94 protein-coding genes and 2 pseudogenes (1 of these 96 only partly in view) are annotated in these 114,645 nt (G+C 68.5%); 52 read left to right on the top strand and 44 right to left on the bottom strand.

The features are described from left to right. Positions 1-104 precede the first annotated feature (104 nt). Positions 105-482: a hypothetical protein gene (locus C8D93_RS00005; protein WP_110263130.1), complete on the bottom strand. Its 378-nt coding sequence runs from the start codon at positions 480-482 to the stop codon at positions 105-107. A 434-nt stretch (positions 483-916) separates the two neighbouring features. Continuing rightward, on the bottom strand, positions 917-3,496 hold the full coding sequence (locus C8D93_RS00010) for a S8 family serine peptidase (protein ID WP_110263131.1): 2,580 nt from the start codon (positions 3,494-3,496) through the stop codon (positions 917-919). Positions 3,497-3,721: 225 nt separating this feature from the next. Here C8D93_RS00010 and C8D93_RS00015 point away from each other — a divergent pair, with 225 nt between their 5' ends. Further along, the gene (locus C8D93_RS00015) at positions 3,722-4,636 is read left to right on the top strand and encodes a helix-turn-helix transcriptional regulator (RefSeq protein WP_110263132.1); all 915 of its coding nucleotides are present in this window, start codon (positions 3,722-3,724) and stop codon (positions 4,634-4,636) included. A 78-nt stretch (positions 4,637-4,714) separates the two neighbouring features. Next, on the top strand, positions 4,715-5,674 hold the full coding sequence (locus C8D93_RS00020; RefSeq protein WP_110263133.1) for an MBL fold metallo-hydrolase: 960 nt from the start codon (positions 4,715-4,717) through the stop codon (positions 5,672-5,674). A gap of 379 nt (positions 5,675-6,053) precedes the next feature. On the opposite strand, the gene C8D93_RS00025 is transcribed toward C8D93_RS00020, so the two are convergent. Beyond that, entirely contained in the window at positions 6,054-7,865 is a 1,812-nt protein-coding gene (locus C8D93_RS00025; protein WP_110263134.1) for a CocE/NonD family hydrolase, read from the bottom strand. 81 nt (positions 7,866-7,946) lie between these two features. Between C8D93_RS00025 and C8D93_RS00030 the strand changes: the two genes are divergently transcribed. Then, positions 7,947-9,011, top strand: a complete 1,065-nt coding sequence (locus C8D93_RS00030) for an aminopeptidase (protein WP_110263135.1) — start codon at positions 7,947-7,949, stop codon at positions 9,009-9,011. Between the two features lie 114 nt (positions 9,012-9,125). Here the strand turns inward: C8D93_RS00030 and C8D93_RS00035 are convergent, their stop codons facing one another. Beyond that, on the bottom strand, positions 9,126-10,100 hold the full coding sequence (locus C8D93_RS00035; RefSeq protein ID WP_110263787.1) for an MBL fold metallo-hydrolase: 975 nt from the start codon (positions 10,098-10,100) through the stop codon (positions 9,126-9,128). Between the two features lie 108 nt (positions 10,101-10,208). Here C8D93_RS00035 and cysS point away from each other — a divergent pair, with 108 nt between their 5' ends. Continuing rightward, the gene (gene cysS / locus C8D93_RS00040; RefSeq protein WP_110263136.1) at positions 10,209-11,585 is read left to right on the top strand and encodes a cysteine--tRNA ligase; all 1,377 of its coding nucleotides are present in this window, start codon (positions 10,209-10,211) and stop codon (positions 11,583-11,585) included. On the opposite strand, the gene C8D93_RS00045 is transcribed toward cysS, so the two are convergent. The 8 genes from C8D93_RS00045 to C8D93_RS00080 form a co-directional block, all read right to left on the bottom strand. Beyond that, positions 11,576-12,013, bottom strand: coding sequence for a hypothetical protein (locus tag C8D93_RS00045; protein WP_110263137.1), 438 nt, complete (start codon positions 12,011-12,013; stop codon positions 11,576-11,578). The two genes, cysS and C8D93_RS00045, sit on opposite strands and share 10 nt — an antisense overlap. Further along, a complete protein-coding gene (locus C8D93_RS00050; RefSeq protein ID WP_110263138.1) occupies positions 12,003-12,194 on the bottom strand; it encodes a DUF4169 family protein in 192 nt (63 codons plus the stop codon). Before C8D93_RS00050 ends, C8D93_RS00045 begins: the two co-directional genes overlap by 11 nt. 45 nt (positions 12,195-12,239) lie before the next feature. Next, a complete protein-coding gene (locus C8D93_RS00055; RefSeq protein ID WP_110263139.1) occupies positions 12,240-13,877 on the bottom strand; it encodes an alkaline phosphatase D family protein in 1,638 nt (545 codons plus the stop codon). 95 nt (positions 13,878-13,972) lie between these two features. Then, a complete protein-coding gene (locus C8D93_RS00060) occupies positions 13,973-16,252 on the bottom strand; it encodes a copper-transporting P-type ATPase (RefSeq protein WP_110263140.1) in 2,280 nt (759 codons plus the stop codon). Then, positions 16,252-16,656, bottom strand: coding sequence for a MerR family transcriptional regulator (locus tag C8D93_RS00065; protein WP_110263141.1), 405 nt, complete (start codon positions 16,654-16,656; stop codon positions 16,252-16,254). Before C8D93_RS00065 ends, C8D93_RS00060 begins: the two co-directional genes overlap by 1 nt. Positions 16,657-16,804: 148 nt before the next feature. Then, on the bottom strand, positions 16,805-17,071 hold the full coding sequence (locus C8D93_RS00070) for a hypothetical protein (protein WP_110263142.1): 267 nt from the start codon (positions 17,069-17,071) through the stop codon (positions 16,805-16,807). Between the two features lie 109 nt (positions 17,072-17,180). Next, positions 17,181-17,750 (bottom strand): DNA-3-methyladenine glycosylase I, encoded by a 570-nt coding sequence (locus C8D93_RS00075; protein ID WP_110263143.1) that lies wholly within the window; start codon positions 17,748-17,750, stop codon positions 17,181-17,183. Between the two features lie 8 nt (positions 17,751-17,758). Next, the gene (locus tag C8D93_RS00080) at positions 17,759-19,090 is read right to left on the bottom strand and encodes a dihydroorotase (RefSeq protein ID WP_110263144.1); all 1,332 of its coding nucleotides are present in this window, start codon (positions 19,088-19,090) and stop codon (positions 17,759-17,761) included. Positions 19,091-19,182: 92 nt separating this feature from the next. Between C8D93_RS00080 and C8D93_RS00085 the strand changes: the two genes are divergently transcribed. Next, positions 19,183-21,375 (top strand): molybdopterin-dependent oxidoreductase, encoded by a 2,193-nt coding sequence (locus C8D93_RS00085; RefSeq protein WP_110263145.1) that lies wholly within the window; start codon positions 19,183-19,185, stop codon positions 21,373-21,375. A 90-nt stretch (positions 21,376-21,465) separates the two neighbouring features. Here the strand turns inward: C8D93_RS00085 and C8D93_RS00090 are convergent, their stop codons facing one another. Genes C8D93_RS00090 through C8D93_RS00105 form a run of 4 tightly spaced genes read right to left on the bottom strand, consistent with a single transcriptional unit; the run spans position 21,466 to position 29,093 of the window. After that, positions 21,466-24,876, bottom strand: a complete 3,411-nt coding sequence (locus C8D93_RS00090; protein ID WP_110263146.1) for a UvrD-helicase domain-containing protein — start codon at positions 24,874-24,876, stop codon at positions 21,466-21,468. Beyond that, positions 24,873-27,587, bottom strand: coding sequence for a PD-(D/E)XK nuclease family protein (locus C8D93_RS00095; protein ID WP_146216467.1), 2,715 nt, complete (start codon positions 27,585-27,587; stop codon positions 24,873-24,875). Before C8D93_RS00095 ends, C8D93_RS00090 begins: the two co-directional genes overlap by 4 nt. 28 nt (positions 27,588-27,615) lie before the next feature. Then, positions 27,616-28,629 (bottom strand): glycosyltransferase family 2 protein, encoded by a 1,014-nt coding sequence (locus tag C8D93_RS00100; protein ID WP_110263148.1) that lies wholly within the window; start codon positions 28,627-28,629, stop codon positions 27,616-27,618. Next, positions 28,626-29,093, bottom strand: coding sequence for a GtrA family protein (locus C8D93_RS00105; RefSeq protein ID WP_146216468.1), 468 nt, complete (start codon positions 29,091-29,093; stop codon positions 28,626-28,628). The genes C8D93_RS00100 and C8D93_RS00105 overlap by 4 nt, the downstream gene beginning before the upstream one ends. 62 nt (positions 29,094-29,155) lie before the next feature. Between C8D93_RS00105 and C8D93_RS00110 the strand changes: the two genes are divergently transcribed. After that, positions 29,156-32,248 (top strand): phospholipid carrier-dependent glycosyltransferase, encoded by a 3,093-nt coding sequence (locus C8D93_RS00110; RefSeq protein WP_110263150.1) that lies wholly within the window; start codon positions 29,156-29,158, stop codon positions 32,246-32,248. A gap of 17 nt (positions 32,249-32,265) precedes the next feature. Here the strand turns inward: C8D93_RS00110 and C8D93_RS00115 are convergent, their stop codons facing one another. The 8 genes from C8D93_RS00115 to cutA all read right to left on the bottom strand — a co-directional run bounded on the left by C8D93_RS00115 (position 32,266) and on the right by cutA (position 40,164). Beyond that, positions 32,266-33,384 (bottom strand): hypothetical protein, encoded by a 1,119-nt coding sequence (locus C8D93_RS00115; RefSeq protein ID WP_110263151.1) that lies wholly within the window; start codon positions 33,382-33,384, stop codon positions 32,266-32,268. An 87-nt stretch (positions 33,385-33,471) separates the two neighbouring features. Further along, on the bottom strand, positions 33,472-34,761 hold the full coding sequence (locus tag C8D93_RS00120; RefSeq protein WP_110263152.1) for an acetyl-CoA C-acetyltransferase: 1,290 nt from the start codon (positions 34,759-34,761) through the stop codon (positions 33,472-33,474). Between the two features lie 196 nt (positions 34,762-34,957). Continuing rightward, a complete protein-coding gene (recQ, locus tag C8D93_RS00125) occupies positions 34,958-36,802 on the bottom strand; it encodes a DNA helicase RecQ (RefSeq protein ID WP_110263153.1) in 1,845 nt (614 codons plus the stop codon). A gap of 60 nt (positions 36,803-36,862) precedes the next feature. After that, positions 36,863-38,221: an acetyl-CoA carboxylase biotin carboxylase subunit gene (gene accC, locus C8D93_RS00130; RefSeq protein WP_110263154.1), complete on the bottom strand. Its 1,359-nt coding sequence runs from the start codon at positions 38,219-38,221 to the stop codon at positions 36,863-36,865. Positions 38,222-38,243: 22 nt separating this feature from the next. After that, positions 38,244-38,705 (bottom strand): acetyl-CoA carboxylase biotin carboxyl carrier protein, encoded by a 462-nt coding sequence (gene accB, locus C8D93_RS00135; protein WP_110263155.1) that lies wholly within the window; start codon positions 38,703-38,705, stop codon positions 38,244-38,246. A 28-nt stretch (positions 38,706-38,733) separates the two neighbouring features. Further along, a complete protein-coding gene (aroQ, locus tag C8D93_RS00140) occupies positions 38,734-39,183 on the bottom strand; it encodes a type II 3-dehydroquinate dehydratase (protein WP_110263156.1) in 450 nt (149 codons plus the stop codon). 129 nt (positions 39,184-39,312) lie between these two features. After that, on the bottom strand, positions 39,313-39,834 hold the full coding sequence (locus tag C8D93_RS00145; RefSeq protein ID WP_110263157.1) for a TlpA family protein disulfide reductase: 522 nt from the start codon (positions 39,832-39,834) through the stop codon (positions 39,313-39,315). A gap of 18 nt (positions 39,835-39,852) precedes the next feature. Next, positions 39,853-40,164, bottom strand: coding sequence for a divalent-cation tolerance protein CutA (gene cutA, locus C8D93_RS00150; protein ID WP_110263788.1), 312 nt, complete (start codon positions 40,162-40,164; stop codon positions 39,853-39,855). 82 nt (positions 40,165-40,246) lie between these two features. Between cutA and C8D93_RS00155 the strand changes: the two genes are divergently transcribed. From C8D93_RS00155 to putA, 3 genes are all read left to right on the top strand, one after another. Further along, positions 40,247-40,954, top strand: coding sequence for a sensor histidine kinase (locus C8D93_RS00155; RefSeq protein WP_110263158.1), 708 nt, complete (start codon positions 40,247-40,249; stop codon positions 40,952-40,954). Further along, positions 40,951-41,598 carry a response regulator gene (locus tag C8D93_RS00160; RefSeq protein WP_110263159.1) on the top strand — a complete coding sequence of 216 codons (648 nt, stop codon included), beginning with the start codon at positions 40,951-40,953 and terminating at the stop codon, positions 41,596-41,598. The genes C8D93_RS00155 and C8D93_RS00160 overlap by 4 nt, the downstream gene beginning before the upstream one ends. An 84-nt stretch (positions 41,599-41,682) precedes the next feature. Beyond that, the gene (gene putA / locus C8D93_RS00165; RefSeq protein WP_211307126.1) at positions 41,683-44,865 is read left to right on the top strand and encodes a bifunctional proline dehydrogenase/L-glutamate gamma-semialdehyde dehydrogenase PutA; all 3,183 of its coding nucleotides are present in this window, start codon (positions 41,683-41,685) and stop codon (positions 44,863-44,865) included. A gap of 1 nt (position 44,866) precedes the next feature. Here the strand turns inward: putA and C8D93_RS00170 are convergent, their stop codons facing one another. Further along, positions 44,867-45,127 carry a hypothetical protein gene (locus C8D93_RS00170; RefSeq protein WP_110263160.1) on the bottom strand — a complete coding sequence of 87 codons (261 nt, stop codon included), beginning with the start codon at positions 45,125-45,127 and terminating at the stop codon, positions 44,867-44,869. A 211-nt stretch (positions 45,128-45,338) separates the two neighbouring features. Here C8D93_RS00170 and C8D93_RS00175 point away from each other — a divergent pair, with 211 nt between their 5' ends. Then, a complete protein-coding gene (locus tag C8D93_RS00175) occupies positions 45,339-46,718 on the top strand; it encodes an MATE family efflux transporter (protein WP_245903765.1) in 1,380 nt (459 codons plus the stop codon). A gap of 54 nt (positions 46,719-46,772) precedes the next feature. After that, positions 46,773-47,408, top strand: a complete 636-nt coding sequence (locus C8D93_RS00180; RefSeq protein WP_110263161.1) for a peroxiredoxin — start codon at positions 46,773-46,775, stop codon at positions 47,406-47,408. A gap of 173 nt (positions 47,409-47,581) precedes the next feature. Here the strand turns inward: C8D93_RS00180 and C8D93_RS00185 are convergent, their stop codons facing one another. Continuing rightward, a complete protein-coding gene (locus C8D93_RS00185) occupies positions 47,582-48,637 on the bottom strand; it encodes a serine hydrolase domain-containing protein (protein WP_170123824.1) in 1,056 nt (351 codons plus the stop codon). A 174-nt stretch (positions 48,638-48,811) separates the two neighbouring features. Here C8D93_RS00185 and C8D93_RS00190 point away from each other — a divergent pair, with 174 nt between their 5' ends. The 4 genes from C8D93_RS00190 to C8D93_RS20540 are packed head-to-tail and all read left to right on the top strand — an operon-like array spanning position 48,812 to position 53,763. Beyond that, entirely contained in the window at positions 48,812-49,225 is a 414-nt protein-coding gene (locus C8D93_RS00190) for a hypothetical protein (RefSeq protein ID WP_146216469.1), read from the top strand. Positions 49,226-49,280: 55 nt separating this feature from the next. Next, the gene (locus C8D93_RS00195; RefSeq protein ID WP_110263164.1) at positions 49,281-51,179 is read left to right on the top strand and encodes a CocE/NonD family hydrolase; all 1,899 of its coding nucleotides are present in this window, start codon (positions 49,281-49,283) and stop codon (positions 51,177-51,179) included. Between the two features lie 34 nt (positions 51,180-51,213). Beyond that, entirely contained in the window at positions 51,214-52,893 is a 1,680-nt protein-coding gene (gene ilvD, locus C8D93_RS00200) for a dihydroxy-acid dehydratase (protein ID WP_110263165.1), read from the top strand. 9 nt (positions 52,894-52,902) lie between these two features. After that, positions 52,903-53,763, top strand: a complete 861-nt coding sequence (locus tag C8D93_RS20540; protein ID WP_170123825.1) for a hypothetical protein — start codon at positions 52,903-52,905, stop codon at positions 53,761-53,763. On the opposite strand, the gene C8D93_RS00210 is transcribed toward C8D93_RS20540, so the two are convergent. The 3 genes from C8D93_RS00210 to C8D93_RS00220 all read right to left on the bottom strand — a co-directional run bounded on the left by C8D93_RS00210 (position 53,743) and on the right by C8D93_RS00220 (position 57,174). Next, a complete protein-coding gene (locus tag C8D93_RS00210; protein ID WP_110263167.1) occupies positions 53,743-54,570 on the bottom strand; it encodes a TatD family hydrolase in 828 nt (275 codons plus the stop codon). The two genes, C8D93_RS20540 and C8D93_RS00210, sit on opposite strands and share 21 nt — an antisense overlap. Next, positions 54,567-56,405, bottom strand: coding sequence for a DCC1-like thiol-disulfide oxidoreductase family protein (locus C8D93_RS00215; protein ID WP_110263168.1), 1,839 nt, complete (start codon positions 56,403-56,405; stop codon positions 54,567-54,569). The genes C8D93_RS00210 and C8D93_RS00215 overlap by 4 nt, the downstream gene beginning before the upstream one ends. A 76-nt stretch (positions 56,406-56,481) precedes the next feature. Then, positions 56,482-57,174, bottom strand: a complete 693-nt coding sequence (locus tag C8D93_RS00220; protein WP_110263169.1) for a hypothetical protein — start codon at positions 57,172-57,174, stop codon at positions 56,482-56,484. A gap of 131 nt (positions 57,175-57,305) precedes the next feature. On the opposite strand from C8D93_RS00220, the gene C8D93_RS00225 reads away from it, so the two are divergent. The 4 genes from C8D93_RS00225 (at position 57,306) to C8D93_RS00240 (ending at position 59,954) form a co-directional block, all read left to right on the top strand. Continuing rightward, a complete protein-coding gene (locus C8D93_RS00225; protein WP_245903766.1) occupies positions 57,306-57,968 on the top strand; it encodes an alpha/beta hydrolase in 663 nt (220 codons plus the stop codon). A 54-nt stretch (positions 57,969-58,022) separates the two neighbouring features. Next, positions 58,023-58,754, top strand: coding sequence for a hypothetical protein (locus C8D93_RS00230; RefSeq protein ID WP_110263170.1), 732 nt, complete (start codon positions 58,023-58,025; stop codon positions 58,752-58,754). 8 nt (positions 58,755-58,762) lie between these two features. Further along, positions 58,763-59,227, top strand: a complete 465-nt coding sequence (locus C8D93_RS00235) for a tellurite resistance TerB family protein (protein WP_110263171.1) — start codon at positions 58,763-58,765, stop codon at positions 59,225-59,227. 91 nt (positions 59,228-59,318) lie between these two features. Then, a complete protein-coding gene (locus tag C8D93_RS00240) occupies positions 59,319-59,954 on the top strand; it encodes a DUF1134 domain-containing protein (RefSeq protein WP_110263172.1) in 636 nt (211 codons plus the stop codon). 22 nt (positions 59,955-59,976) lie between these two features. On the opposite strand, the gene C8D93_RS00245 is transcribed toward C8D93_RS00240, so the two are convergent. Further along, complete coding sequence (locus C8D93_RS00245; RefSeq protein ID WP_110263173.1) at positions 59,977-61,149, bottom strand: aminotransferase class V-fold PLP-dependent enzyme; 1,173 nt, start codon at positions 61,147-61,149, stop codon at positions 59,977-59,979. Positions 61,150-61,380: 231 nt separating this feature from the next. Between C8D93_RS00245 and dauA the strand changes: the two genes are divergently transcribed. Both dauA and C8D93_RS00255 read left to right on the top strand, forming a co-directional pair. Further along, positions 61,381-63,105: a C4-dicarboxylic acid transporter DauA gene (gene dauA / locus C8D93_RS00250; RefSeq protein ID WP_380733248.1), complete on the top strand. Its 1,725-nt coding sequence runs from the start codon at positions 61,381-61,383 to the stop codon at positions 63,103-63,105. 76 nt (positions 63,106-63,181) lie between these two features. After that, positions 63,182-63,928 (top strand): Bax inhibitor-1/YccA family protein, encoded by a 747-nt coding sequence (locus tag C8D93_RS00255; RefSeq protein WP_170123826.1) that lies wholly within the window; start codon positions 63,182-63,184, stop codon positions 63,926-63,928. Positions 63,929-63,983: 55 nt separating this feature from the next. On the opposite strand, the gene C8D93_RS00260 is transcribed toward C8D93_RS00255, so the two are convergent. Continuing rightward, positions 63,984-66,536 (bottom strand): sensor domain-containing protein, encoded by a 2,553-nt coding sequence (locus C8D93_RS00260; RefSeq protein WP_110263174.1) that lies wholly within the window; start codon positions 66,534-66,536, stop codon positions 63,984-63,986. A 146-nt stretch (positions 66,537-66,682) separates the two neighbouring features. After that, entirely contained in the window at positions 66,683-67,087 is a 405-nt protein-coding gene (locus C8D93_RS00265; protein ID WP_146216470.1) for a hypothetical protein, read from the bottom strand. 69 nt (positions 67,088-67,156) lie between these two features. On the opposite strand from C8D93_RS00265, the gene C8D93_RS00270 reads away from it, so the two are divergent. The 9 genes from C8D93_RS00270 to C8D93_RS00310 all read left to right on the top strand — a co-directional run bounded on the left by C8D93_RS00270 (position 67,157) and on the right by C8D93_RS00310 (position 78,479). Continuing rightward, positions 67,157-67,366, top strand: coding sequence for a DUF2061 domain-containing protein (locus C8D93_RS00270; RefSeq protein ID WP_110263176.1), 210 nt, complete (start codon positions 67,157-67,159; stop codon positions 67,364-67,366). Positions 67,367-67,598: 232 nt separating this feature from the next. Beyond that, positions 67,599-69,077, top strand: coding sequence for an amidase (locus C8D93_RS00275; protein ID WP_211307128.1), 1,479 nt, complete (start codon positions 67,599-67,601; stop codon positions 69,075-69,077). Further along, positions 69,050-69,784: a hotdog fold domain-containing protein gene (locus tag C8D93_RS00280; protein WP_110263177.1), complete on the top strand. Its 735-nt coding sequence runs from the start codon at positions 69,050-69,052 to the stop codon at positions 69,782-69,784. Before C8D93_RS00275 ends, C8D93_RS00280 begins: the two co-directional genes overlap by 28 nt. Then, positions 69,777-72,581 carry a bifunctional [glutamate--ammonia ligase]-adenylyl-L-tyrosine phosphorylase/[glutamate--ammonia-ligase] adenylyltransferase gene (gene glnE, locus C8D93_RS00285; RefSeq protein WP_110263178.1) on the top strand — a complete coding sequence of 935 codons (2,805 nt, stop codon included), beginning with the start codon at positions 69,777-69,779 and terminating at the stop codon, positions 72,579-72,581. Before C8D93_RS00280 ends, glnE begins: the two co-directional genes overlap by 8 nt. 52 nt (positions 72,582-72,633) lie before the next feature. Next, complete coding sequence (locus C8D93_RS00290; RefSeq protein WP_110263179.1) at positions 72,634-73,296, top strand: sulfotransferase family 2 domain-containing protein; 663 nt, start codon at positions 72,634-72,636, stop codon at positions 73,294-73,296. 2 nt (positions 73,297-73,298) lie between these two features. Further along, entirely contained in the window at positions 73,299-75,116 is a 1,818-nt protein-coding gene (asnB, locus tag C8D93_RS00295) for an asparagine synthase (glutamine-hydrolyzing) (protein ID WP_110263180.1), read from the top strand. Beyond that, positions 75,104-76,231, top strand: coding sequence for a glycosyltransferase (locus C8D93_RS00300; protein ID WP_110263181.1), 1,128 nt, complete (start codon positions 75,104-75,106; stop codon positions 76,229-76,231). Before asnB ends, C8D93_RS00300 begins: the two co-directional genes overlap by 13 nt. Further along, positions 76,228-77,367, top strand: a complete 1,140-nt coding sequence (locus C8D93_RS00305) for a glycosyltransferase (protein ID WP_110263182.1) — start codon at positions 76,228-76,230, stop codon at positions 77,365-77,367. Before C8D93_RS00300 ends, C8D93_RS00305 begins: the two co-directional genes overlap by 4 nt. Beyond that, positions 77,364-78,479 carry a glycosyltransferase gene (locus tag C8D93_RS00310; protein WP_110263183.1) on the top strand — a complete coding sequence of 372 codons (1,116 nt, stop codon included), beginning with the start codon at positions 77,364-77,366 and terminating at the stop codon, positions 78,477-78,479. Before C8D93_RS00305 ends, C8D93_RS00310 begins: the two co-directional genes overlap by 4 nt. Here the strand turns inward: C8D93_RS00310 and C8D93_RS00315 are convergent. Further along, positions 78,431-79,537, bottom strand: a complete 1,107-nt coding sequence (locus C8D93_RS00315; RefSeq protein ID WP_110263184.1) for a glycosyltransferase family 4 protein — start codon at positions 79,535-79,537, stop codon at positions 78,431-78,433. The genes C8D93_RS00310 and C8D93_RS00315 overlap by 49 nt on opposite strands. Beyond that, positions 79,534-80,586, bottom strand: coding sequence for a glycosyltransferase family 9 protein (locus C8D93_RS00320; protein ID WP_110263185.1), 1,053 nt, complete (start codon positions 80,584-80,586; stop codon positions 79,534-79,536). Before C8D93_RS00320 ends, C8D93_RS00315 begins: the two co-directional genes overlap by 4 nt. A gap of 97 nt (positions 80,587-80,683) precedes the next feature. Here C8D93_RS00320 and C8D93_RS00325 point away from each other — a divergent pair, with 97 nt between their 5' ends. After that, complete coding sequence (locus tag C8D93_RS00325) at positions 80,684-81,607, top strand: branched-chain amino acid transaminase (protein ID WP_110263186.1); 924 nt, start codon at positions 80,684-80,686, stop codon at positions 81,605-81,607. A 16-nt stretch (positions 81,608-81,623) separates the two neighbouring features. Then, the gene (gene hldE / locus C8D93_RS00330) at positions 81,624-83,051 is read left to right on the top strand and encodes a bifunctional D-glycero-beta-D-manno-heptose-7-phosphate kinase/D-glycero-beta-D-manno-heptose 1-phosphate adenylyltransferase HldE (RefSeq protein WP_110263187.1); all 1,428 of its coding nucleotides are present in this window, start codon (positions 81,624-81,626) and stop codon (positions 83,049-83,051) included. On the opposite strand, the gene C8D93_RS00335 is transcribed toward hldE, so the two are convergent. Further along, positions 83,048-83,590, bottom strand: a complete 543-nt coding sequence (locus C8D93_RS00335; protein WP_110263188.1) for a carboxymuconolactone decarboxylase family protein — start codon at positions 83,588-83,590, stop codon at positions 83,048-83,050. The genes hldE and C8D93_RS00335 overlap by 4 nt on opposite strands. Before the next feature lie 56 nt (positions 83,591-83,646). Between C8D93_RS00335 and C8D93_RS00340 the strand changes: the two genes are divergently transcribed. Beyond that, positions 83,647-83,970 (top strand): winged helix-turn-helix transcriptional regulator, encoded by a 324-nt coding sequence (locus C8D93_RS00340; RefSeq protein ID WP_110263189.1) that lies wholly within the window; start codon positions 83,647-83,649, stop codon positions 83,968-83,970. A 90-nt stretch (positions 83,971-84,060) separates the two neighbouring features. On the opposite strand, the gene C8D93_RS21040 is transcribed toward C8D93_RS00340, so the two are convergent. Together C8D93_RS21040 and C8D93_RS21270 are read right to left on the bottom strand one after the other, a co-directional pair. Continuing rightward, a complete protein-coding gene (locus C8D93_RS21040) occupies positions 84,061-84,711 on the bottom strand; it encodes a hypothetical protein (RefSeq protein ID WP_245903767.1) in 651 nt (216 codons plus the stop codon). 51 nt (positions 84,712-84,762) lie between these two features. Further along, positions 84,763-84,954: pseudogene (locus tag C8D93_RS21270) on the bottom strand (winged helix-turn-helix domain-containing protein); the annotation flags it as partial. Between the two features lie 354 nt (positions 84,955-85,308). On the opposite strand from C8D93_RS21270, the gene C8D93_RS21275 reads away from it, so the two are divergent. From C8D93_RS21275 to C8D93_RS00360, 3 genes and pseudogenes are all read left to right on the top strand, one after another. Beyond that, positions 85,309-85,644: a UrcA family protein gene (locus tag C8D93_RS21275; protein ID WP_366515915.1), complete on the top strand. Its 336-nt coding sequence runs from the start codon at positions 85,309-85,311 to the stop codon at positions 85,642-85,644. Between the two features lie 4 nt (positions 85,645-85,648). Beyond that, positions 85,649-85,987: a transposase gene (locus C8D93_RS00355; protein WP_170123828.1), complete on the top strand. Its 339-nt coding sequence runs from the start codon at positions 85,649-85,651 to the stop codon at positions 85,985-85,987. Between the two features lie 216 nt (positions 85,988-86,203). After that, positions 86,204-86,982, top strand: a pseudogene (locus tag C8D93_RS00360) (IS5 family transposase); the annotation flags it as partial. A 524-nt stretch (positions 86,983-87,506) separates the two neighbouring features. Here the strand turns inward: C8D93_RS00360 and C8D93_RS00365 are convergent. Beyond that, positions 87,507-90,467 (bottom strand): TonB-dependent receptor, encoded by a 2,961-nt coding sequence (locus tag C8D93_RS00365; RefSeq protein WP_110263193.1) that lies wholly within the window; start codon positions 90,465-90,467, stop codon positions 87,507-87,509. A gap of 375 nt (positions 90,468-90,842) precedes the next feature. Between C8D93_RS00365 and C8D93_RS00370 the strand changes: the two genes are divergently transcribed. The 3 genes from C8D93_RS00370 (at position 90,843) to C8D93_RS00380 (ending at position 94,685) form a co-directional block, all read left to right on the top strand. Beyond that, positions 90,843-91,724 (top strand): DMT family transporter, encoded by an 882-nt coding sequence (locus tag C8D93_RS00370; RefSeq protein WP_110263194.1) that lies wholly within the window; start codon positions 90,843-90,845, stop codon positions 91,722-91,724. Between the two features lie 104 nt (positions 91,725-91,828). After that, positions 91,829-93,739: an N-acyl-D-amino-acid deacylase family protein gene (locus C8D93_RS00375; protein WP_110263195.1), complete on the top strand. Its 1,911-nt coding sequence runs from the start codon at positions 91,829-91,831 to the stop codon at positions 93,737-93,739. A gap of 97 nt (positions 93,740-93,836) precedes the next feature. Beyond that, positions 93,837-94,685, top strand: coding sequence for an HDOD domain-containing protein (locus C8D93_RS00380; RefSeq protein ID WP_146216471.1), 849 nt, complete (start codon positions 93,837-93,839; stop codon positions 94,683-94,685). Positions 94,686-94,694: 9 nt separating this feature from the next. Here C8D93_RS00380 and C8D93_RS00385 read toward each other — a convergent pair whose 3' ends face one another. Both C8D93_RS00385 and C8D93_RS00390 read right to left on the bottom strand, forming a co-directional pair. Further along, positions 94,695-96,401: a M28 family metallopeptidase gene (locus C8D93_RS00385; RefSeq protein WP_110263197.1), complete on the bottom strand. Its 1,707-nt coding sequence runs from the start codon at positions 96,399-96,401 to the stop codon at positions 94,695-94,697. A gap of 31 nt (positions 96,402-96,432) precedes the next feature. After that, positions 96,433-98,496, bottom strand: a complete 2,064-nt coding sequence (locus C8D93_RS00390; RefSeq protein WP_110263198.1) for an alpha/beta hydrolase family protein — start codon at positions 98,494-98,496, stop codon at positions 96,433-96,435. A gap of 131 nt (positions 98,497-98,627) precedes the next feature. On the opposite strand from C8D93_RS00390, the gene C8D93_RS00395 reads away from it, so the two are divergent. Then, positions 98,628-100,178 carry a peptide MFS transporter gene (locus C8D93_RS00395; protein WP_245903768.1) on the top strand — a complete coding sequence of 517 codons (1,551 nt, stop codon included), beginning with the start codon at positions 98,628-98,630 and terminating at the stop codon, positions 100,176-100,178. A 9-nt stretch (positions 100,179-100,187) separates the two neighbouring features. Here C8D93_RS00395 and C8D93_RS00400 read toward each other — a convergent pair whose 3' ends face one another. The 3 genes from C8D93_RS00400 to ygfZ form a co-directional block, all read right to left on the bottom strand. Next, positions 100,188-101,708 carry a trypsin-like serine peptidase gene (locus C8D93_RS00400; protein ID WP_170123829.1) on the bottom strand — a complete coding sequence of 507 codons (1,521 nt, stop codon included), beginning with the start codon at positions 101,706-101,708 and terminating at the stop codon, positions 100,188-100,190. 88 nt (positions 101,709-101,796) lie between these two features. After that, positions 101,797-103,227 (bottom strand): trypsin-like serine peptidase, encoded by a 1,431-nt coding sequence (locus C8D93_RS00405; protein WP_110263201.1) that lies wholly within the window; start codon positions 103,225-103,227, stop codon positions 101,797-101,799. Between the two features lie 126 nt (positions 103,228-103,353). After that, positions 103,354-104,253 carry a CAF17-like 4Fe-4S cluster assembly/insertion protein YgfZ gene (ygfZ, locus tag C8D93_RS00410; RefSeq protein ID WP_110263202.1) on the bottom strand — a complete coding sequence of 300 codons (900 nt, stop codon included), beginning with the start codon at positions 104,251-104,253 and terminating at the stop codon, positions 103,354-103,356. Here ygfZ and C8D93_RS00415 point away from each other — a divergent pair. From C8D93_RS00415 to C8D93_RS00445, 7 genes are all read left to right on the top strand, one after another. Continuing rightward, positions 104,253-104,522, top strand: coding sequence for a DUF1674 domain-containing protein (locus C8D93_RS00415; RefSeq protein WP_245903769.1), 270 nt, complete (start codon positions 104,253-104,255; stop codon positions 104,520-104,522). The two genes, ygfZ and C8D93_RS00415, sit on opposite strands and share 1 nt — an antisense overlap. 59 nt (positions 104,523-104,581) lie before the next feature. Further along, a complete protein-coding gene (gene sdhC / locus C8D93_RS00420; protein WP_170123830.1) occupies positions 104,582-104,980 on the top strand; it encodes a succinate dehydrogenase, cytochrome b556 subunit in 399 nt (132 codons plus the stop codon). 12 nt (positions 104,981-104,992) lie between these two features. Next, a complete protein-coding gene (sdhD, locus tag C8D93_RS00425) occupies positions 104,993-105,376 on the top strand; it encodes a succinate dehydrogenase, hydrophobic membrane anchor protein (RefSeq protein ID WP_110263203.1) in 384 nt (127 codons plus the stop codon). Positions 105,377-105,439: 63 nt separating this feature from the next. Then, positions 105,440-107,230 carry a succinate dehydrogenase flavoprotein subunit gene (sdhA, locus tag C8D93_RS00430; protein ID WP_110263204.1) on the top strand — a complete coding sequence of 597 codons (1,791 nt, stop codon included), beginning with the start codon at positions 105,440-105,442 and terminating at the stop codon, positions 107,228-107,230. A 17-nt stretch (positions 107,231-107,247) separates the two neighbouring features. Then, the gene (locus tag C8D93_RS00435; protein WP_110263205.1) at positions 107,248-108,033 is read left to right on the top strand and encodes a succinate dehydrogenase iron-sulfur subunit; all 786 of its coding nucleotides are present in this window, start codon (positions 107,248-107,250) and stop codon (positions 108,031-108,033) included. A gap of 61 nt (positions 108,034-108,094) precedes the next feature. Beyond that, positions 108,095-108,334 (top strand): FAD assembly factor SdhE, encoded by a 240-nt coding sequence (locus C8D93_RS00440; protein WP_110263206.1) that lies wholly within the window; start codon positions 108,095-108,097, stop codon positions 108,332-108,334. After that, the gene (locus C8D93_RS00445) at positions 108,309-108,761 is read left to right on the top strand and encodes a protein YgfX (protein ID WP_110263207.1); all 453 of its coding nucleotides are present in this window, start codon (positions 108,309-108,311) and stop codon (positions 108,759-108,761) included. The genes C8D93_RS00440 and C8D93_RS00445 overlap by 26 nt, the downstream gene beginning before the upstream one ends. A 32-nt stretch (positions 108,762-108,793) precedes the next feature. Here C8D93_RS00445 and nadB read toward each other — a convergent pair whose 3' ends face one another. Beyond that, the gene (gene nadB, locus C8D93_RS00450; protein ID WP_110263208.1) at positions 108,794-110,401 is read right to left on the bottom strand and encodes an L-aspartate oxidase; all 1,608 of its coding nucleotides are present in this window, start codon (positions 110,399-110,401) and stop codon (positions 108,794-108,796) included. A 176-nt stretch (positions 110,402-110,577) separates the two neighbouring features. Between nadB and rpoE the strand changes: the two genes are divergently transcribed. From rpoE to C8D93_RS00475, 5 genes are all read left to right on the top strand, one after another. Beyond that, positions 110,578-111,150 carry an RNA polymerase sigma factor RpoE gene (gene rpoE, locus C8D93_RS00455; protein ID WP_110263209.1) on the top strand — a complete coding sequence of 191 codons (573 nt, stop codon included), beginning with the start codon at positions 110,578-110,580 and terminating at the stop codon, positions 111,148-111,150. Positions 111,151-111,246: 96 nt separating this feature from the next. Next, on the top strand, positions 111,247-111,876 hold the full coding sequence (locus tag C8D93_RS00460; RefSeq protein WP_110263210.1) for a sigma-E factor negative regulatory protein: 630 nt from the start codon (positions 111,247-111,249) through the stop codon (positions 111,874-111,876). Further along, positions 111,873-112,898 (top strand): MucB/RseB family sigma factor regulatory protein, encoded by a 1,026-nt coding sequence (locus C8D93_RS00465; protein WP_170123831.1) that lies wholly within the window; start codon positions 111,873-111,875, stop codon positions 112,896-112,898. Before C8D93_RS00460 ends, C8D93_RS00465 begins: the two co-directional genes overlap by 4 nt. Positions 112,899-112,905: 7 nt before the next feature. Beyond that, complete coding sequence (locus tag C8D93_RS00470; RefSeq protein WP_110263212.1) at positions 112,906-113,376, top strand: SoxR reducing system RseC family protein; 471 nt, start codon at positions 112,906-112,908, stop codon at positions 113,374-113,376. Between the two features lie 93 nt (positions 113,377-113,469). Next, positions 113,470-114,645: the 5' portion of a DegQ family serine endoprotease gene (locus C8D93_RS00475; protein WP_110263213.1), read on the top strand. It continues 288 nt past the right edge of the window; 1,176 of the gene's 1,464 nt are visible here — the first part of the coding sequence; the start codon lies at positions 113,470-113,472; its stop codon lies beyond the right edge, outside the window.

Below are 114,645 nucleotides of genomic sequence, written 5' to 3' on the forward strand. Positions count from 1 at the left end.
GACGCCCGCCGACTATGCACGGCAGCTCGCTGCCACAGCGATATCATCAACTCACGGGCTCTAATCGAAACGCTACTCAACGCGGGGTAACGTCGTATCCACATCTATATGCTTCCAGTTACGACGATGCGGGCGTCGAGGCCGGCAACGAGTCGGTACGGCAGGAGCCAGAGTTTGCGGTCCTTGTCCCATCGGGCGCCTGCGGCCTTCACGTCTTGCCGTAGTTCCAGCTCGTCGAGGGCGATACGGATGTGGACCGGAGTGTCAGCAGCGGGGGCGTTGCGAGCCCTCGGTACGCTCCACGGAATTTCTTCTTTGATCAGCTCGACGGTCTTGAGGCGGCGTTGGCCGACGGGGTCGTAGCGGTAGCGCACGGCTAACAAGCGCGGGCCGTACTTGGCTTGCAGTTTCCTGGTGCCGTTCTCGCCGGGGCGCAGGGTCAGGCGGGTGCGCAAGGCGGGCGCGATCTTGTCGGCACGCACAGTGTTTGGCGCACCGGAGGTTGCGAAGGCGCTTCGCGTTGCGCGGTGCATGGCCGCCCCGATGAATCCCCAGAATCGGACGATATGCCTGTCGGGTCGGTTTTGCGAGGTACTTTTCTAGTCGGGGTGTGAAGTTGTTCGCAGGTGTGGTGCGAAGGGCCGGTTCTCAGTTTGCGCTTTACGCGCTGCGCGCGGCCCTCTCCCCGACCCTCCCGCAGGCGGGAGAGGGGGAACTTTCAAATAGGACTTTCCGGACTCGGTGGTGGGGGCCGCGTCGGGCAACCCCTCGATACACCGCAGCGGTGCTGCGGCACTCGGGGCGAACGGGCGAGTATGGGGTGCCGTGGAGTGGCGGCGGTGCGCAGTGCAGTGAGGGATAAAAGAGAAAGGCCGCGAGCATGACTGCTCGCGGCCTTGATGGTCCCGCTGGTCGATCAGTTCGGGAAGGGCACGGTGGCGTAGGTGCGCATCGCGTAGGCGGCGTACTCGGCGCGGGTGACGGCGGTGCGTGGTGCGATGCGGGCCTGCCCGTCGATGATCTCGGCATCGAGGATGCGCAGGTTCAGGGCTTCCTGGACGTGGCCGAGCAGGGCCGGATCGACTTCCGCCGCATCGGAGACCGGGACGGGGTTGCCGTCGGCGTCCGGTGCGGTGAGTGCGGCGCCGGCATGACCGTCTGCCCGGTCCTGCAGGCCGATGGCCTGGACCAGCGCGTAGGCGACCTGCTGGCGCGTGACCGGCGCGCCGGTGTCGAAGCTGTTGCCGGAAAGCGGCAGCAGCGGCCGGGACGCGGTGTCACGGCTGAGCAGGAGCTGGCCGCTGCGGGTCACGGCCTCTGCCGCGGCGGCGACGTGCCCGGCGTCGGCCGGGATGTCGGCGAAGCGCAGGCTGCCGTCGTGTGCGCGCGTCTGGCGCACGCCCCAGGCCATCAGGTACTCGACGAACTGGGCGCGTGTCAGCGGCGCATCCGGGTCGAAGCCACCGGGCAGGCCGTCGATCAGTCGTGCGGTGACGGCGGCGAGCACGTACTCCTCCAGCGGATGGCCGGCCACGTCATCGACGCCGCGCGGTTCCGCGGCGGCGAACTGCGTGACGTTGACGTCGGCCGAGCCGGGGCCGGCGATGCCGTTGGTGACGCCGGCCGGGTCGACCGGCACGCCGGACACCGAGCCGATGCCGCGCACGGTGACGGTCCAGGTGCCGGGAACGCCGCGGCCGACGGCGGCAACGGTGGAACCGAGCAGCGGCAGGGCAATACCGGAGCCGTAGCGATTGCCTTCCGGGTCGATCAGCACGACGGCGCAGGTGCAGGGGTTGCCGAGCGGCTGGGTCCACTGCGCGGTGACCAGCGCGATGTCGGTACCGACCTCGAACTGCGATTCGGTGACCGGGCCCACGGGGAGGAAGTCGATCGTGAAGCGCTCGCTGGTGGCGTCACCCAGGCCGATCTCGGCGTAGAAGCCGCGCTGCGTGTGGTTGGTCTTGCCGTAGTCGCTGCGCAGGTCCAGCGCCATCGCCAGCGCAGCCTCGACGTTGGCAAAGCCGGCGCCCGCTTCCCACGGTGCGTAGCCGGGCATGTTGGTCGCGGTCTGCTTGAAGATCTGCTTGACCTCGCGCCAGGTGAGCGCGGGGTTGGCTTCGAGCAGCAGGGCGGTCAGACCGGCGAGGTGCGGCGCGGCCATGCTGGTGCCGGTCTTGCGCGTGTAGAACGGAATCAGCTCCAGCGGGATTTCGCCGGACTCGATGTCCGCCTGCGTGTCGAGCGGCGCGAACGGGTCGGCGGCGACCGCGCGGGCGGCGATGTAGTTGGTGCCCGGCGTGACGACCGTCGGGCGGTCCTCGACCACGTAGGTCTCGCCGTCCACCTCGACCGTGTAGGTCGGGTGCGCCAGCGAGCCGCGCGAGGACGACGGTGCCAGCAGGCCGGACTTCTCGCCGTTGCCGGCGACGATGACCCACGGCGCCTTCTTGAAGTTGCCGGTGATCGTGTCCTGGCCCGAGCCGGCGTTGCCGGCCGAGAACACGACGATGACGCCACGGTCGGCCAGCGCCTTGGTGGCGATGTTGGTCGGGTTGTCCGGATCGAAGCAGGTGCCGACGTCGCCGGTATCGCCGAAGGAGTTGGTGACGATGCGCAGGTTCAGCTCCGGCGCCTCGTCGAGCAGCTGCAGGGCGTAGTCGAAGCCGCCGAGCGAGTCGAGCACCAGCAGCGCGGCGCCGGAACCGTAGCCGGCGATGCTGGCGCCGCGCGCAGCACCGGCAAAGCGGCCGCCGGACGCGGTGCCGTCGCCGCCGGCGATGCCGGCCACGTGCGTGCCGTGCGAGCCGAGCAGGTCGGTATTGGGCACGCCTTCGATCGGCGTGAACGGCGCCATCTCGTTCTCGGTGAGGCTGCGCAGGTTCAGGTGGCCGAGCGCGTTGCGCACCACCTTGTCACCGTAGAACAGGTCCGGATGGGTGGCGTCGATGCCCGAGTCGTTGACGAGGATGGTCACGCCCTTGCCGGTGATCGGTTCGCCGGCGGCGTTGACCAGCTCCGGCGCGGCGTAGGCCTGGTCGACGGAGGTGAGTTCGCGGGCGACGTCGTCCTCGTAGCTCAGCGGCGCGTTCCAGCGTACCGAGCGCACACCCGGCAGTTGCTGCAGGGCCTCGATCTGGCCACGCGTGGCGAGCACGCCGGCGATCGGCAGGCGCTTGAGTGCGAAACCGGTCAGGCCGAGCTGTTCGAGCAGGCTGATGCGGTCGAGCCCGAGCGGGCCGCTGCCGTGGAAACTGACGATGACTTCGAGCAGTTCGGCATCGCCGAGCAGGCTGATCCGTTCGGCGGTGGCCGCCTCGGGATCGGCGCACTGGGCGTCGGCAACCGGTGGCGGCGAGGGCAGCGGCGTGACCGTCCCGGGCTGGGTCGGCGCGGCGCCGGTGTCGGGTGCCGTACTGCTGCCGCAGGCGGTCAGCAGGGCAAAGAGCAACAACAGGGCGCCGCGGCTGCGGACCCGGGTCGCAACATGGTTCATCTCTCATCCCCTTCAAATGACAGCAGGCCCGGCCTCTGACGGGCCGGATGACCGGTACCAGAAGCACGAAACGTACCGGGGAGCGGAGTGTAAGGCCGTGGCCCGCCAAGCGCGTCCGGGTTTTCCCGCAGCGCTTGCCGTGGGGCGCGAGGCTGTTGTATCTACAGGGCTAGATAGCGCGGCGGTGTGCCACCGCTCGCGACACCAGAAGAACGGGACGCAGCGATGCCAGAACAGGGGGACAGCGGCCTCGACCGGCTCATCGAGTCGCTGTACGGCTGCGTGGTCGAGCAGTCCGATACGCAGTTCATGACCGCGGCCCTCGAGCGCCTGTGCCAGTGGTGCGGTGCCGGTGCCGGTGCCTGGCTGCTGCAGACCGTGCAGGGCCAGCGCGTGGACTTCGCGGCCTGGCCGGCGCCGATCGCGCCGGAGGAAGTGGCCGGGATCACCTTTCCGGACGGGCAGCGCAGCGGCCCGGTGACGTCGCTGGCCGCCGACTGGCGGATCGACGGGCGTTCTGCCGCGGCGGCCGAGGGCTTCCACCTGATGCACCGGGGTACGGCGATGCACAGCACGGTGCTGCTGCTGTTCGCGGACACGCCGACCGGCGTGGACGATGCCCTGCGGCGGGCGCTCGGTCACCTGGTGCAGGCGGCCAGCCTGTCATTGCTGCAGCTGGTCCAGCGCGACGAATGGCTGCAGGCCATGGGCCGCCACTCGCGCGGGTCGGCGGCACTGGTCGACGAGCAGGGCCGGGTGGTGCTGGCCAGCCGGCGGTTCTTCGACTTGCTGCCCGATGCGCCGGGTGAAGGCACGGAGCGTCGCCTGCCGTTTCCGCTACCGGCCGGTGTGGCGGCCGACGGAACCGGCGAGTTCACCGCGGACGGACTGCACTTTCGCGTGCAGCGCCGCGGCGGGCTGCTGCTGATCAATGCGCGCCGGCCGCACCCGCTCGACGCCCTGTCGGCGCGCGAGCAGCAGATCGCGCGCGCGCTGGCCGCCGGCAAGACCTTCAAGAGCATCGCGCGCGAGTACGACATCGCCATCAGCACGGTGGCCAATCACGCCTCACGCATCTACCGCAAGCTCGGCCTGTACCGCCGCGAGGAACTGGTCGGCCTGCTGCGCAAGGCGGCGTGAGGGCCTGCCCATGACTGCCGGAATGCCGCACAATCGCAGGCTTGCCTGCCGGCCGGTCCGTTCTGCACGACACTGATCATGTCTCCGAGTTCTCAGCTTCCGCCCACCCGCGACTACGATCACGGCATCACCTGCGTCGACACGCTGCAGGAACGTCCGGGCCTGGCCTGCTGCTATCTGCTGCAGCGCGGCGACGACGTCGCCTTCGTCGAAGCCGGTACCGCGCACGGCGTGCCGCGCCTGCTCGCGTTGCTCGAGGCGCGCGGCATCGCCCGCGAACGGGTGCGCTACGTGATTCCCACGCATGTGCATCTCGATCACGCCGGCGGCGCCGGTGTGCTGATGCGCGAGCTGCCTGCCGCGAAGCTGGTCGCCCATCCGCGCGGCGCGCGGCACCTGATCGATCCGTCGAAGCTGATTGCCGGCGCCCAGGCGGTCTATGGCACCGCTGCGGTGCAGCGCATGTACGGCGAGATCGCGCCGGTGCCGGAGTCTCGCGTGATCGCCGCCGAAGACGCTGCGCGGCTGCCGCTGGGCGATGCCGAGCTGCAGTTCATCGACTCACCGGGTCACGCGCGGCACCACTTCTGCGTCTGGGACCCGGTGTCGCGCGGCTTCTTCACCGGCGACACCTTCGGCCTGTCCTATCGCGAGTTCGACGGACCCGGCGGCCCGTTCCTGTTCCCTACGACCACGCCGGTGCAGTTCGAGCCGGACGCGTGGATGCACACGCTGGACCGCCTGCTGTCGTTTGCGCCGCAGCGCATGTACCTGACCCACTTCGGCAGCGTGGAGAACGTGCCGCAGCTCGCGCAGACCCTGCGCGCAGGCATCGAGCGCTATCGCACCATCGCCGGACAACTCGCCGCGGCGCCCAACCGCCACGCCCAGCTGGTGGCGGCGCTGGTGGCCGACGCCCTGCGCGAGCTGGCGATGCTCGATGCGCCGGTCTCGGAGGCGCGCGCGCGCAAGCTGCTTGCTTTCGACATGGAACTCAACGCCCAGGGACTGGGCGTCTGGCTGAACGGACGCGCCTAGCCCGCATTTCTCATAGGGGGATCGAGTGATGGCCGTCGGTCGAGGAGGCCAGTGGCGCCGGGCTGGAGCGAAAGACATGGTTGTTCCATGGCTTGAGTGAAGCCCAAGCCATTGGCCCCGCAGACAGGCCAGCGCCGATCAGCCTTCGATCCTTCCGACACTCTGTTCAGAGCACGCCGCATGAACGATCCAATGCTCTTCAACTTGCGCACGGGGATCGAAGGCGACCCTGTGAGAAATGCGGGCTAGACGATGTCGTGAAGGCCCGGCCGGTGCCTGCGCCCGGCGAGGCATGACTCGATGTCATGCCCAGCTGCGCGAACACGGCCGGCGGGCCTGAGAACGTGGCGCGATGTCGCGCAACGGACGGCTTGCCGGGCTACACGCCCTCGCGCACGATCTCGCCCGGCGCCAGCAGCGGCAGCTGCACGCTGCCCGAGAGGTTGAGCGCCGGCACCAGCAGATCGCGCGACCAGGTAACCGGGAACTGCGGGTGGAAGCCGAAGACCAGCAGGCCGATCTGATCACCCTCGGCGAAACGCTCAGCGATGCCGGTCATCTCCAGGGTATGCCGGCCGAAGCCGCGCAGCGTCGTGAGCTGGTCGTCGACCAGGTCCCAGCGCTCGGTGCCCGCGGCGCGACGGCCGACACCGACGAAGAGAATCGGATCGCAGCCGAGCTGGAGGATCGGCGTCGCGCAGGCGGTCATCTCCAGGCCGGACAGTCCGGTGACCTCGACATCGAGCAGCGGCACGCCGGCGAGGATCGCGCCGCCCGCCTCCACGGTCCGTAGCGGCTGGGTGGCGAGCATCGCCTCGCGCGCGCCGTTGCCGAGCAGCGAGCCGAGTGCGCCGAGCGTGCCGCTGAGCTGCGGCGTCTCCGCGGCGATCTCGAAGCCTTCGCCGCCGCGCTTGACGCTGCGCACGGCGATGGCGTCGTCATCGGCAAGGCTCAGGCAGACATCGCTGCCGGTGGCCAGCGCCGTGTCGACGGCGCCGGACTGGCCGCGCAGCTTCTCCTCGAACCATGCGAAGCGCACGGCGGGCAGGTCGATGCTGCCGCAGGCACCGCTGCCGCCGGCATCCTGAAAGTTGGGCAGCGTCAGTGCCGCGTAGAACGGGTCGAGCGGACCTTCGAGCGCTTCGGTCGACAGCGGCAGGATGTGTCCGGACTGATGCGTCAGCAGGCGCACGTCGCCGCCGCGTGCCTTCATGCATTCGTAGTTGCGCAGGCCATCGTTGAAGTTGAACAGCGTGTCCCTGAAGCCCTGCGTGATCAGCGCGTCGACCGCGGGAACCGGGCCGGGCGGCACGAGGAAGGTATCGGGCGTCGCGAACATGAAGTCCTGCGGGCCGGGCGCTACACCGTCGCAGAAGTAGCGCACGCTGTGATAGGCGAAGAAGTTGCGGCCGGCTTCGGGAAAGTCGTTGGTGAGCGCGCCCTGCACGAGGGTCTCGACGATCGCCTCGTCCTGGTTCAGGCCGACGGGAATCTCGCCCGCGGTGAGGCCGGTGACGTTGCTCGCCTCGCCGCCGGCAACCAGCACCAGCGCCCAGCCGGATTTGATGACCTCGTGCGGGTTGAGCGCGTAGACAAGGTCGTGCGGCGTGATGTCGGGGGCGATCACGCGCAGGCGGTGCTTGGGATCGGCGCCGAACAGCAGGAACTGGTACATGCCGCCGTAGGAGCCGCCGTAGCTGCCGACGTACATCTCGCCGTTCTCGCGCCGGCGCAGGCCTTCGAGATCCTCCGCCCAGTCGAGCACGGCGACGAGATTCTGGCCTTCGTAGTCCGGGTCCATCACACGCACGGTGCCGCTGGACTCGCCGAAGCCGCGCTGGTCGATCGAGATCACGTAGTAGCCGGCGTCGTTGAGCCGCTTGATGAAGCTGCCGTCCGGGGCGCCGGTTTCGCGCGAGCCGCCGTAGCCATGGCCCTGGAGCACCAGCGGATAGGTCTTGCCCGCCTGCAGCTGCGTGGGTTCGAACACCTGGACGACGGTCGTGTCGCCAGTGACGGGCGAGGCGATCTCCTGACGGTAGCTGGTGCCGGCGCGGTCGGCCGTCACGGCGACCCGCGGCGGCGACTCGCCTGCGGTTAGCGGATTGCCGCCGGAAGAGGAGCCTCCGTCGTCGCTGCAGGCGGACAACAGCAGGACGAGCCCGGCAAGGGCAGGAATACGCATCGACATGGGGCACTCTCCTCCAAAAGACTGCGGCACTATCCTGTGCCTGGTACGTCCGTGATCGCGGATCAGATTACGCTTTTGTGAATGTCGATGCGACTGCCGGCAATCGCTGTGATGCTGCTGCTGCCCCTGTTCGCGGGCTGCGCGCGGCTGGGCTATTACGTGCACCTGGCCGGCGGGCAGATCGCGCTGCTGTCCGCACGTCAGCCGATCGAGCGGCTGATCGACGATCCCGCGACCGCGGCGCCGTTGCGCGAGCGCCTGAGCGCGGTGCGCGAAGCCCGCGCCTGGGCCGCGCAGCGGCTCGGGCTGCCGGCCAACGGCAGCTACACCGCGTACGCCGACCTGCAGCGGGAATACGTGGCCTGGAACGTGTTCGCGACACCGGAGCTCTCGCTGGAACCGCTGGAGCATTGCTTTCCCTTCGCCGGCTGCGTCGCCTACCAGGGCTACTACGCCCTCGACAAGGCGCAGGCGCGGGCGCGTGAACTGCGCGAGCAGGGTCATGACGTGTACATCGGCGGCGTGCCGGCGTATTCGACGCTGGGCTGGTTCGACGACCCGCTGCTCAGCACGATGATGCGCTGGGACGACGCGACGCTGATCGGCACCCTGTTCCATGAGCTGGCGCACCAGAAGCGCTACGTGCGGGACGACAGCGCCTTCAACGAATCCTACGCGAGCTTCGTCGAGCAGCAGGGACTGCGCGAGTACCTCGCACAGCACCCGCAGGTGTCGCCACCGGACGAACAGGCGCGCGGCCGGCGCACGCAGTTCGTGCAGCTGGTGCTGGCCGCCCGTCAACGCCTGGAAGACCTGTACACGCTGCCGCTCGACGCCGAGACCATGCGCGTACGCAAGGCCGAGGAGTTCGCGCGGCTCGAGGCGCAGTACGAGCGCCTGCGCGACACGGCCTGGGGCGGCGACACACGCTACGACGCCTTCTTTGCCGACGACGCGCCGAACAACGCGCGCCTGCTGCCCTTCGGCCTGTACGACGAGTACGTGCCGGCGTTCGCGCTGCTGTTTGAGCGCGCGGACCGCGACTGGGCGCGGTTTCACGAGGCCGTCGAGCGCCTGTCCAAGCTCGATGCCGAGACGCGGCGGGCGCAGATGGAAAGCCTGTTGCGCCGACGGCTGCCGGAGTGAACACGCCTCGCCCCGACTTGTAGGCGCGCCTTCAGGCGCGACGGCGCAGCTGCCGCCTGAAAAGAAGTCGCGCCCGAAGGCGCTCCTACATGGCGGAAAACACGACTGCGTCCGCTACTGCGTCCACTCCAGAGCCAGCGTCTCGCCGTGCGCGAGCACGCGGAACCGGTCCTGCGCAATCCCCGCGGCATCGAGCGCGGCGCGTAATCGCTGCGGCGGCTCGTCGATCGGCTCCTCGGTGAGGCGGAAGGTGCCCCAGTGCATCGCCACCGAGAAGCGGCTGCCGATGTCACGGTGGATGCGTACCGCTTCCTCGGGATCGATGTGCATCGCCTGCATGAACCAGCGCGGCGCGTAGGCGCCGATCGGGATCAGCGCCAGATCGACCGGCGCAAAGCGGGCACCGATGGCGGCGAAGTCCGGCGAGTAGCCGGTGTCGCCGGCAAAGTAGGCGCGTCGGCCGTCGCTCTCGACGACGAAGCCGCACCACAGCGTCGCGTTGCGGTCGCGCGCGCCGCGGCCGGAGAAGTGTTGCGCGGGCACGGCGTGCACGCGCAGTCCGCCGATGTCCGTGTGCTGCCACCAGTCGAGCTCGGTCACGCGGACGATGCCGCGGTGCGCGAACCAGGCCTTCAGACCCAGCGGCACCACGAAGTGCAGCGACGGATGCTCGCGTGAGAGACGCACGACCGTGGCCTCGTCGAGATGATCGTAGTGATCGTGCGAGATCAGGGCGAGGTCCAGCGGCGGCAGGTCGGGAAAGTCCAGCGCCGGCGGGTTGAGTCGCCGCGGGCCGGCGCGGCGCAGCGGCGATGCGCGGGCGGTGAGATGCGGGTCCGTGACGAGGTTGCGGCCGGCGAACTGCAGCAGGAAGCTCGAATGGCCGATCCAGGTCAGGCGGTCGGTGTCCGTCGGTGTGCGCAGCAGGGCGGGGTCGGGGCGCCGCCACGGCAGCTCCGGCCTGCGGTAGGGCTTGAGCAGGAAGCCCGGCAGCCAGCGCAGCGCATCCCAGCCGCCATGCGCATCGTTGCTGTGCGGATTGCGAAAGCCGCGGCGCGTGTGGTGGGAGGGAGCGGCGGAATCGGGCATCTGTGCATCCTGCGGAGCCGCGCCATTGTGGCAGTTCGGCCCGCGGCCAGCACGGAAGGGGGCGGTGCGGGTATCCTGCGCGCGTTTTTCGATCCGCGCACCCTGATCATGCAGCTGCACAACACGCTCTCCGGCACCAAGGAAGACTTCGTTCCGCTCGATCCGAACAGGGTGACGATGTACGTCTGCGGGCCGACGGTCTACAGCTACGCCCACATCGGCAACGCGCGGCCGGCGGTGGTGTTCGACGTGCTCGCGCGCGTGCTGCGCCGCCGCTACCCCGGCGTGGTCTACGTCCGCAACATCACCGACATCGACGACAAGATCAACGCGGCCGCCGCGAAGGAAGGCGTCGACATCCGCGTGATCACCGACCGTTACGCGGCGATCTATTTCGAGGACATGGCCGCACTGGGCGTGCTGCCGCCGGATCACGCGCCGCGCGTCACCGAGCATCTGCCCGAGACCATTGCGATGATCGAGCGGCTGGTCGCCTCGGGGCACGCCTACGAGGCCAAGGGTCACGTCCTGTTCCACACGCTGAGCTATGGCGACTACGGCAAGCTGTCGGGTCGCGACGAGCAGGCGCTGATGGCCGGTGCCCGAGTCGAGGTGGCCCCGTACAAGAAGCACGCCGGCGACTTCGTGCTGTGGAAGCCCTCGACCGACGAGCAACCGGGCTGGGACTCGCCCTGGGGCCGTGGCCGGCCGGGCTGGCACATCGAATGCTCGGCGATGGCCGAGGCGCTGCTCGGCGAGACCATCGACATCCACGGCGGCGGTCACGACCTGATCTTCCCGCACCACGAGAACGAGATCGCGCAAAGCACCTGCGCGCATGGCGGCAAGGTGTTCGCCCGCTACTGGCTGCACAACGGCTTTCTGAATGTCGACAGCCAGAAGATGTCGAAGTCGATCGGCAACGTGCTGCTGGTGCACGAACTGCTCAAGCGGGTGCCCGGCGAGGTGATCCGCCTGGTGCTGCTGACCGGGCACTACCGGCAACCGATCGACTGGACCGAGGAGGTCGTCAGCGAGGCGCGCAAGAAACTCGACCGACTCTATGGCGCGCTGCGCGAGCTGGCGGACGTGACGCCCGCGCCGGGTGTGACGGCGACCGACGCCTTCGTCGCCGCGCTGGAGGACGACCTGAACACGCCGATGGCGCTCGCCGAGCTGTTCGAACTGGCGCGTGCCGCGAACAAGGCGACGGCGGCGGACGACAAGGCACGCATCAAGGCGCAGATGCTCGACGCCGGCGAGCTGCTCGGCCTGCTGCAGCAGGCGCCGTCGGCGTGGTTCGCGCAGGCGCCGGGGAGCGACGGGGCGCCGTCGACGGAGGAGATCGAGGCGCTGCTCGCGCAGCGGACCGATGCACGCAGGAACAAGCAGTGGGCCGAGTCCGATCGCATCCGCGACGAACTCAAGGCCCGCGGCGTGCTGGTCGAGGACTCGAAGGACGGGCAGCGCTGGCGCTACGCCTGAGCGGCGAGCAGGCACCAGCGCACCAGCAGCGCGGCGACGACCATCTCCAGCCAGGCCAGCGGCAGGGCGACCGCGAGCACGGCGCCGGTGGCCAGGTTCATGTTGAACAGGCCGAGCCAGAGGATGCCGAAAATGCCGGCCCAGACCGCGGTGCCGGCCAGCACCGCGTTGCGGATGCCGGAGCCGAACTGGACGAGCATCAGCCACGTGAACCCGGTTGCGGCGAACAGCAGCAGCGTGTCCCAGGCACCCCAGATCATGAATACGCCGAAGTTCATCGGCGCGACGTCGTCGATCTGCGGAAACGCCTCGCGCATCATCGGCATCACGAAGACGAAGTAGCGGAAGATCTCGGACGCGTTGATCCAGATCGCGTTGGCCAGCAGCGCGGTCCAGAACGCCCGGCGCTGACCCGGCTCAGTCGGCATGTTCGGGCCGGTCGCGTCGCAGGGCATCGAGTCGTTGCTGCGCCTCGGCCTGCTCCGCTTCGTCGCGTTGCTTCTGCGACTTCGTGCGCCCGTGCCGGACCCGGTTCTCCGCCGCAGTGCGCTCGGCCTCGGCGCGCAGCTTGCGCTTGCGAAACTGGCGCAGGTTGACGATCTCGGCCATGACGAACTCCCGTGCGGGGCGGGTCAGACTACCCGATGTCCGTGCTCAGCGGGATGTCGTCGGTGCCGCTGCTTCGCGCAGGCGGTTTTCGCCGGCGTTGGTGTACAGCGCGCGACCGAACTGCTCGGGTGCATCCGGTTCGAGGATGGAATCGACGTACCACCACTCGCCCTGGGTGCGCTCGTGGGTGATGTCGAGCAGCACGTAGCCGTGGCGCTGGCCGTCGAAGTACTTGATGTGCGGGTCGACGACGCCGAACAGCGTCTGCAGCAGCGGCGTGGTGCCGTCGGGGAATCCGCCCGACGTCACCGACGGAGAGACGAACTCGACGCCGAGCGCCTTGATCAGTCCGAGGTCCAGCGGATCGCCGACGATGTTGTCGAGCAGTGTCACCAGTTCGCCCGGGTCGCGGTACAGCTCGCAACCCCAGGAGCTGTGGATGTCGCCGGTGAGCACGACGAGGTTGTCGACGCCGGCGCGCTCGATGGCGTCGAACACACGGTCGCGCGCCGCCGGGTAGCCGTCCCACTGGTCGGCGTTGATCGCGAGCAGTTCCTCGGCCAGGGTGATGCCGAGCAGCGACAGGTCCGGCAGCGAGGCCAGGCGCAGCTGCGCGAACATCACCTGCTGTCCGAGCAGCTTCCAGCGTGCCGTCGAGGTCGTGAGTCTGTCGGTCAGCCAGTTTTCCTGCGGCACGCCGAGCAGCTGGCGCGTCGGGTCGTTGAGCGCGGCCTGATCGAGCGGCGGCGTCGAGAGCTGCTCGTCGCGGCCGTACAGCCGCGTGTCGAGCATCAGCAGGTCGACCAGATCGCCGAACACGAACTGCCGCCAGATGCGCTGCGGGTCGGACGCGTCGGCGACGCGGATCGGCATCCACTCGAAGTAGGCCATGATCGACGCGGCCTTGCGCAGCGCCCAGACGCCCTCTTCGCCCTCGGTGTGGTTCTGCGCGCCGTCGCGCCAGGAATCGTTCGTCGACTCATGGTCGTCCCAGACCGCGATCAGCGGGTGCTGTGCGGTCATCGCCTGCAGGTCCGGGTCGGTGCGGTACTGCGCGTGCCGGTCGCGGTAGTCCTCCAGCGTGACCGTCTCGCGGCCATTGCTGTGGCCGCGGTTCAGGCCCTCCACGCCGCTGGAGCCCGACTCGTAGAAGTAGTCGCCGAGGTGGAAGACCGCGTCGAGGTCGCTGCGCTCGGCCATGCGCCGATAGACGCCGAAGTAGCCGCCCGAGTAGTTCGAGCACGAGGTGAAGGCGAAGCGCAGATGCTCGACGTGGCCGACCGGCAGCGTCTTCGTGCGGCCGACCGGCGAGACGGCGTCGCCGGCCTCGAAGCGGTACCAGTAGCGGGTGCCGGCTTCGAGGGCGGTCGGATCGACCTTGACCGTGTAGTCGCGCACCGCGTCGGTCACGACCGTGTCGCTGATGAGCACCTGGTCGAAGTCGGGGTCGCGGGCCACGACGTAGCGCACGCTGACCGGGCCGTCGGTCTCCGGCGTCACACGCGTCCACAGGATCACGCGATCGGCCAGCGGATCGCCGCTGGCGACGCCGTGGTCGAATCGCACCTTGGCGGCATCGCCACCGCCGCCTTCGCCAGCCGGGGCGTCGCTGCTGCCACAACCCTGCAGCAGCACGCTGCCCGAAAGCCCGCCCAGTCCCTGCAGAAACCTGCGTCGTTGCATGTCCGCCCCCCGAAGCGCTCCAGCCGGGCAGTATCGGCGACGCAGATCACATTCGCGTGAACGGAGGCGGATTTCCTATCGGGCTCGGATCACGGTCATAGTGCCGTGCGCCGGAGCCGCAGGGCATTGCCGATCACCGACACCGACGACAGGCTCATCGCCGCGCTGGCGACGATCGGAGACAGCAACAGGCCGAACACCGGGTAGAGCACGCCTGCCGCCAGCGGCACGCCGAGGCCGTTGTAGGCGAAGGCGAAGAACAGGTTCTGGCGGATGTTGCGCATCGTCCGGCGCGACAGCTGCACCGCGCGGACGATGCCGCGCAGGTCGCCCTGGACCAGCGTGATTCCGGCGGACTCCATCGCGACGTCCGTGCCGGTGCCCATCGCGATGCCGACCTGTGCCTGGGCCAGGGCCGGCGCATCGTTGACGCCGTCTCCGGCCATCGCGACGACCCGGCCTTCGGCCTGCAGGCGCTTGACGACGGCGGCCTTGTCCTGTGGCAGCACGTCGGCGATGACCTCATCGACCTGGAGCGATTTCGCGACTGCCTGCGCGCTACGCAGGTTGTCGCCGGTGAGCATGATCACGCGGATGTTCTCGGCCTTGAGTGCGCGCACGGCGTCCGCGGCGCTGGCCTTGATCGCATCGGCCACCACGAGCAGGCCGGCGACGCGCTGGTCGACGACGACGTAGATCGCCGTCGCGCCGTCTGCACGCTGCTGGTCCGCCGTCGCCGCGAGTTCGCCGGGGTCGACCCCGCGAGCCTGCAGCAGGCGCTGGTTGCCGATCGCGACTTCGCGTCCGCCGACCGTGGCCCAGACGCCGAGGCCCGGGTCGGAGTCGAACCCGGTGGCAGGGGCGGGGGAGATCCCGCGCGCCTGCGCACCCTCGACGATCGCGCGCGCCAGCGGGTGCTCGCTGGCCTGCTCGACCGCCGCGGCAAGCCCGAGCAGCTCGTTTTCGTCGAAGCCGGGCATGGTCAGCACCCGGTTGAGCGTCGGCCGGCCCTCGGTCAGCGTGCCGGTCTTGTCGACGACGAGCGTGTCGATCTTCTCCAGTGCCTCGAGCGCGGCCGCGTCGCGGATCAGTACGCCGGCCTGGGCGCCGCGACCGACACCGACCATGATCGACATCGGCGTGGCGAGGCCGAGTGCGCAGGGGCAGGCGATGATCAGCACCGACACCGCGACCACCAGGGCGTGGGCGAGCGCCGGTTGCGGGCCGAACCAGGCCCAGACGCCGGCGGCGATCGCGGCGATGATCACCACCGCCGGCACGAACCACGCGGCGACCGCGTCCGCCAGCCGCTGAATCGGCGCCCGCGAGCGCTGCGCGTCGGCGACCATGTGCACGATCTGCGACAGCAGCGTCTCGGCGCCGACCTGTTCGGCCAGCATCAGCAGGCTGCCGCTGGCGTTGACGGTGCCGGCCTTCAGCGCATCGTCGCGCTGCTTGCGCACTGGCGCGGGTTCGCCGGTCAGCATCGACTCGTCGACATGACTGCTGCCGTCGATCACGCGACCGTCCACCGGGATCTTTTCGCCGGGCCGCACGCGCAGGCGGTCGCCGGCCTGCAGTTGCTCGACGTCGACATCGCGCTCGACGCCGTCGTCGTCAAGCCGGCGCGCCGTCTTCGGTGCGAGCCTGAGCAGGGCCTTGATCGCGCCGGAGGTCTGGGCGCGGGCGCGCAGTTCCAGCACCTGGCCGAGCAGCACCAGCGCGACGATGACCGCCGCCGCCTCGAAGTAGAGCGGCGGCTGGCCGTGTTCGAGAAAGGCGGCGGGCAGGGTGCCCGGGAACAGCAGCGCGGCGAGGCTGAACAGCCATGCCGCGCCGGTGCCCAGCGCGATCAGCGTGAACATGTTGAGGTTTCGATGGACCAGTGACTGCCAGCCGCGCACGAAGAACGGCGCGCCGGCCCACAGCACGACCGGCGTCGCGAGTGCGAGCTGGGTCCAGCCGTTCCAGCCGCCGTGCAGCGGCAGGCCGAGCATCGGCCCCATGGCCAGCACCAGCGTCAGCAGCGCCAGCGGCACGCTGATCCAGAAGCGCCGGATCATGTCGTGCAGCTCGCCGTAATCGTCCTCGGCGGCCGGATTCGTCGGTTCCAGCGCCATGCCGCAGATCGGGCAACTGCCCGGATGGTCCTGCAGGATCTGCGGATGCATCGGGCAGGTCCACTGGCTGCCGGGTGTCGCGGGAGCCGGCTTGGGCCGGGAACCGGACGTCGCGCAGCAGGCGTGTGCGGCAGGTGCCGGCTTGGCACCATCGCCGCGGTCGTGACCGGCATGTGTCGCCGGCGTGTGCGCGCCGTGGCCGTTCTCCGCGTGCCGGTGGTGTGCACCGCAGCGGTGTTCAGGGATCTTGTCCATCACGCCGTCTCCCCGCTGAGCGCCTGCAGGATCGGGCACTGCTCGGTGGCGCCGTGTCCGGGGCAGGCCTTGACCAGGCCGCGCAGTCCGTCGCGGATGCGCTGCAGTTCGAGCAGCTTGGCCTCGACCTCGCCGAGGCGCTGCTGCGCGAGGCGTTTGACGGCTTCGACGTCGCCACGCTGGTCCGACAGTTCCAGCAGGCCCGCGATCTGCTCGAGGCTGAAGCCGAGGGCCTTGGCGCGACGGATGAAGCGCAGGCGCTGCAGGCTCTGCAGGGGGTACTCGCGATAGCCGGACGGCCGGCGCGGCGGTTCCGGCAGCAGGCCGCTGCGCTCGTAGTAGCGTACGGTATCGATGCCGACGCCGGCCTGTTCGGCAAGCTGGCTGATTCTGAGGCTGTGCATGACGGCTCCTGGAGAACAGTGCAGCCATGCTAAACCCTGGACTTTGGGCCAGAGTCAAGACCTGAAGTGGTTGAGACGATCGGCGGGCGCAAAAAAAGCGCGCCGTCCGAAGACGGCGCGCCGGGTATGCCTCGAGGGTCGAGCGGGCCTAGCGTGCCGCCAGCTCGGTGCTCTTCGCCGGTGCGGTGGCTTCGGTCGGCGCGGCCAGCGTGGCCGTCATGCGCGCATCGATCGCGGCCATCTGCGCACGGATGGCGGCTTCCGTGGCCGGGTGGAGCGGGCTGGGTTCCGCGGGGGCCGGCAGGGTAGCGGCCGATGCGCTCAGCAGTTTGGTCAGGCCGGTGTCGCCGGCGTGGGCCGCGGGAGCGACCAGCAGGGCGACGGTGAGGGCCAGCAGGGGGCGGCGCGTGTTCATGTTTCGTTCCTTTGCTGCACAGACATCGGGTCTGTTTTGATGCAGTGCATCATAGGAAGCGAAACGGCGTGTTGCAACGCAACAATACTAAAGGGTAAGTAAGGGTTACTTAATCATTCTGGCAACGACGATGCCAGGGGCAGCTGAGCAGGTGGTCATTCACCACGCCCATGGCCTGCAGGTAGGCGTAGATGATCGTGCTGCCGATGAACTTGAAGCCGCGCTTTGCCAAAGCTTTGCTAATGCGGTCGGACAGTTCCGTGCGTGCCGGCACCTCGGCTGGTCTCGTGAACCGATTGACGATCGGCCGGCCGTCGACGAAGGCCCACAGCCAGGCATCGAAGCTGCCGAACTCCCGCTGGATGTCGAGAAAGGCCCGGGCGTTGGTGCGCGCGGACGCGATCTTCAGGCGGTTGCGGACGATGCCGGGGTCGAGCATCAGCTTTTCCAGCCTGGCATCGGTGAAGCGCGCGACCTTGGCGGGATCGAAATCGGCGAAAGCCCGGCGGTAGCCGGCACGTTTCTCGAGGATCGTGCGCCACGACAGGCCGGCCTGCGCCCCTTCGAGAATCAGGAACTCGAACAGCACCCGATCGTCGTGCTGCGGCCGGCCCCATTCGTCATCGTGATAGGCGATGTAGTCGGGCGTCGACAGGCTCCACGGACAGCGCGCTGGCATGGGCGTGCTCAGGCGAAGCGGATGCGCTGGCCCTTCGGCCCGCCGACGACGCAGCCGTTCTCGGCGGCGAGTGCGCCGTTGACGAAGGTGGCGCGGATGGTCGCGGGGAAGGTGCAGCCCTCGACCGGCGACCAGCCGCAGCGGTAGAGCACGTCGGACTTGCGCACCGTCGTCGTCGCGCGCGGATCGACGACCACCAGATCCGCCCAGTAGCCCTCGCGGATGTAGCCGCGGTCGGGAATGCCGAAGCGGTCGGCGACGGCGTGGCTGGTCTTGCGCACGACGGTGCGCAGGTTCATCTCGCCGAGTTTCACCAGGTCGATCAGCATCAGCAGCGAGTGCTGCACCAGCGGCAGGCCCGACGGCGCCTTGAAGTAGGCATTGGCCTTCTCCTCGGCGGTGTGCGGGGCGTGGTCGGTGGCGACGATGTCGATGCGGTCCTCCATCACGGCGCGCACCAGCGCGCGGCGGTCCTGCGGCGTCTTGATCGCCGGGTTGCACTTGATCAGGTGGCCGAGCCGTTCGTAGTCGCGCTCGTCCATGTACAGGTGATGGACGCAGGCCTCGACGGTGATCTTCTTGTTCTTCATCGGTCCGGCCGTGAAGAACGCCAGCTCCTTCGCCGTCGTCAGATGCAGCACGTGCAGGTCGGCGTTGTATTTCTTCGCCAGGCTCGTCGCCAGTTCGGTGGACTTGTAGCAGGCCGCCTCGGAACGGATGCGCGGATGTTCGGCGGCCGGCACGTCGTCGCCGTACTTTTCGCGCGCCTTCGCCTCGTTGGCGAGAATCATCGGCGTGTCCTCGCAGTGCGTGACCACCAGCAGCGGCGCGCGCGAGAAGATGCCTTCGAGCGTCTTCGGGTTGTCGACCAGCATGTTGCCGGTGCTCGCACCCATGAACACCTTGATCGCGCAGGCCTCGTCGCGCTGCAGCGCCGCCACCTCCTCCAGGTTGTCGTTGGCGCCGCCGAAGTAGAACGCGTAGTTGCCGAAGCAGCGGCCCTGCGCCATCGCGTACTTCTCGGCGAGCAATGCGCGCGTCGTGATCGCCGGCTTGTTGTTGGGCATGTCGAAGAAGCTGGTCGTGCCGCCAACGACCGCCGCGCGCGATTCGGTGGACAGGTCGCCCTTGTGCGTGAGCCCCGGTTCGCGGAAGTGCACCTGATCGTCGATCACGCCCGGCAGCAGCCACTGGCCCTTCGCATCGAACACCGGCACGCCCGCCGGGGCGCTGATCCGCGGTGCGATGCGGGCGATGCGCCCGTCGCGCACGAGCACGTCGGCGGCGGTTTCGTGGTCCTCGTTGATGATGTGGGCGTTGGCGATCAGGACGTTCGACATGGGACGTTTTCCGGGGGGCGGCGACGACCTCCATGGTAATCGGATTGACGCCGGCGACGGGCGTATCATCCGGCAACCGGAGGAGCCAGCGAATGAGCGAGCAGACCCACTACCGCGCCTGCAACCTGTGTGAAGCGATCTGCGGCCTGGAGATCAAGGTTCGCGACGGCCACGTCGTCTCGATCAAGGGCGACGACGCAGACCCGCTGTCGCGCGGACACATCTGCCCCAAGGCCGTCGCGCTGCAGGACCTGCACGAGGACCCGGACCGGCTGCGGCGGCCGCTCAAGCGCATCGGCGATCAGTGGCAGGAAGTGGGCTGGGACGAGGCGCTCGACGACATCGCCGACCGCCTGGCCGCCATCCACAAGGCCCACGGCGCCAACAGCGTCGCCGCCTATCTGGGCAATCCGAGTGTGCACAACTGGGGCAACCTGACGCACAGCAGCGCATTCCTCGGCCCGCTGAAGACGCGCAGCCGCTACTCGGCGACCTCGGTCGACCAGTTGCCGCACCAGCTCGTCGCCTACTGGCTGTACGGGCACCAGTTGCTGGTGTCGGTGCCGGACATCGACCGCAGCCGCTACATCCTGATGCTCGGCGCCAATCCGATGGCCTCCAACGGCAGCCTGTGGACGGTGCCGGATTTCCGCGAGCGTCTGAAGGCGATGCAGGCACGCGGCGGCAAGCTGGTGCTGATCGATCCGCGCCGCACCGAAACCGCGGCAGTTGCCGACGAGCATCACTTCGTCCGGCCCGGTGCTGATGCCGCGCTGCTGCTGGCGCTGCTCAACACCCTGTTCGAGGAAAAGCTCGCGCAACCCGGGCGGCTCGCCGAGTTCACCGACGGTCTCGATGCGGTTGCCGAAGCGGTGCGGCCGTTCACGGCCGAGCGTGCGGCCCAGGTCTGCGGCATCGATGCCGGGACGATCTGCCGCATTGCACGCGAGTTTGCCGCCAGCGGCGCGGCGGCGGCCTACGGGCGCATGGGCGTGTCGACGCAGGCGCACGGCACGCTGTGCCAGTGGGCGCTGGCGTTGCTCAACATCGTCACCGGCAACCTCGACCGCGAAGGCGGGATGATGTTTCCGCTGCCGGCAATGGACCTGATCCGCGGTGCGGGATCGAAACCCGGCCATTTCGCTGCGTGGAAGTCGCGCGTGCGCGGTTTGCCCGAGTTCGGCGGCGAGCTGCCGGTCGCGGCGCTGGCCGAGGAAATCCTGACGCCGGGCGACGGGCAGGTGCGTGCGCTGGTGACGATTGCCGGCAATCCGGTGCTGTCGACGCCCAACGGACGCCAGCTCGAACAGGCGCTGGGCACGCTCGAATTCATGGTCAGCATCGACTACTACCGCAACGAGACCACGCGCTTCGCCGACTACATCCTGCCGCCCACCGGCGCGCTCGAGCACGACCACTACGACATCATCTTCCACCACTTCGCGATGCGGAATACGGCGCGCTACAACGCCGCGGTGTTCCCGAAACCGGCGGGGTCGCTGCACGACTGGGAGATCTTCGTGCGCCTCGGCCGCCGCCTGCGCGCGCGACTGCGCCCCGATGCGCGCAAGCCCTTTCTGCAGCGTCTCGGCGCGCGGCTGAAGGACGAGGTCATGCTGCGCATGCCGCCACATCGTCTGCTCGACCTCAGCCTGCGGCGCGGGCCCTACGGCAAGCAGGCACCGCAGGCGCTATCGCTGAACAGCCTCAAGGCGGCGCCGCACGGCATCGACCTGGGACCGCTGCAGCCGGTGCTGCCGCGCCGTCTGTGCACGAAGGACCGGCACATCGTCGCGATCAACGCGGCGATCGCGGAGGAGATCGCCCGCTACGACCGGCTGCTCGGCGAGCAGCAGGCCGCACAGCCCCGCGCCGGCGAGTTGTGGCTGATCGGGCGTCGTCACGTGCGCAGCAACAACTCGTGGATGCATAACGCGCAGCGGCTGGTGAAGGGCAAGCCGCGCCATCAGCTGTTCATGCACCCGCAGGATCTGGCCGCGCGGAATCTTGTCGACGGCATGCGCGTGCGCGTCGGCTCGCGCGTCGGCAATGTCGAGGTCGAGGTGCAGGCGACCGAGGACATCATGCCCGGTGTCGTGTCGCTGCCGCACGGCTGGGGCCATGCGCGTGTCGGTGTGCAGCAGCGCATCGCGCAGCAGCAGCCGGGCCAGAGCGCCAACGACCTGACCGACGACCGCCATCTCGATGTGCTGTCCGGCAACGCCGCGCTCAATGGCGTCGCGGTGACGGTCGAAGCAGCCACGGCAGAAAGCCGCGCCGCCTAGCGCATCCCTTGCCTCGCTGCGCGGGTGCAGGAGCGTCTTCAGGCGCGCCCTGATGTTTACGCGGCCCAGGGGTCGCGACCGGGAACGCTCCTACGAGGATTCGTCCAGCTCGATCCAGCGCAGCGCCGGATCGTCGATCAGCGGCAGGTACAGGGCAGCGCGCGGCGGGTGCCCCGCATCGTAGTCGCGCATCAGGGCGCAGTAGCCGGCGAGCTGCGCGCGATACCGCGCCAGTTCATTGCGCACGAAGGACGCCGTGTCCGCACCCTCGTGGGTGCTGGTCTTGAAGTCGACGATCCAGCGTGTGCCGTCGTCGACGAAGCTGCGGTCGATCACGCGCCGCTGCAGCACGCCGTCGCGCAGGGTGCTCAGGTCGAGTTCGCTGGCGGCGCCGGCGTGACGGTTGTCGAGCAGCCAGCGACCGCGCGGATCGGCCAGCGTGTTCGTCAGCGCCTGCATCACGCGTTCCGCCGCGGTGCCGCGTCGCGTGGCCGGTACGCCCATGCCGCGCAGCGCCGATTGCAGGACCGCGGCCAGGCTGGCGCAGCGCGCCGGGCTCCAGTGGTCGATGCCCTCTCCGGCAATAACCTGCACCCAGCGGTGGTAAAGCACGCCGACCGCCCGGGCGGTTTCGCCGGCCCAGTCGAAGCGCAGCGGCTCGCCGCTGCTGCCGGCGGCCGCAGCGGGCAGCGGCAGGCCGGCCGGCCGCGTCACGCGGGGCCAGTCGCGCAGGCGCCGCAGCGGCGGTGCCGACAACGCGGCGTCGGGCACCGCAGCGGACGTGCGCTGAACAGGCAGCTCCGCGGCGGCCTCGAAGGCGGCCGATACCGCCGGCCACAGACGTGCCAGCAGGCTGCGGTCGGGAGGTCGTGCCGGTGTGCCGTCGTCGGTGCGGCGGACGTTGCCGAGCAGATGCAGGCATCGGCGCGCCCGCGTCGTCGCCACGTAGAGCAGTCGTGCGTCCTCGTGGCGCTGACGCTCGGCCTCGCGCGCGCGCAGATGATCGTAGCTGTCCTCGCGCGCATCGCCGGTGGCGTGCACCGGCGCCATCAACAGGCGCGGGTGCCCGTCGGCATCGCTGATCTGCATCCATGCCACCGGCGGCGGATCGTCGCTGCGCGTGCCACGGCCGAGCCCCGGCACGATCACCGTGTCGAACTCGAGTCCCTTCGATTTGTGGATCGTCATCACGCTGACGCGCTCGTCGGCCGACGGGTCGGGACTGGCCTTGAGATCGTGCAGCGCGAGGTCGAGGGCGGTGAGATCCTCGAGTACCGCACCCGGTGCCAGCCGCTGCACGGCGTCGAAGTAGCTGGCCGCATCGGCGAGCGCCGTCGGTCCGTCGGCGCAGGCTGCGCCGCCCAATGCGAACCACGTGGATTCGAGCCAGCGCCGCAGCGGCATGCGTCCTTGCCGGGCGTGTGCCGCGACCACGACATCACGCAGGCGCGCGAGTCGGCGCTGACCGTCCTCGCTCATCGCCGCGATGCGCTGTACGTCGTCCATGGCGGTCAGCACGCTGTCCTGCGCCGGCAGGTCCGCGGCAAGCGCGTGTAGATCGGCGAGGGTCAGTCCGCACCAGGGGGCGCGCAGCACCGCAAGCCAGGCAATGCGGTCGTGCGGATGCAACAGTGCGCGCGTGAGCGCATGCAGGTCGGTGATGACCGGCCGCTCGGCGAGGCTCTCGATGTCGACCGCTTGGTAGCCGATGCCCGCATCGCGCAGCGCCGCGGCGATTTCCGTCAGGTGGCCGCGATTGCGCACGAGTATCGCGATGCGTCCGTCGGCGTCGCGTGACTGCGCCTCGCGCAGCAGTTCCACGACGCGCGCGGCTTCCGTGGCGTCGTCGGCATCGATCAGGGCGTGCAGTCGCACCGCAGGCGCTTCGGCGTCCGGATGGACCGCGTCGGCGCGGCTGTGCGTCACCGCGCTGCGATCCCGGTCGTCCTGCGGCGGCAGCACCTGCCGGAACGTTTCGTTGACCCAGTCGACGATGCCGCGCTGCGAGCGGAAGTTGCAGGACAGTGTCAGCGGAGTGAGCGGCAGCAGACCGATGCCGTGCTCGCGGGCGCGCAGGTAGAGGCCGACGTCGGCCTCGCGGAAGCGGTAGATGCTCTGCATCGGATCGCCGACGGCGAACAGCGTGCGGCCGTCGCCGGGCGTCCAGCCGGCCGTGAGCCGTTCGAGCAACTGCCACTGCGTCGTCGAGGTGTCCTGGAACTCGTCGACGAGCAGATGGCGGATGCGGTAGTCGAGGCGCAGCGCCAGATCGCTGGGCGCCTCGGGACCGCCCAGCGCGTGGACCGCCTGCGCCGCGATTTCCGCGAAGTCGGTGGCGCCACGCTCGGCGAACACCAGCCGCAGTTCCGCGGCCGCCAGCAGCATCGTGTCGAGCAGGGCGTCAAGCACCTGCCACTGGGCGTCGGTGTATCCCGGCGACGGCAGTTCGCGCAGCTCCGCCAGCCGCTCGCGCAGGCCGGGTTGCGCGGACAGCGCGGCCAGCAGGGCGAGGTGGGCGTCGCGTGCCGGTCCCAGTTCGGCCTTCTCCGCGTTGGTCTTGCCGGCCGGGAAGCCCTGTACCGCGTTGACGGTCGCACGCCAGCTGCCGTCGGCGGTGAGGACCAGGTCGAGCAGGGCGTGCCAGCGCGGCAGCTCGGCCGGCGCGCAGCCCGGCCACTGGCCGTCGCGCAGGGCATGCAAGGCCAGCTCCGGATTCTTCGCGTAGCGCTGGGACGAGGCATGTGCGGCCGACTGCAGCCAGATCGTCCTGAGCGTCGCCGGGATCGCGCGGTCGGCCTGCTGCAGGGCGTCGACGATCACACCTGTGAGGGCCGCTTCCAGCACCTCGCGCGAGCGACCGGCCTTGCGGTCGCCGGCGACCAGGCGCAGCCACTGGTCGCGTCGACGCAGCAGGTCGACGAGTTGCTGTTCGAGGCGCGCGGTGCGGTTGTCGAAATGACGCAGCACGCGTGCGACCGGCGCCGCCTGCGGCAGCTCGCTGTCGAGCGCGCCCAGCACCGCGCGCGCCGCTTCGCGGTACAGCGGTTCAGCGTTGTCGACGATGTCGATGCCGCCGCCGAGGCGCGACCCCAGCGGCGACTGGCGGACGATCTCGGCGCACAGTGCATCGATCGTGCGGATGCGCAGGCGCTGCGGCGTGTCGTGCAGGCGCCAGCCGCGGGTCTGCGACTGGGCGAGCACGCGCCGCGCCAGCTGCCAGGTGCGTTGCCGGTGCGCGTCCTGCGGCGCTTCGTCCGACTGTGCGGCGCGGATCGCGGCGAACACGCGGTGGCGCATCTCCGCTGCCGCCTTGCGCGTGAAGGTGATCGCGACGACCTCCTCGGGCTCGTCGACCGCGGCCAGCAGCAGCAGCAGGCGCTGGGTCAGCAGTTCGGTTTTTCCCGAGCCCGCCGGCGCCTGGACGATGAAGCTGCGCAGCGGGTCGAGCGCGGCGGCGCGCGCCTCGGCATCGGCGATCGGCGCTGCGGGCGTCTGCGTCATGTCGCCGCCTCGTCGTCGGCGGCCTCGGGGGCCAACTCGCGGATGCGGCACAGCGCATGCAGGCTGCAGTCGCGGCAGGACTGCCGCGGGTGCTTGGGCGTGACGCTGGCCAGGCCGCGCGCGATCTCGTCCGCCAGCGTCTGCAGCTCGCCGCGCCAGCGGCCCATCAGCGCGTCCCAGCCGCTGGCGTCGCGGGTGTCGCGCTCGTCCGTGTAGGCGCGGATCTGCGGGGCCAGGTCCGCATCCGCGCCGATGCCGTCGAGGCCCACGGTGCCGGCACGCAGCCGGGCATAGGCGATGCCATCGATGCCGGACTCGGTCAGCGCGTAGAGCAGCAGCTGCGGCTCCTCGGGCCGCGCGTCGCGCCAGGGCGGCTTGCGACCGACGCCGGTCTTGTAGTCGATGACGAGACGCCGGCCGTCGTCGAGCCGGTCGATGCGATCCGGGCGCAGCCGCAGCTGCAGCGGTCCGAAGCGGCGCAGGTCGTCGTCGGCCGTCGTCGCGGAGTCCGCTTCCTTGCGCCCTTCGAGCCGCTCGACGGTGAACGGCGGGCGTTCGCGTTCCAGCGTCAGCCACTGACGCAGCAGCGTGCCGAGGCGCTCCGCTTCGAGGCGGACGAGCGTCGGTGCGAAGCGTTGCGGAGCACGCGTCGCCATGCGTTGCAGTTCGGTGTCGACGGCGGCACCCAGCGCGCGATCGAGTGCGGCGTCGTCGAGCGATGCCAGCGTGGCGTGATCGCGCCACTGGCGCCACAGGGTCTCGAGTACCCGGTGTGTCACCACGCCGCGGTCGATGGCGTTCGGGCCGTAGCCCGGCTGTTCGAGCGCCTTTGCTCCGAGGCGATGTGTCGCGAAGGCGCGGAAGGGGCAGGTCGCCTGGTCGCCGATCAGGCGCGTGCCGCCGGGGACCGGACGGGCGAGATCCGGGTGCGGTGCATAGTGGTCGGCGAACGTCTCGAACTGTGCCAGTGCGCGCGCCTCGCGCCAGTGGTCGGCGGGCTGTGCCGGTGTTCCGGTCTGCGCGCCGTCGGCCTCCGACTGGATCAGCGGGCTCGGCAGCAGTGGGCGGTCGCCGTCGGTCGCCGGCCAGCAGAAGACGACCTCCGGGGCCGCGCGGCGCCAGGCCTGCGTGCTGCGCTCGGCCCAGGCCAGTTCCTGCGCGGTCGACGCGTGCGGCATGCCGAGGCGTCGCTGCAGCTCGAACGGAATGAACGGATTCGGCCGGCCCGCGGGCGGCCAGTGCTCGTCGTCGAGGCCGAGTACGCGCAGTGCATCGAAGCTCAGCCCGGCCGCCTCGGAAACGCCGAGGACCTGGATGTTCACCGGCGGCGACTGCGGCTGGAACACGCGCTCGCCGGCGAGGCGCGACAGCTGCGCCAGCGCCGCCGATGCCGGCACGGGGCCGAGCACGTCGCCCAGTGCCCCGAAGCTTGCGAGCAGATCGCGCCAGGCTTCGAGCGTCTGGAAATCGGCGCTGTCGAGCGGTCGTGCCCCGGGCCACCCGGCGAGATCGAGCCACTCGGTGAAGCGCTCCGCCCACTGCGCCGGATCGGCGCGGCGCTGGCTTGCCAACGGCGGCAGGCGCGCGATACGGGCATCGCCCCCAAGGGCCTGCAGCGTCGGCAGGTCGATCCGCAGATGCCCCTGTTCGCGCAACAGGCGGTCGCTGTTGGCGCGGGACATCCGGCTGTCGTCGTCGCCCCAGTACGGCGAGCACAGCAGGCTGCCCGCGGCCGGCAGATCGAGTCCGCCGATGCCGGTCTGCAGCAGTTGCAGTGCGCAGCGCACGAGGCCGGTGTCGGACAGCGGCTGGCCGAGGCTGAGGTTGTACGGACGCGATGCCGACGACGAGGCGAGGTCGTCGAGCGACGGACACAACACCTGATCGAAGATGCGCATCAGGTCGGCGCGTCGAGCGCCGAGATCGGGCACGACGATGCCGATGCGCGATCCGGGCTGCGCCAGCGCCCGCTCGCGCGTCCAGTGCGCAGCCGCCAGCAGCTCCTGCTCCGGATTCGACGCGCAGTACCCTTGTGCCGGACGTTCGCTCCCGCCGTCCGCCAGACGCAGGACCGTGCTGCCGCCGTTCTGCAACGATGCGACGAGACGCCGCAGCCATGGCGGTTCCGGATCGAAGCCGGCCAGTACGATGGTGCGCCCGGGCAGGGTCTGGCCCAGCGTGTCGATCTGCCGCAGACGCCACTCGTGCGGATCGTCGCGATCCAGTCGCCGGCAGCGCGCGCGATAGGCCTGCGCCCAGCGGTTGAAGGCCTCGACTTCCGGCGAGCCGACCTGCAGCGGCAGGCTCACGTCGTACTCGACGCACAGCCGCCAGGCCTCCGCCGCGAGGCGCGCGGCCTCGCCTTCCCGCAGCAAGGTGAAATCCTCGCGCGCCTCGGCGACGACCAGACGCCACAGCAGCACACACTCCGCCGTGGACAGCACATCCCGGCCGATGCCCCTTGCAAAGGCCTCCGCCGCCCGGTCGCTCAGCAATGCCTCCAGGCTGCGGATCGGTGGTGTGTCCCATACGCGCCGACCGCGCGCCGCCTGCGCGTGCGCGTAGTCCGCCTGGAGCTGCTGCGCGAGGCGCGGGCTGGCGCAGAGCACGGTGGGCCGGTCCGACGCGCCGTCGAGGCGCTCGCCCAGCCCGTCCCGCTCGATGAGGCCTATGCCGTCCAGCGGCGAAGCTGCGCGAGGGTCTACAGACATGGCGCCAGTATCGCGCGCCACGACGCCTTCAGTCGTCGTGGGCGTCGCGGTGGGCGATAGCGGGCTGGCCGGTATCGATGACCGTCTCGATGATGAATCGCGGCCTCGCCTTGACTTCGGAGTACAGCTTGCCGATGTACTCGCCCATCACACCAAGACACAGAAGCTGAATGCCGCCGAGCAGGTACATCGGCAGCGCCGTCGATGCCCAGCCCGGCACTGCGCGGTCGGTGAGCAGGGCGACGTAAAGAATCCAGACGCTGCAGGCAAGGGCGAAAACGAAGACCGTGAATCCCAGGGCCGTGATCATCCTCAACGGAAAGTTCGAGAATGAGGTGACGCCGTCGAACGCGAAGCTGAGCATCCGCCGCAGGGGGTACTTGGACTCGCCGGCATGCCGCTCGCCCCGGTCGTAGTAAACCGTGGCCGTCGGGAAGCCGAGCAGCGGAATGATGCCGCGCAGAAACAGGTTGACCTCACGGAAGGCCTTGAGTGCCTCGAGCGCACGGCGGCTCAGCAGGCGATAGTCCGCGTGATCGTTGATCAGCCGAACGCCCAAGGCGCGCATGATCCGGTAGAAACCGCGCGCGCTGCTGCGTTTGAACACACTGTCCATGTCTCGGCGGCGTCGCACGCCGTAGACGATGTCGGCGCCGTCCAGATACCGGTCGACCATCTCGAAGATGGCATTGACATCGTCCTGCAGGTCGGCGTCCAGCGAGATCGCCGCGTCGCCCCGGGCGGTGAACAACCCCGCGAGCAGCGCATGCTGGTGGCCGTGGTTGCGGGCCAGCTTGATTCCGGCGACCCAGGTCTGCGCGCGACAGGCCTCGTCGATGAGCGCCCAGGTCCGGTCTCTGCTGCCGTCGTCGACGAAATAGATGCGACTGTCGTCGCGGATCTTGCCGTCGGCATGCAGCCGGCTCATGACCGCACAGAGGCGGGCGATGGTTTCACCGAGTACGGCTTCTTCGTTGTAGCACGGCACGACCAGGGCCAGGCACAACGGGGCCTCGCGCCGGTGGGCGTCGCGCGCAGTCATCTCCCGGACGGCTGGTGGAACGTCCACAGATAGCTCCCAAGATAGTTCCAGAGCAGCACGACCGCCGTCGCAAGGATCTGGACCACCAGATAATGCCCGTTCATCATCGTCGTGCCAACGTACATGATCAGCGTATTGATGATCAGCCCGGCTCCCGAGACCGCAGCGAACCGCGGCAGGGCGACGCGGTGGCGTTGCGTGCTGCGGAAGGTCAGCCTGCGGTTCAGGGCGTAGTTCGCGATCGCGCTGAGTCCGTAGGCCACGACGGAGGCGGGGACGGGTGTCATCCCCAGCCCCTCGACGCCGACGAGCAGCAGCGCATACATGAGTGCGGTCGCGAAGCCACCGACTATCACGAAGCGCGTGAAGCGCGCCACCTGTGCTCTCAGGTTCGGGGCGGAAAACTGGACCATATCCGGCGATTGCCCATCTCGATTCTCGAATCCGGCCGCGGCAGCGCTCACGGCCCCCACGCCGGCAGCTTAGAATTCCGCGGCGATCAACAACACCAGAAGATCAGGGACTCTTGAACACTGCTGCCTTCGTCTGCCTCTACGGGCTGTTCTTTGTCCTGGTCGCGGGCTACCTGATACGTGAGGACGACGGGAGAGTTGCCGCTACCCGCGACATCGCGGCGCAGCGCAGCCTCGTCCTGTGCTGGCTGGCGGTGGGTGTGCTCCTGCGTTTGCCGCTCCTCTGGGACACCGGTTTTCACTACGACACCGGTACCTACAAGGCCTGGGCACTCGAGGCGTCGAATCCCGACAATCCCCTGAATCTCTACCGCGAAGGTTACTTCGCGGATTATCCCCCTTTCTACATGTACGTGCTCGGTGCGCTCGGTGCCGTGGCGCGGGTGCTCGATTGGGGAAGCTCGACGCATTTCACCGCGCTGATCAAAGTTCCGGCGCTGCTCTGTGACGCCGCCGCGTCGCTGCTGCTGCTCCGGCATCTGCGTCGTGAGCTGGGCGAGGGCCGTGCCTGGGGGCTGGCGAGCCTGTACTGGCTCAACCCCGCGTTGATCTTCACGGGCGCGCTCTGGGGGCAGACCGAGGCCTTGCTCTGCCTGTTGATCGTCGGAGGATGGCTCGCGTGGCGCGGCGGCAGAATCGTTCCGGCCGCAGCGCTGTTCGCGATCGCCGTCGCGTTCAAGCCGCAAGGGGCGCTCTACGCCGGCATCTTCGGTATCGCCGTGATCATCGGACGCTCCCCGCGGACGATCGCGACAGCGGCGCTTACCGGCCTTGTCGTCTATGCGCTGATCGTCGCACGCTTTGCGTGGAGCCGGCCGTGGGACTGGTTGCCGAACCTCTATTTCGACACCGCCTCGACCTACGATTTCATCACCGTCAATGCCTACAACCTGTGGGCGCTGATGGGATGGAACTGGCAGAAGGACGTGGGGGTGGCGTTCGGTCTCAAGATGCAGACCTGGGCGCTCATCGACGCGACCGGCGCGATCGTCGCGGTCGCGGTCTGGCTCGGCCTGCGACTGCGCCGCACCGTCGACCCGGCCGAGCGTGGGACGCTCATCGCATGGGCGTTCGCGCTGGCGACGATCGCGTTCTTCATGCTCGCGCCGCGCATGCATGAGCGCTACATCCTCATGCTGCTGCCCATGTTGTTGCTCGTTGCGCCGGCACGTATCCGGCTGCCCTTATTCGTTCTATGGACCTGCGCAGCCCTCGCCAACATCGCCTACGTCTACTACTACTACATCGATCTGAACACGATCGCGCCCCACGACACGTCGTTCATCCGTGTCAGCTCGGCGGCGAATGTGGCGCTGTCGGTGCTGACGGTGCTGTGGTGGCAGTTGCCGGACTGGCCCCAGCGAGCGCTGAGCCGGCTGCCCCAACTGCGTTTCGCAAGGTCGGCGGCCCCGGTATCTCCGAGGCCCGCTCTTTCGACGTGGGGCCTGCAGCACAGCGCGATTGTGCTGGGCTTTGTGATAGCAGCTACGGCGATCGGCCTGTACCGCGTAGGCGTCAGCGACTATCCGCAGACCGGAGTGGCGACGGCAGAGGGGTTCACGCTCGAGTTCGAGTACGAAGAGCCGGTCGTCGCGCGGTATGCGCTGGTCTATGCCGGCGAGAAGGCCATCGGTGACAACGTCGTCAAGATGCAGCTCGAGCGCTACGAGGGCCAGGACTGGGTACCGCTCTTCGCCGAGCGCGAGATGCCGGACTTTTACCGTCTCTACGAGGTTACGCTCGAAAACGTCGGGCCGAGTACGCGCTATCGTTGGCGCGCATCGGGTGAGCAATGGCGCATCAACGAGCTGGGCCTGCTCGACGCGTCCGGCACGCCGCTGCAGCCGGATGCGCTGCTTGCGCGCGACAGCGAGGCCGCCGATTACGCGAACTTGGTCGACGAACCTCATACGTGGATTCGCGGGCGCGGATTCCTCGTCAGTACGTACTTCGACGAGATCTACCATGGGCGTACCGGCTACGAGTTCCTGCATCGGCAGCCGATCTATGAAACCACCCATCCGCCGCTCGGGAAATGGTTCATCTCGTGGGGCATCGATGTCTTCGGCATGACCCCCTTCGGTTGGCGCTTCTCGGGCGTGATCGCGTCCGCGCTCACGGTTGGCGTGCTCGCCTGGGGCGGCTGGCTGTTTGCCGGCAATCTGACCGCGATGTTGCTTGTCGGGGGGCTCGGTCTGTTCGAATTCTCGCGCTTCACGATCGGACGCTATGCCACGATCGACAGCTATCTCGGGCTGTTCACGCTCCTGTGCGTGCTCTTCCTGTGGCGGCAGTTCGGGTTGCGGCAGCACGCGGACTGGCGCGACGGGTGGCGTCTGAGCCCGGATCTGATTGCAGCGGGCGCCGCCCTGGGCGCGGCGATCGCCGTGAAATGGAGCGCGCTGTACGGCGGGGTGGGCGCATTCATGTTCTTCGCGATCGGAGCCGGCAGTGGATTCCGGCGCGACGGCGTGCAGCGCTGGAGCAGGCTCTGGCCGCGAATGACCGGCGCCGCGGTCGCGTTCGGGGCCGTGCCGCTGCTGATCTACTGGTTCAGCTATCTGCCCTTCCTGCGCAGCCTGCAGGACGCGCCCTCACTGCTGAGCCTCGACGGCCTTCGCGAAATACTCAAATCGCAGCGCGATATCTTCGACTACCACGCCAAGCTGACCAGCACGCACCCGTTCCAGTCGCCCTTCTGGACATGGCCGATCAACCTCAAGCCGCTGTGGATCTTCACGGGAGAAGGCTCGCCGCGGACAGCGATCTCGATTCTCGGTAATCCGCTGATCTGGTGGGGGGGGCTCGGTGTGATGCTCGTGGCGATCTGGCAGAACCTGCGGCGACCGCGCGCCGACGAACTCATTCTGTTCGGTGCGATCGCCAGCTTGTATCTGCCGTGGGCCCTGGTCGATCGTGCGGCCTTCAACTATCACTACTATCCGGCTGCCCTGGTGCTCATCGTGCTGCTGGGCAAGCGTCTGATCGAGTGGTCGCAATGGCCGAGGCTGAAAGAGCTGCCCTGGATCGCGGTCGCCCTGGCCGGCGGCCTCTTCGTCTGGTTCTATCCGACCATTTCCGGTCACCCGGCCCCCGACCAGTGGTTCCGGTCGCTGCGCTGGTTGCCGACGTGGTGGATGCTGTAGGACGGACGCTGCCGCCGTCAGAATCCCCACCGGCCCATCGAAAACTGAAAGCTGAACAACGCGAGCAGCAAGGTGCTGCCTACGCAGAACGCCATCCATTGCATTGGCGTGCGAAAGCCCTGGGCCAGCAGGATCATCATTGGAAAAAGGGTCAGGCAGTAGCGCGGCACGCTTTGCATGAAGTTTGTGGACAGGAACAGCAGCGTGTTGAGTGCCATCCACGCCGCATACGCCGGGCGTAGCCTGAACGCGCTGATCAGCGTCATGACGATGGCCAGCGCAGCGAACGACACCTCCTGGACACCGAGCATGTAGCGATTCGTCGGCGGATCGCCGCGCAGGACCCAGCCCCAGGCGCCCTGCAAGCCGTCCCAGGGAGGTGCGAGCCGCTTGTGCCAATGCCCGCGCTGGACTTCGAGAAAGTGCAGCGGATCGCCGAATACGGCGTGATTGACCCCCAGGTAGATCAGGACACCGGTGGGGACGAGCAGGATCGGCCAGGCTTGATACAGGGCGAGACGGTTCTCGCGCCATTGCCGCCACGCCTCACACGCGAGCAGTGCGGTGAGCAGGGCGCCGTTGACGCGCGTGAGCGCGGCGAACAGGCCGAGCAGCCCGGCCGTCTTCCAGTGCCCGCTCCGGGCCGCCAGAGCGCTGCCGACGACGAGCGCCAGAAACAGGCTCTCGGTATAGGCGATGTGCAGAAAATAGCTCGTCGGAAAAACGAACAGCAGCGCGACGGCCCGCTGGGCGAGATCGGCGCCGTAATCGAGCGCGACGAGGCGGTACAGCGCAAGCGCGAGCGCCAGAGATGCGAGGGTCGAGACCAGCAATGCAGCGATGTAGTGGTCCACGACCAGCCACGCCATCGCTCGCACCAGCCACGGATACATCGGAAAAAAAACGATGAACAGGCGCGCCTCACCTTCGGCGACATAGCCCTTGGCGGCGATCTGCAGGTAGTGCGGTGTATCCCACCGGCGCCAATAGTCGAGCAGCTCGAAAAGACTCCCCGCCGACTGGTTCTCGATGACGGCATGGGCGAGGCCGGCGTAGAGCAGCAGCAAAACCTTTACCGCGAGCACGAAGGCCAGCAAGCCGCTTTCCTGGGGACTCAGGGACAGGCGCTTGAGCATGGGGAGAACGGTCGGGCGAGATCGCCCGATGCTAGCGGAAATCTGCGGCGGGACGCGCGCGGTTCGGCGCGTCCCGCCGAATGTCGGCTACGCGCTCTCGACGATCGCCGTCACGCCCAGGCCGCCGGCGGCGCAGATCGAGATCAGGCCGCGACCGCCGCCGTTCTCGTGGATGATCTTGGCCAGCGTGGCGAGGATGCGACCGCCAGTGGCGGCGAACGGGTGGCCGGCGGCGAGGCTGCCGCCCTTGACGTTCATCTTGCTGCGGTCGATCGAACCCAGCGGCTTGTCGAGCCCCAGGCGCTGCTGGCAGAACACCGGATCTTCCCAGGCCTTGAGCGTGCACAGCACCTGCGCGGCAAAGGCTTCATGGATCTCGTAGAAGTCGAAGTCCTGCAGCGTCAGGCCGGCGCGCGCGAGCAGGCGCGGCACGGCGTAGGCCGGCGCCATGAGCAGGCCTTCCTTCTGCGCGCCGGCGAAATCGACGCCGGCCGTCTCGGCGTGGGCTAGGTAGGCTAGCGGCTTGAGACCGCGCGAGGTCGCCCAGTCGTCGGAGGCCAGCAGCACCGCCGAGGCGCCGTCGGTCAGCGGCGTGGAGTTGGCGGCCGTCAGCGTGCCGTGGCCGGACTTGCGGTCGAACACCGGCTGCAGTGTCGCCAGCTTCTCCAGCGAGATGTCCGGGCGCAGGTTGTTGTCGCGCGACAGGCCGGAGAACGGCACGACGAGGTCGTCGTAGAAGCCGGCTTCCCAAGCCGCCGCGGCCTTGTTGTGCGACTCGTAGGCGAGCAGGTCTTGGTCCTCGCGGCGGATCTTCCACTCCTTGGCCATGACCTCGCAGTGCTGGCCCATGCTCATCTTGGTGCGCGGCTCGCCGTTGGTCGGGATCGCCGGAGCCAGCATCGACGGGCGGAACTTGGCCAGTGCCTTGAGGCGCTGCCCGCCGGTCTTGGCGCGGTTTACTTCTAGCAGGATCTTGCGCAGCTTCTCGCCGACGGCGATCGGCGCATCGGACGTCGTGTCCACGCCGCCGCCGATGCCGGACTCGATCTGTCCGAGCGCGATCTTGTTGGCCACGCCGATCGCGGCCTGCAGGCCGGTGCCGCAGGCCATCTGCACGTCGCAGGCCGGCGTCGCCGCCGACAGGCCCGACGAGAGCACCGACTCGCGGCACAGGTTGAAGTCGCGCGAGTGCTTGAGCACCGCGCCGGCCTGGGCCTCGCCGAGCGTCTCGCCGTGCAGCTGGAACTTGTCGACCACGCCCTTGAACGCGGCGGTCAGCATGTCCTGGTTGGACTTGGTCGAGTACGCGGTGTTGGAGCGAGCGAACGGGATGCGCGCGCCGCCCAGAATCGCCACCTTGCGGCCATGGGGTTTCATCGGATGCTCCTGATGCGGGGAAATGGACCGTCGCAGATTATCCGCCGAAGCCCGTTGCCGGCCTATTGCCGTCGCGCCAGCGGGCGCCGCGCAGCCCGTCAGTGCGGCACGGGCCCCGTAGGAGCGCCTTCGGGCGCGATTCTTCTTTTACGTAGCGCCCCGGATCGCGCCTGAAGGCGCTCCTGCAACCGGCGTGTCAGGCGCCGTGCTCGAGGATCGCCATCGTGAACGCCTCGCCGTACTGCGCCAGCTTGCGGTCGCCGACGCCGGGGATGCGGGCAAAGGCGTCGAGCGTCGTCGGTCGCAGCTCGGCCATCGCCCGCAGCGAGGCGTCGGTGAAGACCACGTACGGCGGCACACCGGCCTCGGTGGCGAGTTGCTTGCGCAAGGCGCGCAAGGCTTCGAACAGCGCTTCGTCGGCCGGCGTGACCGCGGCAGCGGCGTCGCTGCGGCGGCCCTTGCGTCCCGCAGCCGGTCGCGGCGACGTCTCGGCGACCTCGACGCGGCGTTCGCCGCGCAGCACGCTGCGGCTGTCCGCATTCAGGCGCAGCACCGGGTAGCCGTCCTGGGTCTCGTCGACCAGTCCCTCGTGCAGCAGGGTGCGCAGCACCGCGCGCCATTCGTCCTGCGACAGGTCGCGGCCGATGCCGTAGGTCGACAGGTCCGTGTGACCGTTGCGGCGGATCTTCTCGGTGTCGGCGCCGCGCAGGATGTCGATGACGGTGCTGCCGCCGAAACGCTGGTTGCGCTGTGCGAGGCGCGCGATGCACGACAGCAGCTGCTGCGCCGCGACCGTGCGGTCGACGCGGTTGCGGGGTTCGACACAGTTGTCGCAGGCGCCGCAGGGCGGGGTGAAGGTCTCGCCGAAGTAGCGCAGCTGGATGCTGCGCCGGCAGGCGCTGGATTCCGCGTAGTCGAGCACTTGGCGCAGCTGCTGGCGTGCGAGCCGCTGCTCGTCCTCGAGCGCTTCGCCGGTCTGCGGGTCGACCTTCTGCTGGATCAGGAACTCTGCGGTGCGGATGTCGCCGGCGCCGAAGTAGAGCGTGCACCGCGCGGCTTCGCCGTCGCGGCCGGCCCTTCCGGCTTCCTGGTAGTAGCCCTCGATCGTGCGCGGCAGGTCGAAGTGGACCACCCAGCGTACGTCCGGCTTGTTGATGCCCATGCCGAAGGCGATGGTCGCGACCATCACCTGCACGTCGTCGCGGATGTAGCGGTCCTGGTGCTCGCGGCGCATGTCGGCGTCGAGGCCCGCGTGGTAGGGCAGGGCATCAACGCCGTCGTCGCGCAGCTTGACGGCGAGTTCCTCGACGCGCTTGCGCGACAGGCAGTAGACGATGCCCGAGCCGCCGCTGCGCGCCTGTTCGAGCAGCTCGCGATAGCTGTGGCGGTCCTTGTGGCGCACCGCGTAGTAGAGATTCGGCCGGTTGAAGCTGGCGACGTGGACCGCGGCTTCGCGCAGGGTGAGTTGCGCGACGATGTCGCGGCGCACGCGTTCGGTGGCGGTCGCGGTGAACGCCCAGCACGGCAGACCGCCGAAGCGCTCGCGCACCGTGGCGAGCTGGCGGTATTCGGGGCGGAAGTCATGTCCCCATTCCGAGACGCAGTGCGCCTCGTCGACGACCAGCGCCGACAGCCCGACGCGTTCGGCGAGGGTCGCGAGAAAACCGCCGAGAAAGTCGGCGAGTAGCAGGCGCTCGGGGGCGACGTACAGCAGTGTGGTCTTTCCATCGAGCAGGGCCTGCTGGCGTCGCGCCGTCTCGCCGGCATCGAGCGTGGAGTTGAGGAAGGTCGCGGCAATGCCCATGCCGTCGAGCAGCCGCACCTGATCCTGCATCAGCGCGATCAGCGGCGACACGACCAGCGTGACGCCCTCGCGCAGCAGTGCCGGCAGCTGGAAGCACAGCGACTTGCCACCGCCGGTCGGCATGATCGCGAGCAGGTCGCGGCCGGCCAGCGCATCGCGCACGACGGCTTCCTGCCCGGGGCGGAACGCGTCGAAGCCGAAGCGGTGCTTGAGTGTGTCGTGGACGGGATCGGCCATATCGTCATCCCCTCCCGATCCTGCTGACCACCCTCTCCCGCGAGGGGAGAGGGAACACCCTCACTCCTCCGCCCACTTCTGCAGCATCTTTTCCAGGTAGTGGATGTGATGTGTGCCGGCGCCGAAGACTTCGTCGGCCATGATCCGGCGCTGCAGCTCGATGTTGGTGTGGATGCCCTCGATCACCATTTCCGCGAGCGCCTGGCGCATGCGTGCGATGGCGATCTCGCGCGTCGCGCCCCAGGCGATGAGCTTGCCGATCATCGAGTCGTAGTGCGGCGGCACCTTGTAGCCGGCGTAGCAATGCGAATCGAGACGGATGCCGGGGCCGCCCGGCGCGTGGTACTTGCGGATCTCGCCGGGCGAGGGCACGAAGGTCCGCGGGTTCTCGGCGTTGATGCGGCACTCGATCGCATGTCCGCGGAACTGGATGTCGTCCTGCGTCAGCCGCAGCGGCTGGCCGTCGGCGATGCGGATCATCTCGCCGATCAAGTCGACGCTGGTGACCATCTCGGTCACCGGGTGCTCGACCTGGATGCGGGTGTTCATCTCGATGAAGTAGAACTGCCCGTTCTCGTAGAGAAACTCGAAGGTGCCGGCGCCGCGGTAGCCGATGCGCTTGCAGGCCTCGACGCAGAGCGCGCCGATCTGCGCGCGCTGCTCGGCGGTGACGCCGGGGGCCAGAGACTCCTCGACGACCTTCTGGTTGCGCCGCTGCATCGAGCAGTCGCGCTCGCCGAGGTGGATCGCATTGCCTTGGCCGTCGGCGAGCACCTGGATCTCCACGTGCCGTGGGGTTTCCAGGTACTTCTCCATGAACACCGAGCCGTCGCGGAACGCCGCGAGCGCCTCGCTGCGCGCGAGCTGGATCTTGTTGATCAGCTCGCCGGGTTCGCGCACGACGTGCATACCGCGGCCGCCGCCACCGGCCGCGGCCTTGATCAGTACCGGATAGCCGACCTGCGTGGCGGTATCGACGCAGACCTGCTCGTCGTCCGGCAGCACCCCCTCGGAGCCGGGGACGCAGGGCACGCCGGCGGCGATCATCTCGGCCTTCGCGTTGGTCTTGGACCCCATCAGCCGGATCGTCTCCGGATTGGGCCCGATGAAGATGAAGCCCGAGCGCTCCACCGATTCGGCGAAATCCGCGTTCTCCGACAAAAAGCCGTAACCCGGATGGATCGCGTCGGCCTGCGTCACCTCCGCAGCGGAGATGATCGCCGCCATGTTCAGGTAGCTGCGTCCGGCCTGCGGCGGGCCGATGCAGACGGCCTCGTCGGCGAAGGCGACATGCTTCTGCTCGCGGTCGGCCGTGGAATAGACCGCGACGGTCTTGATGCCCAGCTCGCGGCAGCTGCGCAGGATGCGCAGCGCGATCTCGCCGCGGTTGGCGATGAGGACTTTCTTGATCTGTTTCATCGTTCGCAGGCAGGTCGCCGCGTCACTCGATCACGAACAGCGGCTGGTCGAACTCCACCGGACTTTCGTTATCGACGAGGATCTCGACGACGACACCGGCCTTGTCCGACTCGATCTGGTTGAGCATCTTCATCGCCTCGATGATGCACAGCACCTGTCCGGACTTGACCGTCTGGCCGACCTCGACGAAGGCCTTCGCGCCGGGCGACGGCGCGCGATAGAAGGTGCCGACCATCGGTGCGCGCACGACGTGGCGGGTGTCGGGCTTCGACGCCTCCGCGGCCTTGGGCGCGGCGGCAGCCGGGGCCGCCGCCGGGGGCGGCGCAACGGCAGCCGGTGGCGGCGCGTACTGCACCGGCGGCATCGCGACCGGCGCGGACTGGCGGCTGATGCGGACCGACTCCTCGCCCTCGCGCACTTCCAGTTCCGAGATGCCGCTCTGTTCGACGAGTTCGATCAGCGTCTTGATCTTGCGAAGATCCATGGTGTCCCTTGCGAGTGCGGTGGGGGCGTCAGCCTGCGGCCGGCGCCAGTCTTTCGTGAGCGGCCAGCAGCGCCAGCCGGTACCCCAGGGGGCCGCAGCCGACGATGACGCCGGCTGCGATGTCGGAGAAGTACGAGTGCCGGCGGAACGCCTCGCGGGCGTGGACGTTCGACAGGTGTACCTCGATGAACGGGATGGCCGTGCCCAGCAAGGCATCGCGCAGGGCGACGCTGGTGTGCGTATACGCGCCGGGATTGAGCAGGATGAAGGCGACCTCTTCGGTGCGCGCCTGCTGCACGCGGTCGACCAGCTCGCCTTCGTGGTTGCTCTGGAAACAGGCGAGGTCGTGGCCGAGCGTGCGGGCCTGCTCGCACAGGGCCTGCTCGATCTCGGGCAGCGTCCGACTGCCGTAGACGGCCGGCTCGCGGGTCCCGAGCAGATTCAGGTTGGGACCGTTGATGAGCAGCAGGTGGCTCAAGCAGGCGCTCGGCAGGGGGTTTCCCTCATTCTGCCCGACGCGTCCGAAAGAACACAAGATGCGTGCAGTTGACTGCAGATCAGGGCAAGTTTTGTCGGATTGCTCGCACAGCGGAGGGAGCGATACCGTTCAGGCGCCCAGGTGGGAGGTAATCAGGGTTTCCAGCGCGGCGCGTGACAGGCCGCCGAGCACGACCTCGGCGATGCGTCCCTCGGGATCGACCAGGACCGTGTAGGGCAGGGCGCCGCGGGTGTTGCCGAGGGCCTGCATCGCCTGGTCCGCGGCCGCGAAATCCGCCATCACCGGGTAGTTGAGACGGAAGCGCTGCACGATGGGCGCGACCGCCGCGGCGTCGTCCAGCGCCGGACCGAGAATGCGCAGGCCACGCGCGGCGTAGCGGGCCTGCGCTTCGACCAGCAGCGGCAGCTCGTCCATGCATGGGGCGCACCACGACGCCCAGAAGTTGATCAGAACCCACTGGCCGCGCATGGCTTCGAGACGGTGCTCGCGCTGCTGGGCGTCGACGAAGACCAGATTCGGCGCGGGCTGACCGATCAGCGGGGAGGAGCCGGGGCCGAGCAGGCGGTAAGCCAGGTAACCGGCGCTGCCGGCACACAGGGCCAGCAAAAGGACGAGCAGGGTCTGTCGCATGAAGGTCGGGATGGGCTGTCAGGTCGTCGAGCGCACGACCCAGTCGAGATAGGCCGCGTGGCCGCGGTCCAGGTCGACCGCGACGATCTCCGGAAGTTCGTAGGGATGCCGGGCCAGCACCGCATCGCGGAGCGCGTCGAAGCGGTCCGCGCGATGCTTGATCAGGAGCAGGGCCTCGTCGTCGCGGCACACCGCGCCCTGCCAGCGATAGACCGAGCGGATCTGAGGGACGATGTTGACGCAGGCGGCGACGCCGGCCTCGACCAACGCCGACGCCAGCGCATCGGCGCTGTCGGGGGGGCAGATGACCAGGGCGAGGGCAACCGTCATGGCCGGCATTGTGCCGGCGCGGTCGGCAAGGCTGCTAGGCTTGCGGCGTTCTTCTCCACGCAGACCGCAGGATCGCGCAGGCATGTCCTCTTCGCATCCGACGCAGGCTTCGCCCGGCCGCTGGGCGGACTGGTTCGCGCGCTTCCGGCGTCGGCGCGAGGCCGTGCCCGCGCCGCCTGATCCCGCCGAGCGCGAGCGCATCGCTGCGCAGGAGCGCGCGAAGATCTTTCGCGACCTGCATGACGACATCGGCGTGAAGCTGCTGGCCCTGCTGCACACGGTCAACGATGTGCGCCAGGCCGACCTCGTGCGCTCGGTGATCTACGATCTGCGCGACATCGTGTCGCGTTCGCGGCGTCCTCCGGGTACGCTGCTCGAAGTTCTCGCGCAGATTCGCGACGAGATGGAGCAGCGCCTCGAGGCGCTCGGCGTGCAGCTGGCGTGGCAGCAGATCGCCACGCCGGACGTGCCGGTCACGAGCTTCTCGGCACTGAACCTGTTCCGCATCATGCGTGAAGCCGTGACCAACGCCATCCGCCACGGGCGCGCCCGGGAGATCCGTGTCCACATCGCCTGCGAGAACGCCATGCTGATGTTCGCGATCGCCAACGACGGCGGCGGACCGCTGCGCGCATCGGCCACCGGTACCGGCACGCTGGGCATGCGCGAACGGGCGGTGGCGCTGGGCGGAACGCTGCAGTGGACCGAGGAGCCCGCAGGCGGCGTCAAGGTGGCGCTGCTGGTGCCGCTGTCGTCACTCGAGTCGGCGACGGCCGGGGGGATGGGATGAAGCGCATCGAACGGGCGTTGGTGGTCGAGGACGTGACATCGGCGGCTGCGTGGCTGTCGGGGCTGCTGCAGGACGTGTTCGCCTGCGACATCTACGTCGCGGCCTCGGTCCAGGAAGGCCGGCGCAAGATGACCATGTACGGACCCGACCTCGTGCTGGTCGATCTGGGTCTGCCGGACGGCTCCGGCGTCGAGTTGCTGCGCTACGCCGCGCAGAACTTTCCCGACTGCCTGCGCGTGGTGACGACGATCTATGCCGACGACGAGCACCTGTTCGCGGCGCTGCGCGCGGGCGTGCAGGGCTATCTGCTGAAGGACGAGCCGGACACCAAGGTGCGGCGGGCGCTCAAGAGCATTGCCGACGGCGAACCGCCGCTGTCCTCGCTCGTCGCGCAGCGCATGCTCACGGCCTTCGGCCCCACCGAGGCGCAGCAGGACGCGATGTCGGAGGAGGGTGTGCTTTCGCCGCGCGAGCGCGAGGTCCTGACCCTGATCGCCAAGGGCATGCGCATGCCCGAGGTGGCGGACATGCTCGGTATCACGCGCAACACCACGGCGGGCTACATCAAGTCGGTGTATCGCAAGCTCGGTGTCTCCACCCGCGCCGAGGCGGCGCTCAAGGCAGCGAACCTGGGACTCGTCTGAGCCGCGGCGACAGAGGAAACCTCCTCAGGGAGGCCGGCAGGGCGCGGCCTAGAATGCCGGCTCGGTCGTCTGCCGGAGACTCCCGTGAGCGACGAGGGTGTGCTGTATGCCGGGCCGCCGCCGGCGCGCGAGCCGCTGCGCGCGGCCATCAGTGCGCACTGGCTGGCGGACGAAGCGCAGCTGGTCAACCGCCTGCTGTCGATTGCCGAACTGCCCGAGGCGCAGGCTCGCGCGGTGGTCGACCGCGCTGCGGACTGGGTGACGCGGGTGCGGCGCCTGCGCGAGCAGCGTTCGCCGCTCGACGCCTTCATGCAGCAGTACGACCTGTCCTCCGAGGAGGGCGTGCTGCTGATGTGTCTCGCCGAGGCCCTGCTGCGGATTCCGGATGACGACACCGCCGAGAAGCTGATCGCCGACAAGCTCGCGCAGGCCGACTGGGAGGCGCATCTGGGCGAAAGCGATTCGCTGTTCGTCAACGCCTCGACGTGGGGGCTGATGCTGACCGGCCGCATCGTCAGGCTCTCGCCCGAACTGACCGGCAACTTCCGCACGGCGATCAACCGGCTGATCGGGCGCTCGACCGAGCCGGTGATCCGGCTGGCGATCCGCCAGGCGATGCGGATGATGGGTTCGCAGTTCGTCATGGGCCGCGACATCGGCGAGGCGCTGCGCGAGTCGCACAGCCGGGCGCATCGGCGCTACCTGCACTCCTTCGACATGCTCGGCGAGGCCGCGCTGACCGCGGGCGACGCCGAACGCTACCTCAGCGCCTATCGCGACGCGATCGTCGCGATCGGACGCGACGCCGCGTCCCCGCCCGCGGACGTCTTCCGTCGTCCCGGCATCTCGGTGAAGCTGTCGGCGCTGCATCCGCGCTACGAGTTCGCGCAGCGCGCCCGCGTGCTCGCCGAGCTGACGCCGCGCCTGCACGAGCTGGCCATGCTGGCGCGGGCGCAGAACGTCGGCCTGACCGTCGACGCCGAGGAGGCCGACCGTCTGGAGTTGTCGCTCGATATCTTCGAGCAGGTCCGCGGCGACGCGGCCCTCCACGGCTGGGAGGGCCTGGGCCTGGCCGTGCAGGCCTTCCAGAAGCGCGGGCTCTACGTGATCGAATGGCTCGAGGCGCTGGCACGGCGCGTGGGCTGTCGTCTGCCCGTGCGCCTGGTCAAGGGCGCCTACTGGGACACCGAGATCAAGCGCGCCCAGGAGCAGGGCCTGCCCGGTTATCCGGTGTTCACCCGCAAGGCGAACACCGACGTCGCCTACCTGGCCTGCGCGCGCCGTCTGCTGGCCGCGCGCGACCTGTTCTACCCGATGCTCGCGACGCACAACGCGCACACGGTGGCTGCGGTCTGCGCCTTCGCCGGCGACGCCGACGGCGCCGGCCTGCACAGCCGCGGCGGCTACGAATTCCAGCGCCTGCACGGCATGGGCGAGGCCTTGTACGACGTCGTCGGCGAGGATTTGCCGGTGCCCTGTCGCGTCTACGCGCCGGTGGGCTTGCACGAGGATCTGCTGCCCTACCTGGTGCGCAGACTGCTCGAGAACGGCGCGAACACGTCGTTCGTCAACCGCATCTTCGACGAGCAGGTTCCGGCTGAGCAGCTGGTCGAGGACCCGGTCGCGGCGGTGGCCGCGCTGCCGGTGAAATCCAGTCCCAACCTGCCGATGCCGGTGGAACTCTACGGAGCCACGCGGCGCAATTCCCTGGGCCTGAATCTGGCGGACGAGCAGGCCACGGCGGCGCTGCGCCCGGCGCTGTCGCGGGCCGCGCCGGCGCCCGACGTGCGATCGATCGTCGTCGACGATGCCGTCGGCGACGCTCCGCGGCAGCCGGTCTGCTCTCCCGCCGATCGCCGCCGCGTGCTCGGTACGTGGACGCCGCTGCCGTCGGCGCGCGTTACCGACGTGGTCGGCGCGGCGCTGGCTGCGCAAGCGGCATGGAACGCACAGGGCGTCGGCAAGCGCGCGGCGATGCTCGAGCGTGCCGCCGACCGGCTCGAGTCGGACATGGCCGGCTTCATGCGCCTGGCGATCCGCGAAGCCGGCAAGACCGCTCCCGATGCGGTGACCGAGGTGCGCGAGGCTGTCGACTTCCTGCGCTACTACGCGGTGCAGGCGCGGCGGCTGATGGCACGCGCCGAGGTGATGCCGGGCCCGACCGGCGAGCACAACGAACTCCAGCTCCATGGCAAGGGGGTGTTCGTCTGCATCTCGCCGTGGAACTTTCCCCTGGCGATCTTCACCGGCCAGGTGGCCGCGGCGCTGGTCACCGGCAACGCCGTGATCGCCAAGCCCGCGGAGCAGACCAACCTGATCGCGTGGCGCATGGTGCAGTTGCTGCACGATTGCGGTGTGCCGCGCGGTGCGCTGCAACTGGTGCTCGGTGCCGGCGATCTCGGCGCGTCGCTGGTGGCCGACCCGCGTATCGCCGGTGTGGTGTTCACCGGCTCGGTCGAGGTGGCGCAGGCGATCAACCGCACGCTGGCGGCGCGCAGCGGCCCGATCGCGACCCTGATCGCCGAGACCGGGGGGCAGAACGCGATGATTGTCGATTCGTCGGCGTTGCCCGAGCAGGTGGTCAAGGACACGCTGGCCTCGGCTTTCGGCTCCGCCGGTCAGCGCTGCTCGGCGCTGCGCGTGCTGTACCTGCAGAACGAGATCGCCGACAGGACACTGACGATGTTGCGCGGTGCGATGCGCGAACTGGTCGTCGGCGACCCGGCGTGGCTGCGCACCGATGTCGGTCCGGTGATCGATGCCGCTGCGCAGCAGCGCCTGGCCACGCATGCCGACGACCTGGTGCGGCAGGGTTGTCGGGTGATCGAGCGGCTCGAAGCGCCGGCCGACGGTGCTCACGGCACCTGGTTCGCACCCTGCGCGATCGAGATCGACCGGCTCGGCCGGCTCGACGGCGAATACTTCGGTGCCATGCTGCACGTGATCCGTTTCGACGCCCGCGCGCTCGATCGGGTGATCGACGAGATCAACGCCAGCGGCTACGGCCTGACGCTGGGCGTGCATTCCCGCATCGAGACCACGTGGCGGCGCGTGCAGCAGCTGGCACGCGTCGGCAACTGCTACGTCAACCGCGGCATGACCGGCGCGGTGGTCGGCGTGCAGCCCTTCGGCGGCGAGGGCCTGTCCGGTACCGGGCCCAAGGCCGGCGGGCCGCACTACCTGCTGCGTTTCGTTGCCGAGCGCACGCTCACGGTGAACACCGCGGCGATCGGCGGCAACGCGCGCCTGCTGGCGCAGAGCGCCTGAGTCAGCGGCTCGCGGCGTCCGCCGGCTGCGGCAGGCTCAGCCCGCAGTCCAGACGCAGTCCACCGGGCGTGTCGTCGCCGCACCAGCGCGCCACCATCGGCGCAAGCGGAGCGGGCGCCGCTGTCGCGGCATCGGCCAGCGCGATGCCGTCGTGCGCCAGCCACAGTCCACTGGCGGCTCCGCCGGCGAACAGCATCAGCATCTGGGTGCGCTTGAGCGTGAAGCGGCGGCGGAGGTGAGCGTCGTCGTAGATGCGCAGCATGGTCGTAGTCCGTGGAACCGGAATCATCGTGGACTCATGAAGCGCCTTCGGCGGACGCGGGCGGACGGGCGGCGTCCGGCTGCCGACGATTGTGCGCCCGTGACGCTGCGGCGAGGCGTCTGCATAATGCGCGCCCCGATGACGGCCGGGTCCCGTGTGTGCCGTCCTGTCCCGCGCCGGACGCGGGAGATCACCTGCCGATACTGCTGCCATGTCCCGTCCGATCATGCCGGCGCTGCGTCTGGAAGCGCGCGCCAACCTGCGCCTCGCGGCACCGATCATCGCCACCCAGGTCACCTTCATGGGCATGGGTACGGCGGACACGATCATGGCCGGCCGCTACTCCGCGGAAGGCCTCGCCGCGGTCGCGGTGGGAGCGAACGTGTGGTTTCTCGCGTTCATGGTCTTCATGGGCATTCTGATGGCCTGCTCGCCGATCGTCGCGCAGCGCATCGGTGCCGGGCGCAGCGCCGGGGAGACCGGCGCTTTCGTGCGTGCGGCACTGGCGTTCTCGGTGTTGCTCGGCCTGCTGTGGATGGCGGGCATGCGGCTGGCCGCCGATCCGGTGCTCGACTGGCTGGCGCTCGGCGAACCGACGCGCGGCTACGCGCACGACTACATCCTTGCAGCGTCGTGGTCGGCGATGCCGCTGTGCCTGTGCTTCGTTGCGCGCAACACCGCCGAGGCACACGGCCTGACGCGGGTCGCACTGCTGGCCGGCCTGGCCGGACTCTTCGTCAACGTGCTGTTCGACTGGCTGCTGATGTACGGCCGGCTCGGGTTCCCGCAGATGGGGCCGGAGGGCTGCGCCTGGGCGACGGTGCTCGCGGCAGCGACGATGGTGCTGGTCTATGCGGGGCAGTACCGGCGGATCGCGACACTGCGGGCGCTCGGCGTGTTCCGTGCCGAGGTGCCCCGGCTGGGCGAGGACATCGGCGAGATCCTGCGGCTGGGTCTGCCGATCATGCTCATCGTCACGGCCGAGTCGTGGATGTTCAACATCGGCGCGCTGATGATGGCGCGCTTCGGTGCGGATACCGTCGCTGCGCACCAGGTCGCGATCAACTTCGCCGCGCTGTCGTTCATGGTGCCGCTGTCGGTCGGCTTCGCGACGACGGTGCGCGTCGGCCTGGCCGCCGGAGCCGGCGACGCCGCGGCGGTGCGCCTGCGCGGCCACGCCGGCATCGCCATCGGTGCCTGTTTCGCACTGTTCTCCGCCAGCGTCATGGCGACGATGCCGGCGACCATCGTCGGCCTGTACACCGACGCCGCGGCGGTGACGCCGCTGGCCGTGCAGTTCCTGTACTTCGCCGCGGTGTTCCAGATCTTCGACTGCATCCAGGCGACTGCCAACGGCGCCCTGCGCGGCGTCAAGGACACACGGGTGCCGATGCTCATCACCGTATCCGCGTACTGGATCGTCGGCCTGCCGCTGGCGTGGTGGCTCTCGTTCCGCACGTCGACCGGACCGTTCGGCGTGTGGTGGGGTTTCATCGTCTCGCTGGCGATCGCCGCCGCCGGGCTGTCGGCACGCGTCGCACGCCGCACCCGGCCGCGGCCGCAGGCGAGCGGTTCTGTCGATATGCCTTGAACTTCGTCGGCGTCGGCGCATCCTATGCGTCCCACCAGAGCAAGGAGCGCTGACATGAGCCTGAGACTCGGCGACACCGCCCCCGACTTCGAGGCCGACACCACCGAAGGCCGCATCCGTTTCCACGAGTGGCTCGGCGATGCCTGGGGCGTGCTGTTCAGCCACCCGAAGAACTACACGCCGGTGTGCACCACCGAGCTCGGCTACACGGCGAAGCTCAAGCCGGCTTTCGACGCGCGCAACGTCAAGGCCATCGGCCTGTCGGTCGACAGGCTCGAGGACCATCACGGTTGGAGCAAGGACATCGAGGAAACCCAGGGCGCTGCCCTGAACTTTCCGCTGATCGCCGATCCGGACTTCAAGGTCTCGAACCTGTACGGGATGATCCATCCGAACGCTTCGGACCGCTTCACGGTGCGCAGCGTGTTCGTCATCGATCCGAACAAGAAGGTGCGGCTGACGATCACCTATCCGGCGAGCACCGGCCGCAACTTCGACGAGATCCTGCGCGTGATCGACTCGCTGCAGCTCACCGACGGCTACAAGGTCGCCACGCCGGTGAACTGGAAGGCCGGCGAGGACGTCATCATCGTGCCGGCGGTCAGCAACGAGGATGCGGGCAAGCTGTTCCCGCAGGGCTGGAAGGAACTCAAGCCCTACCTTCGCATCGTGTCGCAGCCGAAGGGATGAAGCTAGGAGTCTGGGCGGTAGGAGGCTGGCAGGCGAGGCAAAGCGGTTTCGAGGCAGGTTTCGCGCTGGTTTGAGGCCAATAGCGGGTTCTATTGGCCGAGAAGCAGTGCGGAAGATGACCGAAACGGCGAAGCCGCAGCCGCCTGCGTTTCTACCGTCCAGGCTCCTGGGGCTCAGGCCGGGGCCTCGTCGAGGCCCCGGAGGATCAGCGGTCGCAGCGTGTTCCACAGGTCGAGCCCGGCCTGGGGGCCGTCGACCAGCAGCACGACGGCACCGTAGTCGCGACCGAGATCGATCCACGGCACGGTGCCGAGGGCGCCGGGGTCGCTGAACTCCGGGCCCGGGCTGCCGGGGTGCAGCGCCGGATCGGAGAACCACCAGCCGAAGGCATAGCCGGGATACAGGTCGCGATCGAGCGGGGTGCCGCGTTTCTGCAGTCCGGCGATCTGGTCGCTGCGGATCAGCGCCACCATCTCTTCGGACAACAGTCGCCGGCCGCCGTGGACCCCGTCGTTCATGAACATCTGCAGGATGCGCAGATAGTCGTCGAGACTCGAAACCGCGCCGCCGGCGATCCGCGGATTGGCGTCGCCGAGAAAATGGTAGTCGCGCAGCCCCAGAGGCTCGCCGAGTGCCGTGGCGAAGAAGCGCTCCCAGGGCTTGCCGCTGATCCGTTCCGCGACCAGCCCCGCCACCTGATAGCTGCCGCCGCCATACTGGAACTGCCTGCCGGGCGTGAAGCGCAGTGGCGCATCGGCGATCTGCTGGACGCATTCCACCAGGGTCGTCGTCACGTTCTCGTCGAGGCACCCGGGCTCCGGCGCGAGGCCGGACGTGTGGTTCAGCAGCATGCGCATGGTGATGGGCTGCTTGAGTGCCGGCCAGTCGACGACGTCGCCGAGGTAGTCGGCCACCGGGCGGTCGAGGTCGAGCTGTTCGGCATCGACCAGGGTCAGGATCGCCGCGGCCGAAGGCGCCTTGGTGGCGGAGGCGATCGGCACGATGCTGTCGATCCGGAGATCGCCGCCGGCGGTTCGCACGGCGATGCGGTCGCCGTCGATGAGGCCGAAGACGTAGCCGGTCGCATCGGCCGGGAGTGCCTGCTCCAGGCCGGCCTTGAGTTCGACCCATTGCGTCGGCACCAAGTCGCCGACCGGTTCGCTGTCCGCGCAGGCCGCCATCAGCAGGGTGACGGCGCAGGCGCCGGTCAACCGGGTACACAGGTTCATGTTCCTTCCCTGGAACGCATCGCCCGTCATGGGCAGGTTGCAGTCTGCGGCGCGCGCACTGAACCGCAGGTGAGCGCGGCGGCCTGCGATGCAGTTCTCAGTGACCCGGCGGGGCAGATCGTAGAGTCGCGTCAGGCCGCGAGGCCGGACAGAAAAAAGACGGGAGAGCAGAAGATGAGGCATTCTAGGGCGTTGGGGATCTTGCTGGCCGCGGGCATGGCGGCGGGCTGCGCGGCCGTGCCGCCGGTCGAGAAGGCGTATCACACCCGCGTGATCGAGACCTGGGTCGGCAGTACCGCATCGGCGCTGTGGTTGTCCTGGGGGCCGCCGGCGCGACAGCTCACGGCATCGAACGGCATGCGTTTCGACATCTATACGCAGCGCATCGGCAAGCCGGCGGGTGTCGACGATCCGGCGCTGAACCGGATGTATGCCGCGGCGTCCGATCCGGACTGCCTGACCTACTTCGCGGTCGACCCGAAGACCGATCGCATCCAGCTGGCCCGCTGGCGCGGCACCACCTGCCAGCTCTATGCCCAGCAGACCGACGTGGACGTGTTGCGCTCGATCCAGCCGACGGGGTTCTAAGCTGCCGACGCGGGGCGCGTAGACTGGCGGGAAACAATCGCCGGTCGGGGGAGCAATGAGCGTCGATCCACGAAGGGGGCTGCGCGCCGTCGTCGGCGGCCTGTGTCTGCTGCTGGCGCTGCTGTCGTCGGGCGCACGGGCGCAGGTCGCGAGCAGTGGCTACCTGCCGCTGTCAGACGGCACGCAGCTGCGCTACTCGCTGTATCTGCCGGCGGGCGAGGGGCCGTTCCCGGTGACGCTGGTCTACTCCGGTTACAACGCCGGCAACAACCCTTACGACATCAGCTTCGGCGGCATCGGTCCGATGCTGCTCGAGCGGGGCATCGCCGTGATCGGTGTCAGCCTGCGCGGCACCGGCTGCTCGGAAGGCGTGTGGGTGCCGTTCGAACTGCGCTGGGGACCGGACGGCGCAGAAGTCGTCGACTGGATCGCCCGGCAGGCCTGGAGCGACGGCAATGTCGCGATGGCCGGCGTCTCGTTCCCGGCGATCCTGTCGCTGGTGACCGCCGTGCAGCGCCCACCGGCCCTGCGCGCGATCCTGCCGATGGTGCCGCTCGGCGAGCTGTACCGCGACGTCGCCTATCCCGGTGGGCTGTTCAACCTGACGTTTGCCGGCGCGTGGACGCTGATGCAGAACGTCGGCACGCCGTTCTCGCTGTTCGAGACGCTGCAGGGCGACACGCACTGCGGTACCGCCATCCTCGGGCAGAACGATCCGCGGCATGTCACCGTGGTCGAGGCGGCAAGCATTCCGTATACCGACAGTGACGAGCGCTACGAGAAATTCCTGAGTCCGGCGCTGTTCGAGCGCATCGACGTGCCGGTGCTCGGCCAGGTCGGCTGGCAGGACGAGCAACTCGGTTCGCGCGCCTGGCATGCCTTCGAGCGCCTCGATCCGGCGCGCACCTGGATGCTCGGCACCAATGGGGCGCACGGCACGATCGTCAACAGTGCGCGCTTTCGCGATCTGGCGGCGGACTTTCTCGAGCACTTCCTGCGTGGTGGCCGCCCGCAGGACTTCGAGGCCCCGCGGCTGCAGATCTGGAAGGGCTTCTCGACCGATTTCGAGCCCGCGACCATCGAGACCTACGACCGCTGGCCGCTGCAGCCCGAGACGCTGACGCTGCACGCACAGGCGGACGGCAGCTTGCGGCCCGAACGTCCGGACGCCGAGGCGACGTTCGGCTATCTCTACCCCTTGCCGGCACCGAGCACGCTGACTGCCGTGCTGGTGCCGAACCCGACACAGCTGACCTATCTGCTGCCGGTGATTCCCGGCGGCTCCGTGGCGCTGACGACGCCGGTACTGGTCGACGAACTGCGCGTCTATGGCCCGGCCAGCGCCGATCTGTGGATCTCGGCACCGGCGCTCGACGTCGACGTGCAGGTGACGCTGGTCGAGGTTCGCCCGGATGGTCGCGAGATGTTCGTGCAGCGCGGCTGGTTGCGCGCTTCGCACCGTGCGCTCGACGTCGAACGTTCCACACCGAGGTTGCCGCTGCACACGCACCGCGAGGCGGACCTGCAGCCGCTGGAGCCCGGCGAGATCACGCCGCTGCGCGTCGAGCTGATGCCGGTGGCGCACAGCTTTCGCGCCGGCTCCGCCTTGCGGCTGTACATCGAGGCACCGCTGGGCTTTTCCGGGTTCCGTCAGCTTGCGCTCAACCCCCTGCCGACGGCGGTCAGCGTGCATGTGGGGCCGCAGACGCCGACGCGCCTGGTGTTCGGGCGTGCACCGGCTCCCGAATCGGTGCCGTTGTCGGCGGGCGCGGCGCCGGCCTGCGGCAGCGTGGAGAACCAGCCCTGCCGCTACAGCCTGCAGGCGGCGCCGGACGGGCAGCTGGGTTTCGACGCGCCACGCGATCAGAGCAGCGCCGACGGTGGCGTCTGGAACGCATGGGTGTTGATGCTGGCACTTTTCCTGCAGCAGCTGCGGCGGCGCTGCGTACAATAGCGGCCCCCAAAGTCCCGCCTCGCGCCACACCATCATGTCCGAGCCGCTGAACCGTCGATCCAGGACCATCACCGCGGGCGTGCAGCGCTCGCCCAACCGCGCGATGCTGCGTGCGGTCGGCTTTACCGATACCGACTTCGACAAGCCCATCGTCGGCGTCGCCAACGCGCACTCGACGATGAACCCCTGCAATGCCGGCATCCAGCCGCTGGCCGATCGCGCTGCCGCCGGCATCCGCGCCGCCGGGGGCATGCCGCAGGTCTTCGGCATCCCGACCGTCACCGACGGCATCTCGATGGGGACCGAGGGCATGAAGTTCTCGCTGGTGTCGCGCGAGGTGATTGCCGACGGCATCGAAACGGCCGCGTCGTCGCAGTGCATGGACGGCCTGCTCGTCGTCGGCGGCTGCGACAAGAACATGCCGGGCGCCATGATCGGCATGCTGCGCCTGAACGTTCCGGCGGTCTTCGTCTATGCCGGCACGATCAAGCCGGGCAACTGGAAAGGCGTGCCGCTGACGATCGTTTCCTCGTTCGAGGCTGTCGGCGCGTTCCAGGCGGGCAAGATGTCGCAGGAGGATTTCGACGGCATCGAGCGCAATGCCTGTCCGAGCGTCGGCGCCTGCGGCGGCATGTACACCGCGAACACGATGTCGAGCGCCTTCGAGGCGCTGGGCATGTCGCTGCTCGGTTCGAGCCAGATGGCTTCGCCGGACCCGGAGAAGGCGGACTCCGCCGCCGAGTCGGCACGGGTGCTGGTCGATGCGATCCGCCGCGACCTCAAGCCGCGCGACATCGTCACGCGCAAGGCGATCGAGAACGCGATCGCGCTGGTGATGGCCACCGGCGGCTCGACCAATGCGGTGCTGCACTTCCTGGCGATCGCACATGCCGCGCAGGTGCCGTTCACGATCGAGGACATCGAGGCGATCCGCCTGCGCACGCCAGTGCTGTGCGATCTCAAGCCCTCCGGCAAGTACGTGGCCGTGGACCTGCATCGCGCCGGCGGCGTGCCGCAGGTGCTCAAGATGCTGCTCGCCAACGGCCTGCTGCACGGCGACGCGCTGACGATCACCGGACGCACGATGGCCGAGGCGCTCGAGGACGTGCCGGCCACGCCGCGCGCCGACCAGGATGTGATCCGCCCGTTCGACAAGCCGCTCTACGCGCAGGGCCATCTGGCCGTGCTCAAGGGCAACCTCGCCCCCGAGGGGGCGGTGGCCAAGATCACCGGCCTGAAGAATCCGGTCATCACCGGCCCGGCGCGGGTGTTCGACTCCGAGGACGAATGCATGGCGGCGATCATGGCCGACCGCATCCGGCCGGGCGACGTGCTCGTCATTCGCTACGAGGGCCCGAAGGGCGGCCCGGGCATGCGCGAGATGCTGGCACCGACGGCGGCGCTGATCGGCAAGGGGCTCGGCGAGAGCGTGGGGCTGATCACCGACGGCCGCTTCTCCGGCGGCACCTGGGGCATGGTCGTTGGCCACGTAGCACCCGAAGCCTTCGTCGGCGGAAACATCGCGCTGGTGCAGGAGGGTGACAGCATCACCATCGACGCACACAAGCTGCTGCTGCAGCTCAACGTCGCCGACGAGGAGCTGGCACGCCGGCGCGAGGGCTGGCAGCCACCATCACCGCGCTACACGCGCGGCGTGCTGGCCAAGTTCGCGAAGCTGGTCAGCAGCGCCTCGAAGGGCGCCGTGACGGACTAGGCCCCCGGCATGGCGATCTGGCGACAGTGCAAGCAATGCAAGGCACACGCCGTTCGCCGTTCGCAGCGGTCGATCGGGCAGCGGGCGCTCGCCTGGGTGGTGCCGATCCGGCCGCAGCACTGCACGAAGTGCGGCCATCAGTCCTGGGGACTGCTGCACGCCGATGACCCTCGCGGGCCCTTCGTGACGTCCGCACTGTTCTGGGCCGTTCTGATCCTCGTCCTGTTTCCGTGGAATGCGAGCTTCGTGCGCCACGGGACCCAGGCGCTGCGCGGCGCCGTGAGCGCCGTGCTGTGGCCGGAAGGGTCGGGGAAGGCCATCTCCGTGCATTCGTCAACGCCCGCGGGCCAGAACGACGTGGCGGACGAGGCGGTGATCGTTGCTGCGGCGGAAGCGTCGGCGCCCGCCGTGCTGCCGACGCCGGACCTGCCGGCCGTCACCGCGTTGCCCACGATTGCGCCGGTTGCCGTCGCAGCGCCGACGCTCGTCCCTACGCCCGCACCCACATCCGTTCCGGCCCCGACGGCTGCGCCGACGCCGGCCGCCGGCGAGCGTCCGATGCGGCTGGACGGTGTCGACGTGCGCTGGACCGGCGAGGCGATGGAAGTCGTCGTACGCAGCGGCGACGCTCTCGAGCCCTCGCTACGATTCAGCGACGCCGACGGCGGTTACGTCATCGACCTGCCCGGACGCTGGTCGCTGGCCGACGGTCTACGCCTGAGCCGGACGTTCACGCGCTCGAATCTTGCAGCGCTGCACGTCGGCCGCAATCCGAAGTTCCTGCGCGTCGTCCTCGGACTCGGCGATCCGTCCGCGCCGGCACCGACGCTGGAGGTGCGCGACGAGGGGCTATGGATTCTGGTGTACTGAGCCCGGCCCGATGCCGAAGAACCGGCGAGCGGTGCGGCTCGTCAGTGCCGCGATGCGGTGTTCGTCCGTGCCGCGCGCCTGCGCCACGGCGCGGGTGACCCACGGCAGATAGGCGGGTTCGTTGCGCCGGCTGGGAGCCTTGGGCGCCGTACGCGGCAGCAGGTAAGGCGCATCGGTTTCGAGCATCAGGCGGTCGTCGGGGATGATGCGTACGGCGTCGAGCAGGTGTGCACCGCGGCGTTCGTCGCAGATCCAGCCGGTGATGCCGATGTGGCAGTCGAGCGCCAGATAGTCCTCGAGCGCTGTCTGCGTGTCGGTGAAGCAGTGCACGACCACCGCACCGAGCTGCGCCCGGTATTCGCGCAGCATCGCCACGAAGTCGCCGTGCGCGTCGCGCTGATGCAGGAACAGCGGCCGCCCGGTCTGCGCGGCGATGTCGAGCTGCGCGGCAAAGGCACGGCGCTGGGCGTCGCGGGGCGAGTAGTTGCGGAAGTAGTCGAGCCCGCACTCTCCGAGGGCCACGACTTCCGGCAGTGTCGCGTGCTCGCGCAGCTGTGCCGCGATCGCGGCGTTCCAGTCGCCGGCGTGGTGCGGGTGCAGCCCCGCGGTCGCGTAGAGCCGGCCGGGGTACCGGCGCGCGAGGGCCAGCGCATCGGCATTGCTGTCCTGGGCGCTGCCGGTGACGACGATCTCGGAGACGCCGGCGGAAGCGGCGCGTTCGAGCACGGCATCGAGGTCGGCCGCGAAGCTGTCATGGGCGAGGTTCGCGCCGATGTCCACGAGCGCGGGAACGTCCGGCCCGCTCATGGCAGCGGGGCGGTGGCCGTCTTCGGCGTCGCGAAGCACTCGTGGCGCCACAGCACGCGCTGTTCGACGCTCGGCGTCTGGCCCGGCGGTGGCGTCGTCTCGAGCATGTAGATCATGCGAAAGCTCATCAGGCGACGGTCGCGGGCGTCGCCGTCGAGCTTGTCGGCATTCCAGCTCCGGCACAGATACTTGCCGTAGTACAGCCGCTGGTTGGCGTACTGGGCCTCCCACAGCCGGCCGCGGTAGGTGAGCCAGCGGATACCGCCGTGCGTCTGCGAGTACAGCGCCGGCTTCTCGAAGCGGGGCGCGCCCTGTCCGGGATCGAGGACGTCGATCTCGGTGCCGTCCGCCAGGCGCCCCGGGATCACCAGCCAGCCGTCCTCCTTGAGCGGAAACGGCGCGAACATGTTCCACAGCTGGTCGATGCGCAGGGAGCGGAACACCGGGGTCAGCGCCGCGTAGCTCGCATGCGGCGGCATGCCGACGGTGTGGCCGTTCCAGATCAGCGTGAGCACGACCATGACCGCGGCGACGCCGTGCCAGAAGCGCGGCAGCTCCCAGCGGATTCGCCGCGTCGGCAGGATGCTGGCGGTGGTGCGGCCGAAGGCGCCGCGGTGGCGGGCGACGAAGTCGTAGACGGCGTTGCCCGGCCGTTCGAGCTGCGGGGCGCGCAGCAGCGGCCAGAGCCATCCGAACAGCGGCGAATGGCGCACGAGAACGGTGAACGCCTGCCACTTGAGGTAGGCGCGTTCCTCGCCGTCGATGACGACCCAGGAGTAGTTGGCTTCCATCAGCGTCCGCGCACGCGGCGTCTCCTGCGCCGGCGCGATGGGACTGCGCGGCAGGATCAGGAACTGCTGCATCAACCGGCAGGACTTGAGGCAGAAACCGCAGTCGATGTCGTAGTAGATCCGCGGCGCGGCCGGGTGCCTATGTCGGTGGCGGCGATCGAGGGCATCCCAGATCCAGCCGCCGGCGAAGACCGTCAGCGAACTCAGGCTCACGTAGGGGAAGTGGCCGAGTTCGAGACACAGCAGGAAGCCCACGTGCATCAGCATGAAGCACAGCATCAGCACGAAACGCAGCGGGCGCAGGAAAAACGGCGAGAAGATCAGCAGCGGACCGAGCAGTTCCAGCCACCAGACGTAGAAGCTCAGTGCCTTGGTCAGCGGCAGCCACTCGTTGAGCAGCCGGCCCAGCGGCAGCACGTGACGGTCGAGCGACAGCGCGTAGTAGACGGCGGTGTAGTCGGGCACCCACTCGCGGCCGCTCTTGAGCAGTGCGCTGAAGAAGTACACCGACATCACCTGCAACAGCAGGCCCGCGCTCGCCCACGACAGATGGGCATGTCGAGGCGGTGGCGGGTTCTCGGCGACGGCGGCATCGACCGAGAAGCGCGCGCCCGTCGGCAGGAACATGGACCAGAACAGCAGGCAGCAGATCAGCAGGTCGCCGCCGATCAGCACCGCCGGGTTGCGGTTCAGCAGCGAGGCCCAGAGCACGAACGAAGCGACCGACGCCAGTCGGGTGTGCCAGCCGAGGGCGAGCATCAGCGCGAGCACGCTCTGCACCGTCAGCAACGCCGCGATGAACCAGGCCTGCCCCCCGGCCAGGTGCAGGGACAGCCGCGGGCCGGCGTCGGATTCGATCAGCCATGACCGTGGCATGACGCCGGCGTCGGTCCAGAACGCGCCGAGATCGCCGAAACACAGCAGCAGGTTGCAGAACAGCACGCTGCCGAGCGCGAAGCGGAACAGCGCCAGCGTGCGCAAATCGATGCCGAAGATGTCGGCAAGCTGCTCGGCAAGGCGGGGGAAGCGTTGCGTCAGGTCCATCGGCAGGCAGAAAACGACACTTGCGCAAATGACAAGGGGAGCCTGTGGCTCCCCTTGTCGGCCTCGGTAGGAGGAATCACTCCTGGACGATCAGATCGCCCATCTGGCCAGTGCCGCCGTCGAGCATGCGCTGCTGCTCAAGCGCGGCGCGTGCATCCTCCGCATACTCGTATTCGGTACGGAAACCGACATCGGTCAGGCCGCCGACCAGGCCGAGCAGTCCGCCGCCCGTGCCGCCGGTGCCACCACCGGTGCCGCCCGTGCCGCCGCCCGTGCCGCCGGTGCCACCACCGGTGCCACCGGTACCGCCGCCAGTGCCGCCCGTACCGCCACCCGTGCCGCCGGTTCCGCCACCGCCATCCGGGTCGGGTGACTCGTCGTCGCTGTCAGCGACGACGACAGCCACGGCGCCGACGCCGACGACGCCGGCAGCGAGCACGCCCCAGTTCGCCGCGGTCCAGACGCTGCCGGTCTGGTTCAGGCGGTAGCTGTCGATGAAGGGCATGCCATGCACCTGCGCCGAGGAGAAGCCGGCGTTGCTGAACTCCACCGCCATCATCGGCGCGGCGGGGCGGTCGAGAAAGCGCGAATCGTGATCGATGCGCAGGCCGTAGAAGAAGGACTCCGCCTTCTGCTCGGCACCGCCGAACTTGAAGTTGACGTAGGCGTGCGCCTCGGGACGCCGCTCGTCCGGCGTGGCGGCGTCGGCCATCAGGCCGGCGCCCAGCAGTGTGGCACCCGTCCCCAGTGCCGTGATCAGGTTTCGCATCTTCCGAGTCCCTCAGATAGTCCAGCGTTTTCGAAGCCGAAGCCTATACGGGACCGCGTGACAGAGGCAAGCACGGCGGCGGGCGGCGTCTGCGGCACAATGCGGGGCCGCCAACAACGAGATTTTCCCCCGTGAGCGAGTCCCCCGCACCCGGCACGACGGTCGAGCAGATGATTCCTGGTTCCGCCGGTCTGATCGAGGCCCTGTGGTCGGCGCCGCGCGAGCCGCGTGGCGACGCCGGCTTCGCGATCGTCTGTCATCCGCACCCGCTGTTCGGCGGCGCGATGTCGAACAAGGTCGCCTATTCGCTCGCGGCGACCGCACAGAAGGCCGGCCTGCACGCGCTGCGCTTCAATTTCCGCGGTGTCGGGCGCAGCGAAGGCGGGCACGACGAGGGGCGCGGCGAAACCGAGGATGTCGCGTTCCTGGCCGCCTGGATGCGCGAACGCCTCGGTGCCGGCGCGCCGGTCGTGCTCATGGGCTTCTCGTTCGGCGCCTGGGTCAGCGTGCGCGCGGCCGCGCAGCTGAAGCCGGCGGTACAGGTCAGCATCGCGCCGCCTTTCGGCAAGTATGTCGGCGACGCCGCGGTGCCGCCGCGTCCACCGTGTCCGTGGCTGGTCATCCACGGTACCGACGACGAGGTGGTCGACTACAACCAGACCCGCGCAGTGCTCGATGCCTATTCGCCACCACCGGAGCTGGTGAGCCTCGACGGCACCGGCCATTTCTTTCACGGGCGGCTGGGCGAACTCGGAGCGATCGTCCAGCCGTTCCTCGAGAAGCATCTGGACTGACATCCTCGTTTGTTATCCTGCCGGCCCCGTCACCGGCCGAACCTGGAGCTTCCCATGCGCCGTTTCTGCGCCATCTTCATCCTGGGCTTGTCCGCAGCGCCGCCGGCGCTGGCCGACACCGAGTTCGACATTGTCTGCGCCGGCAACTGCCAGGCCGCCTTCGAGGGCGCCGTCGAGGACGTCGCCGCCGCCCTGAACTACAAGGCCCTCGGGCCGGCGGAGCCCGGCGGGATCACCGGGTTCGGCATCGGCGCGTTCGTCAACTACACCCCGGTGCGCAACGACGACGACTGGCGGACGCTGACCGGCACCGACGTCGATTTCGTCGGCATGGCCGGCGTCGCGGCGTCCAAGGGGCTGCCCTTCGGCATCGACCTGGGAGCGTTCTACACGGCCGTGCCCGACACCGGCGTCAAGGCCTATGGCGCAGAGCTGCGTTACGCGATCCTCGACGGCGGCATCGCCTCGCCCGCGCTGGCACTGCGTGGTGCGTTGACGCGCACCAGCGGCATCGACGACTTCGACTACGAGGCCTACAGCATCGACGTGTCGCTGTCCAAGGGCTTCACGTTCCTGACGCCCTACGTCGGCGCCGGCTACGTCTGGGCCGAGGCGGATCCGAGCGGCGATGTCGCGACGATCGCCGGACTGAGCAAGGCCGAAGTCGACGAGCAGCGTTTCTTCGTCGGTCTGCGGGTGAGCTTCCTGCTGCTGGAGATCACGCCGGAGTACGAGCGCACGGGCGACAACAGCGCCTACAACCTGCGCCTGGGCCTGTCGTTCTGAGCGTAACGATGCTGGACAAACTCGCGCGGATGTTGCGCGGTGCAAACGGCGCTTCGGCGGGTGAGGAGCCGGTTCACCGGCATCTGGCGATGGCGGTCCTGCTGGTCGAGACCGCCCGCGCCGATTTCGCCGACCAGGGCGAGGAGCGCGACGTGATGCGTCGCGCGCTGGTCGACGCCCTCGGGCTGAACCCCGACGAGGCGGCGGAACTGGTCGACAGCGCGTTCTCGCATTCGCGCGAGGCGGTATCGCTGCACGGATTTCTCGACACGCTCAACCGCGAGCTGGACGCCGACGGCAAGCGCCAGCTGCTCGAATGGCTGTGGCGCGTGGCCTTCGCCGATGGCCGCGTCGACCCGCAGGAAGAGGCGCGGGTCCGGCAGCTCGCCGAACTGCTGTTCCTGCCGCATTCCGAGTTCGTGCGCATGCGGCTGAAGGTCGAGGCCGAACAGGCGGCCCGGGAGCAGGACTGAGACGGACAGGCTGTCAGCGCCGATTCAGGCGCGCGGCCGCATCGTGCAGGCTTGGCCGCAGCCGGCGGCCCCGAGCGGGAGCAAGTGACTGATGAACATCCGTAGGCTGATCGGCGTTCTGTGCATCGTGGGGTCTCCGCTCATGGTCGCCACGGCTCCCGCGGCAGGCGCCGCCGATGGCGATGCCGTCGGGGGCAGCGCGCAGCAGCGTGCCGAGCCGGCGCCGACCGCAGGCGCGCAGAACCAGACCTACTCCTCCGAGGAGATCATGCGCGAGGCCTCGCGCTTCTTCGGTGAAACCAGCGAGGCGCTGGCCAAGGCCGTCGAACGCACGATTTCCGACTACGGGCGCCCCACGGCCTACATTTACGGCAGCGAGGGCGGCGCGGCGATCGTCGTCGGTCTGCGCTACGGCGAAGGGCGCCTGCAGTACAAGGGTGGCGGCAGCATGCCGGTGTACTGGCAGGGCCCGAGCATCGGCTGGGACTTCGGCGGCAATGCCGCGAAGGTCTTCACGCTGGTCTACAACCTCGAAGAGACCTATCAGCTGTTCCAGCGCTTTCCCGCCGTCGACGGCAGTCTCTACGTGATCGCCGGATTCTCGGTCAACTACCAGCGCAGCGGCGACATCGTGCTGGCGCCGATCCGGACCGGCGTCGGCCTGCGCGCCGGCGCCAGCCTCGGCTACGTCCACTACACGCGCGAGCGTTCGCTGGTGCCACTCTAGGCACCCGGCAGGAAGGCCCCGCTCAAGCCGGCAGCGACGGCAGCCGCGCGATGCGGCGGAGCAGTTCGTCGACGTCGCTGCGGTCGTGATACAGGCCGAAACCGATGCGCAGGTGATCGCCGCGCACGTCGGTGATCACCTCGGCCTCGTGGAGGCGGCGTTGCACGACGTGGGCCTGCGGGTGGCTGAAGGTCAGGAAACTGCCGCGCGGATGCGGCTCCGGCGGCTGCAGGCGTGCACGGGCGAGAACCGGGTGATAGAGGCGGTCGAGCGCCGCGAGGAAGTCGCGCTGCAGTTCGAGCACGTGGGCACGGATGACCGAGGCGCTGAGCTGATGACGCCGCGCCCAGTCCATCACCGCGTTGAGCCGGTACAGCGCCGTCGGGTCGAAGGTCGCGCCCCAGAAGCGGCTGCCGTCCTCGGCATAGGGCACGGTGCCGCGTCCGTCGTCCGTCAGTGACGCGAAGCCCGCGAACCAGCCGGTGTTCAGCGGCCGCGACGCGTAGCCCGGAGGGCAATGCATCCAGGCCGCGCCTTCGCCGCTCATCGCGTACTTGTAGCCGCCACCGAGATAGAACGCGCGTGCGGCGATGCGCCCGAGATCGACCGGCACGGCCATGAACGCGTGGTAGCCGTCGACGACGACCAGACTGCGTGTGCTGGACACGGCATCGACCAGCGGCAGCAGATCCTCGATCCAGTAGCCGGTGTTATAGAAGACATGGCTGAACCACACCAGATGCTGCCCACCGGCGCGTGCCGCGGCGCCAAAGCGCTCGGAGAAGCTGTCGAACGGCTGCACCGGCACGCGTTCGACTTCCGCGAGTCCGGCCTCCTCGAGGCGCCGCATCTGCCGTTCGAAGCTCAGGAACTCGCTGTCGGTGGTCAGCACCCGCAGGGGGCGGGCGTCGATGTCCGACAGCAGGCGCGTCAGGAACTCGTGCGTGTTTGCACCGAAGCACAGGCTCGCATGATCCGGCAGGTTCAGCAGGCGCGCGAGATGGTGCTGAGCCGCCGGGACGATCTCTCCGAAGATCCGCGTCCACTTGTCGTCCATCAGCTCGGCGGCATCGAGCCAGGCACGCTGCTGGGCGTCGAAGCTCACGTCCGGCCAGGGATGATGACTGTGGGCGCAGAAGTGCAGGCGGGTGGGGCGGTGTGCCAGGAACCGGGCGAAGTGGCTCTTCAGGCTCATGCGTTTCGGCCCCGCGGCGTGCGCACGCCATGACAGGTCGGCTGATCGCGCCGGACACGACCGTGCGCGCCCGGATACGGGCCTCCGTTGCCGAGGCGCCCGGCGGGGCCAAGCGTGTCCAGCAGGTCCATGCATGCCGGCATGCGCGTCCCTCCACGCGCCGCGTTCGTTAGAATTCACTGTAATCCAAAAGCTCGACATCCGGCACCACACTTGCAGCGGGTCCTCCAGATTCACCGACGCTTGCCGCCGCTGGCGATCGCCCTGCGGGAGACCTTGCGTGAGGGATACGGGGGACGCGAGCTCCGGGCGGACCTGCTGGCCGGCGTATCCGTCGGCATCATCGCGGTGCCGCTCGCGCTGGCGTTGGCCATTGCATCGGGGGTGCCTCCGCAGCACGGGCTCTACACCGCCATCGTCGCGGGGCTGCTGATCGCCCTGGCCGGCGGGTCGCGATTCAACGTCTCCGGCCCGACGGCGGCCTTCGTCGTCATCCTGCAGCCGATCGCGGCGCAGCACGGCGTCGGCGGGCTGCTGCTGGCGACCTTCATGGCGGGGGTCATGCTCGTCGCCATGGGGTGGGGCCGGGCCGGCCAGCTGATCCAGTTCATCCCGTACCCGGTGACCACCGGCTTCACGGCCGGCATCGCCGTGGTCATCGCCAGCCTGCAGCTCAGCGACTTTCTCGGCCTGCCTGCCGCCGGCAGCAGCCATTTCGTCGAACGCATGCTCGCGCTGTTGCGGGTACTGCCGGAGATCAATCCCGCGGAAGCCGCGCTCGGCAGCGGCGTGTTGTTGCTGCTGGCCTTGTGGCCGCGGCTGGGAACGCGGGTCCCGGCCTATCTCGCCGGTGCTGTCGTGGCCGCCGCTGCCGCCTATGGCGCGCGCAGTCTCTGGCCGGACTGCGGCATCGTCACGATCGCGGACCGCTTTGCCTACAGCGTCGACGGCGTGGTCCACGCCGGCATCCCCGCCATGCTGCCCGCCGTGCACTGGCCCTGGCAGCTCCCGGGGGCGGACGGCACGCCGATGCACCTGGACTTCGATCTGCTGCGCTCGCTGCTCGGTCCGGCCTTCGCGATCGCGATGCTCGGCGCCATCGAGTCGCTGCTGTGCGCGGTCGTCGCCGATGGCATGACCGGGCGCAAGCACGATCCGGATGCGGAACTGGTCGCGCAGGGGCTTGGCAACATCGCGGCGCCGCTGTTCGGCGGCATTCCGGCAACCGGGGCGCTCGCGCGCACCGCCGCGAACGTGCGTGCCGGCGCGCGCTCGCCGCTGGCCAGCGTGTTCCATGCGCTGTTCGTGCTCGCCGCGATGCTGCTGCTCGCGCCGGTGCTGTCGTGGCTGCCGATGAGCGGTCTGGCGGCACTGCTGCTGATGGTGGCCTGGAACATGAGCGAGCGGCACAACGTCCTGCGCATCCTGCGCGTGGCGCCGCGCGGCGACGTGCTGCTGCTGCTGGTGTGCTTCGGGCTGACGGTGTTTTTCGACATGGTCATCGCGGTGGGCTTCGGCGTCGTGCTGGCGTCGCTGTTCTTCATGCACCGCATGTCGCGGGTGGCGATGGTGACGCTGGTCGGCGACGGCGATCCGCATGCGCCGCGGGATCTGCCGGAGGAGGTGCGCTACTACCGCATCGCCGGGCCCTTGTTCTTCGGTGCGGCCGAACGCGCGATGGCGGCCCTGCGCCGCCACGACCACGGCGTCCGCGCGCTGGTGCTGGATCTTTCCGCGGTGCCGACGATCGATGCGACCGGGCTCGTGGCCCTTGAAGAATTGCTCGACGAACTCCATGAAGCGGGTGTGTTCGTGGCCCTGTGCGGCGCCCAGCGCAGCGTGCTGGGCCTGCTGCGCGAGGGGGGCTACACGCGCCAGGCGGGCGCGCGCTGGTACTTTGCGTCGGCCGACGCCGCGGTGCGCTGGTGGCAACGCGGCCGGGCTGCGAACTCCTGACGCGCGGCCCGGTCGAAAGCACGTAGAATCGGGCCGTTCCCGAAGCAACTTGTTCGTCCCCTAGGAGTCCGTCGTCATGAGCTGGAACGAGAACACACATCGGATGGCACGTCCCGCACCGGTACACGGCGGCCAGCGGCCGCTTCCGCGCGCGGTGTCCGGCGCTGCGCCGTCCGCACTGCAGACCAACAAGGTCCTGCGCAACACCTACATGCTGCTGTCGATGACGCTGCTGTTCAGCGCGGCGATGGCGGGCGTGTCGATGGCGGTCGGCGCGCCGTACGGCGTCAGCCTGATCTGTTCGCTGGTCGCGCTCGGCCTGCTCTGGTTCGTCGTGCCGCGCACGGCGGATTCCGAGGCAGGCATCTGGGTCGTGTTCGCGGTCACCGGATTGCTCGGTTTCGGTCTGGGTCCTGTGCTGAACATGTATCTGCGCGGCTTCGCCAACGGTTCGCAGATCGTGATGATGGCCTTCGGCCTGACCGGTACGATCTTCGTCGGCCTGTCGGCCTATGCGGTGAAGACCCGTCGCGATTTCAGCTTCATGCGCGGGTTCCTGTTCACCGGCATTCTGATCGCCTTCGTCGTCAGCATCGGCCTGCTCGTCGCCTCGTTCTTCGGCGTCTACCTGCAGCCGCTGGCGCTGGGGATCTCCGCGATGTTCGCGCTGCTGATGTGCGGCCTGATCCTGTACCAGACCGGCGAGATCGTGAACGGCGGCGAGACCAACTACGTGCTGGCGACGGTCACGCTGTACGTGTCGATCTACAACCTGTTCACCAGCCTGCTGCACCTGCTCGGCTTCGCGGCCGGCGACGACTGATCCGTTCATCGTCGCGGTACACGCAGAACCCCGCTCGACGCGGGGTTCTTGCGTTTCAGGCCGCGCTTTGCGGGGCGGGTGTGCCGTGGCGATGCTCGATGTCGGCGATCCGGGTTTCGAGCATCTCCAGCGGTACCGCGATGCTGTACAGAAAGCCCTGCACCTGATCGCAGTCGCGCTGCTGCAGGTACTGCTGCTGCTGCAGGGTCTCGACCCCCTCGGCGACGACACCGATGTCGAGGCTGTGGGCCATGGCGATGATGGCATTGACCACCGCGGCATCCGCGGCATCGGCGTCGAGGTCGCGGACGAACGAGCGGTCGATCTTGAGCTTGTCGATCGGGAAGCGAGTGAGGTAGGACAGGCTGGAGTAGCCGGTGCCGAAGTCATCGATGACGATGGCCACGCCCAGGTCGCGCAGGGCACGCAGCTGGGCGACGCTGCGGTCCGGACTCTGCATCAGCATGCCTTCGGTGATCTCCAGTTCGAGATCCGCCGGCGAAAGCCCGCTTTCGAGTAGCGCGCTGCGCACGACCTGCGGCCATTCGGGCTGCTGGAACTGCCGCGGCGAGACGTTCACCGCCAGCGACAGCCGGCGTCCCAGCGAGCGTTGCAGCTGCACGCACTCGCGGCATGCCGTCCGCAGCACGCGCTCGCCGAGCAGCAGGATCAGGCCGCCCTCCTCGGCGATGGGAACGAAGCGGTCGGGCGACACCTCGCCCCACGGCAGGCTGTTCCAGCGTGCGAGCGCCTCGAGGCCGCAGACCTGTCCGCTGCGCAGCGCGATCTGCGGCTGGTAGCCGACGGACAACTCATCGCTCTCGATGGCCCGGCGCAGCGCGGTGGCCAGCGCCAGCCGGTCCCGGCTTTCTTGTTCCATCGCCGCGCTGAACCACTGGAAATTGCTGCGCCCGTTGGCCTTGGCGTGATACATGGCCGTGTCGGCCCGCTTGAGCAGCGTGGTCGGATCGTCGCCGTCGTCCGGGTAGACGCAGCCACCGATGCTCGAACTGACCAGCAGCTCGTGCTCGTCGACCTGGATCGGTGCGGCGATGGCGGCGGCGATCTGGTCCGTCAGCGGCTTCAGCGCTTCGCGCGACTCGGCGTCCGCCAGCAGGATGACGAACTCGTCGCCGCCCAGGCGGGCAACGGTATCGCTTCTGCGCACGCAGCGTCGCAGGCGCTGCGACACGCCCAGCAGCAGCCGGTCGCCGACCAGGTGTCCGAGAGAGTCGTTGATGCGCTTGAAGTGATCCAGGTCCAGCATCAGCAGCGCAAGGCGACCGCCGCGCGGGCGGGCCTGCTCGATGGCGATCTCGATGCGGTCGAGCAGTAGCGCACGGTTCGGCAGGCCGGTCAGGGCGTCGTGATGCGCCATGTGGCGGATGACCGCCTCGGTGCGCTTGCGCTCGGTGATGTCGTAGGCGACCTTGAGAAAGCCGTGGACCCTGCCGTCGTCGTCACGCATCGCCGTGATCGCGATGTTGACCGGCACGTGTCGGCCGTCCTTGCGCACGTAGGTCCACTCGCGCTCGTCCGCAGTGTTGCGGCTGCCCGATGCGACGATGACCTGGAAGTTGGCGGGAATCTCGAGTCCGGTCTGCTCCGAGAACTCCTCGGCGCGGCGGCGCAGTTCCTGCGGCTCGTGGATCAGCAGCGCGGAACGGCCGACGAGTTCCTCGCGCCGATAGTCGAGCAGCTGCAGGGCGGCAGGGTTGACGGTGAGGATGCAGCCGTCGACATCGGTCGCAATGACGGCGAACGGCAGGCTGTCGAGTATCGACTGGCGCAGCCGGTCGGCTTCGGCCACGCGCGTGGCGCGCTGCGCCAGCAGGCGTTCGCTGATGTCGATCACCGATGCCAGCACGAAGGTGCCGTCCTCGGTCTGCAGGGGGTTGAGTCCGATCTCGATCGGAATCTCGCTGGCGTCCTTGCGCAGGCCGTAGAGCTCGCGACCGGCGCCCATCGCGCGCGCATCCGGCTGCGCGAAGAAATCGTTGCGGAAGGTCTGGTGGTGCGCGCGGAAACGTTCCGGGATCAGTGCCTCGACGGACAGCCGGAGCAGCTCGTCGCGGCTGTAGCCGAACAGCCTCTCGGTCTGCGAGTTGACGAGCACGATCCGGCCCTGCGCGTTGGTCATCAGCATCGCGTTCGGGGCGGCCTCGATGATCAGGCGCAGGCGCTCCTCGGCCCGTTTGCGCTCGGTGATGTCGATGACCGAAGCCAGCACATACGGGCCGTCGGGCATCTGCAGCGGATTGAGCCCGATCTCGATCGGCACCTCGCGGCCGTCGCCGCGCAGGCCGTACAGATCGCGGCCGGCGCCCATCGCGCGCGCGTCCGGGTGCGTGAAGAAGCTGTCGCGGAAAGCGTGGTGATGGGTGCGGAAACGCTGCGGGATCAGCATCTCGACCGGCTGGCCGAGCATCTGCGCCCGGTTGTACGCGAACAGCTTCTCGGTCTGCGTGTTGACCAGCGTGATCAGGCCGCGGCGGTCGACCATGACCATCGCGTTCGGCGCCGCCTCGATCACCAGTCGCAGGCGCTGCTCCTCGCCCGGCAGTGGCGTCGCCGAAGGGCCGGCGGGGCTGTTGCGATCAGCGGTCATGGTCCTGCCGTGCGCTCCCGGTGCGCATCTGCCGCCGGCACATTAGCACGGTGTCCTGCGCATCCCCGGGGGATCGCCGGCCGCAGGGGACGACCGGGGGCGACGGGCCGACGAAGTGCGGCTCGACGGCCGGTCGGTGCTGCGGTTCAGCGATCGAGTCGCAGGACGAACACGCCCTGGTCGGTCCGCAGCAGGCGGCCGGTGACCTCGACGCGCTCGTCGCTCGTGCCCGGGCGCAGGTCGAGCAGGCGCGCGTGCTCGGTCTGCCCGCTGACCCACAGACAGGCGCCGTTCTCTCCCGTGAGCATCCAGTCCTTGCGGGTCAGCGGCTGCACGCCGGCACAGCGGCCCTCGCGCGCGCGCGGCAGGCCGGACAGGGTGATGCGCTGGTCGATGACCTGGTCGAGGTGGTGGACCGCCAGTTCCACCGGCACCGCCGTGCCGGGGGCGAAGGTCACCGGCTGGCTCGGGTCATAGCCGCCGAAGCAGGCCGACAGCATCGTGGTGAATGCGAAGAGGACAAATCGATAGCGCATGGCAATTGAAAGCATCAGAAAGATTGACTTCTCTTTTAAATGAGAATGGCTACCATTTACATCAGATCTTCATCGAGCACGGCCATGATCAAGACTTTCAGCTTCGGCGCCATGCACATCTCCGTGGCCTTCGTCGTCGTCTGGGCGATGACCGGCGACTGGATGACCGGCGGACTCGTCGCCCTGGTCGAGCCCTGCGTCAACACCGTGGCCTACCACTTCCACGAGAAGGTCTGGAAGCGCTGGCAGCGACGCGATGATGCGTCAGCCCTGCCGCTGATGCACGCGCACTGAGGCTCCGCCGCCCGCCGGGGCGACCTTGGAGCCCGGTCGGTAGAAACGCGCGTGGCTGCGCCTTCGCCATTTCGGCCATCTTCCGCGCTGCCTCTCGGCCGATAGTCCCGGCCATTGGCCTCGAATCAACGCGAAACCTGTCTCGAAATGGCTTTGCCGCGCCTGCGCGGTTCTACCGCCCGGGCTCCTTGCGGATACTCTATGGCGCCCTGTCCCGCGCCGCATCGTCCGCATGATCTCCGACGCCGATTACCGTGACCACGATGGCCTGGGCCTTGCCGCGCTGGTGGCGCGAGGCGAGGTGACGGCCGCCGAGCTGATCGAGGCCGCGATGGCGCGCGCCGAGGCGGTGAATCCGCAGATCAACGCGATCGTCATCCCGATGCACGAGCAGGCGCGGACGCGCGCGCGGCAGGCACTGGACGGGCCCTTCGCAGGTGTGCCGTTCCTGATCAAGGACATCATCCAGGATCATGCCGGCGTGCTCACCACCGCGGGCAGCCGCGCCATCGACTACGTGCCCGACGCGCATGCCGAGGTCACGGCGCGCTTCCTGGCCAGCGGCGTCGTGGTCTTCGGCAAGACCAGCACGCCGGAGCTGGCGCTCAAGGGCATCACCGAGTCGCAGCGCTGGGGGGCGACGCGCAACCCCTGGGATACGACGCGCACCCCCGGCGGGTCCAGCGGCGGCGCCGCGGCGGCAGTGGCGGCGGGCATCGTGCCGCTGGCAGGCGCCAACGACGGCGGCGGGTCGATCCGCATTCCCGCGGCCTGTTGCGGCCTGTTCGGCTTGCGGCCGTCGCGCGGCCGCGTGCCGCTGGGGCCACGCATCGGCGAGGCCTGGGAGGGGGCATCCTCGGATCTGGTCGTCTCGCGCAGCGTGCGCGACAGCGCCGCGATGCTCGATGCGATCCAGGGCGCGGACGTCGGTGCGCCGTTCGAGATCCGGTCTCCTGAGCGCCCCTATCTGGACGAGGTGACGCGCGAACCGGATCGGCTGCGTATCGCCTTCACGACGCGATCGCCGATCGACACCGAGGTCGATCCGGCCTGTGTGCGTGCGGTGACCGACACGGCAGCCTTACTGCAGTCGCTCGGCCACCACGTCGAGCAGGCCGAGCCCGGCATCGACGGTCTGCAGCTCGCGCAGGATTACCTGACGATGTACATGGGGCAGGTCTCGGCCGACATCGCGCACTGGGACGCCGTGGCCGGCGCACGCGAAGCCGACTTCGAGCCCGATACCCGGGTCCTGGGGCTGCTGGGGCGCACACTGCCGGCGCGCGACTACGTGCTCGCAAACCGGCGCTGGAACGACTACGCGCGCGCGCTCGGACGCTTCCACCAGCGCTACGCGCTGTATCTGACGCCGACGCTGGCCTGTCCGCCGGTGGCGATCGGCGCGCTGGCCTTGCCGCCCTGGCAGCGCATCGCCCAGAGCCTGTTGCTGGCCGCCGGCGCCGGCCGGCTGCTGCACGGCAGCGGTGTCGTCGAGCAGCTCGCGCGCGACAGTCTGGCCAAGGTGCCGTTCACGCAGCTGGCGAATCTCACGGGCACCCCGGCGATGTCGGTGCCGCTGTGGTCCACCGATGACGGCTTGCCGCTCGGTGTGCAGTTCATCGCCGCCTCCGGTCGCGAGGACCTGCTGTTCCAGCTCGCCGGCCAGCTCGAACGCGCGCGGCCGTGGGCGCAGCGCAGGCCGGCGCTGTGACCGTCGTCATTCCGGCGCGCTTCCGCGGCCCGACGCAGTCCGGCAACGGCGGCTACAGCTGCGGGCTGCTGGCGGAGGCGCTCGGCGGCGTCGCCGAGGTCACGTTGCGCGCGCCGCCGCCGCTCGATACGCCCCTGCACCGGACCATTGGCGACGATGGGGTGGCCCGCCTGGTGCATGACGGACAAACGATCGCAGAAGCGAAGCGCACCGACGGGCCGTGGCCGGCACCGCCGGCGGTGCCGGATGTCGAGACGATCGCGGCGGCGGAACACCGTTACGCCGGCCACCGCGCACACGACTACCCGGAATGCTTCGCCTGCGGCCCCGCGCGCGCGGCCGACGACGGCCTGTGCATCTTCAGCGGTCCCGTGGCCGACGGTGTCGTCGCTGCTCGCTGGCACGTCGACGCATCGCTGGCCGGCGCCGACTGCCGCGTGACGACGCCGGTGCTGTGGGCCGCGATCGACTGCGCCGGCTACTGGGCCGCCGTGGAGGGGCTTCCGGAGCGGCCACGGATGCTGCTCGGCCGCATGGCGGCGCGATTCACGGCGCCGGTGGCCGCCGGCGACACCTGCATCGTGCTCGGTTGGCGCGAACGCATCGACGGGCGCAAGCACCACGCCGGGACCGCGTTGTTCGGCATGCAGGGACACTGTCTCGGACAGAGCCGGCAGACCTGGATCGCGCTGCGTGGCGATGGCTGAGTGGGTCGACGCCGTGCGTGCGCGTCTCGCCGACGCGCCGGACATCGCCGCAGCGGTGCCGCGCGCGATCGCCGCGAGCCGCTTCCTCGACGCTGCGCTGCAGGCCCTGACCGCGGCCGACGATGCGCTGGGGGACTTCACGCGCGCCTACGCCGACGGCGAGACGCGGCGGCGTGTCGACGCGGTTCTCGAAGGTGTGGACACGCCGGACTCGGCCATGGCCGCGCTGCGGCGGCTGCGACGACGGCAGATGGCGCGCATCGCGCTGCGCGACCTCAGCGGCGCCGCGCCGCTGGACGAGACGCTGCACGACCTGTCGGACCTTGCGGACGCCTGCGTCGCCGCGGCGCTCGGCTTCGTCGAGCGCCGGCTGCAGGCGCGTCACGGCGTACCGCGCACGGCCGACGGTGTGCCGATCCGGCCGGTGGTGCTCGGCATGGGCAAGCTCGGCGGCCGCGAGCTGAATTTCTCGTCGGACATCGACCTGATCTTCTGCCACACCGACAGCGGCGAGACCGACGGTGCGCGCGCGCTCAGCAGCGACGAGTACTTCGCGAAGCTGGCACAGGAGACGACCAGGCTGCTGCTGGCGCAGACCGCCGACGGCTTCGTGTTCCGCGTCGACACGATGCTGCGGCCGTTCGGCTCGGCCGGCGCACTGTCCGCCTCGTTTCCGGCGCTGGAGGACTACTACCAGGTCCACGGCCGCGAATGGGAGCGCTACGCAATGATCAAGGCGCGGCCGGTGGCCGGCGATCTCGCGGCCGGCGAGCGGCTGCTGACCTTGCTGCGGCCGTTCGTCTACCGCCGCTATCTCGACTACAACGCGATCGGTGCACTGCGCGGACTCAAGCGCCTGATCGAGGACGAAGTGGCGCGCAAGGGGCTCGACGACAACATCAAGCTCGGCGCCGGCGGCATTCGCGAGATCGAGTTCATCGTGCAGTCGTTCCAGCTGGTGCGTGGCGGCGCCGAGGAACCGCTGCGTGATCACCGCCTGCGGCCGGTCCTGCGCTACCTCGGCGAGCAGGGCTACCTCGATGCCGGGACCGCGTCCCGGCTCGACGAGGCCTACGTCTTCCTGCGTCGCGTCGAGAACGCCATCCAGATGTATGCGGACCAGCAGACGCACGCGCTGCCGGAGCACGAGGCCGCGCGCGAGGCCCTACTCTGCGCGATGGGCTCCCGCGACTGGGCCACGCTGCAGTCGCGGCTCAACGAGGTCCGTGCCTATGTGCGCGAACAGTTCATGCTGGTTTTCGCCGCCGACGAGGACGACGAGGGCAGTGCGAGTCACAAGCTCGTGGCTGCCCTGTGGAGCGGCACGCTGACCGGCGACGCCGCGCTCGAGGCCCTCTACTCAGCGGGCTTTCGCGCGCGTCCGCAAGCGGTGCTGGCCGGTATCGAGGCCCTGCGTACGGTGCGCCTGGTGCGGGCGATGCGCGAGGCGACCGCGCGTCGCCTGCTGCAACTGCTCGCGCGCCTGGTCGACGAGTCGGCGGCGCAGGCCGATCCGGAAACGGCGCTGGTCCGCACGCTGCGCGTGATCGAGGCGATTGCCGGGCGCAGCAACTACCTCACGCTGCTGCGCGAATCGGACGCCGCGCGCACGGCCCTGTTGCGCCTGTGTCGCGCCAGCCCGTGGCTGACCGACTTCATCGCGCGATCGCCGATCGTGCTCGACAGCCTGCTCGATGCGCGCACGCTCTACGCACCGCCGGACCGCGACGAACTCGTCGACGAACTGCAACGACGCGCTGCCCCCCTGCAGCCGCCGGCCGACACCGAGCAGGCGATGAACCTGTTGCGCCACTACCAGCGCGAGATGACCTTGCGCGTGGCCGCCGCCGACCTGGTCGAGGCGCTGCCGCTGGTCCAGGTCAGTGACCGGCTGACCTGGCTCGCGGAGGTGATCGTCGCGCAGGCGCTGCGGTTCGCGTGGACCGAGATGCAGGCGCAGTACGGCGAGCCGCGGCGCACCGACGGCGCGTGTACCGGGTTCGCCGTCATCGCCTACGGCAAGTTCGGCGGGATCGAACTCGGCTACGGCTCCGATCTCGATCTGGTGTTCCTGCACGACTGCGACCAGCTCGACGCCGACAGCGTCGGTGGGACGCGATCCATCGACAACGGCACGTGGATGGCGCGTCTCGCGCAACGCCTGATCAACTGGCTGGCAACGCAGACGCCGGCCGGACGCGCCTACGAGGTCGACATGGAGTTGCGCCCGAACGGGCGGTCCGGCCTGCTGGTGAGCAGCGTCGACAGCTTCGGTGCCTATCAGCAGGAGGATGCGTGGACCTGGGAGCACCAGGCCCTGACCCGCGCACGCTGGGTCGCGGGCGACGAGCGCATCGGCCGGCATTTCGGGCAGATCCGCCGCGAGGTGCTGATGCGGGCGCGCGACGGCGACCGGCTGCGCGAGGACATCGTCGGCATGCGGCGGCGCATGCGCGGCGAGCTCGACAAGAGCAATGACGCCTGCTGGGACATCAAGCAGGGCGAGGGCGGCCTGATCGACATCGAGTTCATCACGCAGTACCTCGTGCTGCGCGATGCCCATCGCAACGAGGCGATCGTCTCGTTCAGCGACAACTGGCGTCAGCTCGATGCGCTGGCCCGCGCCGGCAGCATCGCCGTGGCCGATCGCGACGCGCTGATCGACAGCTACCGGCGCTACCGCGCCTGGGCGCATGAGCGTTCGCTGCAGCAGGCAGACGGACTCGCACCGGCCGGGGCTTTCGCCGAGCCGCGCGCCTGCGTGCGGCAGCTGTGGCAGACGATACTCGGCGACTGAGGGCTCGACGGACTGTCATGCGGCCCCGGCACAATAGGACGGTTCCACGCCGATGATCCTGTCGAACCGCTACAACTTCCTGTACGTCCACATTGCCAAGACCGGCGGCACCAGCGTGCGCGCCGCGCTGCGGCGTTTGCAGTGGCGGGACCCGTACTACCCGGCGCAGTGGCTATGCTCGCGCCTGTCGCACCTGACCGGCCATCGCATCGCCGCCAAGCTGCCGCGCCACGCCAAGATCGTCTGCGCCCAGGAGATGCTGCCGAGGGAGATGTTCGACGGTCTTTTCAAGTTCGCCTTCGTGCGCAACCCCTGGGACTTGCAGGTGTCGAGCTGGCACCACCTCAAGCGCGAGCGCCCGCATCTGCTCGAGGGACGCGAAAGCTTCGATGCCTTCACCCGCTGGAAGCTCGATCCGCAGAGGCCGTACCAGTATCACCTCGACACCGCGATCACGCCGCAGACGGACTATCTCGTCGATCTGCACGGCAGGCTGCTGACGAACTACCTCGGTCGCTACGAGCGCCTGCTTGAGGACTTCGATTACATCTGCCGCACGATCGGCGTGCCGACGCCGGCCCTGCCGCACAAGCGCCAGGCCACCGATCGCTCGAAGGACTACCGCAGCTACTACAGCGACGGGCTCGCGGAACTCGTGGGCCGGCATTTCGCCCGCGACGTCGAGATGCTCGGGTACCGCTTCGACGGGCCCTGACCATGTGTGGCATTGCCGGCATCGTGCTGCGGGAAGGCGTGGTTGACGAGGCCGATCTGCAGCGCATGGCGGCCGCGCTGACCCATCGCGGCCCCGAGGATTCCGGCGTGCACGTCGCGGGCCGGATCGGCCTGGCGCACACGCGGCTGGCGATCATCGACGTCGCCGGCGGACACCAGCCGCTGTTCGACGCATCGGGTCGCCATGCTCTGGTCTGCAACGGCGAAATCTACAACTACGTGGAGCTGCGCAGGGAGCTCGAGGCGCTCGGCGCCAGGCCGTCGACGCACTCGGATTCCGAGGTGGCCCTGCACGGCTATGCGCACTGGGGCAGCGACGCGTTCCGGAGGCTGCGCGGCATGTACGCCTTGGCGCTGCACGATCGCGAGGCGGACGCCCTGTGGCTGGTGCGCGACCGCCTCGGGATCAAGCCGCTGTATCTCGCGCGCCTGCCGGACCGCATCCTGTTCGCGTCCGAACTCAAGGCCCTGTTGCCGCTGCTGCCGGCGCGTCGCGTGCATGCCGGCGCCCTCGCGCAATACTTCCAGAACCAGCACGCCAGCGGCGCACCGACGGTCGTCGACTGGATCGAGCGCGTGCCGGCCGGCTGCGCGCTGCGCATCGGTCCCGACCTGTCGGTGGACACGCTGCGCTACTGGTCGCCGCTGGAGGTGCGCGCCCGGCACCGTCTGGCCTTCGATGACGCGGTTGCCGAGTGGGAGACGCTGTTCGCGCAGGTCATGCGCGAGCACATGCGTTCGGATGTGCCCTTCGGCCTGTTCCTCTCCGGCGGCGTCGATTCGGCCGTGCTGCTCGGTCAGTTGATGCGGCATCGCAGCGAGCCGGTGCGCACCTATTCGATCGGCTGGACCGATGCGCGGCAGCGCGACGAGCTGGACGAGGCGCAGGTCATCGCTGCCCGTTTCGGCGCCGAGCACCGCGCGATCCGCATGGACGCGCAGGCGGTGTTCCGGCGTCTGCCGCGCATGGTCTGGGCGGCCGACGACCTGATGCGCGACTACGCCAGCCTGCCGACGCTGGCCCTCGCCGAGGCCGCCGGTCGTGAGTTGAAGGTCGTGTTCAGCGGCGAGGGCGGCGACGAGGCCTTCGCCGGTTACGGCCGCTACCGTCCGGACTGGTTCGAGCGGCAGTACAAGGCACTGCGCCATCCGGGCAGTGGCGGGTTCCGCGTCCGGCCGGAACTCGATGCGGCATGGACGCGCTCGCTGTTCGCGCCGGAGTTGCAGGTCGCGTTGCGCCAGCACCGCGACCCGGTGGTGCGCGCGTGGCGCGAGACGCCGCCTGGCTGGAGCGATCTGCAAAGACGCCAGTACGCCGACCTGCAGACCAATCTGCAGGACGACCTGCTGGTCAAGGCCGACCGCATGCTGATGAGTTTCGGCGTCGAGGGGCGCGTGCCCTTCGTCGATCACCGTGTCGTCGAGTTCGGCCTGTCGCTGCCGGACGGGCTCAAGGTCTCGCGCCGCGGCGGCAAGCTGTTCCTCAGGCGCTGGGCCGAGTCCTTCGTGCCGCCGGATCACCTGTGGCGGCACAAGCGCGGCTTCCACGTACCGATCGGCGAATGGTTGCGCGGCAGCTTCCTCGAGCGGCTGGCGACGCTCCTGCCGCGCAGCGTCGCCGTGCGAGCCTGGTGCCGGACCGATACGGTCCGCGCCCTGCTGGCCAGACAGCAGCACCGTGGCGACGTGAGCCGCGAGGTGTTCAGCCTGCTGCAGTTCGCGATCTGGCACCGGCTGTTCATCGAGAACGGTCACCGAGCGCCGTCTGCCGAGGAGGATCCCCTCGAATGGATCGCGTAGACCGACGGCGCATCGCGATCTTCCTGTCGACCTCGGGGCACAGCGGCGTCGACCGGGCGATGCGCAACCTGATTCCGGCGCTTGCCGGGCGCGGCTATCGCATCGATCTGATCCGGGTGCGCCGCCATGGTCCGCACCTCGAACCGGTGCCGCCGGGCGTCCGTGTCATCGACAGCGGCGCGTCGACGACCTATCTGGCGCTGCCGGCACTGGCGCGCTACCTGCGCCGCGAGCGACCGGCGGTGCTGCTGTCGGACAAGGACCGGGTCAACCGCACCGCGTTGCTGGCGCGCTGGCTCGCACGCGCGTCGGGCACGCGGCTGATTCTGAGCTCGGGGACCACGGTCTCGGTCGACCTGCAGCATCGCGGCTTTTTCGAACGCGCGCTGCAGCGCTGGTCGATGGGCCGGCTCTACCGCCACGCCGACGCGGTGATCGTGCCCGGACGCGGCGTGGCCGACGACATGGCCGCCTACACCGGCCTGCCACGTGCGCGCATCCGCGTCGTGCCCAACCCGCTGGTGCCGCCGGTGCTGCTGCGCGAGCGGCCGTCGCCGCCGGAGCATCCGTGGTTCGAGGCCGGTGCGCCGCCGGTGATCCTCGGGGTCGGCGAGCTGTCGCCGCGCAAGGACTTCGCGACGCTGTTGCGCGCCTTCGCGCGACTGCGCGCACAGCGACCGTGCCGGCTGATGATCCTGGGCGAGGGGCGCGAGCGTACGCGGCTGCTGGCGCTGGCCGACGAGCTGGGCGTGGGCGAGGACGTCGCGCTGCCCGGTTTCGTCGACGGACCCTTCGCCTACATGGCGCACGCCGCGGTGTTCGCGCTGTGCTCGCGCTGGGAGGGCCTGCCGTCGGTGCCGGTGGAAGCCCTCGCTGCCGGAACGCCGGTGGTCGCCACCGATACGCCGGGCAGCCGCGAGATTCTCGAAGACGGCCACCTCGGACCGCTGGTGCCGATCGGCGACGAGACCGCACTGGCCACGGCGCTCGCCGCCGTGCTCGATGCGCCGCGCGACGAAGCCCGCCTGCGCGCCGCCGCCGCGCGTTACGAACACGAGTCCGCCACCAGCGGCTACCTCCAGGTCTTCGGTTTGGCCGAACGGGCGGAAGCATGACGGCGCCGATCGCGATCTACTCGAGCTTTCTGCGCAACCATGCGCGCAAGCCCTCGTCGGTGTCGCTGATCCAGCACGGCATCGACCGCTGGACGGTCGAGCTGGCCAATGCGCTCGCCGATGCCGGCGCGGCGGTGGACCTGCTGATCAAGAACGACGCGCCCGTGCCTGCCGCGCAGGCGATCCTGCACGACGGCGTGCGCCAGGTGGCAACGGGGTGCTCGCGGCTGCGCTCGTACGCGGCCTTGTGGGGCTATGTACGACGGCACCGTCCGCGCGTCCTGGTCGGCGGCCTGCGCCACGCGAACCGGCAGCTACTGCAGATTGGCAGCATGCTGCCGCGCACGCCCGTCGTGCTCAGCGTGCACGACCATCTGTCCAGCGTCCTCGCGCGCAGCGCCCCGGACGCGCGCGCCGCCTACCGCCGCGAACTGGCGCGCTATCGCGACGCCGATGCGCTCGCCTGCGTCAGTGCCGGCGTGCGCGACGACTTGCTGGCCCTGCTGCCTGGCCTGCCGCCGCAGCGTGTGCACGTGCTGCACAACCCGGTGAGGGTGCCGGACTGCGCGCGACCGTTGATGACCGCGGACGGGCGACGCGTGATCCTGGGCGCGGGGCGCCTGTCCGACGACAAGGGTTTCGACCGCCTGATCGATGCCTTTGCCCTGCTCGCGGAGGACCCCGGCCTGCAGCTGATGCTCTGCGGTGAGGGCACGCCGGCGCAGCGCCAGGCGCTGCAGCAGCGGGCGCGGGATCGCGGCCTGGGCGAACGCGTGGTGTTCGCCGGGCATGTCGACGATCTGGCCTGCCGGTATCGCGAGGCGGCGGTCTTCGTGCTGTCGTCACGGACCGAGGCGCTGCCGTACGTGCTGCTCGAGGCGATGGCCTGCGGTACGCCGGTGGTGGCCTTCGACTGCCCGACCGGGCCGGCGGAGATTCTCGACGGCGGGCGCTGCGGCGCGCTGGTCGCCGACGGCGACGTCGACGCCCTGGCACGGGCGATCCGCGACACGCTCGATGCGCCGGGCGACGCCGCACTGCGCCGCGCGCGCGCCGCCGAGTTCGCGCCGGCGCAGGTGGCGCGGCGCTGGCTGACGCTGATCGACGCCCTCGGCGAGCGGCGGGCCGCAGCATGAAGCGTCTGGCCGTACTCATCTCGTTTTCCGGCGACGGCGGCGTCGAGCGCATGGTCATCAACCTGTGCGCCGAGTTCGTCCGGCATGTCGAGGTCGACCTGCTCGCGATCCGCGCTGACGGCGGGCACGTCGAGCGCATCCCGTCGGCCGTCCGGCTGATCCGTCTCAAGGCACGTCATGCCTGGACGGCGGTGCCGGAGATCGAACGCTATCTGCGCGAGCGCCGGCCCGATGCCCTGCTCGTGGCCAAGGACCGCGCCGGCCGTGCCGCGATCCGGGCGCGGCGCCGGGCGGGCGCGCAGATGCCGCTGTGGATCCGCCTAGGCACGAACCTGTCCGCCGCGCTGGAGCGCCGCAACGCGTTCAACCGCTGGCTGCGGATCGCGCCGATGCGCCGCCTGTACCCGCTGGCCAGCGGCGTCATCGCCGTTTCGGAGGGGGTCAAGCGCGACACGCAGCGGGTGACCGGCTTGCCCGCCGGGCGCATCACCGTGATCCGCAACCCGGTGATCACGCCCATGCTGGCCGAGCACGCGGCCGAAGCCGTGCCGCACCCGTGGCTGGCCGACAAGCTGCAACCGGTCGTCGTGGGCATGGGACGCCTGACGCAGCAGAAGGATTTCCCGACGCTGCTGCGCGCCTTCGCCGCGCTGCAGCGCGAACGGCCTTCGCGCCTGATCCTGCTCGGCGAGGGCAAGGACCGCGAGGCCCTGGAGGCGCTGGCCGCCGAACTCGGCATCGGCGAGCGCGTGCTGTTCGCCGGGTTCCAGTCGAACCCCTATGCCTGGCTCGCCCGCGCCGACCTGTTCGTGCTCTCGTCGGCCTGGGAAGGCTCGCCGAATGCCCTGACCGAGGCGCTGGCGCTCGGCGTGCCGGCGGTGTCGACCGATTGCCCGAGCGGGCCGCAGGAGATTCTCGACGGCGGTCGCTACGGTGCGCTGGTGCCGGTCGGCGACGCGGCGGCGATGTGCCGGGCGATGTCGGCGACGCTGCAGGCGCCGCTGCCGCACAAGATGCTGTGCGCGGCTGTCGACGAGTACCGCGGCGAGACCAGTGCGCGGCGCTACCTTGCGGTGCTCGGACTGTCGGACGGCGACAGCAGTTCGCGGTAGACCGAGAGGTTGCCCTCGACCATCGCGTCCAGGGAGAACTCGCGTGCGATCAGCGCCCGTCCGCCGTCGCCGAGCTGCCGCCGCAGCGCGGCGTCGTTGCAGAGCCGCTCGACGGCCACGCGAAGCGCTTCGACGTCCCCGGGCGTGACCAGCAGACCGTTTTCGCCGTCGCGTACCGCCTCGGGCATGCCGCCGGCGCGGCTGGCGACGATCGGTACGCCGGCCGCTGCGGCCTGCAGCAAGGCCACGCCCAGGCCTTCCATGTATGCCGGGTGCACGAGCAGGTCGAGCGCGCCCATCCAGTCCGGCAGGTCGCGGCGGAAGCCGGCGAAATGCACGTCGTTCGTCAGCCCCAGACGCGCGACCTCGGCATTCAGCGCCTCGCGTTGCGGCCCCTGGCCGAAGCAGATCACGAAGGGTCTGCGCGACGGGGCCATGCGGGCCAGCGCCTCGAACAGCACGCGGTGCCCCTTGCGTTCGATGAGCTGCGCGGCAACGCCGGCGATGACGCGCGCCTCGGGGATGCCGAAGGCGGTGCACAGCTGCGTGCGCGGCGCCGGCCGTGTCCAGGCGCTGGCATCGACGGCGCTGCGGACCACGCGGATGCGTTGTGCATCGACGCCCTCGTCGCGCAGCACCGCGGCGATGCCCTCGGAGATGCAGATGACCCGCGCGTATCGGCGGTACTTCCACCGCGCCCAGAGACGGTGCTCCGGATTGTCGACACGGCGCGAGAGTACGGCCGGCACGGCGGCTGCCCTCGCCGCAAGCCCGCCGAGCACGTCGGCACCGCGGCGCGAGTGCAGGTGCACGAGCTGTGGCTGCTGCTCGGCAATGACGTGGCGCAGGCGGCCGATGAAAGCGAGATCCAGATCGCCTGCGCATGGCACCTCGACGACGTCGACCGGACTCTCGTGGAAGTGCGCGCCGATCGCCGCGCCCGGCGGACACACGAGGACGTTGTCGACGCCACGGCGCGCGAGGCCGTCGAGCAGGTAGGCAACCTGCTGCGCGCCGCCGTAGAGGTGCATGCCGGTTTCGACGTGGAGCACCCTCATGTCTGCGGCTCCAGCAGATGGCGGCCGGCATCCAGCACCCGCCGCGGGGTGAGCTGGCGCAGGCAGGTGTAGGCGCCGTCGCAGCTCGGGCGGCGCTTGCACGGTGCGCAGGGCAGTGCGTCGTACAGCACGGCGAGCGGCGACTCCGCGCCGCGCGTGTACGGGCAGGTGGACCCGAACAGCGCCACGGTCGGCGTGTGCACGGCGATGGCGATGTGCGTGAGGCCGGTGTCGACACCGATCGCGAGGCGCGCCTGCTGCAGCCAGGCGGGAAGATCGGCGAGGGCGGTGCGTCCGGAGAGGTCGATGCTCCCGGCCGGCATTCGCGCCGCCAGTGCTGCGGCCTGCGTACGGTCGCTCGGGCCGCCGAAGACGACGCACGGCCCGAGGCCCGACGCGGCGAGGTCATGGGCGAGCTGCACCCAGTGCGCGTCGGGCCAGTGCTTCTGTGGCCGCGTCGTGAACGGACACAGCGCAACGAAGCCGGGCTGCAGGCCGGCATCCCGCAGCGCCGTCGCCACGCGTGCCGCTGCCGCGTCGCCGACCGGCAGACGCGGGGGCGGCGCCGGGCTGCCGGTGAGATGCGCCGCCAGATGCCGGTATTCGGAGGCGATTGCCGCGATATCGCCGCCCTTGTCGATCCGCTCGTGCAGCAGGAAGCCCAGCGGCTCCTTGGAGCGAAAGCCGACGCGTCGCCGGCCGCCGGCCAGCCACGCGAGCCAGCGCGACTTCGCCAGGCCCTGCGCATCGACGACCCAGTCGTAGTCGCGGCTGCGCAGCTCGCGACGCAGCCGCAGCCAGGCGCGGGGCGAGGTCAGGGCCTGCCGCGATACCGCAATGGCGTTATCCAGACGCGGGTCGTCGCGCAGCAGGCCGCAGAAGCCGTCCTGCGCGAGCCAGTCGATGCGGGCCTCGGGGAAACAGCTGCGCAGGGCGTCGAGCAGGCTGCTGCAGAACACCAGGTCGCCGAGCGCCGACAGGCGCACGATCAGGATGCTGCGGGGAGCGGTGGGCGGCACGACGGTCCGGCGGGCGTGAACGGGCCGCATGATAGCCGCGTCGATCCCCCCTTTTGGCGACATCGGCCTTGCGACGGAGCCCCTATAATTGCCCGCTTCACGCTCCATCCTCCCCCGGAACCGAACAATGACGTCCTTTGCCGACCGCGACGGCTACATCTGGTACGACGGCGAACTCAAGCCGTGGCGCGACTGCACGACGCATGTGCTGACCTACACGCTGCACTACGGCGTCGGCTGCTTCGAGGGGGTACGCGCGTACAAGACGCCGAAGGGCACGGCCATCTTCCGGCTTGAGGAGCACACGCGACGCCTGTTCAACTCGGCGAAGATCCTCGGCATGAAGATGCCCTGGGACGAGGCGACGCTCAACGCGGCGCAGAAGGAGGTCCTGCGCGCCAACAAGCTTGAAGAGGCCTATCTGCGCCCGATGGTGTTCTACGGCAGCGAAGGCATGGGCCTGCGCGCTGCGGGCTTGAACACGCATGTGATCGTCGCGGCGTGGCCCTGGGGCGCCTATCTGGGCGCCGACAACATGGAGCGCGGCATCCGCATCAAGACCAGTTCCTTCTCGCGCCACTACGTCAACGCGTCGATGTGCCGGGCGAAGGCGAACGCCAACTATCTGAACTCGTCGATGGCGCTCAACGAGGTGCTGCGCGACGGCTACGACGAAGCGCTGATGCTCGATCCGGAGGGCTATGTCGCCGAAGGCAGCGCCGAGAACATCTTCGTCGTCACCAACGGCGTCATCAGCACGCCGGACGTCACCAGCGCACTTGACGGCATCACCCGGCGCACGGTGATGCAGCTGGCGCAGGACTTCGGCTACAAGGTCGTCGAGCGCCGCATCACCCGCGACGAGGTCTATGTCTGCGACGAGGCGTTCTTCACCGGAACCGCGGCCGAAGTCACGCCGATCCGCGAGGTCGACAACCGCCCGGTGGGCAGCGGCACGCGCGGTCCGGTCACCGCGAAGCTGCAGCAGGCCTATCTGGATCTGGTCAAGGGGCGCAGCGAACGCTATCCGGAGTGGCTCGCGCTGATCTGACGGCGCGGACTCCCGCATGCGCACCTCGCCGCCCGACTTCTCCCGCGCCCGCGTGCTGGTGGTGGGCGACGTGATGCTCGATCGCTACTGGACCGGCCCGGTCCAGCGCATCTCGCCGGAAGCCCCGGTGCCGGTCGTGCGGGTCAGGGCCGATCACGTGCGCGCCGGTGGCGCGGCGAACGTGGCCCTGAATGTCGCCAGCCTCGGCGCCCGAGTCCGGCTGATCGGCGTGGTCGGTCGCGATGAGGCAGCGCGACAGCTGGACGAGGCACTCGACGGCACGGGTATCGCGGCGGAATGGATCCGCACCGAGCGCCTGCCGACGATCACCAAGCTGCGTGTGCTGTCGCGCAACCAGCAGCTGCTGCGCATGGATTTCGAGGAAGCGCTCGACGTGGCGGGTGCCTTCGATCGCGAAGCGCTCCGCGACCTGTTCGAGCAGCGGCTGGCCGACTGCGACGTGGTCGTGTGCTCCGACTACGGCAAGGGCACGCTGAGCGACGTAGCAGACCTGATTGCGGCGGCGCGCGCGGCTGGCAAGCCGGTCCTGGTCGATCCCAAGGGCACGGACTATGCGCGCTACGCCGGCGCGAGCCTGCTGACGCCGAATGTCGCCGAGCTCGAGGCCGTGGCCGGTGCGGCGCGCGACGAAGCCGATCTGCTTGGTCGCGCCGAAGCGCTGCAGGCGCGGCTCGGTCTGGACGGACTGCTGCTGACGCGCAGCGAGAAGGGCCTGAGCCTGCTGCGCAGTGCGCAGGCGCCGCTGCATCTGCCCGCCGTCGCGCGCGAGGTCTTCGATGTGACCGGGGCCGGCGATACCGTCATTGCCACGCTGGCGGCAGCGCTCGCCGCCGGCGTCGAGCTGCCGGAGGCCTGCCGGCTTGCGAACCTTGCTGCGGGTGTCGTCGTCGGCAAGCTCGGCACCGCGAGTGTTTCCGTCGCGGAACTCGATGCCGCGCTGCACCCGCAGGGTCTCGACGCCGCGGTGCTCGACGAACCGGCCTTGCTCGCACGCGTCGCCGCCGAGCGGGAGAAGGGCCGCCGCATCGTCGTGACCAACGGCTGCTTCGACCTGCTGCATGTCGGGCACGTGAAGTATCTCGAGGCGGCGCGCGCGCTCGGCGATCTGCTCATCGTCGCGGTCAACGACGACGACTCGGTGCGCCGGCTCAAGGGGCCGTCACGGCCGGTCAATGCCTGTGCCGACCGCATGCGCGTCCTGGCCGCGTTGCGCAGTGTCGATTGCGTGGTGCCGTTTGCGGAAGACACACCGGCGCGCCTGATCGCCTCGGTGCTGCCGGACGTGCTGGTCAAGGGCGGCGACTACCGCCCCGAGCAGATCGCCGGACACGACGTCGTCACCGCCAGCGGCGGCGAGGTCGTCGTGCTCGATTTCCATGCCGGCTATTCGACGACCGGCATGCTTGAACGGGCGAAAAGCTAGCGAGCGGGAAAGCGCGGCGCGCCAGGCTCATGCTCGACGCGCAAGCCGTTCACCAGCATTGCGATGCCGTGGTATTGGCCGGCGAGCATCACCAGTTCCACGAGTTGATCCTCGGCGAACGTGCCGGCAAGCCGTGCCCACAGCGCATCGTCGATCCGGTAGTGCGCGTGCAGTTGTTCGACCAGTTCCAGCGCCAGCCGATCCTCGTCCGACCAGGTGCCGGGATCTGCGCCGCTGGCGGTCGCGGCCCATTCGGCCGGCGCGATACCGGCCTTCTGCGCGAACGCGGCCACGTGCACGCCCCATTCGTATTCGGCGCCGCACAGTGCGGTCGCGCGCAGGATGACGAGTTCGCGCAGCCGCATCGGAATGCTGCCGCGGTCGAGCAGGCCGCCCGCCATCATCCGCTGCAATGCGCGGGGGTTGTGTGCAATGGTCCGGAACAGCTTCAGTGGCGGGGCGCCACGCATGACGATGTCGAACGAAGCCTGCACATCGGTGGCATATGGCGGATCGATCGGGGTGATGCGAGCGGACATCGGGTTTCTCCGGTGCTACGATAATCGAAGCATACTGCTTCTGAAAACGTAGCGCAATGAAATCGATCGATCGTCCCGTCCGCGGTTCGAGCAGCGGCCGTCCCATCATGGCGCTGCTCGATCTGCTCGGCCGCCGCTGGACCATGCGCGTGCTCTGGGAGCTGCGCGGCGAGCCGCTGAGTTTTCGCGGCCTGCAGGCGGCCTGTTCGGGCATGTCGCCGTCGGTGCTCAACCAGCGGCTGGCGGAGTTGCGCGAGGCGCGCCTGGTCGAAGCGGGCGAGGCCGGCTATGCGCTGAGCGCGCACGGTCGCGAGCTGCTGAGCCTGTTCGGGCCGCTGAACCGCTGGGCCGAGGACTGGGCACGCAGCCTGCACGGCTGAATCCTCGTCGCCGATGGATAGCACACTTCCCGATGTGAGCGAGCTGGCCCCCGTTCACTGACTGCTACGAGGTTTCATTCCGGGCGCGATCTATCCTTCATGTCGGACTGCCGCCTTAGTCGGGTGGGGCGTAGGCGTCGCTTCCAACTGGTGCGACTTGATTGGCCGCGGGTTGCCGGCTCGCTTGGCTTGCGAAGACGAATAGGCCTCGGAGAGCGCCGGAGCGATGGATGTTGCAATCGATTCGGCGATGTCGCTCTGAAGAGCCAAGGCGTCGTCACTCATGCTTCGCTCAAACGTTCTTGACCAGAGATGGGTGCTCCTTTTCGTTTCCACGAGATGTGCATTCACTCGCAGACGCTCCCCAACTACCCTCACGCTTCCTTCGAGCACATGTGACGCCTGCAGCCTTTCAGCGACGGTTGCGATGTCGGAGTCTTTTCCCTTGAACCAGAAAGCTGAAGTGCGCGCAATGACACGCAGCCCCGGCTGCTGAGCCAGTCGATTGATCAGATCCTCGGTGATTCCATCGGCGAGAAGTTGGTTGTTCTGCTTATCAGTTATGTCGGCGAAAGGCAGCACCACCAAGGTTGGCGGCTTCAGGGGATGGCGGGCGGGCGTCAGCCGCAAGATCAACAACGCCAAGAGTGCAAGCATCGCCCCAATTGCGACGGGAGCTGCGATGCGAGTCGCTCGTAACAGAATTTTGTAGTGCGTGTCTGCTTGGCGTACTGCGTTCACGGTGGGCGCGTTTCTGTGCTCCGCGTCCGAGCCTACGCTGAGTCGATATCCCCGCTTGGGCAGGGTCTCGATTAAGCCCTTGGCTGCCATACCTCCTGCTGCCCCCAAGTGCCTCCTCAGCTGATAAATGCAGCGCGAAATTGCATCTTCCGTAACGAGACGCCCTCCCCAAACAGACTCAATCAGTTCGTCTCGTGACACAACCTGCCCGTTGCGACTGCTGAGCAGTACCAGAACAGCCATGACCTTGGGGTCGACCTGTTCAATGCCGCCCGGTCCCTCTATCGCTCCCTCAGCCGGCCTGATCCGTAACACGCCTAGGCGAAAAGGCTCCTCCGAGCCGCTCTCGGTTGCCGTGTACACCTACTACCCTCCCTCTGTGCTTGTTCCCTTGCAAGCGTCGCGAAGAGTAGCAGTTGCAGGTGTTCAGAGAGTAAAGAAAGCGCCTAATAAAAAGATCCCTCAAGGCGGATGTCAGGGCGATATCAGGGATTCGTCAGGCTGCTTCCGAAGGGGTCGGAAAACATCACCCAGCGCTCTGCCCGCAGCGGAGCTGGTGTGGTGTCAAGGGGGGATCGCATGTCGACGCGCTCACTGATGGTCTGTCTGGTGCTCGTTCTTCTTGTAGCGAATCAAGGTGCGTATGGCGCTGACCATGCGAAAAGGCCGATGTCGGTTCGCGTCGCTTTCGGAGATTTGGACTTGAGGCATCCCGATGGTGCCGCGGTACTCCTCCGGCGAATCGAAACGGCCGCTCGGCGGATATGTGGTGTCTATGACAGGAAGTCGCTGGGGGACCAAGCGCGACATGCACACTGCGTGGAGCAAGTCGTGTCAGGCGCGTTGGATCGGATCGACGACCCGCAAGTAGCGGCCTACGTGGCGAGTCGTGGGTCGAAAAGGCGGCCAACGGGGGTGGCCGCCTATGAGTGATGAAATGCTGCTTCAGCCGCGGCAGCCACCTTCGTCCTTTCCCGTCGTCGGAGAGGAGCGACTCGCCAGCGAGCTATACGCCTCGAAGCGGGCAAAAGGTCGGAAGTCCACCTTCTCTCCGGATGAGATCACGGGCATCCTACGCATGATGGACCAAGGCAGGTACGCGTCCGTGGCCGATCTTTGCGCGTTCCACGGTATATCGCGCCAGACCTACTACAACTGGCAGGCCAAGTATGGCAACAAGGCCGTGCTGGCGCTGCGCGTCGATGTTCTCGAAGCGGAAATCAGGCGTCTGAAGGAAATCGTCTACACGAGTTTGAAGGCGACATCGGGGTCGTAGCTCGTCTGCCGGCTCCTTGCGGGTCATCCGCCGATATCGAATTGCCCCGAGGGAGCGCCACCACGTTCTGGCGGGCGGGTGTCCGCTCTCCCGATTCCTTTAGGAGTTTGCTGCAAAACTCTGCATAAAATCTGCGGTTTGAGTGCGCAAGCAAGCGGGAGATGGGGATGCGCGGCGCAGTCATGGGGTAGGTGGAGATGCTGGTGGCGCTTTTCGCTGGAGGATCGCGTTCCAGCAGGTCATCCGCTTCGCGCGATCTGGCGGCTGGCCGATGGCGCGCTGCGGGAGATGAGTGGCGTGCTGACGACGATGTACTCGCACACCGGTCGTCCGTCGATTCCGCCGGAGCGCCTGATCCGAGCCCTGCTGCTGTAGGTGCTGTTCTCGATCCGCAGCGAACGACAGTTGATCGAGCAGCTGCATCACAGCCTGCTGTACCGCTGGTTGTCGGCATGGGAATCGAGGAAGTGGCCTGGGACGCCACGACCTTCACGCGCAATCGGCAACGGCTGATCGACGCCGATGCCGGACGGGCCTTGATGAGCGCGGTCCTGAGCCAGGCGCGTCAGCAGAAGCTGCTCTCGGACGAGCACTTCCGCGTCGATGGCACCCTGATCGAAGCTTGGGCCAGCCAGAACAGCTTCCAGTCCAAGGATGGCGATCCGCCGGCTGATGGCGGCGGTGACTTTCGCGGTCAGCGCCGCACCAACCACATCCATGCCTCGATCACCGATCCGCAAGCGCGGTCCTATCGCAACGCGCCGGGGCAGGAAGCCCGGCTGGCGTATCTGGGGCACGCCCTGATGGACAACCGTTACGGTCTGGTCGTCGATGCCTGCGCGACGCAAGCCACCGGCGAGATCAAGGGCGTCTTCGGATGGCTCAAGCGTATTGGCGGCCTGCGCAAGGTCAAGCTGCGCGGCGTCGCCAAGGTCGACAGTCTCTTCACCTTAGCGCTGGCCGCCTACAGCCTCGTGCGCATGAGAACGTTGCTCATGCCACAGCCTCAATCCGTCGAAGCACGACAATCTGCGCCGGATCGGCGCCACACAGCCGCCATAGCGCAAGAACATCGGCCGCTGTCGTCGATCAATCCGAAAATTGCGCGGCTTTCTCAGCAAACTCATAATGGATGCAACGGGAAAATGAACGAGCTGTCGGCCACGCAGCAGAGGCAACGCGCGTCAAAACGCCTGGCGCGCAGACGTGGCGGGATAAGCATACGGCTTGATTGGGGATGTTACGCCTCCATCGTGCTCGCTTCGGTCGATCCCGACGAGCGACAACATTCCACCTGCAGCTAGCTATTCTCGCAAGGCAAAACACGTCGCTCCATGCACGCCCTGGCCGAAACCTGATCGCGGCACTGAACCACTCAGCTTCGACGGGGCGCTTCTATGCGGAACACAGACTTGTTGCGACGGCGACAGCGTTGTCGGGCCGTTGAATGTCGCTTACAAAAAAATGCCCCTCGGAAGGAGGGGCATCTGAGCAGCATGAGGCCGTCTGTGACTGAGCGCTACAAACCAAACTCGTAACGTGCAGAGAGCCGGACTGTACGAGGCGTCTGGAACGAACTTGCCGTGCGCGGCGTCCCGTATTCCGGATTTTGGCCGGATTGCAGTTCGTATTCCTCAATGATGTTAGTCACTTCATCCTCGTTGGTCACATTGAAGAGGTCGAGGCCGATCGTCAATCCCGGCAGGGCGCCCGGTGCGTAGTTCGCGGACAAATCGAGCGTGAATGTCCAGCTCAGGCGCCCTTCGGAGCCGCGGCCGACTTGCTGCCCATTCACATAGGCGAACTCGCCTTCGTATGCACCGTTGTACAGCCCGATGACAGCATTATTCAGCGCGGGATCGGCATCGAAGCCTGGGGTGCCGAGCGGAATCAGGCCGAAGGCATTTTTCGGGCGTCCACTTTGAAGCTGGAACGACGCACCAAAGCGCCACTCGTCTGTAGGCGCATAAGAGCCGCGCGCCTTAAGGTTGTGGCGGCGATCGTTCGGCAGGTCTCCGTCCGCAACCAAGGCAAAGTTGTCGAAAGTGATCGTGATGCCTGCATCGTCTTGGCCGACATCGGAATTGGCAAAGCCTTCGAAGTTGCCGTACAGATGTGACCAAGTGTACGAGAAGTAAGCTTCCCACTTTCCGTCGAAGAAGCGCTGCAGGTCGACCTGCACCGCGTAGTACTTGCGCTTCGCTTCCGGGAGCATCAGCGTGTCATTCGAAATCGTCAGCGTGTCCGGTTCGCCATCGAAGTCAAAATCCTGCCCGTCGATGAATGGACTGGCGCCCGGATTTAAAAGCACGCAACCATACTGTCCACTAACAGCGTCGAAGTAACAGGTATCTTCCTGCGCTTCGATGAGATTGCGGTGCGAGGCCGAAACGCCGAGCACCCATCGGGGCGCGACCTCTGTTTCGAATCCGATAATGAACTCGTCGAGTTCCGTGGCCTTGATATTCTGATCGTAGGCCTGATCGCCGGAGCCCACGTCGGCAAAGCTGTTGCCGACCTGCTGCAGCCCGGTCGGGAAGCCGTTGTCATCGATACTGTCGTAGGTGTAGTTGGTCGTCCGGTCCTCGCCGATTGCCAGTGCGCGGGCGGCCAGATTGGTGACGATCGGTAGGAAGTATTTGCCGTAGTTCGCATAGACCTTGGAGTCGCCATCACCGAACAGATCGTAGGAGGCGCCTAGACGCGGGGCCCAGTTGTCCTCAAGTGTCAGATAGCTATCCCCGAACGCATCGTGCAGGTCGAATTCGTCGTAGCGTACACCCAGGTCCACCAGCAATCGCGGCGTAACCTGCCAGGAATCCTGCAGATAGTAGGCGGTCAGTTTGTTCTCGAAAACGCCGGCAAAGCCGAAGCTCCGAAGATTCACATACTCAGTGCCCTGCGTGACGGTCTGCCCCTGAAGATCACAACCGTCGACGCTTTCGCAGGTGTCGTAGGTGTATACCGTACCGTCGCCAGCATAAGCTAGTGTGTAGTCTGTTTCGAGATCTTCGCGGTCATATCCAATCTTGAGTTGATGAAAGCCATAAGCGTCGAAGGTAAAGGTCGTGTCAAAGCGATAAGCCTCGCGAGTGTCGATGATGTTCTGTTCACGTGCGGTTGCAGGAATGCAACCCAGACGCGAGCTGCCTGAACCGCGCCGGTCGACAATCGCCGAACACGGTGTGCCCGACGCAGATCGCGATGTCGCGATTTCCTTGCGCTCCCCCTTGCCGTACAGCAGATTGAGCGCCATCCAGTCGGTCAATTGGCCGGTGTAGTTGATTATGTAGTTTTGCCCGCCGAAGGTTTCTTCGGTGACGCCGTCAAGCGGCGTCGACGTTCGCGTACCCGTTTCGAGATCATAAGCGCTGGTGCTCGTGGTGTAGTCACGCTCGTCTGAGAACGCGGTCAACTGCAACTGGTGACCGTATGCAATGTTGTAGAGGAGGTTTGCTGCCCAGTAGGCCGGGCTGTCCGACTCCAGCTCGGCGAAGCCGCTGCCGCCCGTGGTGAGGTTTTCGGTGTTGAGGTATGGCGTGCCGACCAAGCCGTAGAAGAAAAGCTTGTCCCTGATTATCGGTCCGCTGGCGAAGATATTGGCTTCGTACTTGTCGCGCTGATCCTTGCTGTTGATAAATTTTGGTTCGCCGCCCCTGATGAAGACATCGGGATAGTCTTCGCGGCCGAAGTCCGGCTCCCAGAAGATATTGGCCCCAGCTCTAAACTCGTTGGCTCCGGTCTTGGAAACCGTCGAGATGCTCCCGCCCATGGACCGTCCGAATTCTGCCGAGTACCCGCCGGTGCGGATGTTGATTTCCCTGAAGAACTCGAATGGGACTTCAGCCGCCCCCAGTCCGTTGCGGAAGTCGGTGATGTTGAAGCCATTGATGAAGAACTGGTTTTCAAGCGGGGATGCGCCGCCGAACGTGACTAGCCGGTTACCCTGCTGGTTGGTGAAGTCGCTGGACCCTTCCACGGCGTCCGGCGCCAGCAGCTGGACCGCCGTGAGCGTTCTCTGAACGGGTATGCGTTCCAGTTCGGCTGCTGAGAAGCTGGTAGATGTCTCGGTCGACAGCGTGTCCACGAGGGCGGCATCAACGCCGGATACGACGATGTCATCGAGTCGCGCGGGCTCGGCTGCAAAGCTCACCTGGGTCCCTTTATTGAGATACACCAGGGCCGATTTGCTTGTCTTGACGTCCCCGGCCGTGTAGGTCACCGAGTACCGGCCCACTGGCAGAGAGTCGATACGATAGGTGCCGCTTCCCGAAACGCCGACTTCGATCGTGAATCCGGTTTCGGTGCTGACTGCTGACACCGTCCCGGATGTCCCTGGAACATTGCCGTAGAGATAGCCCTGCGCATTGCTCTGTGCCCATGCACTACCAGCTAGTAGAAAAATACTGAATAGTGCGGCGAATGCACCAAGCGGTTCGCGCTGCCGCGCAACTATCCAAGCTCGAAAAAGGATCTCCATCAGTTCACTCCCATGAGAACGAGACGGACCGATCGCACCGGCGCTTATGGCTCGCTACGAGCGGTTTGGTTTGACGACAACGTTTCGACTCTATGGCGCGCTTTTTAAAAGCGTCAATAACATCCTGAAAAACGTAAAGAATATGAAAAAAAATGGGGTTCAATGACCTATGAAATTGATCATTTATCGACCATTGATGCACTGCGCAAAATCGCCGCTGCGCAAAGAGTCGGAGCCGGAGAGATGGCGCGGGCCGTTCTTGCGGCGCTGCGGGAAATGAGGTCGTCCCTAGCGCGTCATCGTCGGGAACTACGCATCCGGTCTCAGGAAGTTGCTGAAGTACACTGCGGCGCCTTTGGAGGATTCATCTGATCAATGGGCCTTGGTGAGCTGTACGCACTCGGCTGTGCACTGGCCTGGGCCGTCGCCGTGATCCTGTTCAAGAAATCCGGCGAGCACCTGCCGCCGTTTGCGCTGAACCTGATCAAGACGGCGATGGTGTTGCCGCTGTTCGCGGTCACGATCCTGTTCGTCGAGGGGCCGGCGTTGCCGGACATCCCGGCCGATCATCTCGGCGTGATCCTGCTGTCCGGCGTGCTCGGCATCGCTGCGGGCGACACACTCTATTTCCGCGGGCTCAACGCGATCGGGGCGAGCCGCATGGCGGTCGCGCAGGCCCTGTACTCGCCGTTCGTGATCCTGCTGTCGATGCTCTGGCTTGCGGAGCGGCTCGGGTCGTGGCAGTTCGGCGGCGTCGGTCTGGTGCTGACCGGCATCGTGCTGGTGACCTGGAGTCGCGAGCGGCAATCGGTCGACGCACGTGCCTTGCGTATCGGCGTGGCCTGGGCCGTGCTGTCGGTGTTCCTGATGGCGCTGGGCGTGGTCATTGCCAAGCCGATGCTCGAACAGCACAGCTTCCTGTGGGTGGTGACGTTGCGCGTTGCTGCGGGCTTCCTGGGCATGTTCGCGATAGCGCTCGCCCGGCGACAACTCGCGGCACTGTGGCGCACCTACCGCGGCGTCACGCACTGGCCCGCAATCGTCGCCGGCGGCATCGTCGGCACCTATCTGTCGATGATGATGTGGCTGGCCGGCTACAAGTACACGCAGGCCTCGATCGCGGCGGTGCTCAACGAGCTGGCGGCGGTCTTCATCCTGCCGCTCGCGGTGATCTTCCTGCGCGAACCGGTGCACGCGCGGCAAGCCTTCGGCGTCCTGCTGGCGCTCGCCGGCGTCGTGCTGGTGGTGGCCCTGTAGGGCGGATTTCCTACGGCCCAGTGCCGCAGCGGAGCAGTTTTTCCCATCGGACGCTGACAAGGTGCGGCCTAAGATGGCGGCGATCTGCAACGAGGAGAGCCTCCATGGAAGGCAGCAGCCCGCGCTGGGACACCCTGTTTCGCAATGCCCTGGTCTTCGATGGCAGCGGCGCACCGCCGCGTCAGCAGGACGTCGCCGTCGCCGCCGGGCGCATTGCGGCGATCGGTCCGGGGCTGGCCGCCGCCGAGGCACGCGAGGTCATCGATGCGGCCGGCCGCTGGCTGATGCCCGGGCTGCTCGACATCCACACGCACTTCGATCTCGAGGTCGAGATCGAGCCGCAGCTGCCGGAGGCGGTGCGTCACGGCACGACCACGGTCGTCGTCGCCAACTGCAGCCTCGGGCTTGCCTACGGCGCCCAGCGGCGCGACGGCGCCGACCCCATCGTCGACTGCTTTGCGCGTGTCGAGAACGTACCGAAGCATGTCCTGCGCAAGGTGGCCGATCGCGTCGACTGGTCGGATTCGGCCGACTATCTCGCGCACTTCGATCGCCTGCCGCTGGGGCCGAACGTCGTGCCGATGATTCCGCACTCGATGCTGCGCATCGAGGCCATGGGCTTCGACAACTCGATCAGTCGCGACGCGACGGAGGCCGAGCTGCAGCGAATGGAGCAGCTCGTCGACAAGGGCATGCGCGAAGGCTATGTCGGGTTCTCAACTGACGCACTGCCGTTCCACTATCTCGCCAACCGTCCGAACACGCACAAGACGATTCCGACGCAGTTCGCCCCCTACAGTGAGCTCAAGCGTCTGACCGGCGTCGTGCGGCGCTGGGACCGCGTCTGGCAGGCGACGCCGCCCAAGGACGACAAGTTCGCGATCTTCAAGAACTTCCTGCTGACCTCGGCGCGCCTGCACGGTCGCCGCCTGAAGGTCACCGCGGTGGCGGCGATTGACGTGACCACGAACGGCTCGATCGTGCGTCTCGGTCGCCTGTTGTCGCGCATCCTCAACTCCAGGCTCGTCGGCGGCCTGTTCCGTTTCCAGGCGCTGTCGGCGCCGTTCAAGATCTGGAGCGACGGCGTCATCACGCCGATCGCCGAGGAAATCCCGGTTCTGCGCCGCCTCAACGAGTGCGATCTCGAGGATCGCGAGAGCCGTGCGAAGATCATGGACGACCCGGCCTGGGTCGCCGATTTCCGGCGGATGTGGTGGCACGGCAAGCGCGGCTTCGGCTTCGCGCGCCTGAAGCGCTGGCTGCGCATGGACGACAACGTGCTCACGCGCGAGCTGGTCGACATGACCATCGACCGCTGCCCGGTGCCGGACTGGAGCGGTGAGACGATGCAGGCCGTGTTCGAGCGCCTGCGAACCTGGCAGCTCAGCGGGCAGGGCGCGCGGAGCGAGGCGGAGGCACAGGCCTTTGCGAGCTTCCCCAGGCCGACGGAGGACGACTGCAGCTTCTTCCTGCACCTGCTGCGCCGCTTCGACACCGACCTGCGCTGGTGGACGGTGACGGCGAACCGCGATCCGCTGCTGACCAAGACGCTGCTGTCCGATCCCCTGCTGCTGCCCGGGTTCAATGACAGCGGCGCGCACCTGACCAACATGGCCTTCTACGACGGCAACCTGCGCACGCTCAAGTTTGCGCAGGAGGACGGCATCGACCAGGTTGCGCGGGCGGTGCACCGGTTGACGCAGGAGCCTGCGGAGTTCTTCGGACTGGACGCGGGCTGCATCCGCATCGGTGCGCAGGCGGATCTGGTCGTGATCGATCCGCGAGCCCTGCAGGCCTACGATCCGGACGCGAGCGTCGAGTACATCTATCGCGACGTCTTCGAACATCACCAGCTGGTCAACCGGCCGGCACAGGTCGTCGCTCAGGTGATGATTGCCGGACATCTCGCCTGGCGCGACGGTGCCTACACGCCGATGTTCGGGCGCGAGCGCTTCGGTCGCGTCCTGCGGCATCGCGATCACGAAGCGGCGGCACCTGCGGCGCTGGCCGCCTGACCGGGAATCCGCGGGGGCGGCGGCCGCCGTTCCGCGGAAACGGCGCGCTCGTCAGCCGGCAACGCCTCACGGCGCCGTCGCGGGGCAGCATGCGATCGTGCCCTACGAACGGACCGACGTATCGCGCATGTCGAGTCATGACCGCTTCTATCGCGTCGTGGTCGATGCGCTTGCGCACGACCGGCTGACGCTGCCGACATTGCCCGAGGTTGCGCACGGCATCCGTTGCCTCGTGCGCAACGAGGACGTGAGTGCTGCGCGGCTGGCGCGGGAGATCCTGCGTGACCCGGCCATCGCCGTCCGCCTGATTCGCGTTGCGAACAGTGCCGCGATGCGCGGCGGTCATCGTGTCGACAACGTGCAGCAGGCGGTGACGCGACTGGGCTTCGACTACACGCGCATGCTGGTCGACGGCCTGGCCCTCGAACAGATGTTCCGCGCGCGCGACCGTGAACTGCACGACCGCCTGCTGCTGTGCTGGCGCGACAGTGTCGAGATCGCGGCCCTGGCGCGCACGCTCGCCGAGCAGTGCACGCTGCTGCACCCGGAAATGGCGATGCTGGCCGGTCTCGTCCATCGCGTCGGCGTGCTGCCGATCCTCAAGCTGGCCGAGACGCACGCACACACGGTGGACAGCGACCGCGCTCTCGACGCGACGATCGATGCATTGGCGCCGCGCGTCGGGCGCATGATTCTGCAGGCTTGGCACTTCCCGCCGGAGCTGGTCGAGGTACCGATGCTCTGGCCGGACGCGACCCGCGATCACGACGGCGCCGCCGACTATCCGGACGTGATCTGCGTGGCCGCGCTGCGTCTGCGCGGTGCGCAGGACGCTTACGCGCCAGCGTTCCGCAAGCTCGATCTCGAGGCGGGTTTCGCCCTCGACGAGGCCGGCCCGCTGGGCGGCGGCTACCGGGAATCGCTCAGGCAGCTGGAAGCGTCGTAGGCCACCGGTTCAGCGTTCCAGGCTGGCCTCGCGCACGGCCTTGAACTCCGAGCCGTCCTTCCACTGCGGCCAGGCATCGCCATTGGACACGCGCAGGCCGACCTCGGCCAGCGCATTCATGTCCTGCGCGGCGCCGGCGAGATTCCAGTCGTCCTTCACCTCGTCCGACGGCTTGTGGTAGTCGTTGGCGTTGTACTCGAGCCGCTTCTTCAGGCCATGGCCCTTCTCGTGACCGATCATGTCGCCGCCGGCATCGGCGTACAGCGCCGGCACGCCGACCTTGGCGAACTCGAACTGGTCAGAGCGGTAGTAGAAGCCCTTCTCCGGCTCCTCGTCGGGCGCGACGACGCGCTCGCCGTCGGCGAGCACGTCCGTCAGCACATCCTCCAGCGTGTTCTGGCCTGAGCCGATCACCTGCAGGTCACGTGTCGGTCCCCACGGATTGAGCACGTCGAGATTGATCATCGCCAGCGTCTTGTCGAGCGGGTAGAGCGGGTTAGCGGCGTAGTGCTTGGCGCCGAGCAGGCCCTGTTCCTCGGCGGTGACCAGCATGAACAGCGTCGATCGCTTCGGCGGCGCCTGCTTGAACGCGCGCGCGATCTCGAGCACACCGGCGACGCCGGTGGCATTGTCGAGAGCGCCGTTGTAGATCTTGTCGCCTTCGAGATCCGGGTTGGTGCCGAGATGGTCCCAATGCGCGGAGTAGACGACCCACTCTTCCGGCTTCTCGGTGCCGGGCAGTGCGGCGACGACGTTCTGCGACTGCACCTCGCGCACCTCGTTGCGGATCGCGAAGCTCGCCTTGGCCTTCAGCGGCACCGGCTTGAAGTCTTTGCGCACGGCGGCCCGCTTGAGCGCCTCGAAGTCCTGTCCGAGCTTGCCGAACAGCGCCATGGCCTTGTCGTTGCTGATCCAGGCCTGCACCGGCACCGTTCCCATGTTCTTGTCGGTAGCGGCCAGCGCAAACTGTTCGCCGGTCCAGCTGTTCTCGACGACGGCCCACGGATAACCGGCCGGGCCGGTCTCGTGAATGATCAGCGCGGCGGCGGCGCCGACCTGGGCGGCGACTTCGTACTTGTAGGTCCAGCGGCCGTAGTAGGTCATCGCCTTGCCGCGGAACATCGCGTCGTCGAGAACGGACGGATCGTCCGCATCCGGGACGGCAGGGTCGTTGATCAGCATGACGATGGTCTTGCCGGTCACGTCGGCATCCTTGTAGTCGTCCCAGCCGTACTCCGGCGCCTTCACGCCATAGCCGACGAAGACCAGCTCGCTGTCCTCGACCTCGACCTCGGGCACGAAGCGCTGCGTGACCGCTGTGAAGTCGCGCCCGCGCTGCATCTCGATGGCTTCGCCGTCGGCGCTGAGCTGCATCGTCGCGGTGCCGTCGATGCCGACCAGCGGCACCTTCTGCACGTAGCTGCCGTCCGGATTGCCGGGCTCCAGGCCCATCGCTTTGAGCTGGTCGGTCAGATAGGCGACGGTTTTTTCCTCGCCGACGGTGCCCGGCAGACGGCCGGCGAATTCGTCCGAGGACAGCGCGCGCACGTGCGCCATCAGGCGTTCGGCGCTGACATCCGGTGCTCGTGCCGCGGATGCGGCAGGAGTCTCGACGGCCTGGCCGGCGGGCGGATCGGCCTGCTTCGATCCGCCACAGCCCGTGATCAGGATGGCGGCTACCGCGAGCGATGCGCCGAAGGGGATGTTCCTGTGCATGTCCGTCTCCTGTCGGTGTTCGTGAGCGTGCTCAGCCGCCGACCCAGCGTTGCAGCCAGGCGCGCACGGTGTCGTGCCACTGCACGCTGTTCTGCGGCTTGAGCACCCAGTGGTTCTCGTCCGGGAAGATCAACAGCTGGCTGTCGATGCCGCGACGCTGCAGCGCGGTGAACGTGGCGATGCCCTGTTCAGGCGGCACACGATAGTCCTTCTCGCCGTGGATCACGAGCATCGGCGTCTGCCACTTGGCGACGTGCGCGGCCGGATTGTGCTTCTCGTGCATCTGCGGATTCGCGAAGTACGGACCGCCGTGTTCCCACTCGTCGAACCACAGCTCTTCGGTGGTGTAGTACATGCTGCGGTTGTCGAAGATGCCGTCGTGGTTGACCAGCGCCTTGAACGCGTCCGGCCAGTTGCCGGCGATCCAGTTAATCATGTAGCCGCCGTAGCTGGCGCCGAGCGCCGCGGCCTTGTCTCCGTCGAGAAAGTCGTAGGTCTTCAGCGCGTGGGCCCAGCCTTTCTGCAGGTCGACCAGCGGCTTGCCGCCCCAGTCGCCGCGGATCGCATCGGTGAAGGCCTGGCCGTAGCCGGTCGAGCCGTGAAAGTCGATGAAGACGACGGCGTAGCCCCATGCCGCGTAGACCGACGGGTTCCAGCGGTAGTGCCAGTCGTTGCCCATGCTGCCCTGCGGTCCGCCGTGGATGATGAAGGCCACCGGATACTTCCTGCCCTTGCGCCAGTTCCACGGCTTGACCACGTAGCCGTAGACGGTCTCGTCGTTCCAGCCGGCGAAGGAGAACTGTTCGTAGTCGCCGAACTGGATATCCGACAGCAGCGCCGCGTTGTGTTGCGTGAGGGGTGTTGCTTCGCCGCCGCTGCGGGCGATGCGGTACAGGTCCACCGGCTGCGTCAGCGTGTCGAAGCCGTAGACGATGTGCTCGCTGCCGACCGAGAAGCCGGCCACATGCCCCGGTCCGGTGAGCGCCGTCGCCTCGCCGGTGGCGACGTCGATGGCGAACAGCCGGTGGCTGCCGACGTCGTCGGCGCTGGTGTAGAGCGTCTTGCCGTCGGCGGAGAACTGCAGGTTGCCGGCGGAGCGGTCCCAGCCGGGGGCGACTTCGCGGGTCTCGCCGGTCTTCAGGTCGCGCAGCATGATCGCCAAGCGGTCGGCCTCGTAGCCCGGCCGCTTCATCGCGCGCCAGATCAGGAAACGCCCGTCCGGCGAGAACACCGGGCCGATGTCCACGGCCTCGTTCGGCGCGGTGAGATTCTTCGGCGGCTGGCTGCCGTCGGCCGGCACCGTCCACAGATCGAGATTCGTGCTCCAGGCTTCGGTCCGGCCGGCGATGCGCGCGGTGAACACGATGGTCTTGCCGTCCGGCGAGAAGGTGTACTCGGAGGCATCGCCGAAGGGTTTGGACGGCGCATCGCCGTCGATGCCGCAGCTCACCTGCACCGGATCGCTGGCGCGGCCATCGTCGCCGAGCGTCAGCGTGAACAGCTGCGCGCGCGTCCCGTCCTTCCAGGTGTCCCAGTGACGGATGAACAGCTTGTCGAAAACCATGCCCGTGGTCTTCTGCTTGGCCCGCTCGTCGAGACGCTGCTTCGTGCAGGCGAGGTCCTTGCAGTCCGGGAACACGTCGATGGACACGGCGATGCGCCGGCCATCCGGCGACAGCGCGTAGTTGCTGACCGGCAACGGCAGTTCGGTGACCGGCTTGGCGTCGCCGCCGTCGGTCAGATCGAGACGCCAGACCTGCGCGCTGCCGCTGCGCGTGGACAGGAAGTACAGCCAGCGGCCGTCCGCCGACCAGCGCGGCTCGCTGTGATTGCCATCGGCCTTCGTCAGTTGTCGCGGCGCACCGCCGTCAACGGGTGCCAGCCACAGGTCGAGCACACCCTTGTTGTTGTCCCAGTCGGTGCGCCTCAGGGTGTAGGCGACGGATTTGCCGTCCGGCGAAAGCTGCGGATCGGAAACGCGCTCGAGGCGCACGAGATCGTCTGCGGTAAACGGGCGCGGCGCGTCGGTCGTCGGCGTGGACATGGCGGTGGTGGTGGCGAATGCGAGCAGGATGCCCGCGAGGGAACGTCTCATCAGCGTCGAACTCCTCACGACAAGGCCGGCATGGTAGCCGCATCGGACGGAACGACAATTGAGGGTAATGCCTCAGCCTCGGCCTCGCGACGCATGCCTATACTCGCGCGAATCACGCGATGGGGACATTGATGACTGCGACCGCTGCCGCACGTCCGGAAGAATGGTTCGGCCATCCGAAGGGCCTGTACGTCTGCTTCTTCACCGAGATGTGGGAGCGCTTCTCCTTCTACGGCATGAAGGCGCTGTTGTTCCTGTATCTGACCAAGTACCACCTGTTCGGCGACGCGCCGAGCTACGACCTGCTCGGGGCCTATGGCGGTCTGGTGTACGCGGTGCCGGTCATCGGCGGCATGATTGCAGACCGTTATCTGGGCATGCGCAAGGCGGTGATCCTGGGCGCGGTGCTGTTGTGCCTCGGGCATTTCGGCATGGCCTTCGAGGGCGAGCAGGCACGCTTCGTCGACGGCGTCGTCGTGCAGGATGCGCGCGCCCTGCAGGTGTTCTACCTGTCGCTGGCGCTGATCGTCACCGGCGTCGGCTTCCTCAAGCCGAACATCTCCAGCCTGGTCGGCAGGCTCTATGCCGACGACGACCCGCGGCGAGATTCGGGTTTCACGCTGTTCGTGGCCGGTATCAATCTCGGTGCCCTGTTCGCCAGCCTCGTCTGCGGCTATCTGGGCGAAACCTACGGCTGGAAGTACGGTTTCGGTGCCGCCGGTGTCGGAATGCTGCTGGGCCTGGTGGTGTTCATCACCGGCCAGAAACATCTGCACGGTCATGCCGAGCCGCGCGATCCGGCGCGCTTGCGCGAGCGCATCGCCGGCCCGCTGAACCGGGAGTGGGCGATCTACCTCGGCGCGTTCGCCGGTGCCCTGCTCGTCTGGCAGTTGATCCAGCGCACCTGGACGGTCCATGGCGCGATGCATCTGGTGTTCGCGGCGTTCGTGGCCTGGTTCGCGTGGTTCCTGGTCACGCAGTGCACTGCGGCCGAGCGCGGTCGCATGCTGTCACTGGTGGCGCTGATCCTCTGCGCGCTGGTGTTCTACACGCTCTACGAGCAGACCTACGGCTCCTGGGTCGCCTTCACCGACCGTCTGCTCGACAAGAACCTGCTCGGTCTGCAGATGACCGCGGGTTCGCTAACCTTCCTCGGCGCGTTCTTCATCGTCGGCCTGTCACCCCTGTTCGCGTGGCTGTGGCCGTGGCTGGCGAAGCGGGGTCTGAATCCCAGCACGCCGGTGAAGAGTGCGATCGGCCTGCTGTTCGCGGGCCTGGCCTTCCTGCCGATGCTGGCGGCGGCGCGGATCGGCGTCGACGGTGCGCTGGCGTCGGTCTGGTGGCTGGTGCTGGCCTACCTGCTGCTGGAGATCGGCGAGGTCTGCCTCTATCCGATCGGCCTGTCGGCGGTCAGCGAACTGTCGGTCCGGCGTGTCGTCAGCGTGATGATGGGGGCGTGGTTTCTTGCCACCGCGTACTCGGAGGTGCTGGCGGCCGCCTTCGGCAAGCTGTCGGCAATCGAGGTCGCCGAGGGCGCGGAACTGGATCTGCTCGCCGCTGCGGCGAAATACGCCGAATTGTTCTGGATGCTGTTTCTCGTCGGCGCCGGTGCGGCGGTCATCGCGTTACTGGCCACACCGCTGATCCGTCGCGGGATGCACGCGACGGATCAGCGGACCTGAGAACGAACCTCAGGCGAAACGGCGGCGCAGCAAGCCCAGCGCGAGAAGGCCGACAAGCAGCGGCAGCCCGAGGCTGCCGCCACCACCCCCCATCATGTTCGGGGTCGGCGTGGGTGTCGGCGCCGCGGTGGGCGTCGGTTGTGCGGTCGGCGTGGGAGTTGCCGTCGGGGTCGGCGTGGGCTGGACAGTCGGCGTCGGCGTCGGCGTTGGGGTGGGGCTCGGTGTCGGCGATGCGGCGGCGTTCTTTCCGGCGACCTGACGCTGGCCGGTGTTGTTCGGGTCCAGCCAGACCTTGAGCTGGCCGGCCGCCTGCGGATTCGCCAGCCACTGACGGTCGAGCCGCGCGTAGAAATCGGGGCTCGAGAGGGCCTGGCACGAGGCGCTCCCACCGGACAGCACGCCGACGATCTGGCGGTTCTGGTTCCACAGCCCCGAACCGGACGAGCCCTGCTCGGTGGTGCCCTGGCTCCAGGTGACGCGCCATGCCGGGATGTCCGACCCGCCGATGTTCACCTGCGAGGCGGTCAGCGAGTTGGTGTATTCGCTGATCTTCTTGGCGTCGCCCGACGGGTGATGAATGCTGACGCCGGAGCTGCCCCCGGTGCCGCTCGCATCCCAGCCGGCGAAGTACACGTTGAAGGCAGCGCTGGGCGGTTGCGCGAGCTCGATCAGCGACAGATCCGTGGGCTCGTCGCGGGCGCGCAGGATGGTGCCGGTCTGGTTCTGGCCGTCCGGCGCGTTGAGCGCGCCGCAACTGCCGTTCTGGAAGTTCCAGTAGACGACCACGCCGCCCGGCGAACTGCCCGGGTTGCCGATGCCGCAGTGATCGGCCGTCAGGATGTAGGGGGTGTCGTCCTGCGCCAGGTTGTTGACGAGCGTGCCGCTGCATACGCCGACGAAGGCGCCGGCCGGAATCTGCAGCTTGACGCTGGAGCGGATCTCGTCGCGCCAGGCATTGCCGAGCGGGCAGGCGGTATCGATGTTGCAGGCGCCGGAGTCGCCGAGATCGCGATCGTTCTTGAAGGCGTGGCCGAGGCGTGACAGCCCCAGTGCGACCCTGGAACGGTCATGGCTGGCGACGCGAAGCTCGATCACGGCGGTGTCGCCGGGCACGGTCGCCGTCCAGACCTCGCGCTTGGCATTGTGCGCGGCGCCCAGATAGGGCCCCTGCACGACACGACCCTGCGCATCGTAGATCCACAGCTTGGCGCTGGCCGGCAGATCGAAGCGGTCGAAGCGCATCAGCAGCGCCTGCGCCTGCGCCGAGAACACGCGCGTGCGCCAGCGGGCGACGCCGGCTTGCGGTTCGTCCCAGGTGCCGGCCTCGAGCCCGAGCGGCAAGGCGGTGGTGACCGCGAAGATCGCCGGCCCCGCGCCCTTCACCGCGCGCGCCTGCTCGATCGCCTTCGCCGTGGCTGCCGGGGGCGCGGCGTGCAACGGCAGCGCGTCCAGATCGGCCAGGTCGGGTTTCAGCGCCGCGGAGGCACCAGTCAGCCACAGCAGGGGCAGGGCAAGCAGGATTCGACGCATGCGCGGGCTCCGTGGGAATAGTCGTAATGGGTCGGCAGTGTAAGCCGGGGACATGGACCCCGTTGTGCGCCGGGTCTCGCGGTCGTTGTCAGCGTCGGCGCCGTGCCATCAGCAGCAGTCCGCCGAACAGCAGGCTGCCCCAGCCGAACGCACCACCGCCTCCGCCGCCCCCTCCGGTCCCCCCACCTGCGGTGCTGCCGCCGCCACCGCCGGCGTTGCGCCCGGAGATCTGCAGCGCACCGCTGTCGATCGGGTCGAGCCAGGCCTTGAGCTGACCGCTTGCCGCCGTACCCGCTTCCCACTGACGGTCGAGGCGGGCATAGAAATCGGGTTGGTCGTTGTCGACGTTGCCGTTGCAGGCAGCCGAGCCCCCCGAGAGGATGCCGACGATGTGCCGGCTCTCGTTCCACAGGCCGGAGCCGGACGAGCCCTGTTCGGTGGTGCCCTGCTGCCAGCGGTCGACCCGCCACGCCGGAATGCTCGGACCGGCGACCTCGATCTGCACGTTGGCCGCCTGCAGCGGAACCGTGAATTCGCTGATCTTCTTGGCATCGCCCGAGGGGTGATGGATGCCGACCCCCTGGTTACCGCCGCGTCCGCTGGCATCCCAGCCCGCGTAGTAGGCGTTGAAGGCCGCGCTGGGGCGCTCGTCGAGTTCGATCAGTGTCAGGTCGGTCTCCCGATCGTCGGCGCGCAGTCGCGCGCCGCTCTGTGTCTGGTTCGAGATCGCGTCCGGGGCGCCGCCGCAGCTGCTGTTCTGGAAGTTCCAGTAGACGACGACGCCCGATGCCGGACTGCCGAGGGTTCCGATCCCGCAATGATCAGCGGTCAGCACATAAGGGGTGCCGTCCTCGGCCGTGTTGTTCACCAGCGTGCCGGTGCACAGGCCGACGAAGAGCCCCGCGGGAATCTGCAGCTTGACCACGGCGCGGCTCTCGTCGCGCCATCCGCTGCCGAGGGCGCAGGCGGTATCGATGTTGCAGGCGCCGGAATCGCCGAGCTGGGCCGCGTTCTTGAATGCGTGGCCCACGCGAGACAGCGCGAGCGAGGTATTCAGCCGCTGCGCCCCGGGCACCCGCAACTCGATCACCGCGGTGTCGCCCGGCACCATCGCCGTCCACAGTGCCTCGTCGCCGCGCGCGCCGGTATACGGGCCCTGCAGCGTGCGACCCTGCGCGTCGTAGACCCACAAGGCGGCGCCGGCGGGCAGGTCGAAGCGGCCGAACGACATGATCAGGGCCTGTGCCTCGGCCGAATACACGCGGGTGCGCCAGCGTGCGACGCCGGGTTCCGGTGCATCCCAGATACCGTCGTCGAGGCCGAGCGGCAGCTCGACGCTGACCGCGAACAGGGCCGGGCCGGGCGTCTTCGACCGCTGCGCCGCTTCGACCGCCTTCGCGACCGCGACGGGCGACGTCGCGTGCAGCGGCAGCAGATCGAGATCGCCCAGGTCAGGCTGCGGCGCCGCAAGAACGGCCGGTAGCCAGAGTGTGACGGCGAGCGTCAGGAACAGGCGCATGCCGGGTCTCCCGTGGAATCTTTGCGTCGAAGGATGGCAGCGCCCGGCAGGCGCGTCCATTGCAGGCCCTTGTGACCTCGGATCTCCGCAGATGTTGCGCCGCCGAGCGCGGCGCAGCAGCGGGCCTCAGTCCGGGCACCGCACGATGTGCAGGGCACGCCCGTCCGTCAACTGCAGCATCGTGTCGGCTTGCGCGAGTTGCAGAACCGCCGCGACCAGGGCGCCGGGGCCTTCGCCGACGGCATCGACGATCTCGCCGGCTGCCGCGCCGTCTGCGCTGCGGATCTCGTCGCCGGGAGCAGGCGGCTGGCCGTCGGTCCGGGCGACGAACAGGCGTCGCTTGATCTGGCCCAGGTAGTGCAGCCGCGCGACGATCTCCTGTCCGGTGTAACAACCCTTGTCGAAGCTGATGCCGCCGAGCCGGTCGAGACTGGCCGTCTGCGGCACGAAGTGATCCGACGTGGCCGCGTAAACCGTGGGGACGCCGGCTTCGATGTCGGCACGACGCCAGTGCGCGAAATCCTGCAGCGGTCCCACAGCGGCGAGCAGCGGAGCGAGCGCGGCCGGCGTGCCGTGCACGCTGTACCGGGGCATCTCGCCGAAGCGCCGCAGCACGGTGATCCCGCGCTCCGTGTCCTGCGCGCAGTCCAGCGCCGCCGCCGGGACCGGCAGGCTCAGTTCGGCAAGCCGCATCGCGGATTGATCGCCGATAAGGCCGAAGGACGCGAGCGTGTCGTCTTCGTCGATCGTGACCCTGGAGCGCAGCACGAACATGCGCAGCCGTCTGCACGTTGCCGCGGCGATGTCGCGGTGCAGCTCCAGCACGATGGCATCGCCGCAGCGCAGCAGATGCGCGACCGCGAGCATGCGCCCCTTGGCGCTGTTGTAGCTGCCGATCTGCCCGCGCTCCGGGCTCAGCTGACGCAGGTCGTTGCTCAGCTGGCCCTGCAGGAACGGCAGTGCATCGTCGCCGCGAACGGCGACGTGGACGAGTGCGTCGAGCTGTACAGGAATACAGGGTTTCATTGCTGCATGCGCACAAAGTTTGCCAAACTATTAAGGCTAAGCCAGACCCGAAGCCAGACCATTTTGCTCTTGTGGCGATGTCACCGGAATCCAGCGTCCAGCCCGAACCGACGGAACATGCGAGCGAGGCCATCCCGCTCGCCGAACTCCTGCATCAGCGCCAGCCGGCTGCGGCGCAGAAGGTACCGGAAATCGGCGGCCGCACCGACGGGCCCGAACCGACGCGCTACGGGGATTGGGAAAAGAACGGCCGCTGCATCGACTTCTGAAGTGGCCGACTGACGACGCAACAACCCATTTTCGCGCAAGACGTTCCCAGGGAGCCGGAATGACCACGAAAACAACAGACAGCCGACCGCTGTCGCCGTTCATGCTCGGGCCGTACTACCGGTTCCAGTGGACTTCGGTCCTGTCCTTCGGCCACCGCATTACCGGCATCGGCCTGAGCCTCGGCACCGCCTTGCTCGCGATCTGGCTGATCGCGCTGGCCGGTGGCGCACAGTGGTATGCGGCCGTCGCGACGCACGTGCAGGCCTGGTACGGGCAGGTGCTGCTGTTCGCGTGGACCTGGGCACTCATGTACCACCTGGGCAACGGCATCCGCCATCTGTTCTGGGACATCGGTCGCGGCTTCGAGCTCAAGACCGCCGAGCGATCCGGTTATCTCGTCGTCGTCGCCTCGCTGCTGCTCACTGCGGCCGCCTGGGCGCTCGCGTATCTCGCCTGAGGGGCTGCGAACATGAGTCTGCGTTCTCCGTTGTCCCGCGCACGCGGCCTGGGTTCGGCCAAGCACGGCGTCCACCACTTCTGGGTGCAGCGCGTCAGCGCCATTGCACTGATCCCGCTGGCCCTGTGGTTCGTGTTCTCGGTGGCGACGCTGGCAAGCAAGGGCGGCAGCTTCGAGGCAGTGCGCTACTGGGCTTCCTATCCGTCCGTCGCCGTGACGCTGGTGCTGTTCCTCGCCGCCGCGGTCTATCACTCGATGCTCGGCGTGCAGGTGGTCATCGAGGACTACGTGTCCAGCGAAGGCTGGAAAATCACCGCCCTGCTGCTGTCGAAGTTCGCGCACGTCGTGATCGGCGTCGCCGGCATCTTCGCGGTGCTCAAACTCGCGCTCGCGTGACCCGACGCGAATCGCGGCCGCGGGCCGCCGATCGCGCAACAGAACCACGGAATCCAGGAAGACATGGCTTACGACATCGTTCATCACGAGTATGACGCGCTGGTGGTCGGCGCCGGCGGCTCCGGCCTGCGCGCCACGCTGGGGCTGGCCGAGGCCGGCCTGAAGACGGCCAACATCACCAAGCTGTTTCCGACCCGTTCGCACACGGTTGCGGCGCAGGGTGGCATCTCGGCGGCGCTCGCGAACATGGGCCGCGACGACTGGCGCTGGCACTTCTACGACACGGTGAAGGGCTCGGACTGGCTCGGCGATCAGGACGCGATCCAGTACATGACGCGCGAGGCGATTCCCGCGATCATCGAACTCGAGCACTACGGCGTGCCGTTCTCGCGCACGCCGGATGGCAAGATCTACCAGCGGCCGTTCGGCGGCATGACCACGGAGTTCGGCAAGGGGCCGCCGGCGCAGCGGACCTGCGCGGCCGCCGACCGCACCGGTCACGCGATGCTGCACACGCTTTACCAGCAGTCGCTGAAGTGCAAGGCGCAGTTCTTCATCGAGTACTTTGCGCTCGATCTGCTGATGGACGACGACGGCTCCTGCAAGGGCGTGCTCGCCTGGGATCTGGCGACCGGCCAGATCCACCGCTTCCGCGCGCACATGGTGATCCTGGCGACCGGCGGCTACGGGCGGGCGTACTTCTCGGCGACCTCGGCGCACACCTGCACCGGCGATGGCGGCGGCATGGTGCTGCGTGCCGGCCTGCCGCTGCAGGATCTCGAGTTCGTGCAGTTCCACCCGACCGGCATCTACGGCGCCGGCTGCCTGATCACCGAAGGTGCCCGAGGCGAGGGCGGCTACCTGACGAACAAGGACGGCGAGCGCTTCATGGAGCGTTATGCGCCCAGCGTGAAGGACCTTGCACCGCGCGACATGGTCAGCCGCGCGATGGCGACCGAGATCCGCGAGGGGCGCGGTGTCGGCGCCGAGGCCGACCACATTCACCTGCACCTCGAACACCTCGGGCCGGACGTGCTGCACGCGCGTCTGCCGGGTATCTCGGAAAGCGCCAAGATCTTCGCCGGTGTCGACGTCACCAAGGAGCCGATCCCGGTCGTGCCGACGGTGCACTACAACATGGGCGGTATCCCGACGTTGTGGACCGGCGAGGTCGTCACGCTCAAGGACGGCAACCCGGACGCCGTCGTGCCCGGCCTGATGGCCGTCGGTGAGGCGGCCTGCGTGTCCGTGCACGGTGCGAACCGTCTCGGCTCGAACTCGCTGCTCGATCTGGTCGTGTTCGGTCGTGCCGCGGCGATCCGCGCCGCCGAGCTGGTGAAGCCGGGCCAGCCGCACAAGAAGATTCCGGGCGACTCGGAAGACAAGGCGCTGGCGCGCGTCGACCGCTTCCGCAACGCCAAGGGCGGCACGTCGACGGCGCAGATCCGCACCGACATGCAGAAGACCATGCAGAAGCATTGCGCGGTCTTCCGTGACGGGCCGCTGATGCAGGAGGGCATTGCCCGGCTCAAGGGCGTGATCGAGAGCTTCGGCAACGACCTGTCCGTGTCCGATCGCTCGATGATCTGGAATTCCGACCTCGCCGAGACGCTGGAGCTGGACAACCTGCTCGGTCAGGCGCTGATCACCATCGTCGGCGCCGACAACCGCACCGAATCGCGCGGCGCGCATGCCCGCGACGATCTCAAGGATCGCGACGACCAGAACTGGATCAAGCACACCATCGCCTGGCGGACCGGCGACACCGACGTGAAGATCGACTACCGCCCGGTGCACATGCAGCCGCTGGATACCGAGGTCGAGCACATCCCGCCCGTTGCCCGCAAGTACTGATCCGAAGGACGCACGACATGGCCCAGTTCACGCTTCCGCAGAACTCCAAGATCGACAAGAAGGCCGGAAAGACCTTCAAGGCCCCGTCCGGCAGCGGGAAGGTGCAGATCTTCAAGATCTATCGCTACGATCCCGATGGCGGCGCCAACCCGCGCATGGACCGCTATGAAGTCGACATGGACAGCTGCGGTCCGATGGTTCTCGACGCGCTGATCAAGATCAAGAACGAGGTCGATCCCTCGCTGACCTTCCGTCGCTCGTGCCGTGAGGGCATCTGCGGCTCCTGTGCGATGAACATCGACGGCACCAACACGCTGGCCTGCATCAAGCCCTGCGACGAGGTCAAGGGCGAGGTGACGGTCTACCCGCTGCCGCACATGCCGGTGATCAAGGACCTCGTGCCGGACATGACGCATTTCTACGCGCAGCTGGCCTCGATCGAGCCGTGGCTGAAGACCGACTCGTCGGCGCCGACGCGCGAACGCCTGCAGTCCGAGGAGGACCGGGCGAAGCTCGACGGCCTGTACGAGTGCATCTTGTGCGCGTGCTGCTCGACCTCGTGCCCGAGCTACTGGTGGAACTCGGACCGCTATCTGGGACCGGCGATCCTGCTGCAGGCCTATCGCTGGCTGGTCGATTCGCGCGACGAGGCGACCGGCGAGCGCCTCGACGCGCTCGAGGATCCGTTCAAGCTGTATCGCTGCCACACCATCATGAACTGCGCCAAGACCTGCCCCAAGGGCCTGAACCCGGCGAAAGCGATCGCCGGCATCAAGCAGATGATGGTCGAGCGCACGGTTTGATGCTCCGGACTGTGCACCACGTACGGGGCGGCTCTGCCGCCCTTGTGAGTTGCGGGCGCCGATGAGCGCCGCCGACGGGCGCCTGCGCTGGCTGCTGCGGCGCGGCATGAAGGAGCTCGACGTGCTGATGGAGCGCTACCACGCGACGCGCTTCGAACAGGCTCCCGCGGAGGAGAAGGGCGAGTTCCTGCGTCTGATCACGCTCGCCGAGGACCCGGACATCTGGGCCTGGGTCATGGGGTATGACGAGCCGCCCGCCGAGTACCGCCACATCGTTGAGCAGCTCCGCGCCCACCATTGAACTGCGCCTCCAGCCCTCGCAGCGGCTGCTGCGACTGGCCCTGCTGCTGCATGGCGCCTGCCTGATCCTGCTGGTGCTGGCCGAGCCGCCGACCGCGGCGATGCTGGTCCTTGCAGGCGGCATCGCCGCATCATGGCTGTGGGTGCGGCGCCACCCGTCGCTGGGCTTCGGTCCGCGTGCCATCGTCCGCCTCCTGCTGCACGGCGACGGGCGCTGGACCTTGCAGCGCGTCGCGGGCCGACCGTTCGATGCCGAACTGCAGGGCGGCGCCATCGTCCGCGGCTCGTTGCTGGTGCTGCGCTTCCGGTCCGCCGACGGCAGGACGCACACGCGGGCGCTGGCCGGCGACGAGGCCGCCGCGGAGATGTTGCGCCGCCTGCGTGCGCGACTGAACAGCGACGCCGGTGACGGCGATCCGTCACGATAACGGTACCGCGCGTTCGCGTTGCGGGGCCTGGCTCAGCCAGGCGTGACGCGGCCGGGCAGGATCGTCGCCCGTGCGTCCGCGGCGGTCTGTGGGTAGTCGAGCATGTAGTGCAGGCCGCGGCTCTCGCGCCGGGCGAGCGCGGACCGCACGATCAGCTCCGCGCAGACCACCAGGTTGCGCAGCTCGATCAGGTGATGGCTGATGCGGTAGTTGCCGTAGTACTCCTGGATCTCGCCCGAGAGCAGCTGCACGCGCCGCAGCGCACGTTCGAGCCGCTTGGTCGTCCGCACGATGCCGACGTAGTCCCACATGAAGGTCCGCAGCTCGAGCCAGTTGTGCGAGACCACGACGTCCTCGTCGGAATCGGTGACGCGACTCTCGTCCCAGGGCCTGAGCGGCTGCGGCGGTGCGCGCCGGTCCAGCGTCTCCAGCAGGTGTTCCGCGGCGGAGGAGGCGAACACGAGGCATTCGAGCAGCGAATTCGATGCGAGACGATTCGCGCCGTGCAGGCCGGTGCACGCGGCTTCGCCGATGACGTAGAGCCCGTCGACGTCGGTGCAGGCATTCAGGTCGGTGACGACGCCGCCGCAGGTGAAATGCGCCGAGGGCACGACCGGGATCGGCTCGCGGGTGATGTCGATGCCCAGCTCCAGACAGCGTCCGTGGATGCTCGGAAAGTGGCTGCGGATGAATTCGGCGGGCTGATGGGTGATGTCGAGCAGCACATGCTTGAGGCCCAGGCGCTTCATCTCGTGGTCGATCGCACGCGCGACGATGTCACGTGGCGCGAGCTCGGCGCGATCGTCGAAGCGTGGCATGAAGCGTTCGCCGGGCGAGCCGTCCGGTTGCGGCAGGCGCAGAACGGCGCCTTCGCCGCGCAGCGCCTCGGAGATCAGGAAGTTGCGTGCTTCCGGGTGGAACAGGCAGGTCGGGTGGAACTGCATGAACTCCATGTTGGCGACGCGGCAGCCCGCTCGCCACGCCATGGCGATGCCGTCGCCGGAGGCGCCGAAGGGGTTGCTCGAGTACAGATAGACCTGGTTCGCGCCTCCGGTGCACAGCGCCACCGCGCGAGCCGCGACAGCGTCCACGTGCTTGCTGTCACGGTTGTACAGATAGGCGCCGAGTACGCGGCCGCCGTCCGCGTCACGAACCAGATCGACGGCGACGCGCCGCTCGAGCACGGTGATGTTCGGGTGTTCGCTGGCTAGAGACACGAGGGTCGTTTCCACTGCGCGCCCGGTGGCGTCGGCGGCATGGACGATGCGGCGATGCGAATGCCCGCCCTCGCGCGTGAGGTGCAGCCGCGAACCGCCGTTGAACTCGTCGTCCCCGCGGGTGAATTCCACGCCCTGGTCGAGCAGCCACTCGATGCACGCCGGGCCGCGCTCCACGGTGAAGCGCACGGCAGCGTCGTCGCACAGGCCGGCGCCGGCGGTCAGCGTGTCGCGGACATGGCTGTCGAGCGAATCGTCTTCGTCGAGGACCGCGGAGATGCCGCCCTGCGCCCACAGCGTCGAGCCCGAACTCAGCCGCGTCTTCGACACGACGCAGACGCTGCGGCCGGCCTGCGCGAGACGCAGCGCCAGCGACAGGCCGGCGGCGCCGCTGCCGATGACCAGCACATCTGTTGCAGTCATGATCCGGTCCGGGGGTTGATAGAATGGCGGGATGTCTCCGGCGGGCGCGCAAGGTGGTGCGCCGTCGGTCCGCCGGCTGCCGACGGGTCGCGACCAGCGTCCGGCATCGAAGTGTAACTGTATGTCCACGCGGGGCACGCGCATGCGGCGTCGCGCCCCGGGGTAACGCTCGCAACATGTCCGAAAGCAGCATCGACGAACAGCTGGTCACCCGTGCCCAGAACGGCGACGAACGCGCGTTCGAGCTGCTCGTGCGCAAGTACCAGTACAAGATCGTGCAGCTCGTCGGCCGGCTGGTCGGCGAGGCCGAGGCGCCGGACGTCGCCCAGGAGACGTTCATCCGCGCCTGGCGTGCGCTCCCGGGGTTCCGCGGCCAGTCGGCGTTCTACACATGGCTGTACCGGATCGGCATCAACACCGCCAAGAACTCCATCGTTTCGCGTGGGCGCCGGCCGGCGGACCAGGACATTGATGTCGCGGATGCCGAACTTTATGGGCATACCGAACATCTAAGCGACGTGGATACGCCCGAGGCCGAGCTGCTGACGGACGAGATCAGGCAGCGGGTCGCGGCGACGATTGCCGGTCTGCCGGCCGACCTGCGCAAGGCGATCACGCTGCGTGAGCTCGAGGGCCTGTCCTACGAGGAGATTGCGGAGGTGATGGACTGTCCCATCGGCACCGTGCGTTCGCGCATCTTCCGCGCACGCGAAGCCATCGACGCGGCCCTCAAGCCGCTGCTGGAATGAGCACGTACCGCCCCCGTGGCGCGCCGCCCGACGGCGCCTCGGGAACTTTTTCATCCGCACGCGGTTAAGCGTGTATCGTTGCAGTCAGGTAAGCACATGGCCAAGGACTCGATTTCTGCTCTGCTGGACGGCGAATGCAGTCCCGGCGAGCTCGACCGCATTCTCGACGAGATGGAGCGGTCCCCCGAACTCAAGGCGAGCTGGAGCCGGCTGTGCCTCGGCCGTGACGCCCATGAGGGCGTGAGCGTGCGCAAGGACCAGCCCTGCATCTGCGCCGGCGTGATGAGCCGTCTCGATACGCAGGAGCCGGCAGCGACGTCCCGGGTGGTGCCGATGACGCCGCCCCCACGCCGACGCGCATGGTGGATGCCGGCGGCGGGCCTGGCCGCGGCCGCCTCGCTGGCCGCAGTCGCCGTCGTCATGAACCTGCAGCCGCAGGCCGGACCGACGGCGGCGCCGGGCTTCGTGCCGCAGGCCGTCACGCCGGTCAGCGTGCCGGCCAAGGGCAGCCGGCCGGGCCTGCATGTCGTCTCCGCGAGCCAGGACGACCTGCAGCGTTCCGCGCAGGACGACGAGCTGCGGCGCTACCTGATCGAACACAGCAACACCCTGGCCGATCGCGGAATGGGGGCGACGCTCTCGTACGCGCGCTTCACGGCGCACAGCGTCGCCGAGCCGTCGGTCCTGCAGCCGGCGTCCTTCGGGACCGCCGGAGACCAGCCTTGAGTCGACTGACCGGCCTGGCGCTGCTGCTGTCGGCCGGCATCGCCCAGGCCGCGGCGCCGGACGCGATGCTGGTGCGCATGAGCGAAGCCGCGCGCGACGTCAATTACGAGGGCGTGGTCATCTATCAGGCGCAGAACCGCCTCGAGACGCTCAAGGTCGTCCACGGCTTCCGCGACGGCGTGGAGCTCGAACGTGTCGAGGCCCTGACGGGGGCGCCGCGCGAGATCGTCAAACGCGACGGCAAGGTGATCTGCCTGCTGCCGCGCGATCGTCGGTTCACTCTCGACCGGCCGACGCCCAAGGGCCTGTTTCCGACGCTCACGCCCGAGCGCATGGCGCAGATGGCGACCATCTACCAGTTCGAGAACATCGGCAGCGCCCGCGTCGCCGGACGTGACTGCCGTGGCATCGCCATCGCGCCGCGTGACAACTACCGGTACGGCTACCAGATCTGGGCCGATGCCGAGACGCATGTGCCGTTGAAGGTCAGCCTCGTCGCGCGCGATGGCCGCGTGCTCGAACAGATGATGTTCACCGAGGTGCGTTTTCCGGAAGAGATCGTCGACGCGCGCTTCGACGAGGCGCTGGCCGAGCACGAAGAACGCATCGCGGTGGCGGAAGCGCGGCAGGAGGAGCAGCAGGCCGCGGGCGACGCCGGCTGGCGGTTCGGGTCGTTGCCGCCGGGATTTCGCGTCACCATGCGCAGCCTGCGCCAGACCGCCGACGGCCGCGGTGTCGTCGAACATGTCGTGCTGACCGACGGCCTGACCGCGATTTCCGTGTTCAGCGCCCAGCAGCGCGAAACCTCGGTGCCGGTCTTCGAGGGGCAGTCGCGCATGGGGGCGGTTCACGCCTTCGGCAGGGTCATGGGCCGCGTGCACATCACCGTGGTCGGCGAGGCGCCCGAGGAAACGATCCGTCTGATCAGCGAGAGCGTGCAGCTCCCGGAAGCGGGTCCCGGCGCGCCGGTGCTGGTCGACACGGCCCCGGCGGCCGGGGCGACGCCGCAGGCGCCGGACTGATCGGCCGATGATCGAAGAGCGCGCCATCGTCTCGCGGATCGATGACGATGGCAGCGTCTGGGTGCGGCCGTTCGGCCCGGAGTCGTGCCCGAAGTGCGCGCAGGGGCAGGGTTGCGGCGGCGGCGTGCTCGCGCGGCTGGTCGGTCGCCGCAGGCCGGAGGTGCGGGTCGGCGGTCGTCTCGGTCCCCTGCAGGCAGGCGACGGGGTGATCGTCGGTGTCGACGAGTCCGCGCTGATGCGTGCCTCGCTGTGGATTTATCTGGCGCCGCTGGCCGGCATGTTCGCCGCCGGGGCCTTCGCACATGCCGTTCTCCACGCGCACGACATTCTCGTCGCCGCCTTTGGCCTGACCGGGCTGTTGGCCGGCTTCGTTGCCACTCATCTCGCCGGACGGCGCGCTGCCGGCTCGGCGCTGTATCTCCCGGTGCTGGTCCGACGGCTGGGGGATGCCGCTACCGGCTGCGCGCGCACGCCCTGACCGCGAGGCCGATGCGGCGCGGTTTGAATTTCGGCGCCGAATCCTTTGAAATTCGCGCCTCAAGGCGGACAACCCCGCCCGGCCGGAGCCGTCATGCAGTCTGTTGCCCGCCTCGCGCGGTGCCTGGGTCCCCTGATTCTGCTCGCCGCGAGTGCCTGCGAACGCGGGGGTACGGTTCAGCCGGGGGGCTATCCCGATTTCGCCGACCTCGTCGAACGCGTGTCGCCGGCCGTGGTGAACATCAGCACCGTGGCCACCGAGGTGCAGGCGCCTGACCAGGACGGTCACGGTGCGGTGCCGGAGTCCTTCGAGGAGGTGCCGGACTGGTTCCGGCGCTTCTTCGACCCGCCTTCCGAGCCGATCAGCCCCGAGGATGTCTATCCGCCCGAGCAGCAGTCGCTCGGTTCCGGCTTCATCCTGTCCGACGACGGCTACATCCTGACGAACTATCACGTGATTCGCGGCGCGAGCGAGATCATCGTGCGCCTGCTGGACCGCCGCCAGTTCGCGGCCGAGCTGATCGGCAGCGACGAAGCCAGCGATCTGGCGCTGCTGAGAATCGAGGCCCAGGACCTGCCGGTGGCGCGGCTCGGCGGTTCGCTCGACCTCAGGCCCGGGCAATGGGTGCTGGCGATCGGTTCGCCGTTCGGATTCGACTACTCGGTGACCGCCGGCATCGTCTCGGCGAAGGGGCGTGCGCTCGCCACCGAGCAATACGTCCCGTTCATCCAGACCGACGTGGCGATCAATCCCGGAAACTCCGGCGGGCCGCTGTTCAACCTCGCGGGCGAGGTGGTCGGCGTGAACTCGCAGATCTACTCCCAGTCGGGCGGCTATCAGGGGGTCTCGTTCGCGATTCCCATCGATGTCGCCGCCAAGGTGGCGCGCCAGCTGCGCGAGACCGGCACGGTGACGCGGGGCTGGCTCGGCGTCGTGGTCCAGGAGGTCGATCGCGACCTTGCCCAGCAGTTCGGGCTCGACAAGCCCGAAGGGGCCCTGATTGCACGCGTCCTGCCGGAGAGTCCGGCCGCACGGGCGGGCCTGCGCGAGGGGGACGTGATCCTGCGCTACAACGGCGAGCCGCTGCCGAGCTCGTCCAGCCTGCCGCATCTGGTCGGCGTGACCGACCCCGGCGAGGTGGCGACGCTCGACGTGGTTCGCGGCGGGCGGCGGCAGCGCATCGACGTCGACGTCGGCACGCTGCGCGCAGAGCCCACCGCCCTGGCGGCGGCCACACCGACGCCGACGCCACGACCGACCCCGCACCGC

Source organism: Sinimarinibacterium flocculans (assembly GCF_003201205.1).
GTDB classification, from domain to species: Bacteria; Pseudomonadota; Gammaproteobacteria; order Nevskiales; family Nevskiaceae; genus Solimonas; species Solimonas flocculans.

Coding starts and splice junctions, on each gene's coding strand:
- C8D93_RS00020 (WP_110263133.1), top strand. CDS start 4,715: ATGTCTCCGAGTTCTCAGCTTCCGCCCACCCGCGACTACGATCACGGC.
- C8D93_RS00400 (WP_170123829.1), bottom strand. CDS start 101,708: ATGCGTCGAATCCTGCTTGCCCTGCCCCTGCTGTGGCTGACTGGTGCC.
- C8D93_RS00080 (WP_110263144.1), bottom strand. CDS start 19,090: ATGTCGAACGTCCTGATCGCCAACGCCCACATCATCAACGAGGACCAC.
- C8D93_RS00365 (WP_110263193.1), bottom strand. CDS start 90,467: ATGGAGATCCTTTTTCGAGCTTGGATAGTTGCGCGGCAGCGCGAACCG.
- C8D93_RS00385 (WP_110263197.1), bottom strand. CDS start 96,401: ATGCACAGGAACATCCCCTTCGGCGCATCGCTCGCGGTAGCCGCCATC.
- C8D93_RS00100 (WP_110263148.1), bottom strand. CDS start 28,629: ATGACTGCGCGCGACGCCCACCGGCGCGAGGCCCCGTTGTGCCTGGCC.
- C8D93_RS00325 (WP_110263186.1), top strand. CDS start 80,684: ATGACGTCCTTTGCCGACCGCGACGGCTACATCTGGTACGACGGCGAA.
- C8D93_RS00340 (WP_110263189.1), top strand. CDS start 83,647: ATGAAATCGATCGATCGTCCCGTCCGCGGTTCGAGCAGCGGCCGTCCC.
- hldE (WP_110263187.1), top strand. CDS start 81,624: ATGCGCACCTCGCCGCCCGACTTCTCCCGCGCCCGCGTGCTGGTGGTG.
- C8D93_RS00070 (WP_110263142.1), bottom strand. CDS start 17,071: ATGAACACGCGCCGCCCCCTGCTGGCCCTCACCGTCGCCCTGCTGGTC.
- C8D93_RS00270 (WP_110263176.1), top strand. CDS start 67,157: ATGATCAAGACTTTCAGCTTCGGCGCCATGCACATCTCCGTGGCCTTC.
- C8D93_RS00155 (WP_110263158.1), top strand. CDS start 40,247: ATGTCCTCTTCGCATCCGACGCAGGCTTCGCCCGGCCGCTGGGCGGAC.
- C8D93_RS00440 (WP_110263206.1), top strand. CDS start 108,095: ATGAGCGCCGCCGACGGGCGCCTGCGCTGGCTGCTGCGGCGCGGCATG.
- C8D93_RS00210 (WP_110263167.1), bottom strand. CDS start 54,570: ATGAGCGGGCCGGACGTTCCCGCGCTCGTGGACATCGGCGCGAACCTC.
- C8D93_RS00260 (WP_110263174.1), bottom strand. CDS start 66,536: ATGACCGCTGATCGCAACAGCCCCGCCGGCCCTTCGGCGACGCCACTG.
- C8D93_RS00050 (WP_110263138.1), bottom strand. CDS start 12,194: ATGGCCGAGATCGTCAACCTGCGCCAGTTTCGCAAGCGCAAGCTGCGC.
- C8D93_RS00375 (WP_110263195.1), top strand. CDS start 91,829: ATGGAAGGCAGCAGCCCGCGCTGGGACACCCTGTTTCGCAATGCCCTG.
- C8D93_RS00170 (WP_110263160.1), bottom strand. CDS start 45,127: ATGCTGCGCATCTACGACGACGCTCACCTCCGCCGCCGCTTCACGCTC.
- C8D93_RS00160 (WP_110263159.1), top strand. CDS start 40,951: ATGAAGCGCATCGAACGGGCGTTGGTGGTCGAGGACGTGACATCGGCG.
- C8D93_RS00315 (WP_110263184.1), bottom strand. CDS start 79,537: ATGAGGGTGCTCCACGTCGAAACCGGCATGCACCTCTACGGCGGCGCG.
- C8D93_RS00120 (WP_110263152.1), bottom strand. CDS start 34,761: ATGAAACCCCATGGCCGCAAGGTGGCGATTCTGGGCGGCGCGCGCATC.
- accC (WP_110263154.1), bottom strand. CDS start 38,221: ATGAAACAGATCAAGAAAGTCCTCATCGCCAACCGCGGCGAGATCGCG.
- C8D93_RS00290 (WP_110263179.1), top strand. CDS start 72,634: ATGATCCTGTCGAACCGCTACAACTTCCTGTACGTCCACATTGCCAAG.
- C8D93_RS00305 (WP_110263182.1), top strand. CDS start 76,228: ATGACGGCGCCGATCGCGATCTACTCGAGCTTTCTGCGCAACCATGCG.
- C8D93_RS00405 (WP_110263201.1), bottom strand. CDS start 103,227: ATGCGCCTGTTCCTGACGCTCGCCGTCACACTCTGGCTACCGGCCGTT.
- C8D93_RS00370 (WP_110263194.1), top strand. CDS start 90,843: ATGGGCCTTGGTGAGCTGTACGCACTCGGCTGTGCACTGGCCTGGGCC.
- C8D93_RS00190 (WP_146216469.1), top strand. CDS start 48,812: ATGAGGCATTCTAGGGCGTTGGGGATCTTGCTGGCCGCGGGCATGGCG.
- ilvD (WP_110263165.1), top strand. CDS start 51,214: ATGTCCGAGCCGCTGAACCGTCGATCCAGGACCATCACCGCGGGCGTG.
- C8D93_RS00390 (WP_110263198.1), bottom strand. CDS start 98,496: ATGAGACGTTCCCTCGCGGGCATCCTGCTCGCATTCGCCACCACCACC.
- C8D93_RS00320 (WP_110263185.1), bottom strand. CDS start 80,586: ATGCGGCCCGTTCACGCCCGCCGGACCGTCGTGCCGCCCACCGCTCCC.
- ygfZ (WP_110263202.1), bottom strand. CDS start 104,253: ATGAAACCCTGTATTCCTGTACAGCTCGACGCACTCGTCCACGTCGCC.
- C8D93_RS00235 (WP_110263171.1), top strand. CDS start 58,763: ATGCTGGACAAACTCGCGCGGATGTTGCGCGGTGCAAACGGCGCTTCG.
- C8D93_RS00085 (WP_110263145.1), top strand. CDS start 19,183: ATGAGCGAGCAGACCCACTACCGCGCCTGCAACCTGTGTGAAGCGATC.
- glnE (WP_110263178.1), top strand. CDS start 69,777: ATGGCTGAGTGGGTCGACGCCGTGCGTGCGCGTCTCGCCGACGCGCCG.
- C8D93_RS00220 (WP_110263169.1), bottom strand. CDS start 57,174: ATGCGAAACCTGATCACGGCACTGGGGACGGGTGCCACACTGCTGGGC.
- C8D93_RS00060 (WP_110263140.1), bottom strand. CDS start 16,252: ATGGACAAGATCCCTGAACACCGCTGCGGTGCACACCACCGGCACGCG.
- C8D93_RS00035 (WP_110263787.1), bottom strand. CDS start 10,100: ATGCCCGATTCCGCCGCTCCCTCCCACCACACGCGCCGCGGCTTTCGC.
- C8D93_RS00355 (WP_170123828.1), top strand. CDS start 85,649: ATGCTGCTTCAGCCGCGGCAGCCACCTTCGTCCTTTCCCGTCGTCGGA.
- asnB (WP_110263180.1), top strand. CDS start 73,299: ATGTGTGGCATTGCCGGCATCGTGCTGCGGGAAGGCGTGGTTGACGAG.
- C8D93_RS00460 (WP_110263210.1), top strand. CDS start 111,247: ATGGCCAAGGACTCGATTTCTGCTCTGCTGGACGGCGAATGCAGTCCC.
- C8D93_RS21275 (WP_366515915.1), top strand. CDS start 85,309: ATGGTCTGTCTGGTGCTCGTTCTTCTTGTAGCGAATCAAGGTGCGTAT.
- recQ (WP_110263153.1), bottom strand. CDS start 36,802: ATGGCCGATCCCGTCCACGACACACTCAAGCACCGCTTCGGCTTCGAC.
- C8D93_RS00230 (WP_110263170.1), top strand. CDS start 58,023: ATGCGCCGTTTCTGCGCCATCTTCATCCTGGGCTTGTCCGCAGCGCCG.
- C8D93_RS00395 (WP_245903768.1), top strand. CDS start 98,628: ATGACTGCGACCGCTGCCGCACGTCCGGAAGAATGGTTCGGCCATCCG.
- C8D93_RS00030 (WP_110263135.1), top strand. CDS start 7,947: ATGTCGATGCGACTGCCGGCAATCGCTGTGATGCTGCTGCTGCCCCTG.
- C8D93_RS00065 (WP_110263141.1), bottom strand. CDS start 16,656: ATGCACAGCCTCAGAATCAGCCAGCTTGCCGAACAGGCCGGCGTCGGC.
- C8D93_RS00300 (WP_110263181.1), top strand. CDS start 75,104: ATGGATCGCGTAGACCGACGGCGCATCGCGATCTTCCTGTCGACCTCG.
- C8D93_RS00145 (WP_110263157.1), bottom strand. CDS start 39,834: ATGCGACAGACCCTGCTCGTCCTTTTGCTGGCCCTGTGTGCCGGCAGC.
- accB (WP_110263155.1), bottom strand. CDS start 38,705: ATGGATCTTCGCAAGATCAAGACGCTGATCGAACTCGTCGAACAGAGC.
- C8D93_RS00095 (WP_146216467.1), bottom strand. CDS start 27,587: ATGTCTGTAGACCCTCGCGCAGCTTCGCCGCTGGACGGCATAGGCCTC.
- C8D93_RS00245 (WP_110263173.1), bottom strand. CDS start 61,149: ATGAGCCTGAAGAGCCACTTCGCCCGGTTCCTGGCACACCGCCCCACC.
- C8D93_RS00470 (WP_110263212.1), top strand. CDS start 112,906: ATGATCGAAGAGCGCGCCATCGTCTCGCGGATCGATGACGATGGCAGC.
- C8D93_RS00180 (WP_110263161.1), top strand. CDS start 46,773: ATGAGCCTGAGACTCGGCGACACCGCCCCCGACTTCGAGGCCGACACC.
- C8D93_RS00275 (WP_211307128.1), top strand. CDS start 67,599: ATGATCTCCGACGCCGATTACCGTGACCACGATGGCCTGGGCCTTGCC.
- sdhC (WP_170123830.1), top strand. CDS start 104,582: ATGACCACGAAAACAACAGACAGCCGACCGCTGTCGCCGTTCATGCTC.
- C8D93_RS00255 (WP_170123826.1), top strand. CDS start 63,182: ATGAGCTGGAACGAGAACACACATCGGATGGCACGTCCCGCACCGGTA.
- C8D93_RS20540 (WP_170123825.1), top strand. CDS start 52,903: ATGGCGATCTGGCGACAGTGCAAGCAATGCAAGGCACACGCCGTTCGC.
- C8D93_RS00015 (WP_110263132.1), top strand. CDS start 3,722: ATGCCAGAACAGGGGGACAGCGGCCTCGACCGGCTCATCGAGTCGCTG.
- C8D93_RS00335 (WP_110263188.1), bottom strand. CDS start 83,590: ATGTCCGCTCGCATCACCCCGATCGATCCGCCATATGCCACCGATGTG.
- sdhD (WP_110263203.1), top strand. CDS start 104,993: ATGAGTCTGCGTTCTCCGTTGTCCCGCGCACGCGGCCTGGGTTCGGCC.
- C8D93_RS00435 (WP_110263205.1), top strand. CDS start 107,248: ATGGCCCAGTTCACGCTTCCGCAGAACTCCAAGATCGACAAGAAGGCC.
- C8D93_RS00240 (WP_110263172.1), top strand. CDS start 59,319: ATGAACATCCGTAGGCTGATCGGCGTTCTGTGCATCGTGGGGTCTCCG.
- C8D93_RS00025 (WP_110263134.1), bottom strand. CDS start 7,865: ATGTCGATGCGTATTCCTGCCCTTGCCGGGCTCGTCCTGCTGTTGTCC.
- cutA (WP_110263788.1), bottom strand. CDS start 40,164: ATGACGGTTGCCCTCGCCCTGGTCATCTGCCCCCCCGACAGCGCCGAT.
- cysS (WP_110263136.1), top strand. CDS start 10,209: ATGCAGCTGCACAACACGCTCTCCGGCACCAAGGAAGACTTCGTTCCG.
- C8D93_RS00090 (WP_110263146.1), bottom strand. CDS start 24,876: ATGACGCAGACGCCCGCAGCGCCGATCGCCGATGCCGAGGCGCGCGCC.
- C8D93_RS00185 (WP_170123824.1), bottom strand. CDS start 48,637: ATGAACCTGTGTACCCGGTTGACCGGCGCCTGCGCCGTCACCCTGCTG.
- C8D93_RS00115 (WP_110263151.1), bottom strand. CDS start 33,384: ATGCTCAAGCGCCTGTCCCTGAGTCCCCAGGAAAGCGGCTTGCTGGCC.
- C8D93_RS00055 (WP_110263139.1), bottom strand. CDS start 13,877: ATGCAACGACGCAGGTTTCTGCAGGGACTGGGCGGGCTTTCGGGCAGC.
- rpoE (WP_110263209.1), top strand. CDS start 110,578: ATGTCCGAAAGCAGCATCGACGAACAGCTGGTCACCCGTGCCCAGAAC.
- C8D93_RS00310 (WP_110263183.1), top strand. CDS start 77,364: ATGAAGCGTCTGGCCGTACTCATCTCGTTTTCCGGCGACGGCGGCGTC.
- C8D93_RS00075 (WP_110263143.1), bottom strand. CDS start 17,750: ATGCCAGCGCGCTGTCCGTGGAGCCTGTCGACGCCCGACTACATCGCC.
- sdhA (WP_110263204.1), top strand. CDS start 105,440: ATGGCTTACGACATCGTTCATCACGAGTATGACGCGCTGGTGGTCGGC.
- C8D93_RS00195 (WP_110263164.1), top strand. CDS start 49,281: ATGAGCGTCGATCCACGAAGGGGGCTGCGCGCCGTCGTCGGCGGCCTG.
- C8D93_RS00215 (WP_110263168.1), bottom strand. CDS start 56,405: ATGGACCTGACGCAACGCTTCCCCCGCCTTGCCGAGCAGCTTGCCGAC.
- C8D93_RS00265 (WP_146216470.1), bottom strand. CDS start 67,087: ATGCTTTCAATTGCCATGCGCTATCGATTTGTCCTCTTCGCATTCACC.
- C8D93_RS00175 (WP_245903765.1), top strand. CDS start 45,339: ATGTCCCGTCCGATCATGCCGGCGCTGCGTCTGGAAGCGCGCGCCAAC.
- C8D93_RS00010 (WP_110263131.1), bottom strand. CDS start 3,496: ATGAACCATGTTGCGACCCGGGTCCGCAGCCGCGGCGCCCTGTTGTTG.
- C8D93_RS00045 (WP_110263137.1), bottom strand. CDS start 12,013: ATGCCGACTGAGCCGGGTCAGCGCCGGGCGTTCTGGACCGCGCTGCTG.
- nadB (WP_110263208.1), bottom strand. CDS start 110,401: ATGACTGCAACAGATGTGCTGGTCATCGGCAGCGGCGCCGCCGGCCTG.